The 94001-nt window shown below is 66.9% G+C and carries 92 protein-coding genes and 4 pseudogenes (1 of these 96 cut by a window edge); 54 read left to right on the top strand and 42 right to left on the bottom strand.

What is annotated here, in order from left to right; translation table 11 throughout:
• Nucleotides 1–92 precede the first annotated feature (92 nt).
• Nucleotides 93–928: pseudogene (locus tag AAHS21_RS18010) on the top strand (catalase family peroxidase).
• Between the two features lie 62 nt (nt 929–990).
• Nucleotides 991–1773: a sulfite exporter TauE/SafE family protein gene (locus AAHS21_RS18005; protein ID WP_342928945.1), complete on the top strand. Its 783-nt coding sequence runs from the start codon at nt 991–993 to the stop codon at nt 1771–1773.
• Nucleotides 1774–1776: 3 nt separating this feature from the next.
• On the opposite strand, the gene AAHS21_RS18000 is transcribed toward AAHS21_RS18005, so the two are convergent.
• Nucleotides 1777–2871, bottom strand: coding sequence for a glutamate--cysteine ligase (locus AAHS21_RS18000; protein WP_342928944.1), 1095 nt, complete (start codon nt 2869–2871; stop codon nt 1777–1779).
• 15 nt (nt 2872–2886) lie between these two features.
• Nucleotides 2887–3270: an anti-sigma factor antagonist gene (locus tag AAHS21_RS17995; protein WP_342928971.1), complete on the bottom strand. Its 384-nt coding sequence runs from the start codon at nt 3268–3270 to the stop codon at nt 2887–2889.
• A 202-nt stretch (nt 3271–3472) separates the two neighbouring features.
• On the opposite strand from AAHS21_RS17995, the gene AAHS21_RS17990 reads away from it, so the two are divergent.
• Complete coding sequence (locus AAHS21_RS17990; protein WP_342928943.1) at nt 3473–4093, top strand: TetR/AcrR family transcriptional regulator; 621 nt, start codon at nt 3473–3475, stop codon at nt 4091–4093.
• 13 nt (nt 4094–4106) lie between these two features.
• Here AAHS21_RS17990 and AAHS21_RS17985 read toward each other — a convergent pair whose 3' ends face one another.
• Together AAHS21_RS17985 and AAHS21_RS17980 are read right to left on the bottom strand one after the other, a co-directional pair.
• Nucleotides 4107–4772 (bottom strand): DedA family protein, encoded by a 666-nt coding sequence (locus AAHS21_RS17985; protein ID WP_342928942.1) that lies wholly within the window; start codon nt 4770–4772, stop codon nt 4107–4109.
• On the bottom strand, nt 4769–5623 hold the full coding sequence (locus AAHS21_RS17980; RefSeq protein ID WP_342928941.1) for an SGNH/GDSL hydrolase family protein: 855 nt from the start codon (nt 5621–5623) through the stop codon (nt 4769–4771). Before AAHS21_RS17980 ends, AAHS21_RS17985 begins: the two co-directional genes overlap by 4 nt.
• Nucleotides 5624–5725: 102 nt before the next feature.
• On the opposite strand from AAHS21_RS17980, the gene AAHS21_RS17975 reads away from it, so the two are divergent.
• From AAHS21_RS17975 to AAHS21_RS17965, 3 genes are all read left to right on the top strand, one after another.
• A complete protein-coding gene (locus AAHS21_RS17975) occupies nt 5726–7372 on the top strand; it encodes an acyl-CoA synthetase (protein WP_342928940.1) in 1647 nt (548 codons plus the stop codon).
• A complete protein-coding gene (locus tag AAHS21_RS17970; protein ID WP_342928939.1) occupies nt 7365–8438 on the top strand; it encodes a permease in 1074 nt (357 codons plus the stop codon). The genes AAHS21_RS17975 and AAHS21_RS17970 overlap by 8 nt, the downstream gene beginning before the upstream one ends.
• Nucleotides 8439–8503: 65 nt before the next feature.
• On the top strand, nt 8504–9310 hold the full coding sequence (locus AAHS21_RS17965) for an IclR family transcriptional regulator (protein ID WP_342928970.1): 807 nt from the start codon (nt 8504–8506) through the stop codon (nt 9308–9310).
• A gap of 9 nt (nt 9311–9319) precedes the next feature.
• Here AAHS21_RS17965 and AAHS21_RS17960 read toward each other — a convergent pair whose 3' ends face one another.
• From AAHS21_RS17960 to AAHS21_RS17935, 6 genes are all read right to left on the bottom strand, one after another.
• Nucleotides 9320–10159, bottom strand: coding sequence for a polysaccharide deacetylase family protein (locus tag AAHS21_RS17960; RefSeq protein WP_342928969.1), 840 nt, complete (start codon nt 10157–10159; stop codon nt 9320–9322).
• 121 nt (nt 10160–10280) lie between these two features.
• Nucleotides 10281–11006, bottom strand: a complete 726-nt coding sequence (locus AAHS21_RS17955) for a class II aldolase/adducin family protein (RefSeq protein WP_342928938.1) — start codon at nt 11004–11006, stop codon at nt 10281–10283.
• Nucleotides 11003–11809, bottom strand: a complete 807-nt coding sequence (gene hcaB, locus AAHS21_RS17950) for a 3-(cis-5,6-dihydroxycyclohexa-1,3-dien-1-yl)propanoate dehydrogenase (protein WP_342928937.1) — start codon at nt 11807–11809, stop codon at nt 11003–11005. Before hcaB ends, AAHS21_RS17955 begins: the two co-directional genes overlap by 4 nt.
• On the bottom strand, nt 11806–12060 hold the full coding sequence (locus AAHS21_RS17945) for a dihydrodiol dehydrogenase (protein ID WP_342928936.1): 255 nt from the start codon (nt 12058–12060) through the stop codon (nt 11806–11808). The genes hcaB and AAHS21_RS17945 overlap by 4 nt, the downstream gene beginning before the upstream one ends.
• Nucleotides 12057–12575, bottom strand: a complete 519-nt coding sequence (locus AAHS21_RS17940) for a 3-phenylpropionate/cinnamic acid dioxygenase subunit beta (protein WP_342928935.1) — start codon at nt 12573–12575, stop codon at nt 12057–12059. Before AAHS21_RS17940 ends, AAHS21_RS17945 begins: the two co-directional genes overlap by 4 nt.
• Nucleotides 12572–13915 (bottom strand): Rieske 2Fe-2S domain-containing protein, encoded by a 1344-nt coding sequence (locus AAHS21_RS17935; RefSeq protein WP_342928934.1) that lies wholly within the window; start codon nt 13913–13915, stop codon nt 12572–12574. Before AAHS21_RS17935 ends, AAHS21_RS17940 begins: the two co-directional genes overlap by 4 nt.
• A 269-nt stretch (nt 13916–14184) precedes the next feature.
• Between AAHS21_RS17935 and AAHS21_RS17930 the strand changes: the two genes are divergently transcribed.
• Genes AAHS21_RS17930 through AAHS21_RS17910 form a run of 5 tightly spaced genes read left to right on the top strand, consistent with a single transcriptional unit; the run spans nt 14185 to nt 18154 of the window.
• Nucleotides 14185–15126 (top strand): Rieske 2Fe-2S domain-containing protein, encoded by a 942-nt coding sequence (locus AAHS21_RS17930; protein WP_342928933.1) that lies wholly within the window; start codon nt 14185–14187, stop codon nt 15124–15126.
• Between the two features lie 31 nt (nt 15127–15157).
• A complete protein-coding gene (locus AAHS21_RS17925; RefSeq protein WP_342928932.1) occupies nt 15158–15643 on the top strand; it encodes a hemerythrin domain-containing protein in 486 nt (161 codons plus the stop codon).
• 33 nt (nt 15644–15676) lie between these two features.
• Nucleotides 15677–16435 carry a protocatechuate 3,4-dioxygenase subunit beta gene (gene pcaH, locus AAHS21_RS17920; RefSeq protein WP_342928931.1) on the top strand — a complete coding sequence of 253 codons (759 nt, stop codon included), beginning with the start codon at nt 15677–15679 and terminating at the stop codon, nt 16433–16435.
• The gene (locus AAHS21_RS17915) at nt 16428–16919 is read left to right on the top strand and encodes a protocatechuate 3,4-dioxygenase subunit alpha (protein WP_342928930.1); all 492 of its coding nucleotides are present in this window, start codon (nt 16428–16430) and stop codon (nt 16917–16919) included. The genes pcaH and AAHS21_RS17915 overlap by 8 nt, the downstream gene beginning before the upstream one ends.
• A complete protein-coding gene (locus AAHS21_RS17910) occupies nt 16916–18154 on the top strand; it encodes a lyase family protein (RefSeq protein ID WP_342928929.1) in 1239 nt (412 codons plus the stop codon). The genes AAHS21_RS17915 and AAHS21_RS17910 overlap by 4 nt, the downstream gene beginning before the upstream one ends.
• 33 nt (nt 18155–18187) lie before the next feature.
• On the opposite strand, the pseudogene AAHS21_RS17905 reads toward AAHS21_RS17910, so the two are convergent.
• Nucleotides 18188–18832: pseudogene (locus AAHS21_RS17905) on the bottom strand (TetR/AcrR family transcriptional regulator); the annotation flags it as partial.
• A 256-nt stretch (nt 18833–19088) separates the two neighbouring features.
• Between AAHS21_RS17905 and AAHS21_RS17900 the strand changes: the two are divergent.
• Entirely contained in the window at nt 19089–19373 is a 285-nt protein-coding gene (locus AAHS21_RS17900; RefSeq protein WP_342928928.1) for a DUF1876 domain-containing protein, read from the top strand.
• A gap of 75 nt (nt 19374–19448) precedes the next feature.
• On the opposite strand, the pseudogene AAHS21_RS17895 reads toward AAHS21_RS17900, so the two are convergent.
• Together AAHS21_RS17895 and AAHS21_RS17890 are read right to left on the bottom strand one after the other, a co-directional pair.
• Nucleotides 19449–20093 (bottom strand): annotated as a pseudogene (locus tag AAHS21_RS17895) (alpha/beta family hydrolase); the annotation flags it as partial.
• A gap of 16 nt (nt 20094–20109) precedes the next feature.
• Nucleotides 20110–21234: a hypothetical protein gene (locus AAHS21_RS17890; RefSeq protein ID WP_342928927.1), complete on the bottom strand. Its 1125-nt coding sequence runs from the start codon at nt 21232–21234 to the stop codon at nt 20110–20112.
• Nucleotides 21235–21468: 234 nt separating this feature from the next.
• Between AAHS21_RS17890 and AAHS21_RS17885 the strand changes: the two genes are divergently transcribed.
• Complete coding sequence (locus tag AAHS21_RS17885) at nt 21469–21951, top strand: flavodoxin family protein (RefSeq protein WP_342928926.1); 483 nt, start codon at nt 21469–21471, stop codon at nt 21949–21951.
• Between the two features lie 58 nt (nt 21952–22009).
• On the opposite strand, the gene AAHS21_RS17880 is transcribed toward AAHS21_RS17885, so the two are convergent.
• Entirely contained in the window at nt 22010–22270 is a 261-nt protein-coding gene (locus AAHS21_RS17880; RefSeq protein ID WP_342928925.1) for a hypothetical protein, read from the bottom strand.
• Between the two features lie 167 nt (nt 22271–22437).
• Between AAHS21_RS17880 and AAHS21_RS17875 the strand changes: the two genes are divergently transcribed.
• From AAHS21_RS17875 to AAHS21_RS17850, 6 genes are all read left to right on the top strand, one after another.
• Nucleotides 22438–23685, top strand: a complete 1248-nt coding sequence (locus tag AAHS21_RS17875; RefSeq protein WP_342928924.1) for a hypothetical protein — start codon at nt 22438–22440, stop codon at nt 23683–23685.
• Between the two features lie 14 nt (nt 23686–23699).
• Nucleotides 23700–25103, top strand: a complete 1404-nt coding sequence (locus AAHS21_RS17870) for a wax ester/triacylglycerol synthase family O-acyltransferase (RefSeq protein WP_342928923.1) — start codon at nt 23700–23702, stop codon at nt 25101–25103.
• Nucleotides 25104–25204: 101 nt separating this feature from the next.
• Nucleotides 25205–25864 carry an SRPBCC family protein gene (locus AAHS21_RS17865; protein WP_342928922.1) on the top strand — a complete coding sequence of 220 codons (660 nt, stop codon included), beginning with the start codon at nt 25205–25207 and terminating at the stop codon, nt 25862–25864.
• Between the two features lie 152 nt (nt 25865–26016).
• Nucleotides 26017–26442, top strand: coding sequence for a hypothetical protein (locus tag AAHS21_RS17860; protein WP_342928921.1), 426 nt, complete (start codon nt 26017–26019; stop codon nt 26440–26442).
• Between the two features lie 48 nt (nt 26443–26490).
• Nucleotides 26491–26838, top strand: coding sequence for a cupin domain-containing protein (locus AAHS21_RS17855; protein WP_342928920.1), 348 nt, complete (start codon nt 26491–26493; stop codon nt 26836–26838).
• Nucleotides 26839–26843: 5 nt separating this feature from the next.
• The gene (locus AAHS21_RS17850) at nt 26844–27785 is read left to right on the top strand and encodes a nitronate monooxygenase (RefSeq protein ID WP_342928919.1); all 942 of its coding nucleotides are present in this window, start codon (nt 26844–26846) and stop codon (nt 27783–27785) included.
• 3 nt (nt 27786–27788) lie between these two features.
• Here the strand turns inward: AAHS21_RS17850 and AAHS21_RS17845 are convergent, their stop codons facing one another.
• Nucleotides 27789–28289, bottom strand: coding sequence for a DUF1990 domain-containing protein (locus AAHS21_RS17845; protein ID WP_342928918.1), 501 nt, complete (start codon nt 28287–28289; stop codon nt 27789–27791).
• A 24-nt stretch (nt 28290–28313) separates the two neighbouring features.
• On the opposite strand from AAHS21_RS17845, the gene AAHS21_RS17840 reads away from it, so the two are divergent.
• The 8 genes from AAHS21_RS17840 to AAHS21_RS17805 all read left to right on the top strand — a co-directional run bounded on the left by AAHS21_RS17840 (nt 28314) and on the right by AAHS21_RS17805 (nt 36416).
• A complete protein-coding gene (locus AAHS21_RS17840; RefSeq protein WP_342928917.1) occupies nt 28314–29189 on the top strand; it encodes an aldo/keto reductase in 876 nt (291 codons plus the stop codon).
• A 21-nt stretch (nt 29190–29210) separates the two neighbouring features.
• Entirely contained in the window at nt 29211–29837 is a 627-nt protein-coding gene (locus tag AAHS21_RS17835; RefSeq protein WP_090601456.1) for a PaaI family thioesterase, read from the top strand.
• 120 nt (nt 29838–29957) lie between these two features.
• Nucleotides 29958–32078, top strand: a complete 2121-nt coding sequence (gene thrS, locus AAHS21_RS17830; protein WP_342928916.1) for a threonine--tRNA ligase — start codon at nt 29958–29960, stop codon at nt 32076–32078.
• Nucleotides 32071–32643: an HIT domain-containing protein gene (locus AAHS21_RS17825; RefSeq protein ID WP_342928915.1), complete on the top strand. Its 573-nt coding sequence runs from the start codon at nt 32071–32073 to the stop codon at nt 32641–32643. Before thrS ends, AAHS21_RS17825 begins: the two co-directional genes overlap by 8 nt.
• A complete protein-coding gene (pgsA, locus tag AAHS21_RS17820; RefSeq protein WP_342928914.1) occupies nt 32640–33305 on the top strand; it encodes a phosphatidylinositol phosphate synthase in 666 nt (221 codons plus the stop codon). Before AAHS21_RS17825 ends, pgsA begins: the two co-directional genes overlap by 4 nt.
• Entirely contained in the window at nt 33302–34252 is a 951-nt protein-coding gene (locus AAHS21_RS17815) for a phosphatidylinositol mannoside acyltransferase (RefSeq protein ID WP_342928913.1), read from the top strand. The genes pgsA and AAHS21_RS17815 overlap by 4 nt, the downstream gene beginning before the upstream one ends.
• Nucleotides 34252–35376 carry a glycosyltransferase family 4 protein gene (locus tag AAHS21_RS17810; RefSeq protein WP_342928912.1) on the top strand — a complete coding sequence of 375 codons (1125 nt, stop codon included), beginning with the start codon at nt 34252–34254 and terminating at the stop codon, nt 35374–35376. Before AAHS21_RS17815 ends, AAHS21_RS17810 begins: the two co-directional genes overlap by 1 nt.
• Entirely contained in the window at nt 35376–36416 is a 1041-nt protein-coding gene (locus AAHS21_RS17805; RefSeq protein ID WP_342928911.1) for an NUDIX domain-containing protein, read from the top strand. The genes AAHS21_RS17810 and AAHS21_RS17805 overlap by 1 nt, the downstream gene beginning before the upstream one ends.
• A gap of 1 nt (nt 36417) precedes the next feature.
• Here AAHS21_RS17805 and AAHS21_RS17800 read toward each other — a convergent pair whose 3' ends face one another.
• Nucleotides 36418–37638 (bottom strand): PE-PPE domain-containing protein, encoded by a 1221-nt coding sequence (locus AAHS21_RS17800; protein ID WP_342928910.1) that lies wholly within the window; start codon nt 37636–37638, stop codon nt 36418–36420.
• A gap of 12 nt (nt 37639–37650) precedes the next feature.
• On the bottom strand, nt 37651–38718 hold the full coding sequence (locus AAHS21_RS17795; RefSeq protein WP_342928909.1) for a PPE family protein: 1068 nt from the start codon (nt 38716–38718) through the stop codon (nt 37651–37653).
• Between the two features lie 235 nt (nt 38719–38953).
• Between AAHS21_RS17795 and pdxS the strand changes: the two genes are divergently transcribed.
• The 3 genes from pdxS to pdxT are packed head-to-tail and all read left to right on the top strand — an operon-like array spanning nt 38954 to nt 41307.
• Nucleotides 38954–39865: a pyridoxal 5'-phosphate synthase lyase subunit PdxS gene (pdxS, locus tag AAHS21_RS17790; RefSeq protein WP_342928908.1), complete on the top strand. Its 912-nt coding sequence runs from the start codon at nt 38954–38956 to the stop codon at nt 39863–39865.
• 9 nt (nt 39866–39874) lie between these two features.
• Nucleotides 39875–40714 carry an acyl-CoA thioesterase II gene (tesB, locus tag AAHS21_RS17785; protein WP_342928907.1) on the top strand — a complete coding sequence of 280 codons (840 nt, stop codon included), beginning with the start codon at nt 39875–39877 and terminating at the stop codon, nt 40712–40714.
• Entirely contained in the window at nt 40711–41307 is a 597-nt protein-coding gene (pdxT, locus tag AAHS21_RS17780; protein WP_342928906.1) for a pyridoxal 5'-phosphate synthase glutaminase subunit PdxT, read from the top strand. The genes tesB and pdxT overlap by 4 nt, the downstream gene beginning before the upstream one ends.
• On the opposite strand, the gene AAHS21_RS17775 is transcribed toward pdxT, so the two are convergent.
• Nucleotides 41304–41453 carry a hypothetical protein gene (locus AAHS21_RS17775; protein WP_342928905.1) on the bottom strand — a complete coding sequence of 50 codons (150 nt, stop codon included), beginning with the start codon at nt 41451–41453 and terminating at the stop codon, nt 41304–41306. The genes pdxT and AAHS21_RS17775 overlap by 4 nt on opposite strands.
• Nucleotides 41454–41646: 193 nt before the next feature.
• On the opposite strand from AAHS21_RS17775, the gene AAHS21_RS17770 reads away from it, so the two are divergent.
• Nucleotides 41647–42402 (top strand): YebC/PmpR family DNA-binding transcriptional regulator, encoded by a 756-nt coding sequence (locus AAHS21_RS17770; protein ID WP_342928904.1) that lies wholly within the window; start codon nt 41647–41649, stop codon nt 42400–42402.
• Here AAHS21_RS17770 and AAHS21_RS17765 read toward each other — a convergent pair whose 3' ends face one another.
• The 5 genes from AAHS21_RS17765 to AAHS21_RS17745 are packed head-to-tail and all read right to left on the bottom strand — an operon-like array spanning nt 42403 to nt 46032.
• A complete protein-coding gene (locus tag AAHS21_RS17765) occupies nt 42403–44004 on the bottom strand; it encodes a polyamine aminopropyltransferase (protein WP_342928903.1) in 1602 nt (533 codons plus the stop codon).
• Complete coding sequence (locus AAHS21_RS17760; protein WP_096286582.1) at nt 44001–44456, bottom strand: DUF350 domain-containing protein; 456 nt, start codon at nt 44454–44456, stop codon at nt 44001–44003. The genes AAHS21_RS17765 and AAHS21_RS17760 overlap by 4 nt, the downstream gene beginning before the upstream one ends.
• A 14-nt stretch (nt 44457–44470) precedes the next feature.
• Entirely contained in the window at nt 44471–44902 is a 432-nt protein-coding gene (locus AAHS21_RS17755) for a DUF4247 domain-containing protein (protein ID WP_342928902.1), read from the bottom strand.
• Entirely contained in the window at nt 44899–45411 is a 513-nt protein-coding gene (locus AAHS21_RS17750) for a DUF2617 family protein (protein ID WP_342928901.1), read from the bottom strand. Before AAHS21_RS17750 ends, AAHS21_RS17755 begins: the two co-directional genes overlap by 4 nt.
• 9 nt (nt 45412–45420) lie before the next feature.
• Nucleotides 45421–46032 (bottom strand): DUF4178 domain-containing protein, encoded by a 612-nt coding sequence (locus tag AAHS21_RS17745; protein ID WP_342928900.1) that lies wholly within the window; start codon nt 46030–46032, stop codon nt 45421–45423.
• A gap of 160 nt (nt 46033–46192) precedes the next feature.
• Between AAHS21_RS17745 and ruvC the strand changes: the two genes are divergently transcribed.
• The 5 genes from ruvC (at nt 46193) to AAHS21_RS17720 (ending at nt 49667) form a co-directional block, all read left to right on the top strand.
• Complete coding sequence (gene ruvC, locus AAHS21_RS17740) at nt 46193–46774, top strand: crossover junction endodeoxyribonuclease RuvC (RefSeq protein WP_342928899.1); 582 nt, start codon at nt 46193–46195, stop codon at nt 46772–46774.
• The gene (gene ruvA / locus AAHS21_RS17735; protein WP_342928898.1) at nt 46771–47376 is read left to right on the top strand and encodes a Holliday junction branch migration protein RuvA; all 606 of its coding nucleotides are present in this window, start codon (nt 46771–46773) and stop codon (nt 47374–47376) included. Before ruvC ends, ruvA begins: the two co-directional genes overlap by 4 nt.
• A complete protein-coding gene (gene ruvB, locus AAHS21_RS17730) occupies nt 47373–48422 on the top strand; it encodes a Holliday junction branch migration DNA helicase RuvB (RefSeq protein ID WP_342928897.1) in 1050 nt (349 codons plus the stop codon). The genes ruvA and ruvB overlap by 4 nt, the downstream gene beginning before the upstream one ends.
• 44 nt (nt 48423–48466) lie before the next feature.
• Nucleotides 48467–48853 (top strand): DUF1304 domain-containing protein, encoded by a 387-nt coding sequence (locus AAHS21_RS17725; protein ID WP_342928896.1) that lies wholly within the window; start codon nt 48467–48469, stop codon nt 48851–48853.
• A gap of 115 nt (nt 48854–48968) precedes the next feature.
• Nucleotides 48969–49667: a hypothetical protein gene (locus tag AAHS21_RS17720; RefSeq protein WP_342928895.1), complete on the top strand. Its 699-nt coding sequence runs from the start codon at nt 48969–48971 to the stop codon at nt 49665–49667.
• A 54-nt stretch (nt 49668–49721) separates the two neighbouring features.
• Here the strand turns inward: AAHS21_RS17720 and car are convergent, their stop codons facing one another.
• Nucleotides 49722–53213, bottom strand: a complete 3492-nt coding sequence (car, locus tag AAHS21_RS17715; protein WP_342928894.1) for a carboxylic acid reductase — start codon at nt 53211–53213, stop codon at nt 49722–49724.
• A gap of 229 nt (nt 53214–53442) precedes the next feature.
• Between car and AAHS21_RS17710 the strand changes: the two genes are divergently transcribed.
• On the top strand, nt 53443–54261 hold the full coding sequence (locus tag AAHS21_RS17710; protein WP_342928893.1) for an alpha/beta fold hydrolase: 819 nt from the start codon (nt 53443–53445) through the stop codon (nt 54259–54261).
• Nucleotides 54249–55322, top strand: a complete 1074-nt coding sequence (locus AAHS21_RS17705; protein WP_342928892.1) for a glycosyltransferase family 1 protein — start codon at nt 54249–54251, stop codon at nt 55320–55322. Before AAHS21_RS17710 ends, AAHS21_RS17705 begins: the two co-directional genes overlap by 13 nt.
• Here the strand turns inward: AAHS21_RS17705 and AAHS21_RS17700 are convergent.
• The 4 genes from AAHS21_RS17700 to gabT all read right to left on the bottom strand — a co-directional run bounded on the left by AAHS21_RS17700 (nt 55303) and on the right by gabT (nt 61727).
• The gene (locus AAHS21_RS17700) at nt 55303–56475 is read right to left on the bottom strand and encodes a glycosyltransferase (RefSeq protein WP_342928891.1); all 1173 of its coding nucleotides are present in this window, start codon (nt 56473–56475) and stop codon (nt 55303–55305) included. The genes AAHS21_RS17705 and AAHS21_RS17700 overlap by 20 nt on opposite strands.
• Before the next feature lie 28 nt (nt 56476–56503).
• Nucleotides 56504–57370, bottom strand: coding sequence for a hypothetical protein (locus AAHS21_RS17695; RefSeq protein WP_342928890.1), 867 nt, complete (start codon nt 57368–57370; stop codon nt 56504–56506).
• Nucleotides 57371–57477: 107 nt separating this feature from the next.
• Complete coding sequence (locus AAHS21_RS17690) at nt 57478–60312, bottom strand: RND family transporter (RefSeq protein WP_342928968.1); 2835 nt, start codon at nt 60310–60312, stop codon at nt 57478–57480.
• A 74-nt stretch (nt 60313–60386) separates the two neighbouring features.
• Nucleotides 60387–61727 (bottom strand): 4-aminobutyrate--2-oxoglutarate transaminase, encoded by a 1341-nt coding sequence (gene gabT / locus AAHS21_RS17685; protein WP_342928889.1) that lies wholly within the window; start codon nt 61725–61727, stop codon nt 60387–60389.
• A gap of 221 nt (nt 61728–61948) precedes the next feature.
• Between gabT and yajC the strand changes: the two genes are divergently transcribed.
• The 6 genes from yajC (at nt 61949) to AAHS21_RS17655 (ending at nt 70015) form a co-directional block, all read left to right on the top strand.
• On the top strand, nt 61949–62296 hold the full coding sequence (gene yajC / locus AAHS21_RS17680) for a preprotein translocase subunit YajC (RefSeq protein WP_096286609.1): 348 nt from the start codon (nt 61949–61951) through the stop codon (nt 62294–62296).
• Nucleotides 62297–62384: 88 nt separating this feature from the next.
• Entirely contained in the window at nt 62385–64163 is a 1779-nt protein-coding gene (secD, locus tag AAHS21_RS17675; protein WP_342928888.1) for a protein translocase subunit SecD, read from the top strand.
• Between the two features lie 56 nt (nt 64164–64219).
• Nucleotides 64220–65419 (top strand): protein translocase subunit SecF, encoded by a 1200-nt coding sequence (secF, locus tag AAHS21_RS17670; protein WP_342928967.1) that lies wholly within the window; start codon nt 64220–64222, stop codon nt 65417–65419.
• 5 nt (nt 65420–65424) lie between these two features.
• Nucleotides 65425–67074, top strand: coding sequence for an ABC transporter substrate-binding protein (locus tag AAHS21_RS17665; RefSeq protein WP_342928887.1), 1650 nt, complete (start codon nt 65425–65427; stop codon nt 67072–67074).
• On the top strand, nt 67056–67613 hold the full coding sequence (locus tag AAHS21_RS17660) for an adenine phosphoribosyltransferase (RefSeq protein ID WP_342928886.1): 558 nt from the start codon (nt 67056–67058) through the stop codon (nt 67611–67613). The genes AAHS21_RS17665 and AAHS21_RS17660 overlap by 19 nt, the downstream gene beginning before the upstream one ends.
• A 32-nt stretch (nt 67614–67645) precedes the next feature.
• Nucleotides 67646–70015, top strand: coding sequence for a RelA/SpoT family protein (locus AAHS21_RS17655; protein ID WP_342928885.1), 2370 nt, complete (start codon nt 67646–67648; stop codon nt 70013–70015).
• Between the two features lie 3 nt (nt 70016–70018).
• Here AAHS21_RS17655 and AAHS21_RS17650 read toward each other — a convergent pair whose 3' ends face one another.
• From AAHS21_RS17650 to AAHS21_RS17640, 3 genes are all read right to left on the bottom strand, one after another.
• Entirely contained in the window at nt 70019–71773 is a 1755-nt protein-coding gene (locus AAHS21_RS17650; protein ID WP_342928966.1) for a protein kinase, read from the bottom strand.
• 77 nt (nt 71774–71850) lie between these two features.
• Complete coding sequence (locus AAHS21_RS17645) at nt 71851–73671, bottom strand: protein kinase (protein ID WP_342928884.1); 1821 nt, start codon at nt 73669–73671, stop codon at nt 71851–71853.
• Between the two features lie 70 nt (nt 73672–73741).
• Nucleotides 73742–74641 (bottom strand): peptidylprolyl isomerase, encoded by a 900-nt coding sequence (locus AAHS21_RS17640; RefSeq protein ID WP_342928883.1) that lies wholly within the window; start codon nt 74639–74641, stop codon nt 73742–73744.
• A gap of 104 nt (nt 74642–74745) precedes the next feature.
• Here AAHS21_RS17640 and AAHS21_RS17635 point away from each other — a divergent pair, with 104 nt between their 5' ends.
• Together AAHS21_RS17635 and hisS are read left to right on the top strand one after the other, a co-directional pair.
• Nucleotides 74746–75408 carry an MBL fold metallo-hydrolase gene (locus AAHS21_RS17635; protein ID WP_342928965.1) on the top strand — a complete coding sequence of 221 codons (663 nt, stop codon included), beginning with the start codon at nt 74746–74748 and terminating at the stop codon, nt 75406–75408.
• Nucleotides 75405–76691 carry a histidine--tRNA ligase gene (gene hisS / locus AAHS21_RS17630; protein ID WP_342928882.1) on the top strand — a complete coding sequence of 429 codons (1287 nt, stop codon included), beginning with the start codon at nt 75405–75407 and terminating at the stop codon, nt 76689–76691. The genes AAHS21_RS17635 and hisS overlap by 4 nt, the downstream gene beginning before the upstream one ends.
• Here the strand turns inward: hisS and AAHS21_RS17625 are convergent.
• Genes AAHS21_RS17625 through AAHS21_RS17615 form a run of 3 tightly spaced genes read right to left on the bottom strand, consistent with a single transcriptional unit; the run spans nt 76669 to nt 78697 of the window.
• Entirely contained in the window at nt 76669–77781 is a 1113-nt protein-coding gene (locus AAHS21_RS17625) for an NADH:flavin oxidoreductase (RefSeq protein WP_342928881.1), read from the bottom strand. The genes hisS and AAHS21_RS17625 overlap by 23 nt on opposite strands.
• Complete coding sequence (locus tag AAHS21_RS17620; protein WP_342928880.1) at nt 77781–78215, bottom strand: hypothetical protein; 435 nt, start codon at nt 78213–78215, stop codon at nt 77781–77783. The genes AAHS21_RS17625 and AAHS21_RS17620 overlap by 1 nt, the downstream gene beginning before the upstream one ends.
• Nucleotides 78212–78697 carry a peroxiredoxin family protein gene (locus AAHS21_RS17615; RefSeq protein ID WP_342928879.1) on the bottom strand — a complete coding sequence of 162 codons (486 nt, stop codon included), beginning with the start codon at nt 78695–78697 and terminating at the stop codon, nt 78212–78214. The genes AAHS21_RS17620 and AAHS21_RS17615 overlap by 4 nt, the downstream gene beginning before the upstream one ends.
• Nucleotides 78698–78791: 94 nt before the next feature.
• On the opposite strand from AAHS21_RS17615, the gene AAHS21_RS17610 reads away from it, so the two are divergent.
• Both AAHS21_RS17610 and AAHS21_RS17605 read left to right on the top strand, forming a co-directional pair.
• Nucleotides 78792–79439 carry a TetR/AcrR family transcriptional regulator gene (locus tag AAHS21_RS17610; protein WP_342928878.1) on the top strand — a complete coding sequence of 216 codons (648 nt, stop codon included), beginning with the start codon at nt 78792–78794 and terminating at the stop codon, nt 79437–79439.
• 226 nt (nt 79440–79665) lie between these two features.
• Entirely contained in the window at nt 79666–79953 is a 288-nt protein-coding gene (locus tag AAHS21_RS17605) for a hypothetical protein (RefSeq protein WP_342928877.1), read from the top strand.
• 54 nt (nt 79954–80007) lie between these two features.
• Here AAHS21_RS17605 and AAHS21_RS17600 read toward each other — a convergent pair whose 3' ends face one another.
• Both AAHS21_RS17600 and AAHS21_RS17595 read right to left on the bottom strand, forming a co-directional pair.
• Nucleotides 80008–80265: a hypothetical protein gene (locus tag AAHS21_RS17600; protein ID WP_342928876.1), complete on the bottom strand. Its 258-nt coding sequence runs from the start codon at nt 80263–80265 to the stop codon at nt 80008–80010.
• A 23-nt stretch (nt 80266–80288) separates the two neighbouring features.
• Entirely contained in the window at nt 80289–80837 is a 549-nt protein-coding gene (locus AAHS21_RS17595) for a hypothetical protein (RefSeq protein WP_342928875.1), read from the bottom strand.
• A gap of 212 nt (nt 80838–81049) precedes the next feature.
• On the opposite strand from AAHS21_RS17595, the gene AAHS21_RS17590 reads away from it, so the two are divergent.
• Nucleotides 81050–82525 carry an HNH endonuclease signature motif containing protein gene (locus tag AAHS21_RS17590; RefSeq protein ID WP_342928874.1) on the top strand — a complete coding sequence of 492 codons (1476 nt, stop codon included), beginning with the start codon at nt 81050–81052 and terminating at the stop codon, nt 82523–82525.
• Here the strand turns inward: AAHS21_RS17590 and AAHS21_RS17585 are convergent.
• Nucleotides 82522–83014: pseudogene (locus AAHS21_RS17585) on the bottom strand (adenylate/guanylate cyclase domain-containing protein); the annotation flags it as partial. The gene AAHS21_RS17590 and the pseudogene AAHS21_RS17585 sit on opposite strands and share 4 nt — an antisense overlap.
• Before the next feature lie 160 nt (nt 83015–83174).
• Complete coding sequence (gene helR, locus AAHS21_RS17580) at nt 83175–85373, bottom strand: RNA polymerase recycling motor ATPase HelR (protein ID WP_342928873.1); 2199 nt, start codon at nt 85371–85373, stop codon at nt 83175–83177.
• Nucleotides 85374–85454: 81 nt separating this feature from the next.
• Between helR and AAHS21_RS17575 the strand changes: the two genes are divergently transcribed.
• On the top strand, nt 85455–86477 hold the full coding sequence (locus AAHS21_RS17575) for an Rv2578c family radical SAM protein (protein WP_342928872.1): 1023 nt from the start codon (nt 85455–85457) through the stop codon (nt 86475–86477).
• On the opposite strand, the gene AAHS21_RS17570 is transcribed toward AAHS21_RS17575, so the two are convergent.
• Nucleotides 86474–88078, bottom strand: coding sequence for a metallophosphoesterase family protein (locus AAHS21_RS17570; RefSeq protein ID WP_342928871.1), 1605 nt, complete (start codon nt 88076–88078; stop codon nt 86474–86476). The two genes, AAHS21_RS17575 and AAHS21_RS17570, sit on opposite strands and share 4 nt — an antisense overlap.
• A gap of 89 nt (nt 88079–88167) precedes the next feature.
• On the opposite strand from AAHS21_RS17570, the gene AAHS21_RS17565 reads away from it, so the two are divergent.
• Nucleotides 88168–88608 carry a hypothetical protein gene (locus AAHS21_RS17565; RefSeq protein WP_342928870.1) on the top strand — a complete coding sequence of 147 codons (441 nt, stop codon included), beginning with the start codon at nt 88168–88170 and terminating at the stop codon, nt 88606–88608.
• Nucleotides 88609–88641: 33 nt separating this feature from the next.
• Here AAHS21_RS17565 and AAHS21_RS17560 read toward each other — a convergent pair whose 3' ends face one another.
• The 3 genes from AAHS21_RS17560 to AAHS21_RS17550 are packed head-to-tail and all read right to left on the bottom strand — an operon-like array spanning nt 88642 to nt 90941.
• Nucleotides 88642–89520 carry a neutral zinc metallopeptidase gene (locus AAHS21_RS17560; protein WP_342928869.1) on the bottom strand — a complete coding sequence of 293 codons (879 nt, stop codon included), beginning with the start codon at nt 89518–89520 and terminating at the stop codon, nt 88642–88644.
• A 19-nt stretch (nt 89521–89539) separates the two neighbouring features.
• Nucleotides 89540–90043, bottom strand: coding sequence for an SRPBCC family protein (locus AAHS21_RS17555; protein ID WP_342928868.1), 504 nt, complete (start codon nt 90041–90043; stop codon nt 89540–89542).
• 10 nt (nt 90044–90053) lie between these two features.
• Nucleotides 90054–90941, bottom strand: a complete 888-nt coding sequence (locus tag AAHS21_RS17550; protein ID WP_342928964.1) for an oxidoreductase — start codon at nt 90939–90941, stop codon at nt 90054–90056.
• A gap of 60 nt (nt 90942–91001) precedes the next feature.
• On the opposite strand from AAHS21_RS17550, the gene aspS reads away from it, so the two are divergent.
• The 3 genes in view from aspS to AAHS21_RS17535 are tightly spaced (at most 47 nt apart) and all read left to right on the top strand, a layout consistent with a single transcriptional unit that may run on beyond the window.
• Entirely contained in the window at nt 91002–92777 is a 1776-nt protein-coding gene (aspS, locus tag AAHS21_RS17545; RefSeq protein WP_342928867.1) for an aspartate--tRNA ligase, read from the top strand.
• Entirely contained in the window at nt 92774–93208 is a 435-nt protein-coding gene (locus AAHS21_RS17540; RefSeq protein ID WP_342928866.1) for a nitroreductase family deazaflavin-dependent oxidoreductase, read from the top strand. The genes aspS and AAHS21_RS17540 overlap by 4 nt, the downstream gene beginning before the upstream one ends.
• A 47-nt stretch (nt 93209–93255) precedes the next feature.
• A protein-coding gene (locus tag AAHS21_RS17535; RefSeq protein ID WP_342928865.1) for an FUSC family protein crosses the window boundary here: on the top strand, nt 93256–94001 show its 5' portion. 319 nt of this gene lie beyond the right edge of the window; only the first 746 of its 1065 coding nucleotides appear in the window; it begins with the start codon at nt 93256–93258; its stop codon lies beyond the right edge, outside the window.

Here is a 94001-nt window from a genome sequence, read left to right as displayed (position 1 = left end):
CGGTAAGCCGTGTGCGGGAAAACCGCACGCACGGATTGAAAGGGGGATGGGGAAACGGGTCTGCTCTGCAGCCACCGCGCCCCTGACTACCAATGGTCACTCCTGACGATGCGATCGAGGCGATTCGAGGTACCGGGGGAGCCCAACCCGGCGCTCGGGCGTTGCACGCGAAAGGCACGCTGTACCGGGGCACATTCACCGCCACCCGGGATGGGGCGACCCTGTCCCGGGCAAAGCACCTCGACGGGTCGACGGTCCCGGCGCTGGTTCGGTTCTCCAACGGGTCGGGCAACCCGAAGCAGCCCGACGGTTCGCCGGGGGTGCGCGGGATGGCGGTGAAGTTCACCCTGCCCGACGGATCCACCACCGACGTGTCGACCCAGACGGCCCGGCTGTTCGTCTCCAGCAAGCCGGAGGGTTTCGTCGATCTGCTCAAGGCGATGCGGCCCAGCCCGACGCCACCATCGAGTACCACGGCCTGCACGCGTTCCGGTGGATCGGTGCCGACGGAGACGCCAGATTTGTTCGCTACCACCTGATTCCGGCCGCGGGCGAGAGCTATCTGTCGGGCGCTGATGCCCGCGGCGCGGCCCCGGGCTTCCTGACCGACGAGCTGAATACGCGTCTGGCACAAGGTCCGGTCCGGTTCGACTACCGCGTGCAGATCGCCGGGCCGCAGGACTCGACGATCGACCCGTCGGCGCCGTGGCAAAGCGCCGAGACGGTTACCGTGGGCACCCTGGAAATCACCGGGCTCGATACCGAGCGCGAACACGACGGCGACATCGTCGTTTTCGACCCGATGCGAGTCACCGACGGCATCGAACCGTCCGATGACCCCGTGCTGCATTTCCGAAGCCTCGCGTACTCGGCGTCGGTCAAGCTGCGAACCGGTGTGGGCCGCGGCTGCGAAGCGCCTCCGGCCTGACAGAAACGCGCCGAGCTGCACGATTGCCGGCGCATTGTGTTGTCCGGCTAGTGTTTTTGAAAGTGTTGGCTTCGCATGTCGTATTGATCGGTCTGGCCGGGTTCGCCGCCGGCGCAATCAACGCGCTCGTCGGATCGGGGACATTGGTCACGTTCCCGACCCTGGTCGCCCTCGGCTATCCGCCGGTCACCTCCACGATGTCGAACGCTGTCGGTCTGGTCGCGGGCGGCGTCTCGGCCACCTGGGGTTACCGCGGCGAGCTGGATGGTCAGTGGGATCGATTGCGTTGGCAGATCCCGGCATCGCTGGCCGGTGCCGTGCTGGGCGCGTACTTGCTGCTGCACCTGCCCGAGAAGGTGTTCATCGCAGTGGTGCCCGCGCTGCTGGTGCTGGCCCTGCTGCTGGTGGTGGCCGGACCGCGGATTCAATCCTGGGCGCGCCGTAAGGCCGAGGCCCAGGGCCGTTCCGCCGAACACGTCTCGCCGGCGCGGATGGCGCTGCTGGTGTTCGGCACGTTTGCCGTCGGTGTCTACGGCGGCTACTTCACCGCCGCGCAAGGCATCTTGCTGGTCGGCGTGATGGGCGCGCTGTTGCCGGAGTCGATGCAGCGCATGAACGCGGCGAAGAACCTGCTGGCCCTCGTCGTGAATATCGTTGCCGCGGTGGGCTATACGTTGGTGGCACCGGAGCGCATCAGTTGGTCGGTGGCGGCAATCATCGCAGCGAGTTCGCTGGTCGGCGGAATAGTCGGCGCGAAGTACGGCCGACGCCTGTCGCCGAACGCGTTGCGCTCCACGATCGTGGTGGTGGGGTTGATCGGGCTGTATCGCCTGTTGGCGGTGTAGGCATCAGCCCGCGGTGGCAGCGGCGGCGTGGTCGATGACGTCCATCATGTCGCCGCGCCGTTGCCAGACCTCGCGTTGCCGCATCGCCCCGTTGCCCTGCGCCAGGATGCGCTCGAGTTCGGCGGTGGCACGGTCGTATTCGCCGAGCTCGTCGAGCGCCGGACGCACCCGTTGCACCAGGGCATCGAGCTGCTGACGAGCCGGCACCGCGCGGTGCTGGTCCGCCGGGTCGAGCAAGTGTCCGGACAGTCCGTCGTGAGCGGCCTTCCAATACGCCGCCCGCATTGCCGCCGGTGGCAATGGGCCGCCGTCGTCGCCGCGGCCCTCCACCTTCAGCGCCGTCATCACCGCGGCCCGGATCAGGGTGGCCAGCAGCACTGTTTCCTCGACCGTCGCCGGTACGTCGGCCACCCGCACCTCGACCGTCGGGAACTTCGCCGACGGGCGCACGTCCCAATAGATCATCTTGGAATCCAGGATCACTGCGCTGTCGAGCAGCATCCGCACGGTGCGGTCGTACTGCTCCGGTGAGGCGAAGAACGGCGGCGGACCGGCGGCCGGCCAGCGTTGCCACAGGATGCTGCGCCAGCTGGCATAGCCGGTGTCGGCATTGCGATACAGCGCCGAATTCGCCGACAGCGCAAGCAAAGACGGCAGCCACGGTCGTAACCAGTTACTGACCTTGATGGCGGCGGCCCGGCTGGGTACCTCGACGTGCACGTGGCACCCGCAGATGCCTTGCTCGTGCGCGATCATCCCGAACTTTTCCCCGATCCGCCGATAACGGTCGGTATCGGTGAGCGGGAACTCGTGCGGTGTGACCGGAGGCAGGCCCAGGGCCAGCAGCCGAACGCCACTGGCCTGCGCCGCCTGCGCCGCGGTGCGCCGCAGCAGGGCGAGTTCCGCCCGCAGTTCCGCGCTGCTGGCGGCCACACCGGAGGTGGTTTCGACTTGGCAGCTGCTCAATTCCAGCTGCAGCGCGATGCCCCGACGCCGGGCCTGAGCGGCCACCTCGTTGTTGGACGGGACCGGCTCGCCCGTTTCCGGGTCGACGAGGAGAAATTCCTCCTCCACGCCAAAGCTGGGTAGGTGATGCATCCAGCCCTCGGGGCGCTAACGAGCCAGCGCTGAGTCCACGGTCGGGTACACGGGCAACATGCCGCTGAGCCCGCACGCGTCGACGATTCGGGAAACGATCCGCTGCGGACTGACCAGCCGCAGCTCGATTCCGCGCCGGTGCAGGGTTGCTGCCGCAACCGCCAGCACCTCGACCGCGCAGCAGGCCATGAAATCCAGTCCGGTGACGTCGACGATCAGGGGGCCTGGAGACGCGACGACGCCGGCTGCTTCGTTGACCAGATGGCGCCAGGTTTGCTCGTTGCAGGCGTCGATCTCACCGCCCGCGTAGATGATCACGGCCGCGCCACGGCGATCCGTGGTGGCCCGCAGCGTGCTGTGCGGATCGCCGAGCTCGTAAACCAGTCGGGTGCTGAGCATCAGCCGCGGCCCCGACGTGGGGGGAGCATGATCTGCAGTTGTCTTCATGGGGACTCCTAATCGACGGGCGCCGGCGGCGCCGCGATGGATGTCCGTCCTAGTGTCTGAAGACAGACTTCCGCGAACTGCGCGGATCTCCTTTGTATAACGAGACAGAGCGGTCTGTCTACATTCGGTGGTTAAGAGTATCGTAAGCCTAAATATGGAAAATTCCGACATCGTGCCGACCGCTCCGTCTGCCCGTGAACGGATCTTGCATGCGGCATATGAGCTGTTCAGCCGGCGTGGGATTCGTGCGGTCGGCACCGACGAGGTGATTGACCGCGCCGGTGTTGCCAAGGCGACGTTGTACCGGCATTTCGCGACGAAGAACGATCTCGTGCTGGCTGTCCTGGAGCGCCGCGAGGAGATCTGGACGCACGGGTTGATCGAGGCGCAGTCGGAGCAGCGCGGCACGACGCCCGAGGATCAGCTGCTGGCGATCTTCGACGTGATGCACGAGTGGTTTCACCTGCGCGACGGCTTTGAAGGCTGCTCGTTCATCAACGTGCTGCTCGAGCTGGGCGCCGATCATCCCGCCGGGCAGGCCTGCATCGCGCACATCGACCACGTCCGCGACATCGTGCGCCGCCGGGCGCTGGCCGCCGGGCTCACCGATGTCGAGGACTTCGCCTCGTCATGGCACATCCTGATGAAGGGGGCGATCGTTCTCGCGGCCGTGGGCGATCTGGAAGCTGCTCGGCGCGCGCAGAAGATGGCCGTTGTGCTGATCGAGCAGCACCGGCCGGCGCCCGTGCTCGAGGTGGGCGAGGCGGCGGGCTAGGTCGCGCGAGCCGTCAAGCAGCGTCGGCGGCCGTGGTCCCGGTCTTTTGCGCGTGTTCGGCCTCGAGTTCGGCGATCGCACGGGATGTGCGTTCGCGCAGCAGGATTGCGGCGATCAGGCCGACGACGATCGCGACGACGAGGGCGATCCAGGAGAACCGCTCCAGCCAACGTTCGGCGGCCATGCCCGCGAAATAGACCAGCGCGGTCGTGCCGCCCGCCCAGCAGATGGCACCCGAGACATTGGCGGCCAGAAAGCGCTTGTAATGCATTTTCAAAGCGCCGGCCAGCGGCCCGGCAAAGATCCTCAGCAGGGCGATGAAGCGGCCGAAGAACACCGCCCGGATGCCCCAGCGGTCGAACAACCGCTCGGCCAGCATGACGTGCCCCGGGCCGAAGTGCCTCGGGAAGCGCTGGCCCAGCCTGTCGAACAGCCCCATCCCGAATCGGCGCCCGATCGAGTAGCCGATCGAGTCGCCGATCACCGCGCCGATCACAGCGGCGACGCCCACACCGATCGGGTTGACGGCAAGGTCGTGATGGGACGACATCAGCGCCGCGCTGACCAGAACGATCTCCCCCGGAAGCGGGACACCCAGGCTTTCCACGCCGACCACCCCCCCGACCACGAGGTAGACCGCGAGCGGCGGGATGGACTGCAGCAAAGCCTCGACGTTCATGGATCAAGGATGCCTGACTGCCGTCCGCCCTGGGCCGCAATGTCACGCCTGGGCGCGGCGTCGGGCGGGCCGCTGACCGGTTCCAGCTCGGGGCGTTTGGGGAATCGGCCGTCGGCCGCGGACAGCCCGCGCATCCGTCGCCACAACCAGGGGAAGAAATTGTCCTGCGTCCAGCGCAGCTTGCCGTAGGCGCCGTCGGCGATGGACAGCTGCGTGGGATTGGGGTGCGCTGCGGCCCAATCATGGCTGCTGTCAGGCAAATTGAGGGCCTCGGCGGCCGCGGCGGCGAACAGGATATGGCCCTTGGGGGACGCGTGCACGCGGTCGTAGCTCCAGGTGTCCCAATCGCGCATCGAGGCCGCGTTGTACAGGTCGATCAGCTTGAATCCGTAGCGGCCGGCGGCGACGGTGATCGCGTTGTTCATCCGGGCCAGCCGTTTGGACACGATGCGGCCGAACGGCAGGAATTGAGCGACGTTCGGGAAGGTCGTCGTCACCACCGTCGCGCCCGATCTGGCTAGCGCGGCATAGACGTAGTCCAGCTCGGCCAGCGCCCGCGGAAATTGTCGCCCGGGCTGGATGACGTCGTTCATCCCGGCGCAGATGGTGATCAGATCCGGCTTCATCGCCAGGGCGGGTGGGATTTGCTCCGTGAGCACGTCGCCGAGTTTCTTGCCGCGGACCGCGAGGTTGGCGTATTGCAATCCGGGGTAGAGCGTATCGAGCATGACGGCGAGTCGATCGGCAAAGCCCAAGAGGCCGGTGGTTTCGTCACCGTCCCAAAGGCCTTCGGTTTGGCTGTCGCCGAGGGCGACGAACCTGGAGTATCCGGCCCGCATCGCTCCGTACACGATGCCGAGACTAAACCCGTTGCTATTTCCAGTGCGTGACATCCGCCGCGAAACGCTGTTGTAGCGTGACTCTCGCCGGATTGCGCGGCGTGAGGAGAGGTAGTGGAATTCAATCTCGCCCAAGTGTTCTCGGCTGTGGCTGCCGCCAATCCCGATCGCGACTGCATTGTATTTGGTCACCGACGATTCACTTACTCGCAAACTGACGAACGGGCCCGCCGGTTCGCCCGGGCGCTGAACTCGTGGGGACTCGGCGTGCGTCGGGAGCGCCACGAGCTGGCGCCGCACGAATCCGGTCAGAGCCATCTCGGCCTGTACCTGGCCAACGGCAACGAGTACCTGGAGGGCATGCTCGGGGCGTATAAGGCGCGGGTGGCCCCGTTCAATGTCAACTATCGCTATGTCGCCGACGAATTGGTCTATCTGCTGGGCAATGCCGGCGCGGACGCGGTCATGTACCAGGCGCGGTTCGCGCCGACCCTTGCCGGGGCAATGGATCGACTGCCGTCGATGCGGTTGATCCACGTCGACGACGAGTCCGGCAACGATCCGTTGCCCTCCGCGGTGCGGTACGAGGAGCTGCTGGCCTCGGTGTCCGACGAGCCGCTGGACCTCACGTTGTCACCCGACGACCTCTACGTCCTCTACACCGGCGGCACCACAGGGATGCCCAAGGCGGTGCTGTGGCGCCAGCACGACATTTACATGAATGCCATGGGCGGGCGACCGCCGTTCGGCGGTGACCCGGTGACCAGCCTCGACGACATCGTCGAACGCTCGCGTGCCGGCGGGCCCGGGTCGATGACGTGCGCGCCACTGATGCACGGCGCGGCACAGTGGGCGGCGTTCATCAACCTCTGCAGCGGGCGGCCGTTTGTGATGGCCCCGACGACCACCCATTTCGATCCGGCCGAAGCGTGGGCGCTGGCCAGCGCCGAACGCGTGATGTCGCTGTCGTTCGTCGGCGACGCCTTCGGGCGGCCCCTGATCGACGCGCTCGAGTCCGGGGACTACGACCTGTCCGGGTTGCTGATTCTGGTCACCGGCGGAGCGGCGCTGAGCGCTCCGCTCAAACAGCGATTCCTCGATCTGCTGCCGCAGTTGACGATCCTGGACGCGGGAGGATCGTCGGAGTCCGGGAACCAGATGGGGCAGGTGTCCAGCCGGCAGCAGGGCGGTAGCGGCCGGTTCGCCCCGAACCCGGGCGCGGTGGTGGTCAGCGAGGACATGACCCGGATTCTGTCGCCCGGCGACGACGAAATCGGCTGGCTGGCCCAGCAGGGCCTGATACCGCTGGGCTATCTCGGCGACCCGGCGAAGACCGCGCGGACCTTCCCGGTGATCGATGGGATCCGGCATTCGGTTCCCGGGGATCGGGCCCGCTGGTTCGCAGACGGCGAGATTGAGCTGCTGGGCCGCGATGCGGTGACGATCAACTCCGGCGGCGAGAAGATCTTCGCCGAAGAGGTCGAGGCCGCGATCGCCGAGCACCCGTCGGTGTACGACGTGGTCGTGACGGGCCGGCCCAGCACCCGGTGGGGAAACGAGGTCGTCGCGATCGTCGCGCTGGCCGACGGTGAACAGGCCTCGCAGCAAGAAATGGCCGACAGCATCCTCGCCGAGGCAGCCCGCCACATCGCCCGCTACAAGCTGCCGAAGGCGATCGTCTTCCGCGACCGCCTGCAACGGTCGCCGTCCGGCAAGGCCGACTACCGGTGGGCGAAAGCTCAAGCGGCACAAGATGTCTGAGCATACCTGGGTGCCCCGGCAGATCCAGGGCCGCGCGGGCATCGCGATGGGTGTCTTCGTCACGGTGGCTGTGTTCGTCGTGGGGCTGCTGTGGGCGAAGTGGACCCCGTACCTCGCCAAAGCGTTGAGGGCGCATCGGACTCATCACTGGTCGGGGTCCAACATCCTGGCGGTCGGTGGCGTGCGCGCCGGGGACGCACCGACGTGGCATGCGGCCACGACCTTCTTTCACGCGTACTTCGCCTCGATTTGGCCGGCTCTGGTGGTGGCGCTGCTGATCAGCGCGTCGGTGCAGGCGCTGGTGCCGCGGGCGTGGCTGCCGCGGCTGTTGAACCGGCGCGGGCTGATCTCGAGTGGGCTGGCCGGGGGAGTCGCGAGCATGCCGTCGATGATGTGCACGTGCTGCGCCGCGCCGGTCGCTGTCACGTTGCGGCGCACCGGCGTCACGCGCGCCGCCGCCATCGCCTACTGGCTGGGGAACCCGTTACTGAATCCCGCGGTACTCGTCTTCCTGTTCTTCGTCGCTCCCTGGCAATGGACAGCGACCCGGGCGGTGGTCGGTGTCGCGACGGTAGTCGGCGTGGCCGTGTCGGTGGGTTTGGTCACCGGCGCGCGGGGCTCCGGACAACCCGTGGCCGAGGCGATCACGCCTCCTGACGATGAATCTGCCGGGCCTGCAAGCAGGTTCGCGCGTGCTCTGCTCTGTCTGTGCCTGGTCCTGTTGCCGGAATACGCGATCATGGTGCTGGTCGTCGGGGCGTGTCGGGGCTGGCTGGTGACGTTGACGCAACCGTCGCACCACGGTCTGCTGATCGTTGTGCTCGCGGCGATTGTCGGCACACTGCTGGTCATTCCGACGGCGGGTGAGATACCGATCCTGCAGAGCCTGGCGCTGCTGGGGGTGTCGTCGGGGCCGCTTGGTGCACTCCTGATCACCCTGCCCGCGATCAGCGTCCCCGGCGTGGCGATGGTCGCCCGCAGTTTCGGATGGAAGGCGATCGCGACCGCCACCGGCACGGTCGTCGCGATGGGGTTACTCGGCGCGGGGGTGCTGAGCGCGTTGTAAGGCGTCGTGATCTGCGTGGGCGGCCAGACACGGGTGTGGCGATCGTGATCACTGAGTACCGTGAACTGGTGCAGAAGAAGGAGCAGCGGGCCGGTGGCGAGCCGGTCGCCGATTCGCTTGTGCCGCAGTATCCGATCGAATCGGTCGACAATGCGCTCAAGCTACTGCTGCTGCTGGGCGAGCAGCCACAGATCCGGCTGAGTGAGGCGACCCGATATCTGGGTGTGGCATCCTCCACCGCGCACCGGCTGCTGGCGATGCTGACCTACCGAGGGTTCGTCCGTCAGGACCCGGTCTCCAAGGCTTACCTGCCCGGTCCGTCGCTCACCGGCGTGGCGTTTGCGATCTTCGGCCGCATTGACATTCAGGGCTGCGCCATGCCGGTCATGCGTGCGCTGTCCGACCAGCTCCGCGAAACCACGCACATCGGCATGCTCGACGGCGCCAATGTGCGTTTCGTCGCCGCCGTCGAGGGCCCCGCCGCGGTCCGGGTGGCCTCCCGGCTGGGGCGCACGATGCCGGCGCACTGCACCTCAACGGGCAAGGCCATGCTGGCCCAGCTCTCGCAGCCGGAATTGCATGCGCTGCTGCCCGACGAGCAACTCGAGCGCATCACCGCGCGCTCGATCGCCAGTCGCGCCGAGCTGGAGGCCGAGCTCGCCCGGATCCGCGAGCGCGGGTATGCGATCAACCACGAGGAGAGCGAGGAGGGCGTCGCCTCAGTCGCGGTGCTCATCCCGACTCGCGCGCCCGGCCTGCGGCTTGCGCTCAATGCCGCCGCGCCGCAGCACCGGCTCGACGGTACGCAGCACGCGTCGGTAGCGGCGGCACTTCTCAAGGCGGCGAATGAGATTGGTGACCAGCTCGGCTGAGACAGGCGATTAGCTAGCGAAACTCGGTGTCCGGTAAGGGATTTCCGGGCGCAGAAAAACGTCGTTGAGGGTCACGGTGCGCAACCGGCGGGCCCGGATGATCTCCACCAGCTGCCCGTACACTCGGGTGACCGGTGCATGGTTGAGATGGCCGATCACGATGTTCTGCGGCGTGAAGTACTGGTTGGCCATCTTGACGATCAGGTCTTCGGAAAGCACGGCGGAATCTCGCAAGTCGCCATTCCACAGCGTGGGTACCTGGTAGCCGAGGTCGGCGGCCACCGCGTCGACCACGGCGCTGTGATGGCCGTAGGGCGGCCGGAAGTACGGTGCGGCGTCCACGCCATACGTATCGCGCAAGAACACGTCCGTGCTCTTGAGCTCGTCGGCGATCTGCTTGGGCGACAGCTTGGTCAAGTCCGGGTGCGTCCAGGTGTGGTTGGCCAGCTGAATCTGTCCGGATTCGACGAGCGGTCGAAGCAGCGCGGCGTTCTCCGTCCAGGACTTGAAAACGCCGGTGACGAAATAAGTGAGCCGCACGCCGGTGTCCTTGGCGAACTGGGTGTAGAGCCGCACCACATCGGTGTCCACCCCGTCATCGACCGTCCAGGCCAACAGATCCCCGTTACCGGGAAGCTTGCTGAGCACCGCGCCGCCGGGCAGCGTGACCCGCGACGCCGGGCCGGGCGGAGGCAGCAATTTGGGCTGCGGCGGGGCGACCGGGTTCGGCGCGGATCCGAGGACGTCGGCGCGTGCGACCGTCTCCTTGGGGCCGTCGGCAGACGACCACGAGATCCCGGTCACCGCAACGGTTGCCGCCACCGCGACCAAGAACCGCCGCCGGTCCAATTCGGTCACGTGTGCACTCCTTGATCCAGCCAAACCTTTGCAAGGCTAAGCTGGCGGCCCCGGCAATCCCGCCCGTAACCGTCGAGTGTCGCCGGCAGATATGAACTTGTGACCTTCGGGGTTAGTCGGCTCGCAGCCGGGCGACCTCATGTCGCCAAGCGGCGTCGGAGGTGAAGGCCGGCCCCAAATCCGGCAGGTCTTCCCAGTCGGCGTCGTCGATGTCGTGCAGCGTGCCTCCGGCCGAGAGCACCCGCAACGCCATTCGGGCCAGCCCGTCGACGCTGATCGCCTGCAGCACCGCCTGCTGCAGTGTGGCTGCGGCACTGGTGATTCCGTGCCCGCGAAGGATCACCACCGGGTGCTCGCCCATCGCGGCCACCATCTGTTTAGCCAGTCCTCGCGTGCGGATCAGCACCGCGCGTTGGTAAACCGGGACGCCGTCGCGCGCGAGCCACGCGCCCGGAATGTCGTATGCCCCATAGATCGGCCGGATCGTGACGCCGGCCAGATCCGCGGCGACGACCGCCGGCGGATGAAGATGCGCGACGGCGAGATGCTGGGCACCGGCCAGCATGGTCTCGACGTGGATGGGCAGTTCGTTGGGAACGCGGTACCCGTCGAGTTCGCCCGCGGCACCCGCACTGCCGTCAAATCGGACCAGGCGGATGTCGCTGGGCGCGGTGAAGGCCACACCGGTATCGGAGTCGCTGCGACAGCGCACCAGCAGCCGGTCGTCGTCGACGCGCAGGCTCAGGTGGCCGAGCATCCCGTCGACCAGGCCGCGGGCCGCGGCGATGCAGCAGCCCAGGGCGACCAGCGCGCGTTGGCTGTCCAGGTCGCCGGTCATTGTGGCCGCGCTTTCGGTGTGCCGATCCCGAATCCGCCGTCCGGGTGGATGGTCTCGCCGGTGATGCCGCGGGACCGGCCGGAGGCCAAGAACACATACGACCAGGCGTGGTCCGCGCCGGAGAGCGCGACGTTCAACGGGGTACGTGCGGCGACGTCGCGCGCCCGATTGGGGGCGTCGTCGAGTCGGGTGTCCCTGAGCCCCAGACTGTTCAGACCGCGCAGGTCGGTGTTGAGCGTGCCGCCGGGTGCCACGCCGTTGACCCGAATCTGGGGCGCCAGCTCGTGAGCCAGCGACGCGACCAGCCCGCGCACGGCGAACTTTGAGGACACGTACAGCACCCCACCGCGCCCGGGGTAGTACGACGACGCGGACTCGGTCAGAATGATCGACGGCCCGGTCCCGTCGCGCAGGGCCGGTAAGGCCGCCTTGACGGACTGCAGATGGCTCAGCACGTTGGTGCGAAACATTTCGTCGAAAGCGACCGCGAGGTTATCGGTGTCGAGATCGGCCACGCCCCGGTAGAAGTCGAACACGCCCACGCAGTTGACCAGAATGTCGAGCCCGCCGAAGGAATCGACCGCCGCGGCCACGGCAGCGTGGTTGGCCTCGCTGGTGACCGCGTCTCCTTCGACCACCCGCACATCGGGTAGCTGTGAGCGCAGCGCGTCGCACTTGTCTGGATCGCGTTCCAGCACGGCAACTCTGGCCTCTTCGGCAACAAACGCGTCCACGACGGCCCGCCCGATTCCGGATCCGCCGCCCACGACCAATGCACGTTTGCCGTGCAACCAGGTGGTCACTGCGGGTCGGGGAGCAGCGGCGCCTGGGAGTTGCCCACCATCGCCGCCATCGTCGCGGGGTTCTGCCACGTCAGCGCCTCCACCTCTAGTGCGTCCAGGCTGATCCACCGTCCCGTCCTCGGTGCGCGGATCAGCAGCCTCGATCCATTGCGGGTGTCGACTCGCTGTATCACAACTTCGGTGAATTCGTTTGCGACCGTAAGCCGTTCGCCGACCGCACCCGCCAGCAACCGCTCGAGTTCGTCGTTCACAGGAATACCGCCAGGTTCTGCATCCGCAACACCGACTCGTCGGCGCTGATCGTGCGCCGCGCGAGTTTCCATCGATCATCGCACCAGCGCAACAGGTCCTCGCGGCCGCACGACATCAGCGCGCTCTCGTTGACGTCGCCGCGACTGCGGAACAGCAGTTCGGCGGATTCGACGACCAGGTGCTCGGCATCATCGGACTCGAATGTACGCACGTTGGTGATGAAGTGGCGCAGCCGCGACGGCGGATCCTCGGCCCACACGTGTTCGGTGCCCATCCGCGCCACCCGCTGGCTCAGCGAGTACTTGTCCTCGTCGAAGTGAGCCATTCCCGGTGACGTGTCGAACCCGGCGCCGCGTGCGGTCGTGACGCGCACCGGCATCAGGTAGCGGACGTCGTCGGTCAGGGTGTCCAGCCACGCCTCGTACTGCTGGGCATCCAGCAGGTAGGCCTCGTCCACCAGAAACTGATGGGCCTGCAGGTGCCGAGAGTCGTTGAAAGGCAAGGGGTTGTTCATGCCAGATACTCCGCCCACAGCTTGAGCAACTCGCGCTGGTTGTATTCGTTGTAGCCGACCTGGGCGCGGCCGGGGCCGTGGAAGGACTCGGCGGGCAGCGCCTCGACCACCGGACGATCGTCGGACAGCAGGCCCATCCGGCTGTTCAGCAGCATCCGTCGCGCCATCGAGCCGCCCGCGGTAGTCGTCAGCGACACCCAGTTCTCCACGTCGTCTTGTTCGAACATGCCCGTCGAGCCGAAGCACATCAGATAGGCCTTGTAGGAATCCAGCTGGTACTGCGGGGGCGCGGCGGAGTCCACCGCGAACCACGAGCAGACTTCGGTTTCGTGCTCACTGATGGGCTGCCACAAGCGGATTGAGATGAAGGGCAGCACCTCGTCACGGCGATGGTGCACCCCGTCTCTTACCCGGGGCCAGTTGTGCACGAAGCTCAGGTTGGGAAAACAGGTGGCCGCCGAGATCATGAACCCGTCCTCGCCGACCACCCGCTGTTGCTCCGGTGTCCACACGCCCTTGATCCGCTCGATCATCTCGTCGGGGTAGCCGACGTAGCGCATCCGTTCCTCGAAGCTGCCCGGTGGAAGTTTGTACGTGGTGCCGCCGCCGCGATGTGCCCAGTAGGTGGCACCGTCCTTTCGCTTCTGCGCCTTGGGTTCTCGAAACAGGCCGATCTCCACGATCGACGCGTGCGTGTGCGGCGTGTGGTACATGTCTCCGGAGAAGTTCTCGGCGCCGATCTTCCAGTTCGCCTTGATTCGCCAGCGCTGCGGGCCCCGCACGTGCAGGCCGCCCGTGCTCTGCTTGGTGTAGAAGTCCAGATAGAACCGGAAGTCGCCGAGGAAATCCTCGAGGGATTCGGCGTGCGGATCCAGGTTGATGAACAGCAGGCCGTTGTAGCTGGCGAAGTTCGGCGCCGGCAGCAAGCCGTGGGCGCTGCGGGTGAAGCCCTCGTCGCCGCCGTAGGCCTCGCGGTGAAACGGCAGCCCGGTGAGCCGCCCGTCGTTGCGATATGTCCAGCCGTGGTACGGGCAGCGGAAGTTGGAGGCGTTGCCCATCTCGGCCCGGCACACCTGCATGCCGCGGTGCAGGCACATATTGAACAGGGCGCGCACCTGGCCGTTGCCGTCGCGGGTGAGGATGAACGAGTCGTCGAGAACCCGGCGCACCACGTAGTCGCCGTCCTGCGGGATCTCCGATTCGTGGCCCACGAACGTCCAGGCCCGGCTGAACAGTCGCTCCTTTTCGAGCCTGAACAGCTGCGGGTCGTTGTAGATGTGGGCGGGGATCAGGCCGCGGCGCACGTTCTCGAACAGGCCTTCTTCGACATCGTCTGCCAACGGGCACCTCACACTCTGCTGTGCAGAAATATTCTCCGCTCAATAGAATCCCGCATTCCGCCCGGGGCGGTCAAACATGACCGGCCAGGGCATTCAGTCGCCGGAAAGGATCCTCGGGGGCAATTCACAGGCTTCACACAACTGAGCGGCCAGCGCTCGCGGCTAGCGTGGGCCACGGTGCATCGAGAGGTGTGTGAGGGAGATTTAACCCGCCATTTCGTAGCTCCCGCCTCCGATTCGCGGCCTCTTTTGGGGGAAGGACTGTTTCCATGGCTCATCGGACCAGTGCTCGACTACGGAATCTCGGACCGCGCGCGTTGGCCGCTATCGGGCGCCAGGAGTGGCTGGATCGGCCCAGTTATCGGCTGGAACATGCGCTCAGCTTCGCCTTCAACGGATTGGGCCGCGCCCGCAACACCGTCACCAACGCGCTGCACGGGGTCTGGCTCGGGCACCCGGTACATCCTCCGTTGACGTCGCTGACCAGCGGGGCGCTGGCCACCACGGTGGCCCTCGACGCGCTCAGCGTGCTGCCCGGCCGGCCCGCCTACGAAATGACCGACGCATCACGGTTCGCCTCGCGCGCCCTGGGTGTCGGGATTGCGGCGAGCGTCGGCTCGGCGATCACCGGCGCCGCGGATTGGCAGCACACGCACGAAAAGGACCGCCGGGTGGGCCTGGTGCATGGTGTGGTGAACCTGGTCGCGACCGGGCTGTACGCGCAGTCCTGGTGGGATCGACGCCGGGGTCGTCACCGTCGCGGCATCGCGCTCACGGCGCTGGGCTACCTGATCACCGTCGGCGGCAGCTACCTCGGCGGAGCCCTGGTGTTCGAATCCGGCATCGGCATCGACCAGTCCGGCCGGCGGTTGCGCACCAGCGAATGGACGCCGGTGCTGGAAGCGAACTCGTTGAACGGCAAGCCGGTCCGGGTCGAGGTCGACGGCGTGGGGGTGGTGGTGTGCCAGACCAAGCCGGGGGAGGTATCGGCGTACGGCGAGTTCTGCCCGCACCTGGCGGCGCCGATGGCCGACGGCTGGGTGGACCGAGGTCGAATCGTATGCCCTTGGCACGGTTCATGGTTCGCGACCGAGTCGGGCGAGGTGCTGCGTGGCCCGTCGGCGGCACCGCTGCCGTGCTACGAAGCCAGGTTGGCCAACGGAATGGTCGAAGTTCGCGGCGAGGCGCAGCCCAGCCTCGGCCGGGCTTAGAGATCGAGGGGATCGAAGGGATCGAAGCAACGTGAACGCGTACGAAGTGTTGAAAGACCACCACGTCGTGATCAAGGGCCTCGGCCGCAAGATCAGCGAGGCGCCGGTGAACAGCGAAGAGCGCCATGCACTTTTCGACGAGATGCTGATCGAACTCGACATCCACTTCCGCATCGAAGACGACCTCTATTACCCGGCGCTGAGCGCCGCCTCGAAGCTGATCGCGGTGGCACACGCCGAGCACCGCCAGGTGATAGACCAGCTCTCGGTGCTCCTCAAAACCCCGCAGACCGCGCCCGGTTACGAGGATGAATGGAATTCGTTCAAGACGGTGCTCGAGGCCCACGCCGATGAGGAGGAACGAGACATGATCCCCGCCCCTCCCGAGGTGAAGATCACCGACGCCGAGCTCGAGGAGCTGGGCAACAAAATGAACGCCAAAATCACGCAATACCGTGGTTCCGCGGTGCACAAGCTTCGGACCAAAGGGCGCGCCGCGCTGGTACGGGCTCTGTAGCTCGGGGGCCATTGGCGAGTAGCGTCACGCTTCGTGAGGGCCGCACCCCAGCGCGTCGCGTCGCAGGATGACATCACGGCGGAGATCGCCGACATCGCGGCCCGGCACGCCGGCAGTGCGGACACCCAGCCGAGGCTTGACTATCCGCCGTACCGCAGCAGTGCGCTGCGCCACCCGAAACAACCTCTGCTGCTGGTGGATCCCGACGAGCTCGAGCGCAGCGCACCGTGCTTCGGCGAGCGTGACGTCGACCCGTGCGACGCCGACCTAACGGCCGGCCACCCGGGCGAGCCGATCGGCGAACGCATCATCGTGGCCGGGCGGCTGCTCGAGGAGTCCGGACGACCGCTGGCCGGGCAGCTGATCGAGATCTGGCAGGCGAACGCCGCAGGCCGCTACCGTCACGAGCGCGACCAACATCCGGCTCCGCTGGACCCGAACTTCGTCGGGGCCGGCCGCTGCCTGACCGGGCCCGACGGGACCTACCGGTTCTTGACCGTCAAGCCCGGTCCTTACCCGTGGCGCAATCATCAGAACGCCTGGCGCCCGGCGCACATCCATTTCTCGCTGTTCGGTACCGCGTTCACCCAGCGCTTGGTCACCCAGATGTACTTCCCGGCAGACCCGCTGTTCGATTTGGATCCGATCTTCCAATCGGTCGTAGATCCCGCTGCGCGCCAACGGCTGATCGCCGCCTACGACCATCGCCTCACCGAGGCGGAGTATGCGACCGGCTATCGATGGGACATCGTGCTGGCCGGCGATTCCTGGGCCGGAGCCGAACATGACTGAATTAGGCTGCACGCCAGGGCAAACCGTCGGTCCCTTCCTGCATCTCGGACTGCCCTGCGCCGCTGAGTTGGTGAAGGATTCGGATGCCGGAGCCATCCGGCTGCACGGCACGGTGTACGACGGCGACGGTACACCGGTGCCCGATGCCCTGGTCGAACTCTGGCAAGCCGGCGACGGGTGCACCGGATGGGGCAGGGCCGCAACGGATGCCGATGGGCACTACGGTTTCACCACTGTGGTGCCGGCAAACCCGCCGTTTTTCGCGTTCACCGTCTTCGCGCGCGGTTTGTTGGACCGGCTGTTCACTCGCGCGTATCTGCCCGGGGCGGACCCGGGCGCCGATCCGGCGCTGGCCACCGTCGACGCCGAACGACGCGCATCGTTGTTGTGCATCCCGGAAAGCCGAACGGATTACCGGTTCGACATCCGCCTGCAGGGTCCGCGCGAGACGGTGTTTCTGGCTTACCGGGGTCCGGGGCGATGACCAATTTGCTGTGGCCGGGTGATCACCGGGCCGGCGAGCACCTGACCGATCAGGGGTTGCTGCGCGCGATGGTGTCGGTGGAATCGGCCTGGCTGAGCGCGCTGGCCAGCGAGGGCGTGGCGCCGGCCGACGCCGCCGGCACCGACCTGTCAAACCTGGTGGACCAGCAGGACGTCGAGACGCTCGCGGTCGCCGCCGAGGACAGCGGCAACCCGATCGTCGCTCTTGTCGAGCTGCTGCGCCGGCGGGCCAAACCCAGTATCGGTCCATGGATTCACCGCGGACTCACCAGCCAGGACGTGGTGGACACCGCGCTGATGCTGGGCCTGCGCGACATCGCTGCTGAGCTGAGAATGCAGCTGCGTGACCAGGTTTGGGCGTTAATTGCGCTTGCGAACACGCATCGGGCCACCCCGATGGTGGCTCGCACACTGACCCAGCGGGCCGCGCCCATCACGTTCGGCGCCAAGGTAGCCGGATGGTGCACCGGCGTGGTCGACGCCTATGCACGGCTGGGTGATCTGACCACACCGATCCAGGTCGGCGGTGCCGTCGGAACATGGTCGGCCACCACGGAACTCGCGGCGCTGCTCACCGACGCGACCGACCCGGCTGAGGTAGCGCAGCGGGTGGTGCACAGTGCCGCGGCCGCTTTGGGGCTGGCCGTGCGAACGCCGTGGCATACCGTCCGGACGCCGGTCACCGCAGTGGCGGATGCCTTCCTCGCGTGCACCGATAGCTGGGGCCGGATCGCCTCGGACGTCGTTGTTCTGGTTCGCCCGGAGATCGGCGAACTGAGCGAGCCGGCCGCCGAGCAGCGGGGCGATTCGTCGTCGATGCCACACAAGCGCAATCCGGTGCTGTCCATCTTGATTCGGCGCGCCGCGCTATCGGCACCGCAGCTGGCCGCGACCCTGCACACCGCGGCGGCACTGGCCAACGACGAACGTCCCGATGGTGCCTGGCATGCCGAATGGGACACGCTGCGAACCCTGGCTCGGCGGACCGTGGTCGCGGGCTCCCAGTGCGGCGAATTGCTCGCCGGGTTGGCGGTACATGCTCCGCGGATGGCCGAGAACCTCAGTGCGGCAGACGTTCTCGGTGAGCAGCGGGCGATTGCCGAGTTGGCCGGGAAGCCGCCGTCGCCAGCCTATTTCGGTGCCGTCGACCGATTGATCGACGAGAGCCTAGGTCGCGCCGAGCGGGTAGTCGGCAAACGGAGTAGTGGCCCGTAGCGCCAGGGCGGCGTGCCCGGCAGCGGCGCTGCCGTCTTCGTAGATGCTGGCCAGCCAGATGTGCACCAGCGTGTCGATCACCCGATCTTCTCGGATCGACGGTTCCTCGGAGGTGAACGTCGCGGCCATCACCCGTTCGCTCAACATGTTGAGCGCGATCGACAGATCCTCGGCCCCGATGGTGTCCGGCGCCGCACCGCGCTCACGTTCGGCGTTGATCGCGTTGGTGGTGAACGAGATCCACGTCTGCATCAGCGTCGACCACAACGCCCGGACTTCGGGGTTGGTGGACTTGGCCGAGGCGCCGGCCACGGCGACCGCCGGGTGCGATCCCGACACTGCGAAGAACGCCTCGATTCGTTCGCGCCACAGCGTGGCTGGATCCCCGGTCAGCCTGGCGCGCAGCGACTTGAGGGCCGCATGCGCCTTGGTGTTCATCTGGTCCAGCAACGACAACAGCACCGCATTCTTGGACTGGAAATAAAAGTAGAAGGTGGGCCGGGAGATGCCCGCGCCTTTCGCCAGATCGTCGACGGAGAAGTCGGCTAAGGGCCGCTCTTCCAAGAGCCGCTCGGCCGTGGCGAGAATGGCCTTCTCGCGGTCGTCTCCCGAGTGGTGCGACGCCCGGCGGCCGCGCGAGGCATGCGCGTACCCGCTGTAGGCCGAGGGGTCGGACACGGCACATACCCTAGGGGTACATCGATATATGCCAGGGAAATTGTCGATTAAAACCAGCAATAATGTCGATTAAGTTCAACATTTCTTGTCTGTCGATTCATTCGTCGACCCGGCCGAAAGGCGCAGCAGCAAGGCCGGTGCAAACTACAAACTACCTTGCGACTAGGGACTTCCGCCCCTACTTCGCACCCGGCCGGTGATGGTCATCTATACATCGATCAACGAGGTGCCAGCTGGGCAGACAGGACGACTGCTGATGTCGAAAGACAGTGACGACACGAACAAGAGTTGCCGCGTCGACGTGCTGATCGAAGAACACGAAGAGCGGACCCGGGCCAAGGCGCGACTATCGTTGGCGGGCAGGAAGTTCGTCGGGATTGGGCTGGCACGACTCGATCCGGCGGACGAGCCGGTGACCCGGATCGGTGACGAACTCGCGATTGCGCGCGCGTTGTCCGACTTGGCCAATCAGCTGCTTGCCGTGACGTCCACCGATATTCAAGCCAGCACCCACGAGCCGGTCACGGGCCTGCACCACTGAAGCAGGCCAGTGACCGAATGCCGCGGCGGTCCCGGCCTCCTCCTACCCTTACCGGGACCGCCGCTTTCAAAAACTCTAGGACGCCGCCGGATCGAGGTGACCTAAGAACCAGTCGCGGGCCAAGGTCGCGACCTGCTCGAGCGTGCCCGGTTCCTCGAACAGGTGGGTCGCACCGGGAACCACAGCGACTTCGCACTCGGCCGGGATCGCGGCCTGCGCCTTGCGGTTCAGTTGCAGGACCACCTCGTCGTGCCCACCGACGATCAACAGGGTCGGAGCCTCGACTTTGCGAAGCAATCCATCCGCCAGATCGGGCCGCCCGCCCCGCGACACCACCGCGGCGACCTTGATACCGGGGTGCGCGGCCGCAGCCAGGGCGGCGCCCGCTCCGGTGCTGGCACCGAAGTACCCCACCGGCAGTGAGGCGGTATCGGGTTGAGCGGCCAGCCAGGTCGTGACGTGGATCAACCGGTGTGCGAGCAACCCGATGTCGAAGACGTTGGAGCGGTTGCGTTCTTCTTCGGGTGTCAGCAGGTCGAAAAGCACCGTGGCGAACCCGGCCGTGTTGAGTATTTCGGCGACATAGCGATTACGGGGGCTGTGCCTGCTACTACCGCTGCCATGCGCGAACACGATGACGCCCTTGGGATGCGGGGGAATGGTCAGCTGACCGGCAACGGATGCCGGCCCGACGGCCACCCGGATTTCCTTGTCTATCATGGCGATCGACCCGATCCTAGGGTCGCCGGCCGACAAGGCGGTCGGTCGCGGCATAGCGCAGCAACGCGGCAATTCCGTCGTTCGGTGCGATGTGGTCGTCGGCCCGGACCAACGAGGCGCCGACCGCGATTGCGCTGAACGGCAACGCCTCGTCGGCCCGTGCGATGCGCTCCACCGGTTCGCCCAGTTCGGACAACGCGTCGGCATCGGGCGCAATCGTGGTGAGCGCTTGGCCGGTGACCACGACAGTATCGGCCAGTTCGCCGATGATCAGTGTGTCGATGTCGCCGTCCCGCAGTGCCGCGCACACGTCGGCGAGTCCCTGAGCGGCCAAGCCGGATCCGCGCCCGATTTCGGCTGCGAATCGGCTTGCGATGTCTGTCATTTCGAGGCCGTGACGCCGAGCGAACTCCGCCGAGGTCGCCTCGTGGACCTCGTCTTCGTCGGCGCGGCCTTTGTGAGCCCCGCCGTGCAACTGCGAGACCCGTGCGGCGACTCGTTCCGGCAATTCGGCAAGCAGATCTGCGCGCGCCGGAACCGCACCGCTGATGAATACCACCTCGGCGTTGGCGTCGTCCACCAGCCGGGTCAAGTGCTCAGCAACCGCGCGGCAGTTCATCCGAATAGCTTCATCGGTCGTGTGTTGGAAGTCGCCGTAGCCGTTCCAGCCGGCAGTGGCGGGCTTGTGCACCGGGTATCCGGCGCCTTCGACGCGACTGGATGTGACGGTGGTGCCGTCGTAGAGGCTGACGTCGGCGCCGGTGTGGTCGACCGCGGCGAACACGTAAACCGGTTGCCGCATCTCACCCTCGATCAGCGGCAGGACATAGGGGTAATCCGAGAAGCGAACCACCGTGCTCGGGGGTGGGCTGCTGAGTTGTTCGTCGATCAGCACGTGGTCACTGGTCGCGATCACCGCCCTGCCGCGCCGACCAACCGCGGGGCGGTGGTTGCGCACCGCGTCCTCGAGCGTGCCGATGAGTTCCGTTCCCGCGCCCAAGTTTTCGAGGTGCTTGCGGATTTCGTGCCACGTCGCTTCGAGTTGCTCGACCGCTCCTGCCGTGTCGTGCGAGTCGTCGAAATACACCGAGGCGAACGGGCCTTGCGCCTTTACCAGGCCCCTGAGACGTTCGGATCGCATGTCGCACCTTTGCTGTTGTGTCTTCGTCTGCTGCTGGTCAACGTATGAAGGGGGAGGGCGAGCCCGCCAGAGTCATTAGCCCCCTGATAAGGGCCTTAAGTCCCGCGGTGGGGTTGCGCCACGTCGACAAGTGACCAACGCCCCGGGTCCTCGTGGCTTTCCGCCCTTACCGGCAGTTGGGCGGCGACACAGCATGGAAGCGTCTGGACAATTCTGTGGAAGGAAGTCGGCCCCATGAAGGCACTGATCATCTGCTCGTCGAAATCACATGGCAACACCCGCCGTATCGCCGATCGGATGGCGCAGGTGCTCGACTGCGAGGTGATCGCCCCCGAGACGGCCGACCCCGCGACGCTGGGCGGCTATGACCTGGTGGGCTTCGGGTCCGGTATCTACTACATGGCGGTCGATGCGAGGTTGCGTAACCTGATTCGCCATCTGCCGGGCGTGCACCATGTCCGGGCTTTCACCTTCTTCACCAGCGGCGCCCGCGAGATTCCACTCATGGGTTACCGCAAACCGGTGCGGAAAATGCTCGAAGCAAAGGGTTTTGACGTGATCGGTTCATTTTCCAGCCGCGGGTGGGACACGGTCGGGCCGTTCGGATTCATCGGTGGGATCAACCGGGACCGGCCCAATGACCATGACCTGGAGCGTGCCGCGGCATTTGCGGCCCGCCTTCGCAGGCAGGTGGAAAGGTCGCGCGCGGCCGGCTGAGGACGCCGTTGGCCGGGCAGTTGGATCGCAACCGCCCGGCCAACACCTTATCCAGCCGCTACTTACTCGTCGCCTCCGCGGCGCTGTGCACCACACTGCGGAAGAATTCGATTCGTGCGGTGGTCAATTCCTCTGCCAGGTCCAGTGCGGCGTCGACAACGGTTTTGCGTCGCGACTGCTCCGGAAGCACAGGGCTGATCTGATCGACGAACTTGCGTACCGCGTCAATGGCTTGCTTGCGGCCGTTTTCGACCGACTCGAGCACGTCGTCAGAAAGTTCGGCCCAGCGCGGCTCGGGTTTTGCCGGTGCCTCTGTCATGGTCCCACTCCTACTCGAAAACAAAGTCTTGCGGACGCCCACGACGGTACGACGTTTCGGGGGTCAGCACGAGTGACTAAAGTCCTTTGTCCCAGCTGGACTTTCGGGATCTGCGACGGGCCCTAGGTCCCTAACGGACGCAGCCGAGCCGGTGTTAGCGTGCGGTCATGGCAACGCCGACCGGCGACGACCCACAGCAGCCGGCCGCTTCTCATCGAAGCGCGCCCGGTGGTGCCTTGGTGGAAGCGATCACCCCTTTCGTGCATACCGGTCAGTACGTCACCCGATCGTGGCGCGACTACCTCGGTCGTGCGTCGGACGAACTCCCGATCGCGCGGCCCACCATCGCGCTGACGGCGCAAGCCTTTCGCGACGAGGTCGTCTTGGTGGGCCTGAAGGCGCGCCGCCCGATCAGCCGCCCCGATGTGTTCGAGCGGATCACCCGCGAGGTGATCGACGCGGTCCAGTTCTACGGGGACAAGGGATGGCTGGAAAAGCCCAGAGGGTTCTTCGGTGAGCCACCAGTGCTTTCCGACGTCGAGATCCGGAGGGTGAAAGGGCGCAGGCGCTCATTTCAGCGCATCTTCTTCGACAGTGGGTACGCACCGCGTACCGGTGAACCGGGTGCGCAACGATGGATGAGCTACACCGCGAACAATCGCGAGTACGCGCTGCTGCTGCGCCATCCGCAGCCTCGCCCTTGGTTGGTGTGTATCCACGGCACCGAAATGGGTCGTGCTGCATTGGATCTCGCTCTATTCCGGGCGTGGAAACTGCACGACGAACTCGGACTCAACGTGGTGATGCCGGTTCTTCCGATGCATGGGCCCCGAGCGCGCGGCTTGCCCAAGGGGGCCGTGTTCCCGGGCGAGGATGTGCTCGACGACGTGCATGCGACGGCTCAGGCGGTGTGGGACATCCGGCGGTTGTTGTCCTGGATTCGCTTAGAGGAGCCCGAATCGCTGATCGGGTTGAACAGCCTTTCGCTCGGCGGTTACATCGCGTCGCTGGTGGCCAGCCTCGACAAGGGGCTCACCTGCGCGATTCTCGGTGTGCCCGTGGCAGACCTGGTCGAATTGTTGGGGCGCCATTCGGGCCTCAGTCACGACGACCCTCGCCGGCAGACGATGGAGTTGGCCGAACCCATCGGGCGCATGGTCTCGCCGTTGTCGCTCACTCCGCTGGTGCCCACCAGAGGCCGCTTCATCTACGCCGGCATCGCCGACCGCGTGGTACATCCCCGCAAGCAGGTGACCCGCCTCTGGCAGCATTGGGGTAAACCGGAGATCGTCTGGTATCGCGGTGGTCACACCGGATTCTTCCGCTCACAGCCCGTGCAGCGGTTTGTGTGGGAGGCATTGCTGCAGTCCGGCCTGCTGGACGGAACCGCCACGCAGCGCGACCGCCCTGCCTAGTTGCGGAGGTTGAGATGCATCCGCTGGATCCGCTGGATGCGGCGATGATGGCCGCGGAGTTGGTGTCGAGCCCCATGCATGCTGGCGCCGTGCTGATCCTGTCGCCGCCGGCGGGTGTCGGACCCGGCTATGTCGACGAACTGTATCGGGAAACACTCGCCGCGAACGGATCGATAGATCCCCGGCTTCGCAGATACCCGCATCGTGGTATCGACACCGCCGGCATCTGGGTGTGGCGGGACAGTGAGCGGCTCGATGTGAGCCGACACTGCTTGCGCCGCAACGTCTCCGGCGGCTACGACGCGTTCTGGCGGCTGATCGGCGAGCTGGATGAAGAACGCCTCGACCGGTCCCGTCCGATGTGGATGTCCTATCTGATCGATGGTCTCGAGGATCGTCGATTCGCGTTCTACATCAAGGTGCATCACACCCTGATCGACGGTGTAGCCGGTCTCCGGATGATCGCCGACGCATTGAGCAGTGATCCGAAGCGGCGGTCGATGCCGCCCTTCTACGCCGATCACCGCGACGGATCCTCGTCCCCGCCCGTGTCGCCGGGATTGGTGTCTCGTCTGACCGCGCCGCTACGAACGGTGATCGACACCACGGCGTCGGGCGTCGGACTGATCGAACGAGTCGTCACAGGTGAGCTGTCGACGCTGCTGGACGGCCTCGTCGGTTACACGACCGGGTGGCCCTTCGGGGCGCCCTACACCCGATTCAACGGGCGGCTGGGGACCGAGCGGGCGGTCAGCGCGGGCAGCTGGGCCAAGGATCGTATCCAGGCTGTGCAAGAGACGGCCGGTGTCACCGCCAACGACGTGGTGACCGCCATGGTGGCCGGAGCTGTGCGGCTCTGGTTGGGTAGTCGCGGTGAAATACCCGAACAGTCATTGGTCGGGGTCTGCCCGATCACGGTGCGCGATCGCAACGTTGACCCGTCAAAGGACCAGCATGGCAACATGTTCGGTCTTTGGCTGTGCCCGTTGGGAACAAATCTGGATGACCCGATCGCACGATTGCGACTGATTCACCGGTCGATGGCGGAGGGTAAACGGTGGGTCGGGAAACGGGGATCGGCGGCATCACTACTGACGAATGCGGCGAGTATCGCGGCCACCGTCATTTCTCCGCTGCTGCCGTTCACGCCGAAGATACGGACGGGATTCAACATCCCGATATCACACGTGCCGGGTCCTCAGGCTGAAATGTATTGGAACGGCGCGCATATCGAGGAGATCTTTCCGGTGTCGACGGTGTACGACGGGATGGCGCTCAACGTCACGACCTGTTCGTACTCCGACCGCATCGGATTCGGCTACGCGGCTGGTCGCGACGTCGTGTCGGATATCGACACGCTGATACCGCTGACGGAGCAATGCCTTGCCGAACTCGAATCCGCGCTGGGCGTGCGCTGATGCCGGGCAAAGGGGACTTCGGTCCCTACCGGCGCGCAATCACACGTGGTCAGATCGACCAGTAAGGCGAACCATTCGCGGCAAGATTCGGTGGGCACGGCATGACGCATCTGATCGGACCGATCACCAGGACAGCGGCGCTGTTGGCGTTGCTGTACGGCGCCCGACGTTATTACCGCAATTGGGGCACAACCAAATCGGAATGCCGGATGCAGCTGCCCGGCGACAGATTGGTCGCCGATCCCGCCATCCAGTCAACCGAAGCGATCTACATCGACGCTCCCACGGCAGCGGTCTGGCCATGGCTGCTGCAGATGGGCCAGGACCGCGCCGGCTTCTATGGCTGCGAGGGCGTGATGAACGCGATCGGTCTGGGCTACCACCACACCGATCGAGTACACCCGGAATGGCAACAACTTGCGGTGGCAGACACCGTTCGCCTGGCTCCCCAGGGCTGGCTGGGTCAGCCCGATGGGGTGACGTTCAGCGTCACTGAGATCGTGCCGGAGAAGTACCTGGTGCTCCATGCCACGACATCGAATCCGGTCTCGGATGTGGTGTGGTCGTTCCACGTTCAGCCGCACTGGGAGGACCGGGTGCGGCTCCTTTCCCGCGTCAGGATCGCGCTGCGTCGACCGGGCGCGGTGTTCGCCATGGAACTGGCCAGGCCGGTGGTGGCCTTCGGCACGCGGGGTTTGCTGCTCGGCATCAAACACCGCGTGGAGACGGCGTCGGGCATCTCGCACAGCCACGCCCGCTGATCCGGGTTGCGCGCGATGATCGCGACGGCGGTCAGTCGGTCCGCCTCGGGCTCATGCAGGCAACGCTGGAAACCTGGGGGGCGCCGGTCGCCGTCGATTGTGTGGAAGCGCGATCTGTGTGTCGCACACTTCGAGTTGCGGGAGGCCTGAGAGTGAACACCGAAATGGCGGTCGCCGTCGCGGTCACCTTCGTCTGGCTGGGCATGGTGCTGGCCATCTCGTTCCTGGAAGCGCCGCTGAAGTTTCGGGCGCCCAACGTCACGTTGCAGATCGGGCTCGGCATCGGGCGCCTGGTCTTCCGCGCGCTCAACACCGTCGAGGTCGCGTTCGCGATCATCATCCTGGCGGTCGTGGTGGACGGTCCGATGCCAATGCGGATCGGCGTCGCGTTCGCTGTCGCGTTCGCGACGCTGGCGATCCAGTTGGTCGTGGTGCGGCCCCAATTGACCCGCCGCTCCGACCAGGTGCTGGCCGGGCTGGACGCACCCCGCTCCCGCGCCCACTACGCCTATATCGCCTTGGAGGTGGTCAAAACCGTGGCGTTGATCGTGGCGGGGATACTGCTATTGACCGCGTGATAGCCGAGGGCCGATCGTCAGCCCACCGCCGCTCGAGGGGACGTAGGAATGGAATCAATCTCGCTGACCAGCCTGGCCACCGAAAAGCTGGCCGAAGCCCGGCAGTCGCACAGCGGCCGAGCCGCACACACCATCCACGGCGGCCACGACCACGAACTCCGGCAGACCGTGCTGGCCCTGCTCGCCGACCACGACCTGTCCGAACACGACAGTCCCGGCGAGGCGACGCTGCAGGTGCTGCAGGGTCACGTGCGCCTGACGACCGGCAGCGATTCCTGGGACGGTAAGACCGGCGACCATGTCGCGATCCCGCCGCAGCGCCATGCCTTGCACGCGGTCGAGGATTCGGTGATCATGCTGACCGTGCTGAAGAGCATCCCCGGCCAATCGCACTAGTAGCGATGCTATCCACGCCCTGGTCATCCGAGCTGGGCCTGCGGGTGCCCATCGTCAACGCTCCGATGGGCGGCGTCGCGGGCGGCCGGCTGGCCGCCGCGGTCAGCGCCGCCGGCGGTCTGGGCATGATCGGCATGGGCAGTGTCGCGACCAGGGAGCTGCTGGCCGCCCAACTGCGCCACGCCGACGGCAGATTCGGAATCGGGCTGGTCGACTGGGTGATGCGCACCGAGGCCGGGCTGCTCGACGATGCCCTGGCCGCGCGGCCCGCACTGCTGTCGGTCAGTTTCGGTACCGACTGGTCGTGGGTCGATAAGGCACACGCCGCCGGAATCCCCACTGCCACACAGGTTTACGACGCTCTGGGAGCGCGTCAGGCAGTCGACGCGGGCGTCGACATTCTGGTCGCGCGCGGTTGCGAGGGTGGCGGGCACGGCGATACGAAGCTCGGCACGCTGCCGCTGCTGGACGACGTGCTGGACGCCGTGTCGGTGCCGGTGCTCGCGGGCGGCGGTATCGCCTCGGCGCGCAGCCTGGCCGCGGTGCTGGCCGCCGGGGCCAGCGGCGCCTGGGTGGGCACTCGCCTGGCGGCCTGTCCGGAGGCGCTGACCGGCGACGGCTGCCGCGAGGCCCTGATCGCGGCCCGGTCCACCGACACCGCGGTCACCCGGGCCTTCGACGTCGCCAATGGTCTGCCGTGGCCGGCGCGGTTCCCGTCACGCGTGTTGCGCAATGAGTTCGTCGCGCGCTACGCGGGCAAAGAGGACACGCTCGACGCGCCGGCCTGCGACGAGCTGGCCGCCGCGATCGACGCCGACGACCGCCGGATCGCCCCGGTCGATGCCGGTCAGGGCGTCGGCATGATCCGCGACGACGCGTCGGTGGCCGCGGTCATCGACGGGATGTGCAGTGGCGCCCACTGGCTGCTGGCCCGCTGGGGCGCGTAGCGGTCAGACGGCACGCAGGTAGCGCTGCGCGATCAGCCGCTGGCCGATCTTCACCACCGGTCCGCCCGCCTTGCTCCACCATGTCGCCGGCCGGGAGAACGCCGACACCTCGGCGAAGACCGCGTCAGTGGCGGGGTCCCGGCGCACGACGAAGCGTTCCTCGCCGCATTCCGGGTGGCCGGGCAGGGTGCCGTAGCCGAACCCGCGGATGTCGGGCTCATCGACCACATAGACGACGCGGCACGGCGCGGGCAGAAAGCCCAGCCGCACCACCACCACCGCGTCCTGCACAACGACCTCGGAGGACGCCCGTACCCGCAGCCCCGACCCGCGCTGCATCCCCCAGTGCAGCACTGCCTCGGCGGCTTGCTCGAATCGTGGCCGGCCCGTGCCGATCTGGCGCTCGACGTGTTGATAGTGGTACCCGGCGGGCTGGTCACCGGCCGCGGTGGCACCGACCTCGGAGTATGTCAGCGGAAGTTTCTCGAGTGCGGCTAAGTCCACCCGCCCGAGCGTACGGTCGTAATCGTGACCACACAAAACTCGAAAACTGTTGCCGCTGCGTCCGGAACGTTCACGCTCGGCGGCGATCTGATCGTCAATCGCCTCGGGTTCGGGGCCATGCGCATAGTCGGTAAGGGCGTGTGGGGCCCGCCGGCTGACCGCGACGAGTGCGTTCGGGTGTTGCGTCGCGCCGTCGAACTCGGCGTGGACCTGATCGACACCGCGGACTCCTACGGTCCCTACATCTCCGAGGAGATCATCCGCGAGGCGTTGTACCCCTACCACGACATCGTGATCGCCACCAAGGCCGGGTTTCTGCGAACCGGTCCGGATGTCTGGGTCGAGATGGGCTTCCCGGCCTACCTGCGCCAGGAGACGGAGATGAGCCTGCGCAGGCTGGGTGTCGAGACCATCGACCTGTTGCAGCTGCACCGCGTCGACCCCAAGTGGCCGTTAGCCGACCAGGTCGGCGAGCTGGCGAAGCTCAAGCAAGAAGGCAAGGTCCGCCACATCGGCCTGTCCGAGGTCAGCGTCGACCAGCTCAAAGAGGCGCTGCAGATCACCGAGATCGTGTCGGTGCAGAACATGTACAACCTGACGGTTCGCCGGGCCGAGCCGCTGTTGGACGTCGCGACCGAGCAGGGGATCGGCTTCATCCCGTACTTCCCGCTGGCGGCCGGGCCGCTGGCCGCTGCCGACGGCCCGCTGCAGCGTATCGCCGCCGACCACCACGCGTCGCCGTCGCAGCTGGCCCTGGCCTGGCTGCTGAAGCGCTCGCCGGTGATGCTGCCGATCCCGGGCACATCGAAGGTGGCGCATCTGGAGGAGAACGTGGCCGCCGCCGAGATCACGCTTTCCGACGAGGAGTTCGAGACCATGGCGGCCGCCGGAGCGCAGTAACAGTCCACGCAATACGGTGTTCTGGTGGCCGGCGAGCATCAGAAACACCCCGGCGGGGGATTCAACCCACCCGAACCGACGACCAAGGGCGGCCCCGACTACGGCCGGTTCATCGACGCGGTGCGCAGGCTGCAAGATCACGCCCGCGCCGTCGACGCGCCCGACGAGGTCATCACCGAGGCCGCGGACACGCTGGAGAAGCTGTCCGCACTGCTGAGCCCATACGACGCCGACGAATGGGCGTCGCCGTCGGGCCGCCGGATGGACCTGCCGCTGCGCGGCAACATTCTGACCGTGCCGATCGGGGCGCACAAGACCGAGGATGGCCGGATGGCGGGCTGGGCCCGCTTCGCGCGATTCCACCTGGGCCGCAACGGCGCGGTGCACGGCGGCTCGTTGGGCATGCTGTTCGACACCGTGCTCGGCCTGACGACGTCGGTCCTTACCGGCAGCCCGCGCCAGCGCACCGCTTACCTCAAGATCGACTACCGCCACATCGTGCCGATCGAAAAGGAGCTGCAGTTCGACGCCGGCATCGACAAGGTGGACGGCCGAAAAATCTTCGTGTCGGGCAAGTTGACCGACGGTGACACGTTGCTGGCCGAAGCCGAGGCGTTGTTCGTAAAACTCAAGCCGGGCCAGCCCTGATGGCGCACCGGCGGGGCCACGCAGCCGTCAACGCCGTGGGTTCTGCGAGGTCCGCCCCGATAGCATGGCTCTGAATTAATCGCCGATCACGTCCCGTAGAAACCTTGGAGACCACCGCAGATGAGCGCCCCCGCAGAGTCCGTCCCCGGAGCAGACGGCGGCGACCCGCAGCACCCGGCTGCGCCGGGGTTGCGATCGCCGCAAGCCCCGATCCGGGTTCCTGCCGGGACCACGGCGGCCGCCGCGGTCGGGGAGGCGGGGTTGCCACGCCGGGGCACGCCCGACGCGATCGTGGTGGTGCGCGACGCCGACGGCAAGCTGCGCGACCTGAGTTGGGTGCCCGACGCCGACGCCGTGGTGGTCCCGGTCGCGGCCAACACCGACGAGGGCCGCAGCGTCATCCGGCACTCGGCCGCACACGTGCTCGCCCAGGCCGTGCAGAGCCTGTTCCCGCAGGCCAAGCTGGGGATTGGGCCGCCCATCGCGGACGGCTTCTACTACGACTTCGACGTGGCGGAGCCGTTCACCCCCGAGGACCTGGAAAAGCTCGAAAAGAAGATGCGCCAGATCGTCAAGGACGGCCAGCTGTTCGACCGGCGGGTCTACGAATCCAGGGAGGCGGCGCGCGAGGAACTGGTCAACGAGCCCTACAAGCTCGAACTCGTCGACGACAAGTCCGGCGACCCCGACATCATGGAGGTGGGCCCCCCTGGTTCTGATGACGAACTCACCGCCTACGACAACCTCAATCCCCGCACCCGCGAACGGGTCTGGGGTGACCTGTGCCGCGGGCCGCATATCCCCACCACCAAGCACATCCCGGCGTTCAAGCTCACCCGCAGCTCGGCCGCCTACTGGCGCGGCGACCAGAGCAACGCCAGCCTGCAACGCATTTACGGCACCGCGTGGGAGTCACAAGAGGCGCTCGACAAGCACCTGGAGCTGCTCGAGGAGGCCCAGCGGCGCGACCATCGCAAGTTAGGCGTCGAGCTGGACCTGTTCAGCTTTCCCGACGAAATCGGCTCCGGGCTGGCGGTTTTCCACCCCAAGGGCGGCATCATCCGGCGCGAGCTGGAGGAATACTCGCGGCGCAAGCACATCGAGGCCGGCTACGAGTTCGTCAACACCCCGCACATCACCAAGGAGCAGCTGTACATCACCTCGGGCCACCTCGAGTGGTACGCCGACGGCATGTACCCGCCGATGCACCTGGACGCGGAGTTCAACGCGGACGGCTCGGTACGTAAACCCGGGCAGGACTACTACCTCAAGCCGATGAACTGCCCGATGCACCACCTGATCTATCGGTCCCGCGGACGCTCGTACCGCGAGCTTCCGTTGCGGCTCTTCGAGTTCGGCAGCGTGTACCGCTACGAGAAGTCCGGCGTGGTGCACGGCCTGACCCGGGTGCGCGGCATGACCCAAGACGACGCGCACATCTACTGCACGCGCGAGCAGATGCGCGACGAGCTGAGCTCGCTGTTGCGCTTCGTGCTCGACTTGCTGGCCGACTACGGGCTCGACGACTTCTACCTGGAGCTGTCCACCAAGGACCCGGAGAAGTACTCCGGCTCTGACGAGATGTGGGACGAGGCCACCGAAGTGCTGCGGGAAGTGGCCGTGGCCTCCGGGTTGCATTTCGTTCCCGACCCCGGTGGCGCGGCGTTCTACGGGCCGAAAATCTCCGTGCAGGTCAAGGACGCGTTGGGCCGCAGCTGGCAGATGTCGACGATCCAGCTCGACTTCAACATGCCGGACCGATTCGAGCTGGAATACACCGCGTCGGACGGATCGCGACAGCGGCCGGTGCTGATCCACCGGGCGTTGTTCGGGTCCATCGAGCGATTCTTCGGCATTCTCACCGAGCACTATGCCGGGGCCTTCCCGGCGTGGCTGGCGCCGGTTCAGGTGGTCGGCATCCCAGTCGCCGACGAACACGCGGCCTACCTGGAAGATGTTGCCGCGCAACTGCGCTCGCGTGGGGTGCGGGTCGAGGTGGACAGCAGCGACGACCGGATGGCCAAGAAGATCGTCAATCACACCAATCAGCGCGTCCCGTTCATGTTGCTGGCCGGCGACCGCGACGTCGAGGGCGGGGCGGTCAGCTTCCGCTTCGGCGACCGCACCCAGATCAACGGCGTGCCGGTTGACGCCGCGGTCGATACCATCGTGAAGTGGATTGCCGACCGCGAGAATGCCGCTCCCACACAAGAACTGGTGAAGGTAGCCGGCGGTGAGTGAGCAGGACAGCGCCGATCGCGGCGAGGACAGCATTCTCGACAGGGGTGTCGGCGAGCGTGACCACCTGCAGCGATTGTGGACGCCGTACCGGATGACGTACCTGGCCGAGGCGCCGGCCAAGCGTGACAACGGCAAACCCGAGGAACCGTTCACCGACATACCGCAACTGCCCGACGAAGAAGGTCTGGTGGTCGCGCGCGGCGAACTCGTCTATGCCGTGCTCAACCTCTACCCGTACAACCCCGGGCACCTGATGGTGGTGCCCTACCGGAAGCTGTCCGAAATCGAGGACCTCACCGACGCCGAGAGCGCGGAGCTAATGGCCTTCATCCAGAAGGCCATTCGGGTGATCAAGAACGTTTCGCGGCCGCACGGCTTCAACGTCGGCCTGAACCTGGGGACATCGGCGGGCGGGTCGCTGGCCGAACACCTGCACGTGCACGTGGTGCCGCGCTGGGGTGGCGACGCGAACTTCATCACGATCGTCGGCGGCGCGAAGGTGATCCCGCAGTTGCTGCGCGAGACGCGTCAGTTGTTGGCGACGGAGTGGGCTAAACAGCAATGAGTAAGGCGCCCTTCCTGTCCCGGGCCGCGTTCGCCCGGCTCACCACCCCGACGGCCAGGGCGCTGCTGCGGGTGGGCCTGACGCCGGACGCCGTCACGATCCTGGGCACCGTCGTTGCCGTGGCGGGGGCGCTCACGTTGTTCCCGATGGGCAAGCTGTTCGCCGGCGCCTGTGTGGTCTGGTTCGCCGTGCTCTTCGACATGGCCGACGGTGCGATGGCCCGCGAGCGTGGCGGCGGCACCCGATTCGGCGCGGTGCTGGACGCGTCCTGCGACCGCGTCAGTGACGGCGCGGTGTTCAGCGGGCTGCTGTGGTGGATCGTCTTCGGGCTGCATGACAAACCGCTGGCGGCGGCGACGTTGATCTGCCTGGTCACCTCGCAGGTGATCTCTTACATCAAGGCCCGGGCCGAGGCCAGCGGACTGCGCGGCGACGGCGGGATCATCGAACGACCGGAACGGCTGATCATCGTGCTGGTCGGCGCGGGTGTGTCGGACTTTCCGTTCGTCGCCTGGCCGCCGGCGCTGCCGGTGGCGATGTGGGTGCTGGCGGCGGCGAGCGTGGTCACCTGCGTGCAGCGCTTGCACGCGGTGCGGACCTCGCCCGGTGCCGCCGACTCCCTGCCGCCGGCGCAGGCAAGCGGTGAAACGAGCCCGTCGTGATCTCCGCTCCATCCGGCTTGAAGGCACTCACCGCGCCGCGCGAGGCGTTCACCAGGACGGCGAGCGACTGGGCGTACGCCACCGGCTGGATGGCGGTGCGCGCTGTCCCAGAGTTTGCCGCGCGCAACATATTCCACACCGGGGCGCGCTACGCCGCCCGCAACGGCGGTCCCGACCAGCTGCGCAAAAACCTGGCCCGGGTCATCGGCGTGCCGCCGGCCCAGGTACCGGACAGCCTGATGCGGGCGTCGCTGGAGTCCTATGCGCGCTACTGGCGCGAGGCCTTCCGGCTGCCGTCGATGGACTATCGCGCGCTGGCCCGCCGCGTCGATGAGACGTTCGTGGGAGCCGACAATATCGACGCGGCCCTGGCCGCCGGTAGGGGTGTGGTGCTCGCGCTGCCGCACAGCGGCAACTGGGACATGGCCGGGCTGTGGCTGGCGCAGACGCGCGGCACCTTCACCACGGTCGCGGAGCGACTCAAACCCGAGTCGCTGTACCGGCGTTTCATCGCCTACCGGGAAAGTCTTGGCTTCGAGGTGCTGCCGCTGTCCGGCGGCGACCGTCCGGCCTTCGAGGTGCTGTGCGAGCGGCTGCGGGCCAACCGGGTGGTGTGCCTGATGGCCGAGCGCGATCTCACTCGCACCGGCGTCGAGGTCGACTTCTTCGGCGAGCCCACCCGGATGCCGGCCGGGCCGGCCAAGCTCGCGATCGCAACGGGGGCGGCGCTGTGCCCGGCACACTGCTGGAATGAGCCCGACGCCTGGCCCGTCGAGATATTTTCGCCGCTGGACTGTTCCAGCGGGGATGTCCGAACCATCACCCAGGCGCTGGCCGATCGATTCACCATCAACATCGCCGCCCACCCCGAGGATTGGCACATGCTACAGCCGCAGTGGCTGGCCGACCTCTCCGACGACAGACGTGCCCGGTTGAAGGAAGCCTGATGCGAATCGGGATGGTCTGTCCCTACTCGTTCGACGTGCCGGGTGGGGTGCAATCGCATGTGCTGCAGCTGGCCGAGGTGCTGCGTGAGCGGGGCCACTACGTCAGTGTGCTGGCTCCCGCGTCGCCACACGTCAGACTGCCCGAATACGTCGTCTCGGCCGGTAAGGCCATCCCGATTCCCTACAACGGGTCGGTGGCGCGGCTGCAATTCAGCCCCGCGGTCCACGGCCGGGTTCGGCGCTGGCTGACCGAGGGTGACTTCGACGTGCTGCATCTGCACGAACCGAATGCCCCCAGCCTGTCGATGTGGGCGCTGCGCATCGCCGAGGGCCCGATCGTGGCCACCTTTCACACCTCAACCACGAAATCGCTGACGCTGTCTGTCTTTCAGGGCGTGCTGCGGCCCTGGCACGAGAAGATCGTCGGCCGCATCGCGGTGTCCGACCTGGCCCGGCGCTGGCAGATGGAGGCACTCGGCTCCGACGCGGTGGAGATCCCGAACGGGGTCGACGTCGCCGCACTTGCCTGCGCGCCGCTGCTGCAGGGCTATCCGCGGCCGGGCAAGACGGTGTTGTTCTTGGGCCGCTTCGACGAGCCACGCAAGGGCATGGAGGTGCTGCTCGAGGCGCTGCCGCGGGTGGTGGACCGCTTCGGCGATCTGCAGGTGCTGGTCGTCGGGCACGGCGATGAGGACGAATTACGCGCCAAGGCAGGCGATTTGGCGAAGCACATGCGCTTTCTCGGCCAGGTCGACGACGCCGGAAAGGCGTCGGCGATGCGCAGTGCGGACGTCTATTGCGCGCCCAACATCGGCGGCGAGAGTTTCGGCATCGTGCTGGTGGAGGCGATGGCCGCGGGCACGCCGGTGGTGGCCAGCGATTTGGATGCCTTCCGGCGCGTGCTGCACGACGGTGACGCCGGGCGACTGGTGCCGGTCGGCGACGCCTCGGGACTGGCCGACGGGCTGATCGAGATGCTCGAAAGCGACGCGCTGCGTGAGCGTTACGTGGCCGCGGCGTGCGAAGTGGTCTCCCGCTACGACTGGTCGGTGGTGGCCGACCAGATCGTGCGGGTGTATGAGACGGTCGCCGGCTCGGGCGTCAAGGTTCAGGTGGCGGGCTGATGGCTTGGCCGCTCGTCGTCATCGTCCTGTTGGTCGTACTGATCGCCATACTTGCGGCGATCGGCGTCTGGGCGATCCAGACAGCGCAGCGGCTGAACCGCCTGAACATTCGCTACGACCTGTCCTGGCAAGCCCTCGACAGCGCGCTGGCGCGGCGCGCGGTGGTGGCGCGTGCCGTCGCGATCGACGCCTACGGCGGCTCAGCCGAAGGCCGGCGGCTGGCCGCGTTGGCCGACGCCGCCGAGCGAGCACCCCGGCACTCGCGGGAGAACGCCGAAAACGAATTGTCGGCGGCACTGGCGATGGTCGATCCCGCGGCGCTGCCGGCCGGTCTGATCGCCGAGTTGGCCGACGCCGAAGCCCGGCTGCTGCTGGCTCGTCGCTTCCACAACGACGCGGTCCGTGACACGCTGGCGCTGGGGGCGCGGGGCCCGGTTCGTGCCCTTCGGCTCGGTGGAACAGCCGCGCTGCCAAGCTATTTCGAGATCGTCGAGCGGCCGCACGCGCTGGCGCAGACCCCGCACGGGGTGCCCAAACACCGGACCTCGGCGCGGGTGGTGTTACTCGATGAGGCCGGCGCGGTGCTGTTGCTGTGCGGTTCGGATCCGGCGATCGAGGAATCGGCGCCGCGGTGGTGGTTCACGGTGGGCGGCGAGGTGCGCCCGGGTGAGCGGCTGGCCGAGGCCGCCGCGCGGGAGTTGGCCGAAGAGACCGGTTTACAGGTCGAAGCGGCCGAGATGGTGGGGCCGATTTGGCGGCGCGACGAGGTCTTCGAGTTCAACGGCGCGTTGATTGACAGCGAGGAGTTCTTCTTCGTGCGTCGCGCTCGGCGATTCGAGCCGGTGTGCACGGGCCGGACCGAGCTGGAACGTCGCTACATCCATTGCCACCGCTGGTGCGACGCCAACGACATCGCCGAACTGGTGGCTGCGGGCCAGACCGTGTACCCGCGCCAGTTGGCCGAACTGCTTGCCGAGGCAATTACCTTGGCAGACAACGATACACCGGGCCGATCGCCCCAGCTGCAGTCGATTCGCTGACTTACATCGCGTTCGACAAAACGGGCAGGGCCCCAGCGGGCGGCAGTGCGGCAGCCAGTGGGTCCGAGATGGCGACCGCGACGCCCGGGCTTGCGCCGGCAACGGCGAGCGAGCTGATGGACTGCAGCGGTCCGGGCAACCCGGTGGCATAGCCGAAGTCGACGAGCGGCCGCAGGAACGGTTGCAGCAGATCGGCGAGCGGATTCCCCAGGATGGGGATCATCCGCAGTGGGTCCAGCAGCGGCAAATTCGCGGTGGGAACGAGGAAGAAGGTGGTGTTGCCCACCTGCTCCTGGATCGCGGTCGCGAGTTGCGCAGCGGTCAGCAACGGAGTCTCGGTGTGCAACGGAAAGCCGAATAGGGCATTGAGGTCCGCGCCGAAATTGAAAATGCCCGCCGGAAAGTAGGAAACGGGGTCGTATTGGATGCCGTACAGCGTGGTCGTGTAGATGGTGTCCAGCGGAGTCGGGACGTGAAACGCGCCGAGCCCGGGGAAGATGCCAGGGATCACGCGTGTCAGCGCGCCGCCGCTCAAGGCGTTGTTGGGGTCGGCGAGTAATAAAAAGTTCAGCAGGTTCGGGTTCGGTCGCAGGGCGGCGGGCAGGGCGTCGAGATAGCGCATTTCCAGGGTGGCGATCGTCGCGCTCTGCGAATAGCCGACGACGAGGAGTCGGTTGCCGGCGGCGGTTTGCGTCATGATCTGGGTGTTCAGTATTGCCAGGCCCTGCTGCACCGACTGCGCGAAGGATTCGCTGTTGATGCCGGTCAGCGGCCAGAACTGCTCGGGCGTATACAGCCCCTGCGCGGTGTAGTTGGGGTAGTTCGGGAGCACGAATGTCTGGTAGACCTCCTGCAGGTAGGTATCTGTGGGTGTCGGGTTCCCGGTGCCGCCCATGATCAGGGCGATTTGCTGCTGCGACGCCGGCGCCGTGGCGGCGACGTTGGCCGTCTCGGTTTCCGCATAGGCGTTCTCGGCGGTGATCAGCGTCTGCACGAACTGGGTGTGGAACAGCTCGGCCTGCGCGCTGAGCGCCTGATACTGCGCGGCCTGCGCGTCCAGGAATGCGGCGGTGCGCACGGATACCGAATCCGTGCCGGGCGCAAGCACTCCCGTCGTCGGGGCCGCCATGGCCGCGTTCGTCGCGTCGAGTTCCGCACCGATTGCTTGCAACTCGTCGGCTGCCGTCGCGATCGCGTCGGGGTCGGTGATCACGTACGACATCGGGCGCCTCTGCTAGTCCAGCACCGGGCGGGGCGCCTTGCGGGATGCGGCGACCGCCGGAGTGACGGCGCCCATCAATCGCCCGGGCACGTTCATCGAGGGCAGCGACGACGAGGCGCCGACGCTCGCCGAGATGGGGGTCACCGGGGCAGTGGCCACCCCGGTCGCCGCGGGGAGGTGCGGAGCCGCCGGCGTGGCGTTGGCCCAGGTTGCCGGCACCGACAACGGCCCAACCGTGGCGGCCCGGCCCACGCTCGCGGAGACCACGCTGGACAGCTGCACCGCACCCGTTCCGCCCACCGCCGGACTGGCTGCCGATGCCAGTACCGGATCCAGCGCGGGGACGCTGGCGGCGGCGCTCATCAGCGGATTGGCGCCGGACATCAGCTGGCTCATCGCCATTTGCATGGGTTCCATCGCGAACTGGGCCGGCGTCGAGAGCATCTGTAGCTGCGACATCGGGTTCATCAGTTGCTGGGCCAGCGAGTTGATCACGGAATTGATCAGCTGCTCTGCGGGTGAGGTGAAGGTCGGCATGGGCACGCTGGTCAGCGTCAGCGGGGGGTTGGCGAACGGCGTCCAGCCGGCCTGGGCGGCCGTGGTGGCGGCGTCGTAGCCCGTCATGGCCGCGACGTCCTGGGCCCAGAATTCGGTGTACTCGGCCTCGGTCGCCGCGATCGCCGCGGTGTTCTGACCCAGGATGTTGGTCGCGATCAGCGTCATCAATAGGGCACGGTTCGCCGCGACGACCGCGGGGGGCACGGTGGCGGTGAACGCGGTTTCGAACGCACCCGCGAACAGCCGGGACTGGACGGCCAGCAGCTCCGCCTTGGCCGACGTGCCGGTCAGCCACTGCACATAGGGGGCGGCCGCCGTGGCCATCAACATCGCCGCCGGACCCTGCCACGGCCCGCCGGTCAGCGTCGTCACCGTGGTCTGGAAGGAGCTGGCCGCCGATGCCAGCTGAGCGGCCAACGCGTCCCAGGCGGTCGCCGCTGCCCAGATGGTCCCCGAGCGCGGTCCGGCATAGATGCGCGCGGAATTAATCTCCGGCGGCAACAGCACGAAATCCGGCAACATCTCCGAACCTCTTCTCGGCCAACCGCGACGGCCGGTGTGACCAGGGATGTCACCCTTTGATTCCGACCAGCTGTTACGGCCTGCGCAAAATTGTGCCGCCATACTAAGCACAATGTGACGTACATCGCACCTACCTGCTGCGCAGATGTCGAAGATGCCCCGGAAGCGGCGGGAAAACTCGGTTGTCGCTCACCACTAGAGTGGAAGCGCGATGGTTCGAGGAGAGAAGGGGCTAGTGGACAGCGGCGCACAGTCGAGCCAGGCCAACCAGACCGGAACGGCGCGCGTCAAGCGCGGGATGGCCGAGATGCTCAAGGGCGGCGTCATCATGGACGTCGTCACCCCCGAGCAGGCCCGAATCGCGGAGGGCGCCGGCGCCGTCGCGGTGATGGCGCTGGAGCGAGTGCCCGCCGACATCCGCGCCCAGGGCGGCGTGTCACGGATGAGCGACCCCGACATGATCGAGGGCATCATCTCCGCGGTCACGATCCCGGTGATGGCCAAGGCGCGCATCGGGCATTTCGTCGAGGCGCAGATTCTGCAGAGTCTCGGCGTGGACTACGTCGACGAATCCGAGGTGCTCACCCCCGCCGACTACACCCACCACATCGACAAGTGGAAGTTCACCGTGCCCTTCGTGTGCGGGGCGACCAATCTGGGTGAGGCGTTGCGACGCATCAGCGAGGGTGCGGCCATGATCCGGTCCAAGGGTGAGGCCGGCACCGGTGACGTGTCCAACGCGACCACGCACATGCGCGCCATCGGTGGCGAGATCCGCCGCCTGACGTCCTTGTCTGAGGACGAATTGTTCGTTGCCGCAAAGGAATTGCAGGCGCCTTACGATCTCGTCGTCGAGGTGGCGCGGGCCCGCAAGCTGCCGGTCACATTATTCACCGCCGGCGGCATCGCGACTCCGGCCGACGCGGCGATGATGATGCAACTCGGCGCCGAGGGCGTGTTCGTCGGCTCGGGCATCTTCAAGTCCGGCGATCCTGCGCAGCGCGCCGCCGCGATCGTCAAGGCCACCACATTCTTCGACGATCCCGACGTGCTGGCCAAGGTTTCTCGCGGTCTGGGCGAGGCGATGGTGGGCATCAACGTCGAGCAGATCGCAGCGCCGCATCGCCTGGCCGAGCGCGGCTGGTAATAATCGTCCGTGGCGATCGAACAGATCCTCGATCTCGAGCAACTCGAGGTCAACATCTACCGCGGCAGCGTCTTCAGCCCGGAGTCCGGATTCCTGCAGCGCACCTTCGGCGGACACGTCGCCGGCCAGTCGCTGGTTTCGGCGGTACGCACCGTCGAGCCGCGCTACCAGGTGCACTCCCTGCACGGCTACTTCCTGCGGCCCGGAGATGCGTTAGCGCCCACCGTTTTCATCGTTGAGCGCACCCGCGACGGCGGTTCGTTCGCCACCCGGCGGGTCAACGCGATCCAGCACGGGGAAATCATCTTCAGCATGGGAGCGTCCTTCCAGACCGATCAGGAAGGCATCCACCACCAGGACGCGATGCCGTCCGCGCCGCCACCGGACGGCCTGCCCGACTTCATCTCGCGGGGCAGCATCTTCGACGACGCCGGATTCAAACAATTCGAGGAGTGGGACGTCTGCATCGTGCCGCGCGAGCAGTTGAAGCTGTTGCCCGGCAAAGCATCTCAGCAGCAGGTGTGGTTTCGTCACCGTGATCCGCTGCCGGACGACCCGGTGCTGCACATCTGCGCCCTGGCCTACATGAGCGACCTCACGTTGCTGGGTTCGGCCCAGGTCACCCACCTCGACGTGCGCGAGCATCTGCAGGTGGCATCGCTGGACCACGCGATGTGGTTCATGCGGCCGTTCCGCGCCGACGAGTGGCTGCTCTACGACCAGTCCTCGCCGTCGGCCAGCGGTGGTCGCTCGCTGTGCCAGGGCAAGATCTTCACCCAGTCCGGCGATATGGTCGCGGCGGTCATGCAGGAGGGGCTGACCCGCTTCAAGCGGGGACACCAGTCGTGAGCCGCCCGAAGATCGGTGTTTTGGCGCTGCAGGGCGACACTCGGGAGCATCTGGCGGCGCTGCGCGATGCCGGGGCCGACTCGCTTCCGGTGCGCCGGCGTGACGAGATCGAGTCGATCGACGGGCTGGTCATCCCGGGCGGTGAATCCACCACGATCAGCCACCTGCTGGCAGACCTTGACCTGCTCGAGCCGTTGCGGGCGCGGCTGGCCGACGGGCTTGCGGCCTACGGCGCGTGCGCCGGCATGATCATGCTGGCCAGCGAGATCCTCGATGCCGGTGTCAACGGGCGCCAGGCGCTGCCGCTGCGCGCGATTGATATGACGGTGCGGCGCAACGCGTTCGGACGTCAGGTCGATTCATTCGAGGGCGATGTCGAGTTCGCGGGTTTGGACGGCCCGGTGCGGGCGGTGTTCATCCGGGCGCCGTGGGTCGAGCGAGTCGGTGACGGCGTGCAGGTGCTGGCCAAGGCCGCCGGACACGTCGTCGCGGTCCGGCAGGGGCGGAAGCTGGCGACGGCCTTTCATCCGGAGATGACCGGGGACCGGCGCATCCACCAGCTGTTCGTCGATATCGTGCGCGGCGCCAGCTAGCGCGTGCTTTCGTCCGCCACGTTGCGGTCGGACTGCTGCAAACCCGGTGCGTCCGGGTCGACGTCGGTGTGCTCGAGTTGTTCTTGCTGCTGACGCTGCTCTGCGGTCGTCTGCCTGGCATCCTTGGGCTCTTGCGGCTGATTCACCCGATTAGGTTCGCCCGAATCGCGCGCGGCGAAACCGGCATGGTCTGCTCGAGTGTGCATCGAGAGCGCTCAGTGTGAATACAGGTCGGCGTCCGTTCACACTCAATCACGGGGAGAGGCCGGGTAGTCCGTCCCGGCCGTCCACGTAGACTTGTCGGCGAACTTTACGTAACAGAAGAGGTAGCAGACACCGATGAGCGGCCATTCCAAGTGGGCCACCACCAAGCACCAGAAGGCCGTCAAAGACGCGCGCCGTGGCAAGGAGTTCGCCCGGCTGATCAAGAACATCGAGGTCGCCGCCCGTACCGGCGGCGGTGACCCGGCCGGCAACCCGACCCTCTATGACGCCATCCAGAAGGCGAAGAAGACGTCGGTGCCCAACGACAACATCGAGCGGGCCCGCAAGCGGGGCGCCGGCGAGGAAGCCGGTGGCGCCGATTACCAGACGATCATGTACGAGGGCTACGGCCCCAACGGCGTGGCCGTGCTGATCGAATGCCTCACCGACAACCGCAACCGCGCGGCCGGCGAGGTCCGGGTGGCGGTGACCCGCAACGGCGGCACCATGGCCGACCCGGGCTCGGTGTCCTACCTGTTCACCCGCAAGGGCGTCGTCACGCTGGAGAAGAACGGCCTGTCCGAGGACGACGTGCTGACGGCCGTGCTGGAGGCGGGTGCCGAGGACGTCAACGATCTGGGCGAGAGCTTCGAGGTCATCTCCGAGCCGACCGACCTGGTCGCGGTGCGCACCGCACTGCAGGACGCGGGCATCGACTACGACTCGGCCGAGGCCAGCTTCCAGCCGTCGGTCAGTGTGCCGGTCGACGTCGACGGGGCCCGCAAGGTGTTCAAGTTGGTCGACGCCCTGGAGGACAGCGACGACGTGCAGAACGTCTGGACCAACGTCGATCTTTCCGACGAGGTAATGGCTGCCCTCGACGAGGACTGATTAGTCGTATCCGTGCCGCATGTCTTCGACGATGCGCGGGTTGTCCAGCGTCGACGGTTCCAGCGGACGCGGCGCGATGTCGGCGGAGAACACCGTCGCGGCTTGCAGCACTTGCGGGTTGAGGTAGCGCAGCGGCGGTGCGTCGGCGGGCATGGTGGGTACCGGTGCGGCCGCACCGGCCTGCGCGGGGCCGGCCAACGCGAAGCCCCAGTCGCCGAACGTCGGCACATGCACGTGGTAGGGCGTGACGGCGTACCCCGCCGCACGCATCGTCGACACGGTGCGCCAGAACGCGGTCGGCGTGGAGAACGGACTGCCCGCCTGGACCACAACGAGGCCATTGGGTGAAAGCGCATGCGCGACAAGGGCATAGAACTCGCTCGAATAGAGTCGGCCCAGCACGGGGGTGTCCGGGTCGGGCAGGTCGACGATGACGGCGTCGAAACCGGCGGGCGGGCTTAGTTCCGGATGGGGAGCCCGAAGCCAGCGCATCGCGTCGTCGATCACCACGGTAACTCGCGGGTTGTCCAGCGCGCCGGCATTGGCGTCGTGCAGGGTGGTGCGGGCGATCTCGATCACCGCGGGGTCGAGCTCCACCTGCACGATCTTGTCTATTCCGTTCTGGCGCAACAATTCTCGTGCTGCCAGGCCATCGCCACCGCCCAGGACCAGCACCGAGCGGGCACCCTTGCCGAGTGCGGGATAGACGAGGCTTTCGGTGTACCGGTATTCGTCGCGGGTGGAGAACTGCAATCCACCGTCCAGATACAGCCGGGTGTCGTTGTCGCGACGGGTGACCACGATCTCCTGGTAGGCGGTGTGCCGGTAGGCGATAATCGGGTCGGCGTAAAGCCGTTGACGGCTGGTCGTTTCGATGTCGTGCGCGTGTACCAGCAGCACGACCAGCAGCCCGAGGGCCGCGGCGAGGGCACACAGTGCCGTCACCAACTGCGCGGTGGAGATCACCCGGCGCAGCAGGAACATCGCCACGATGGCCGCCGCGACCAGGTTGATCACGCCGGTGGCCGCAGCGCCGCGGATCATTCCCAGATGCGGCAGCAAGGCAAACGGCCAGACCAATCCGCCGACCAAAGCTCCCAGATAGTCGGCCGCGTTGAGGTTGGCCAGCGTGCGGCCGGTATCCGTCGCTGTGCTCTTGGCGGGGCCACCGCGGCCCTGCTGCAGCAGCGTCATCAGCAACGGCACCTCGGCGCCGACCAACCCGCCGATCAGCGCGGTGCCCAGCGCCAGCACCCACGTCGATCCGATGGTGCCGTCCAGGAACGCGAACACCGCATACAGCGCCGCGGCGGACAGGCCGCCGATGATGCCCAGGGCCGCCTCGACGGCGACGAAGACGATGCCCGCGTGCCTCAGCAGCGGCTTGATGGTCAGCGCACCCACGCCGAGGGCGGCGATGTAGCCCGCGACGATCAATGAGGTGGCGACGATGCCGCCGCCGTTCAGGCTGGCCGACAGTGTCAGCAGGGCCAGTTCGTAGATGATGCCGCAGGCCGCACAGGCGGCGACGGCGGCGAGCAGCAGGGCCCGCCAGCGTATCGACGGCTCCGCGGAGCGCGCGGTTTCCTGCGTGATGGTCATGACACCGCGGCGGCTGTCACTGCCCCGACGGCCAACAGCATCAGCGCGACCGCGAACGACCCGGGATGCAGCTCGGGCTCGTCGATGTGTTCGTGGAAACTGCCCGGGATCACCAAATGCAGGGTCAGCAGCGCGATTCCCAACAGGATCACACCCATGAGGCCGTACACCGCCACACCGACCAGTCCCTGACCCAACTGGCTGTAGCTGTTGACGATGGAGCTGACGATCACGGTGGTGAGGGAGACATACATCGCGCAAGCGACCACGACGGCGTTGGGGCGGCGATCGACGAACACCATCTGGCGCAGCTTGCCCGGGGTCAGCGCGTCGACCATGTAGAAGCCCACGATCAGGACGGCCATGCCGACGACGAAGTACAACAGCGTCGCGACGACGCCTTTGAGGACGGGGTCAAGATCCACGTTCCCGATATCGAAGGCGAGGTACACGGTTGTCTCCTTTGCTATTTGGTTCCACCCGGTCCGCCGGGACTGCCGCCGGAACCGCTCGACGGGGACCCGGGACTGAACCCGGGGCCGAGGAAGACGTAGGAGCCGTGGCTGTAGCCGGCGCCGAGGCTTTCGACGCGAATGCTGCACGGGTGGTTGCCATCTGGGCCGACGGTCACGACGTTGTCGCTATAGCGCAGGTACTCGTTGTTGTCGTTGTCCGCACGCGCCTCGGGTTCCTGGTAATCGGCGAGCGCGTCGGCGACCTGATCGGGCGATCCGCTGCACAGGTACCGCGTTGCGTTGGCGTCGCGCGAGTACTCGCGGTAGTTGCTCGCGATATAACCTGCAATGTCCTTCTGCAGCAAGATGATTCCGATCACCAACGACACCACCGACGCCGCGGCCAGCCCGCCGGCAAGCCAGAACAGTTGTTTGCGGCTCACGGATGCCACCGGCTCGCCGTGTGGACCACCACGCCGCCGGACCCGAGGGGTCGCTGCGGGTACAGATGCCACGTCTGCCAGCGCCAGCCGATGCCGTCGGGTTCGGCGGACAACACGGTCAGTGCGGCGTCATCGCCGGGGAAAGTGCCACCGAGCCAAGCGGTTTCGGCTCGACATCGGTCGCGCAGCTGGTGGGCCAATCGCCGAAAGATCGCTTCGTCGTGCGTGGTGGTGCGCGATTCCAGCGCATAACCACAGGCTTCGGCACGCTCGGGCAGGGTGGCGGTGTCGCTCTCGGCGGTGCAGGACACCTGCTCGGAGAAGGTGGTCGCGGCGTGCTCGATCGTGACCAGATGTGAGGCACCGAGCACCGCGAGCCGCAACGCGCCGCCGTCGGGATGCCGCAGCGAATGGCTGGCCAGCAGCGGGGGTTCGGGCGCGTTGAGGGCAAGGCGCAGCCTGCTCCCGGACACGTCGGCCGGAGCTACGGCGAGCTGATAGAGCGGCACCGCGCGGTCCTACGGGGAACCCGGCGTGGGCGCCGGGTAGACGGTGAGCTCGCCCGGCGACACCGGCTTGCCCGTCGAGACCTCCCAGGGCGTACCGGGTGCCCAGCGCTCGAAGGACAGCAGCGCGGTTTCGTCGGCGTTGGCGCAGTCGACGAACTCCATCTCGCCGCCGGCGGGCAGGCCGGTCGTGCCCTCGGTCGTGTAGGAGGCGCGACCGCGTTCCGTCTCGTGAAATGCGATCCCGTCGACCAGGTACTGATCGCCGGGCTGCAGCGTGACGTCCTTGCGGGTGACCCACATGACGAGCGTGAGGCGTCCGTCGTCCTCCTCGACCGCGAACCAGGTGGGCAGGTCGCCGCCTTCCAGCAGGTGCTCCCACCACACGAACGGTCCCTCGCGGAAGGTCACCGACCCGCGGACCACGTAGTCGACACCGCCGTAGCTGACGATGGCGCCGGGACCCAGTTGCCGGGGCCCGAATTGTGGCATCGCGTCGAAGGACAGCGGATCGCGGCGCCCGCGCGGCTGAGGCGCTGCCCGGGGGCGTTTCGCAGCGATGACGAGTACGACGATGGACGCGATGAACAACACCGCGGCCAGCACCACCAGCACTGTTCCCACGTAAACCCTCCCGTCGCCGCGGCGGTGGAGCGAACGTTGGCTTAAGTTAACAGCTTTTGGCGGGTCCTGAGGCGTGTCCTGCTCGGTGCCGTCCGACTTGACCGCTAGGCTATCGAACAGCTGTTCGGGCCACCGTATTTGCAGGAAGTGGAGTTGGAGCATGCGGGTGATGGGCGTCGACCCCGGACTGACTCGATGCGGGCTGTCCGTGGTGGAAAGCGGGCGCGGGCGCCATGTCGTCGCGCTGGACGTCGACGTGGTCCGTACCTCCTCGGATGCCGCGCTGCCCCAACGACTGCTGGCCATCAGCGACGCCGTCGAGTACTGGTTGGACACCCACCGTCCCGACGTGATCGCGATCGAGCGGGTGTTCGCTCAGCACAACGTGTCGACGGTGATGGGCACCGCGCAGGCCGGCGGTGTGATCGCGCTGGCGGCGGCCAAACGCGATATCGGCGTGCACTTCCACACGCCCAGCGAGGTGAAGGCCGCGGTCACCGGCAACGGCACCGCCGACAAAGCTCAGGTCACCGCGATGGTCACCAGAATCCTTGAGCTGCAAGCCAAACCGACGCCGGCCGATGCGGCCGACGCGCTGGCGCTGGCCATCTGCCATTGCTGGCGGGCGCCGATGCTGGCCCGGATGGCGGCGGCCGAGGCGATGGCCGCCGAGGCGCGCCAGGCCTACCGTGCCAAGTTGGCCGCCCAGGCCAAGGCCGCCAGGGCGGGGGCGGGCCGATGATCGCCTCGGTGCGCGGCGAGGTGCTCGAGGTGGCACTCGATCATGTGGTGATCGAAGCCGGCGGTGTCGGGTATCGGGTGAACGCGACGCCCTCGACGCTGGCCACGCTGCGGCACGGCAGCGAAGCCCGCCTGATCACCGCGATGATCGTTCGCGAGGATTCGCAGACGCTGTACGGGTTCGTCGACAACGAGACCCGCGACCTGTTCCTGACGCTGCTGTCGGTGTCCGGCGTCGGGCCGCGGCTGGCGATGGCGACGCTGGCCGTGCACGACGCCGTGGCGCTGCGCCAGGCACTTTCCGACGGCGACGTCACCGCGCTGACCCGGGTGCCCGGCATCGGCAAGCGCGGCGCCGAGCGCATGGTTCTGGAGTTGCGCGACAAGATCCATGCCGCCGGTACGCCCACCGCGGCACCAACGGTAAACGGCCACGCGGTGCGGGGCCCGGTGGTCGAGGCGCTGACCGGGTTGGGTTTCGCGGTCAAGCAGGCCGAGGATGCCACCGACAGCGTGCTGGCGGCCAGTCACGAAAAAGGCGAGCAGGCAACGACTTCCGACGTGTTGCGGGCAGCGCTGTCGGTGCTGGGTAAGACCAAATGAGCGACGAGGATGCCGAGGACTACGCGGATCGCGACCTGTCCCCGGCGCTGACCGTCGGCGAGGGCGACATCGACGTCAGCCTGCGGCCCCGCTCGCTGCGTGAGTTCATCGGCCAGTCCCGGGTCCGCGAGCAGCTGCAGCTGGTCCTCGAGGGGGCCAAAAACCGGGGCGGCACACCGGATCACATTCTGCTGTCCGGCCCGCCCGGGTTGGGAAAGACGTCGCTGGCGATGATCATCGCCGCCGAGCTCGGGTCCTCGCTGCGGGTGACGTCGGGCCCCGCCCTGGAGCGCGCCGGCGACCTGGCCGCGATGTTGTCGAATCTGGTCGAGCACGACGTGTTGTTCATCGACGAGATCCATCGCATCGCGCGGCCGGCCGAGGAGATGCTCTACCTCGCTATGGAGGACTTTCGCGTCGACGTCGTGGTGGGCAAAGGCCCTGGGGCAACATCGATTCCGCTGGAGGTGGCGCCGTTCACGCTGGTCGGCGCGACCACCCGGTCCGGCGCGCTGACCGGTCCGCTGCGGGACCGCTTCGGTTTCACCGCGCACATGGATTTCTACGAGCCGGCCGATCTGGAGCGGGTGTTGGCCCGTTCGGCCGGAATCCTCGGCATCGAGCTGGGTGCCGAAGCGGGTGCGGAGATCGCCCGCCGCTCGCGCGGCACGCCACGGATCGCCAACCGACTGCTGCGCCGGGTCCGGGACTTCGCCGAGGTGCGCGCCGACGGGGTGATCACCCGCGACGTCGCCAAGTCCGCGCTGGAGGTCTACGACGTCGACGAGCTCGGGCTCGACCGGCTGGACCGGGCGGTGCTGTCGGCGCTGACCCGCAGCTTCGGCGGCGGCCCGGTCGGGGTTTCGACGCTCGCGGTGGCGGTCGGGGAGGAGGCGACCACCGTCGAGGAGGTGTGTGAGCCGTTTCTGGTGCGTGCCGGGATGATCGCGCGGACGCCGCGCGGCCGGGTGGCCACCGCGCAGGCCTGGACCCATCTGGGTATGACACCGCCGGCCGGGGTCTTGCAACCGGGGCTATTTGAGTAGGAGCGCGGGCGAAGCGGTTCGCGACGATCAACACAGGAGGCGCCATGATCACCGCCGGACTGGCATTCGCCGCACTCGCGGCGTTGTTGCACGTCTACATCTTCACGATGGAGTCGTTGACCTGGACCTCGCCCCGTACCCGCGCGACCTTCGGTACGACGCCCGAGGAGGCCGAGACCACCAAGCTGCTGGCCTTCAACCAGGGCTTTTACAACCTGTTCCTGGCGATTGTGGCCGGCATCGGGATCGCCGAGATCGCGATGGGACATCGGGCCGTCGGTGCCGCGCTGGTCTTTGCCGGGATCGGATCGATGGCCGCGGCCGCGGTGGTCCTGGTGGTGTCGGCGCCCGATAAGGCCAGGGCCGCCGCGACGCAGGGCATCTTCCCGGTGATCGCGATTGTGCTGCTGATACTCGGCCTGGCTACGTAACACAAGAATCACCGGCCACACGGGTCACGGCACCGGGGGCAACCAGAGGTTATAACCGTGAACCGCAGGGTATCCACGCGGTGCTGAAGTAGTCCGGCGTCAATAGGGGGATGTAATGAACTACGCACAAGACGGCCATCCGGGCAGGTTGTGGATGCCACGCTCCCGGGGTGCGATTTGCGGGTTGATTCTGATCGTTCTGGGTGCTTGGGGTGCGTTGATACCGTTCGTCGGTCCGCACTTCAACTTCGCCTACACACCCGACAGAGAATGGGCGTGGACCACGGCCCGCGGCTGGCTCGAAGTGCTGCCCGGCGGCGTTACCGCGCTCGGCGGCTTGCTCCTCGTATTTTCCGGGAACCGGGCCACCGCCATCGTCGGCGGCTGGCTGGCCGTGCTGGCCGGCGCGTGGTTTGTGATTGGTGGCGAGCTCGCTCCGATGCTCGGAATCGGATCTGCCGGAGACCCGATCGCCGCGACGGACCGCAAGCGCGCCGCGCTGGAGATTTCGTACTTCTCCGGTCTGGGTGCCTTGATCGTCTTCGTGGGCGGCATCGCGCTGGCGCGCCTGGCGGTGCGACTGGCCAGTGACATCGAAGCCCTCGCCCGGGTGCGTTCGGCGGCGCCGGTGGCCAGCGAACCCGTCTACATGTCGGGCCTGGAAGAGCCGCACCGTGAGGTGGAACCGGACGCCTTGACCACTCCGCGGGTGGAGGCGTCCGACGCGAAGGCCGGCGGATGGCGCAAACAGCGCGCCGGCGCCGCGCCCGCAGCGAGCGCGAACTACCTGCGCTGGCCGCATCCTCAGAGCTAAGGGACCAACGAAAAAGTTCGCCGGCCCGTGGGCCGGCGAACTTTTTCTGGAAACTCAGAGCAGGCCGATGAGCCGCAGATCGCTGATGTACTTGGCGATGATCGGCGCGCCGATGTGCGGAATATCTTTGTCCGGGCCGACTTTCGCGTCCTGAACCGCCGCACGGAATCGATCCGTCGGTGCCATCGACCCGCGGATCGGGCGCTCGGGCTTCTGATAGTTGTGCAGCAGCGGCAACAGCGAAGCGTTGCGCTGCTTTTCGGGCAGGCCGCGCAGGGCGGTCTCGAACCGCGGCAGCCAGTCGCCGTAGTCGTCGATCCGCTGGATCGCGTTGCCGTCGGCGATCAGCCAGTCGACGAACGAGTCCATCGAGATGCCGTCGTCATAGGGGTTCATCACGTGGTAGGTCTGGAAGCTCTCCACGTTCTGGGCGCCGAGCGTCGAGATGGCTTCGGCGATGAACTCCACGGGCAGGCCGTCGTAGTGGGCCCGCTGCCGGTTGCCGTCGGCGTCGCGCTCGTAGAACGAGCCGGGCGCGATGCCGGTGGCGACCAGGCTCAGCATCATCCGGGTGAACATGTCCGGCACGTTGAGCTGGCCGGCGTAACTGGTGTCGGCCAGGATCATGTCGCAACGGAATACCGCCACCGGCAGACCGCACAGGTCGTTGGCCTCGCGCAGCAACACTTCGCCGGCCCACTTGCTGTTGCCGTAGCCATTGGCGTAGCTGTCGTTGATCTGCCGGGTGGCGCTGATCTGGCGGATGTCGGCGTCCTCGGTGAACTGCCCGGGCTTGATCTGGTCGCCCACCCCGATCGTGGACACGTAGGTGTACGGCTTTTGCTTGCCGGTCAACGCGATTCGGATCAGCTCGGCGGTGCCCAGCGCGTTGGGGCCGAACAGCTCGCTGTACGGCAACACGTGGTTGACCAGCGCCGCCGGGTCGACGATCAGGTCGACGGTGTCGGCCAGCCGCTGCCAGGTCTGCTGATCCAGGCCGAGATTGGCCTCGCCCTTGTCTCCGGCGATTACCTCCAAATGGTCGGCGGCCAGCTTCTGGTAGTGCGCCAGCAGTGTGGGGTCACCGCTGTCGAACGTCTTGTCCAGCCGGGCCCGTGCGGCGTTGTCGTCCTTGGCCCGAACCAAGGCGATCACCTTGCCGTCGACCAGATCCATGCGCTCCAGCCAGTCCAGCGCCAGGTAGCGGCCCAGGAAGCCGGTCGCGCCGGTCAGCAGGACCGTGCGGACCTCGGTTGCCGGCGCCGGCAGGTTCGGTGCGGCAGCCAGCGTCGCCGCGTCGATGAACTTGTCCAGCGTGAGATCACCGGCGTGCACCTCGCCCGTGCTGTCCTTGCTGGAAAGACCGTGCACCGCCGCGAACGTGGGTCGCTTGGTGCCCTCGCGCTCGGTTTCGATGTAGGCCGCGATCGAGGCCAGGTCACTGGCCGGGCTGACGATCACGCCCACCGGCACGTCGATGCCGAAGATCTCGTGCAGCAGGTTGCCGAATGTCAACGCCGACAACGAGTCTCCACCCAGATCGGTGAAGTGAGCGTCCGGGGTCAGCTCGGTGGTCGCGGCTCCCAGCAGGGCGGCCGCGGCCCGACTCACCGTCTGCAGCACCGGAGCGGTGGCCCCGCTTCGGCGCAACTCGCCCAATTCGTTGGCCTGGCCTTCGGCCAGCTCGGCGTAGAGCTGCTCGAGCCGTTCTCCGTACTGCTGCTTGAGCTTTGGCCACGCCAGCTTGCGGATACCGGTGAGCAGACCGTTCTCCAGCGTGAAAGGCGTTGTCTCGATCAGGAAGTCGCGCGGAACCTCGTAGGACTGCAGCCCGGCCTCCTTGGCGACGGCCTGCAACGAATCGGCGATCGGCGCCTTGACCCCGTCGACGCCGTAGTGCGACAGCGCCTCCTGCGTGGGCACGACGACCGCCAGCAGGTAGGGGTGAGCACTGTTGCCGTAGACGTAGATCTGCCGGATCAGCGGGCTGTTGCCGAACACCGCCTCCAGCTTGGCCACGGTGACGAACTCGCCCTGGGCGAGCTTGAGCACGTTGTTGCGGCGGTCGACGTAGACGACCTTGTTGGGCGCGATCTCGGCGACGACGTCGCCGGTGCGGTAGTAGCCGTCGGCGTCGAACACGTCGGCGGTGATCTCCGGGCGCTTGTAGTAACCGGGGAACATGTTCTCGGTCTTGAGTAGCAATTCGCCGCGCGGATAGGGCCGGTCAGTGGCGAAGTAGCCCAGATCGGGGACGTCGGCCAGCTTGTATTCGATGACCGGTGGACGCTGCACCTCGCCGTCGAACAGCACCATGCCCGCCTCGGTGGAGCCGTAGCCGTCGAGCAGGTGCATGTCGAGCAGGTCCTCCACCCAGGCCTTCAGCTCGGGAGAGGTGGGCGCCGAGCCCGTCATCGCGAAGATGAACCGCCCGCCCAGCAGATCCTGTGCCAGCTCGTTCATCACGTCGGCTTCGTTGTCGCCGCGGGCCACCTTGCGCAGGTATTCGGCGTAGATGGTCTCCCAGATGCGCGGCACGAAGTTCATCTCGGTGGGCCGGACCAGTGCCAGGTCCTCGAGCAGCGTCGAGAGGTCGCTGCGGGCGGCGAAGTACGCCGTGCCGCCGTTGCCCAGCGTGCCGTAGAGCACGCCGCGTCCCATAACGTGGCTCATCGGCATGAAGTTCAGCGTGATCGAGGCGGCCGTCTCGCCGAACCAGTTACGGCTCGACCGTCGCCACATCTTGCCGACATTGCCCCGCGGGTACATCGCGCCCTTGGGCGCGCCCGTGCTGCCGGAGGTGTAGATCAGCAGTGCCAGTGCGTCGTCCTCGACGTCGGCGGCGGGGGTGGCAGGCAATGCCGTGCCGCGCTCGATCAGCTCGCCCAGCGATTCGACGGTCACCGCGGCCTCGGCCAGCCGGGTGGCCGCGCTCTGAACGGACTCGCGCTGGTCGTCGACTTCGGGGTGGTAGTCGAAGACCACCAGCTTGGCGGGACGGTGATCGCCGCTCAGGATCAGCTCGACGGCATCGGAGAGCTGATCGACGCTCGCGGCGAACACAGCCGGCTCGGTCTCGGTCACGATCGGCTTGAGCTGCGCAATCGCGGCGCTGGTCTGCAGGGGAACCGATACCGCGCCGATCTGGGCCAGGGCGACGTCGATGGTGGTGAAGTCGACGCTGTTGAAGCCCAGCACGGCGACGCGGTCGCCGACGTGCACCGAGTCCGCGCTCAGCGCACGGCCCAGCGCGGCGATGCGATCGCTCAGCTGGCGGTAGGTGATGGTCTCGAAGCGGGGGAGCAGCTCGGCTGAGGTGCGCCCGGTCTTCGGGTCTTTGACGAACTCCACAACGCGCTGACCAAGGGCCGGGCGGTCGGCGTAACCATCGAGAACGGTCTGGATGACCTGCGGGAGACGCAGTTCGGACTTCTCGAGGGCCTCGGCGACGGCCGGGTCGGGCTTGGCGGCGGCGAACTGTGGGTCGTTAGCGGTCAGGGCTTCGATGCGGCGTTCCAGCCGCTCTTCACGCGTAGTCGTCGACATAACAGTCCTCGCATCACTGAGATTTGGGATCTTGGGGCGCCACGCTGCGCCGACATAAAGAACGTTAGCGAAGCTAAAGGTATTCCACAATGCTCCCGGATGTGGTCGCGAGTGTGAGATCGCCCACCTCGAGTTGCGGATCCCGGCGACTTCTGGCGTACCTGGTGGCCAGAACTCAGTAGTTTCGCGCGTGCGCGTCATTGCGCACTTCCCTGTAGAACGAGGATTGATGGCAGACCGTTCCGCCCCTGCGTGCTGGACTTACGGCGCAGCCGATGCCGCGCGCACGGTCGTGTTCGTGCACGGGTTGCGCGGCGACCACCACGGGTTGGAGCCGATCGTCACCCACCTGCCCGGATTGCGGGCGGTGGTGCCGGATCTGCCCGGCTTCGGCGTTGCGAGGCCGCTGCAAGACGGCCGGCACGATGTCGAGGGTTACGCGCGCTGGGTGGCCGACCTGCTGGCGCAGCTCGGCGGTCGGCCGGTGCTCGCGGGCCACTCGTTCGGGTCCATCATCGCGGCGGCCGCCGCCCGGGCCGCGGACATCGCCGGGCTGGTGCTGGTCAATCCGATCGCCGGCTCGGCGCTGGCCGGTCCCCGCCGCGGCCTTACCAGGCTGACCGTCGGGTACCACCGGCTCGCCGCGGCGCTGCCGGAACGGGCGGGCACGGCGCTGCTGCGGCACCCGCTGCTCACGCGAATCGCGAGCTCGGCCATGACCACCACGCGGGATCCGGCTCTGCGGCGCTGGATTCACGCCGAGCACCGGCGCTACTTCTCGGGGTTCGCCGACCGCAGGGTGCTGCTGGAGGCCTTTTACGCATCGATCGGGCACGATGTCGCGCAGTTCGCACCCGACATCGCTGTCCCGACGCTGCTGGTGGCGGCCGAACACGACGACATTGCGCCGCTGCCCGCACAGCGGGAACTCGCCGGGCGGTTCCGCGACGCGCGCCTGGTTGAGGTAGCCGACGTCGGGCACCTGGCCCATTACGAGGCACCAGCCGCCGTGGCGGCCGCGATCGCGGAGTTCGTGTGCGCCTTGTAGTCGACTGCCGGTACGTCACCCCCGGGCTGCACAACGGCATCAGCCGCTACACCACCGGGCTCGTGCACGCGCTGGCCGGGATGCATCCGCTGACGATGCTGATCAGCGACGAGCGGCAACTCGCGCAACTGCCGAACATGCCCTGGGCGCGCATCAGCGCGCCGACGAGCATTCGGGAGCCATTGGTGGCCAGGCAAGTCAACCGGCTCGAACCGGACGTCGTGTTCTCCCCGATGCAGACCATGGGCACCTGGGGACGCCGCTACGCGCTGCTGCTCACGCTGCACGACCTGATCTACTACCGCCACCGCACCCCGCCGCCGGAGTTCGCCGCCCCGATCCGGCTGTTGTGGCGGCTCTACCACCTGGCTTGGTGGCCGCAGCGCCTGCTGCTCGACCGGGCCGACGCCGTGGTCACCGTCTCCGACACCTCGGCGGCGCTGATCGCGGCCCACCGGCTGACCCGGCGGCCGGTCACGGTGGTGTCCAACGCGGCCGATCCGGTGCCCGATCCCACTCGGCTGCCGCGCACCCGCTCACTGGTCTACATGGGGTCATTCATGCCTTACAAGAACGTCGAAACCTTGGTGCGGGCCGCCGTGCGGCTGCCGGATTATCGGCTGCATCTGATGAGCAAGGTCTCGGTGGCCGAGCGCGACCGGCTCACCGCGCTCGGCGCCGGAGCCGACCTGGTGTTTCACGATGGCGCCGACGACGCCACCTACCGCGACGTCCTGCGCGCGGCGACCGCGCTGGTGACAGCCTCGCGTGAGGAGGGCTTCGGGTTGCCGTTGGTCGAGGCGATGGCGCTGGGCACCCCGCTCGTGGTCAGCGACATTCCGGTGTTCCGTGAGGTCGGGGCGGATGCCGCCGGCTACTTCGGGCCGGATGATGTCGAAGGTTTCGTCCGCGCGATCCGCGCGCTCGACGATGACGCCACATTCGCCGCGGCGTCCGCGCAGGCCCGCACGCGCGCCGAACACTACTCCTGGGAGCGCTCGGCGCGGGTGTTGCTGGAGGTGCTGCAGCGGGCCGTCGAGGTCAGGCGGCAGCGCGGGTGATCAGGTCGCGGTAGATCCCCTCGAAACGATCGAGGGTCGCAACGATGTCGTGTTCGCCCACCAACTCCCGGCTCGCCGCGCCCATCCGCCCGCGCAATGCCGGGTCCGCGAGTAATGCGGCGAGGTGGGAGGTGAGCTCGTCGATATCGCCCGGTTGGTAGAGCCAGCCGTTTCGCCCGGGATGCACCAGATGCGGCAGCGCCATCGCGTCGGCCGCGACAACCGGCTTGCCGGACGCCATGGCTTCCAGGGTGACGAGGCTCTGTAACTCCGCGATGCCGGGCATGCAGAACACCGAGGCCCGGGCGTAGGCGCTGACCAGCTCGTCCTCGGGCACGAAGCCGTGGAAGCGAACGCGGTCGGCCACGCCGAGCTCGTCGGCCAGCGCTGTCCAGGCGGCCCGCTCGGGACCATCTCCGATCAGGTCGACAGTGGCGGGAAGGTGCTCAGGCAACGCGGCGAACGCCCGGATCAGCTCGTCGACCCGCTTCTCCTGGTCCAGCCGCCCGACGTACAGGATGCTGGGCACCCAGCCCGGCTCGGGGTCGCGTTGATAATGCTCGATGTCGACGCCGTTGGAGATCGGCAGCGCGTCGTTCAGCCCGGACGACCCGATCAGCAACTCCACCGCCCGCGGTGTGGGTGCGGTGACCACATCGGCCCGACTCAGGGTGCGGGCCAAGTCCTTCCACAGCAGGCGATAGAAAAACGGCCGCAACGCTTGCGGCATCGGCACGTGCGCGGCGATGTTCTCCGGAACGACGTGATGGGTGGCCACCAGCGGAATGTCGCTACGCACGGCGGCGCGCACGATGAACCGGCCCACCATCCACGCGGTCTGGGTGTGCACCACGTCGGGGGCGACCTCGGCCGTCAAGGCCGCCGCGGCCCGGCCCGCATCCCAGGGCGTGCACATCCGGAACTCGGGTCGCGCGGGGTAGGGAAGCGAGCGCACATGATGCACGGTGACCTGGCCGCCGTCGGTGTCCTGGACCGTCGTGGCGGGCGCCCCGTTCGGCGACGGTGCGACGACATGGATGTCGTGCCCGCGACGCGCGAGGCCACCGGCCAGTCGCTCGGCGAACCGGGCGGCGCCGTTGACGTCGGGCGGATAGGTCTCGGCGGCGATGAGCACACGCAGCGCGGAGGGCACGAATCGGATCCTCTCGGAGGTGGGGGACCTAGACGGCGAGCTGGCGGGCGATGGCCTCGGGATGGTGACGGGCGAGCACCGCGACGCCGGCAACGGCGCCGATCGCGGCGGTGCTGAGCACGGCCCACTGGGCGGGGCAGATCGCGGTGCCCTCGCCGAGCAGGATCACGCCGAAGAGCACCGCGACCACGGGGTCGACCACGGTCAGGCAGGAGACCACGACCTCGGGCGGGCCGCAGGCAAAGGCTTGCTGAACCAGCCAGCCGCCGGTCAGCACGGCGGCGACGACGGCCGCAACCCCGGCGATGACAGTCGGGTCCGCGATGCCGACCCGTCCGGATGTCACGGTCTGCGACACGGCCCGCACCAGCGCCGAGACCAGCCCGAAGGCGCTCGCGCCGGCCATCGCCAACGCCACGCAGCGCGCCCACCCGGTGCAGGCCAGCCCGATCCCCGTGAGCGTCAGCAAGACCAGTCCGACGACGAAACCGGCCAGCGCGGTGTCGCCGCCGGACGCCGGCGTGCCGGCCGCCGAGCGAGCGGCCGTCGTGACGAAGACGACGACGCAGGTGCTCGACAGCAGGATGCCGGCCAGCATCCCCGCGGTGGGCCGGCGGCGGGTATGGGCCGCGGCAAGGACGACGGCGATGGGCACCGCGAGCACCCCGATCGGCTGAATCACCGACAGCGGCGCGAACACCAGGGCAATGGCGTGCAGCGTCGAGCCGCCCGCGGCGAGTAGCAGCCCCAGCCGCCACAACGGGCTGCGGGTGACGTCGCGCAGCCCGCGTAGCGCCAGCGATCCCGAGCGCGGCCCGGTCGCCACCGCACGGTGTTGCAGCACTGCCGCGCACGCGAAGCAGAACGCCGCGATCACCACCAGTACGAACGGCAACGGGCTAATCCTGTATCACGAAGGAATTTGACATCTTCGTCAAAATCTTGGACCGTACCCCCACTTTTCGCCACCGGTACGGATAAATACCGGGCAAAGTCCTGTGGTTACTCGCTGTGCATCAGGGAACGAACCGACGAACGGGTGCCGAACGGTCGAAGCAGGGCGCTGGCGGGCCGGGGGCGCACCGACATCGGCCACCAGAACCACCGTCCCAGCAGGGCCGCGATGGACGGCGTCATCAACGCGCGAACCAACAGGGTGTCGAAGAGCAGACCGACCCCGATGGTGGTGCCGATCTGGCCGATGGCGCGCAGATCGCTGACGACCATGGACGCCATGGTGAAGGCGAACACCAGCCCGGCATTCGTCACGACCTTTCCGGTGCCGCCCATCGCCCGGATGATGCCGGTGTTCAGCCCGGCATGGATCTCTTCTCGGAACCGCGAGACCAGCAGCAGGTTGTAGTCGGATCCGACGGCCAGCAACACGATCACCGACATCACGAGCACCAGCCAATACAGCGGGAAGCTCATCAGGTATTGCCAGAACAGCACGGATAGCCCGAAGGACGCGCCCAGCGAAAGCGCGACCGTACCCACGATGACCGACGCCGCGACAAAGGCCCGGGTGAGAACCAACATGATGACGAAAATGAGACACAGCGACGAGGTACCGGCGATCAGCAGATCCCATTTCGCGCCCTCCGATGTGTCTTTCAGGATGGCGGCGGTTCCCGCCAGGAAAATCCCGGCATTCGCATTCGGAGTCGTCTTGAGCGATTCCTCGGCCGCAATCCGAATCGGCTCGATACTCGCGATTCCCGCGGCCGTCGACGGATCTTGTCGGTGCTCGATGATGAAACGAGCCGCATGCCCGTCCGGCGACAGGAAGCCCTTCATTGCCCGCCGAAAGTCGGTGTTGTCGAACACCGCGGGCGGCAGGTAGAAAGTGTCGTCGTTGTGGGCGGCGTCGAAAGCTTGTCCCATGGCCGCCGGGTCCTCACCCAGCTGGTCGATCTGTCCGATGATGCCCGCCATGGTGCTGTGCATGGTCAGCATCATGGTCCGCAGCGACTGCATGGTCGAGATCATCACCGGCAGTTCAGCATTCAGCCGCGGCATCAGCTCATCGACGCGGTCGAGATCGGTCGCCAGTTCGGCCAGTTTGTCGCTGATCTGATTGACGCCGTCGAATGAGTCGAACAGCGATCTGATCGCCCAGCAGATTGGAATGTCGAAACAATGCTTCTCCCAGTAGAAGTAACTGCGGATGGGCCGGAAGAAGTCTTCGAAATCCGAAATATCGTCTCGCAGATCATGCGTGATCGCGACGGTGTCATGGGTATTCAGCGCGAGGTCATGTGTCGTGCTCGAGAGCTGTTGCATCAGGTCATACAGACGCTGGGTGATGGCGATCGTCTTCGTAATCTCGTCGGCCTGTCTGAGCAGATCTTTCGCGCGCTCCTGCTGAAACTTCATATTCTGCAACTGCGCGGAATTACGCAGACTCATCTGGAACGGCAGGGTGGTGTGTTCCAAGGGCAGTCCGGTGGGCCGGGTGATCGCTTTGACCCGCCAAATTCCGGGAACGGCGAGCACGGCTTTCGCCAGCTGATTCAAGACCAGAAAATCCGACGGATTTCGCAGATCATGATCCGTCTCGATCATCAAGATCTCGGGTTTCATCTGCGCCTGGGAGAAATGGCGTGCGACGGCCAGGAATCCCTTGTTGGCCGGGATGGCCGCGGGCAGATACGCGCGATCGTCGTAGCTGGCCCGGTATCCGGGCAGCGCCAGCAGCCCGACCAGCGCCACCGCCAGCGTCGCGGCCAGGATCGGCGCGGGCCAGCGAACGGTCGACGTGCCGATGCGCCGCCAACGACCAACCTGGACAAGCCTTTTCGGCTCGAACAGGCCGAAACGGCTGCCGATGGCCAGCACCGCGGGCGCCAGCGTGAGCGCTACCGCGGTGGTGACCACGATCCCGACCGCGCAGGGCACGCCGAGGGTTTGGAACGACGGCATCCGGGCGAAGCTGAGGCAGAAGATGGCCCCGGCGATGGTCAACCCGGAACCGGTGATGACGTGCGCGGTGCCGCGGTACATCGTGTAGAACGCGCGGTCGCGGTCCGCGCCGGCCTGCCGGGCCTCCTGGTAGCGGCCGATGATGAAGATCCCGTAGTCGGTTCCCGCGGCGATGGCCAGTGAGGTCAGCAGGCTGACAGCGAAGGGAGTGAGTCCCATGGTGCTGTTGTCCACCATCAGCGCGACGGCTCCGCGCGCCACGCCCAATTCGATTCCGACCGTGCCGAGCAGCACGAGCACGGTGACGACCGAGCGGTAGACCAGCAGCAGAATGAGGAAGACCACGGCAACCGTAGTCAGTGTCAGCTTGAGCGCCGACGCGCCGCTGCTGTGGCGCAGATCCGCGGCGAAGGCCGCACCGCCGGTGATCCCGACCGTGATGCCCGGTGGTGTGGGCAGGCGGCCGACGGTATCGCGGACCGCCTCGATGGATTCGGTCGCCAGCGCCTCGCCTTGGTTACCGGCCAGGTTCACCTGAACCAGTGCGGCTTTGCCGTCATTGCTTTGCGCGCCCGCGGCGGTCAGCGGATCGCCCCAGAAGTCCTGGATGCTCTGCACGTGCTTGCGATCGGCGCGCAACGTGCGGACCATGCCGTCGTAGTACGTGTGGGCAGCGTCGTCGAGGGTGTGCTCTCCCTCGACGACGATCACGGCGGAACTGTCCGAATTGCCTTCCTTGAACACCTCGCCGATGTGCTTGGTCGCCCGATACGACGGCGCGTCCTTGGGGACCAGCGAGACCGAATGCTCTTCGGAGGCGGCCTCGAGCTGCGGGACGGCGGCGTTGAGGACGACGACCAAACCAACCCAGACCAAGATGATCGGGATCGCGAGCCGGTGGATCGTCCGGGCCATGAACGGCTGGTCGGCGCGCGCGGCGGATGGTGGTCTCACGTTGCGCGAGGCCTGCTGCACCTGGGGCCGCTCTGCTACAGGTCGGCTAGCAGCAGGCGCAGGACGTCGAGGCCCTCGGTGAGTAGCTCGTCGCTGATGGTCAGCGGGGGCAGCAGCCGAATGATATTGCCGAACATCCCACAGGTCAGCACGATGATTCCGGCCGCACCGGCCGCGGTCACCAGCTTGTTCGTCAGCTCGGCGTCGGGGTCGCTGGTGCCGGACTTGACCAGCTCGACGGCGATCATGGCGCCGCGGCCGCGCACGTCGCCGATCCGGTCGTCGCCGGACTGCATCCGCAGCAGCACGTCGAAGATCAGCCGCTCGATGTGCTGGGCCCGCTCGATCAGGCCGTCGTTCTCGATCGTCTCGATGCTGGCCAGGGCCGCCGCGCAGGCAACGGGGTTACCGCCGAAGGTGCCACCCAGGCCGCTGACGTGCGGGGCGTCCATGATCTCGGCACGGCCCGTCACCCCCGAGAGCGGCAGCCCGCCGGCGATGCCCTTGGCCGTGCAGATCAGGTCGGGCTCGATGCCCTCGTGCTCGCAGGCGAACATCGCCCCGGTGCGCGCGAACCCGCTCTGCACCTCGTCGGCGATGAACACCACGTCGTTCTTGTGGCACCAGTCGACCAGCGCGGGCAGGAAACCCTCGGCGGGGACGATGAACCCACCCTCGCCCTGGATCGGCTCGATGATGACGGCGGCCAAATTCGCTGCGCCGATCTGCTTCTCCAAAACGCCGATCGCCCGCGCGGCGGCCAACTCGCCGTCGGTAGCCAGTTCCTTGTCGAGCAGGCCGTCGCGGTACGGGTAGGACATCGGCGCCCGGTAGATCTCCGGTGCGAACGGGCCGAAGCCGCTCTTGTACGGCATCGACTTGGCGGTCAGCGCCATCGTCATGTTGGTGCGGCCGTGATAGGCGTGGTCGAAGGCCGCGACGGCGGGTTTGCGGGTGTAGGAGCGCGCGATCTTGATGGAGTTCTCGACTGCCTCGGCACCGGAGTTGAACAACACCGACCGCTTTTCGCCCGAGCCCGGGGTGATCCGGTTCAGCTCCTCGGCGACCGCGATGTAGGACTCGTACGGCGTGACCATGAAGCAGGTGTGGGTGAATTCGGCGACTTGTTCGCGCACCGCGTCGACGACCCGTGGCGAGGAGTTGCCGATCGTGGTGACGGCGATGCCGGAGCCCAGGTCGATGAGCCGGTTCCCGTCGACGTCCTCGACGATGCCGCCACCGGCGCGTGCGACGAACACGGGCAGGCTGATGCCGACGCCGTGGGACACCGCCGAGGCGCGGCGCTTGTTGAGTTCCAGCGACAGGGGACCAGGGATTTCGGTAACCAGCCGGCGGGTCTGTTCGAGGCTGGCCACGACGTCCTCCTCCCGGCGACACGCGTGTCGCGCCGCGCTGAAAGCCTATCCGTAGGACGGGTCTTGGCGCCTGCCGAGGACGCGGCCCAACCGCGCGGCCCCGGGCCTGCCAGACTGGACGGGCGCACACCGGCGCGTTGCGCGGTGCGTGACCTCCCGGTCGCTCGGCACCGACCGTCGGAAAACCCGGCAATACCGATACGAAAGACAGGCACGTTTCGATGGAAAGTTTGGTTTTGTTCCTGCCGTTCCTGCTCATCATGGGCGGGTTCATGTACCTGGCGTCGCGTCGCCAGAAGAAGGCGATGCAGGCCACCATCGACCTGCACGAGTCATTGCAGCCGGGGGATCGCGTGCACACCACCTCGGGCCTGCAGGCCACCGTCGTCGCGCTCACCGACGACACCGTCGACCTCGAAATCGCGCCCGGCGTGGTGACCACCTGGATGAAGCTGGCCATCCGCGACAAGATTCTGCCGGAGGACGACTTCGACGAGGACGACGACTTGGAAGAGTCCGACGACGCCCAGGGTCCGGCCGGCGAGAGCCACTTGACCAAAGATCAGTGACCACAGCGGTCCGATGAGCGGTTTCCGCCAGGCGGGCACGTAGGCTCTGTCGGGAGCCAGAACCGATTACCAAGGAGAGATAAGGAAAGTGGCATCGTCTTCGGCGCCGGTGCACCCTGCCCGCTACCTGTCGGTTTTCTTCGTCTTGCTGATCGGCGCTTACCTGCTGGTGTTTCTCACCGGGGACAAGCACGCCGCCCCGAAGCTCGGCATCGATCTGCAGGGCGGCACCCGCGTCACCTTGACCGCGCGCACTCCGGACGGCTCCCGTCCGAGCCGGGAGGCTCTCTCGCAGGCGCAGCAGATCATCAGCTCGCGCGTCAACGGCCTGGGCGTCTCCGGTTCTGAGGTCGTGGTCGACGGCGACAACCTGGTCATCACGGTGCCCGGCAACGACGGCAACGAGGCCCGCAACCTCGGCCAGACCGCTCGGCTCTACATCCGCCCGGTGCTGAACTCCGCGCCCGCCCAAGCCGCCGAACCCAAACCCCCGGCCGGCAACGCACCCCCCGGTGGCCAGCCCGCACCGCCACCGTCCGGCCAGCCCGCGCCACCACCGTCCGGCCAGCCCGCACCGCCACCGTCCGGCCAGCCCGCGCCACCACCCGCCGGGCGGCCGGCGCCGCAGCCGCGTCCTTACCCGCAGGACCCGCCGCCTAGCCCCAGCCCCGGACCGGCACCCGGCGGCCCGGCCGCCGACGCCCCGCCACCCGAGGTGCCCGGGCCGCCCGATCCGCGCAAGGATCTCGCCGACCGCATCAAGGTGATGAAGGATTTCCGGCAGAGCAACAACCCCTACATCCAGATGGTTGCTCAGCAGTGGGTGGCCGCCCACTGCGACAAAGAGGACATCCTGGCCGGCAACGACGACCCGGCCCTGCCGCTGATCACCTGCTCGACCGACCACAAGTACGTCTACCTGCTGGGGCCGTCGATCATCAGTGGTGACCAGATCCAGGACGCCAGTTCGACGATGAACCAGCGCGGCGTCGGCTACGTCGTCGACGTTCAGTTCAAACCCGCCGCGGCCAACACCTGGGCGGACTTCACCGCCGCTCACATCGGCACCCAGACCGCGTTCACGCTGGACTCTCAGGTCGTGAGCGCGCCGATGATCCAGGAAGCGATCCCCGGCGGCCGCACCCAGATCTCCGGCGGCGACCCGCCGTTCACCGCCAGCACCGCCAAGCAGCTGGCCAACGTGCTCAAGTACGGCTCGCTGCCGCTGTCCTTCGAATCGTCGGAAGCCCAAACCGTCTCGGCGACACTGGGATTGACCTCGCTGCGCGCCGGTTTGATCGCCGGCGCGATCGGTCTGATCCTGGTGCTGCTGTACTCGCTGCTGTACTACCGGGTGCTGGGGTTGCTGACGGCAATATCTCTCATTGCCTCGGGTGCAATGATTTTCGCGATCCTGGTGCTGCTGGGTCGGCAGATCAACTACACCCTGGACCTGGCCGGTATCGCCGGTCTGATCATCGGTATCGGCACCACCGCGGACTCGTTCGTGGTGTTCTTCGAGCGCATCAAAGACGAAATCCGCGAAGGCCGTTCGTTCCGCTCGGCCGTGCCGCGAGGCTGGGTACGTGCCCGCAAGACGATCGTGTCGGGTAACGCCGTCACCTTCCTGGCCGCCGCGGTGCTCTACGGCCTGGCGATCGGCCAGGTGCGCGGATTCGCCTTCACGTTGGGCCTGACCACGGTGCTCGACATCGTGGTGGTGTTCCTGGTGACCTGGCCGCTGGTCTACTTGGCCTCCAAGTCCGCGACGCTGGCCAAGCCCAAATACAACGGCCTGGGCGCTGTCCAGCAGGTCGCCCGCGAACGCCGAGCTTCAGACTTGAAGACGGGACGGGGAACGCGATGACCTCCAAAGACACCGACGCGGCCGAGCTCACGGAATCCACCGATGCCGTGGAGCTGATGTCCGGCTCCACCGCGCAGCCGCCGCAGCACAGCTTTCTCGCCCGGCTCTACACGGGGACCGGCGCCTTCGAGGTCGTCGGGCGGCGCCGGCTGTGGTACGGCATCAGCGGGGCGATCGTCGCCGTCGCGATCCTGTCGATCATCCTGCGCGGCTTTACCTTCGGAATCGACTTCAAGGGCGGCACCACGGTGTCGTTCCCGCGCGGCAACGTCACGACCTCGCAGGTGCAGGACGTGTTCCGCAAGACCCTGGGCCGCGACGCCGAATCGGTGGTCATCGTCGGCAACGGCGGCTCGGCGACGGTGCAGATCAGCTCGGAGACGCTGACCAACGACCAGACGACGAAGCTGCGCAACGCGCTGTTCGATGCGTTCGCGCCCAAAGGCAGCGACGGCAAGCCGAGCAAGGCGGCGATCAGCGATTCCGCGGTCTCGGAGACCTGGGGCGACCAGATCACCAATAAGGCGCTGATCGCGCTGGGCGTGTTCCTGGTACTGGTCAGCGTCTACATCATGGTGCGCTACGAGCGCTACATGTCGATCTCGGCGCTGACGACCATGGTTTTCGACCTCACCGTCACCGCCGGGGTGTATTCGCTGGTCGGCTTCGAGGTCAGCCCGGCGACGGTGATCGGCCTGCTGACCATCCTCGGGTTCTCGCTGTACGACACCGTGATCGTCTTCGACAAGGTCGAAGAGAACACCAAAGACTTCCAGCACCGAAATCGGCGCACCTTCGCCGAGGAAGCCAACCTGGCGATCAACCAGACCTTCATGCGCTCGATCAACACCAGCCTGATCTCGGTCCTGCCGGTGCTGGCGCTGATGGTGGTGGCGGTGTGGTTGCTGGGCGTCGGCACGCTGAAGGACCTGGCGCTGGTGCAGCTGGTCGGCATCCTGGTCGGCACCTACTCGTCGATCTTCTTCGCGACCCCGCTGCTGGTCACGCTGCGGGAGCGCACCGAACTGGTGAAAAACCACACCCGCCGCGTTCTCAAACGACGCAAGCCCGGCGCGCCCGAGCCGGCGATCAGCCCGGCCGACGAGGCATCCGACACCGAGAACACCACCGAGACGAAGAAGGCCGCGGCGGCGTCCGGCGAGCCCGCACCCAACAAGCCGGCCCCCGGGGCACGGCCCGTGCGACCCACCGGCACCCGGCGCCCGAGCGGCAAGCGAAACGCCGGCCGGCGGTAGCCGCCATGCTCAGGCGGTCCGCGGCTATCTCTCTGACCGTTGCGCTCGCCGCGGCGTTCCTGGTGACGGGATGTTCGGGCAGCGCGGCCTCGCAGATCGACTACGTCGTCGACGGCCGGCTGAGCACCTACAACGCCAACACCACCGTGGGGTTCGCGTCGGCCGGGGCGCAGGCGTTCGCGCGCACCCTGACCGGGTTCGGCTATCACGGTCCCGACGGACAGGTCGTCGCCGATCGCGACTTCGGGTCCGTCACGGTGGTGAGCGGCTCACCGCTGGTGCTCGACTACCAGATCGCCGACGGCGCGGTCTACTCCGACGGCAAGCCGCTGACCTGCGACGACCTGGTGCTCGCCTGGGCCGCTCAGTCGGGCCGGTTTCCCGGATTCGACGCCGCCACCCAGGCCGGCTACGCCGATATCGCCAACATCGAATGCATACCGGGACAGAAGAAGGCGCGGGTTTCGTTCGTCCCGGACCGCGGCGTCGTCGACTACAACCAGCTGTTCGCCGCGACCACGATGATGCCGTCACACGTCATCGCCGACCAGCTGAATATCGACGTGACGGCGACGTTACTCAGCAACAATCCGCAGTCGGTCGCGCCGATCGCGCAGCTGTGGAACACCACGTGGGACCTCAAGCCCGGCCTCACACACGACGAGATCGTCAAGCGCTTCCCGTCGTCGGGACCGTACAAAATCGAATCCGTCCTGGACGACGGCGCCGTGGTGCTGGTCGCCAACGACCGGTGGTGGGGTCCCAAGGCGATCACCAAGCGGATCACCGTGTCACCGCAGGCGCCCGACATCCAGGACCGGGTCAATAACCGCAGCGTCGACGTGGTGGACGTCGCGGCCGGGTCGTCGGGAACGCTGAACACCCCGGACAACTACGAGCGCACCGATTCGGCAGCGGCGGGCATCGAGCAGCTGATCTTCGCGCCGCAGGGACCGCTGGCCCAGAACAATAATCGCCGCACGTTCGCGCTATGCGTCCCCCGTGATGTGATCGCCCGGGACGCCGGGGCGCCGATCGCCAACTCCCGGCTGTCGCCGGTCGCCGAGGACGCCGTCGCGCAGGCCGATGGTGCCGCCGAGGCGAGCCCGTACAACAAGGCTGACCCGGTGGCCGCCCGCGCCGCGCTGGGTGGCGCGCCGCTTGCCGTGCGAATCGGCTATCAGGGCCCCAACGCCCGACTCGCGGTCACCGTCGGCACCATCACCAAGTCGTGCGCCGCCGCGGGCATCACTGTCTCCAACGTCACACTCGACACCTCCGGGCCCCAGGCGCTGCGGGACGCGAAGATCGATGTTCTGCTGGCCAGCACCGGTGGAGCCAGCGGCAGCGGGTCCACCGGATCGTCCTCGATGGACGCCTACGACCTGCACAGTGGCAACGGCAACAACCTGTCGGGATACGCGAATCCGCAGGTCGACGGCGTAATCGGTGAGCTTGCGGTGTCCGGCGACCCGGCCGAGCGCGTTCGCCTGCTGGCCGAGGGAGCGCCGGTACTCTGGGGTGACATGCCGACGTTGCCCCTATATCGGCAGCAGCGCACGTTGCTGATGTCGAAGAAGATGTACGCAGTCAGCGCGAATCCGACCCGCTGGGGCGCGGGTTGGAACATGGACCGATGGGCTTTGATGCAGTGACGGATATTCGCGAGGGCGCGGCCTTAGCCGACCTCATCGCGTCGTTGACCCGCGACGTGTCCAACTTTCCGAAGCGGGGGGTCCAGTTCAAGGACCTCACTCCGCTGTTCGCCGACCGAACGGCGATGAACGCGGTGATCGACGCGCTCGCCGATATCGCCGCCGGCTCGGATCTGGTCGCCGGGATCGAATCGCGAGGGTCGTTGGTGGCCGCGGCCGTCGCCGCCCGGCTCGGCACCGGCGTGCTGTCCATCCGCAAGGAGGGCAAGTTGCCGCCACCGGTGCTGCGCGAGCAGTACACCCGCGAGTACGGCCCCGCGGCGATCGAGATCCCCGCCGACGGTCTGGACTTGCGCGGCACCAACATCACGATCATCGACGACGTGCTGGCCACCGGTGGCACTCTCGGCGCGGCCAACCGGCTGCTCGAGCGGGCCGGGGCCAACGTGACCGGCGCGGCCGTGCTGGTGGAAATCACCGCGCTGGGCGGCCGGGAGGCGATCGCGCCTTTGACGGTAGACAGCTTGAGCCGCGTTTAGAGGGGATATCCTCGAGTTCGGAGGTGACCAACGTGGCGGATGAGCAAAGCACGGCGCAAGCTGTTGTGCCGCCCACGGACTCGCTACCGGCCATCGACACGGCGAGCTCGCCGGAGGCACCGACCGAAACTCTGAAGACGTCCAGCAGCGCGTCGCGTCGCGTCCGGGCCCGACTGGCCCGGCGGATGACCGCTCAGCGCAGCGCATTCAATCCCGTACTCGAGCCGCTGGTGGCGGTGCACCGGGAGGTCTATCCCAAGGCGAACTTTACGATGCTCAACCGAGCCTTCGAGGTCGCCGACCAACGTCACGCCAGTCAACTGCGCCGCTCCGGGGATCCCTACATCACCCACCCGCTGGCCGTCGCTAACATTCTCGCCGAATTGGGCATGGACACCACCACTTTGGTGGCCGCGCTGCTGCACGACACCGTCGAGGACACCGGGTACACGCTGGAGGCGTTGAGCGAGGAATTCGGCGAAGAGGTGGGCCATCTCGTCGACGGCGTGACCAAGCTGGACCGCGTCGAGCTGGGCAACGCCGCCGAAGGCGAGACCATCCGCAAGATGATCACCGCGATGGCGCGTGACCCGCGGGTGCTGGTGATCAAGGTGGCCGACCGGCTGCACAACATGCGGACCATGCGCTTCCTGCCGCCGGAAAAGCAGGCGCGCAAAGCCCGGGAGACCCTGGAAGTCATTGCGCCCCTTGCGCATCGGCTGGGTATGGCCAGCGTCAAGTGGGAGCTAGAGGACCTGTCGTTCGCGATCCTGCACCCGAAGAAGTACGAGGAGATCGTTCGCCTGGTCGCCGGGCGCGCGCCGTCTCGGGACACCTACCTGGCCAAGGTTCGTGCTGAAATCGTCGCAACCCTCAACGCGTCGAAAATCAAAGCGACAGTTGAGGGCCGGCCAAAGCACTACTGGTCGATCTACCAGAAGATGATCGTCAAGGGCCGCGATTTCGACGACATCCACGACCTGGTCGGCATTCGCATCCTGTGTGACGAGATCCGGGACTGCTATGCCGCTGTGGGCGTGGTGCACTCGCTGTGGCAGCCGATGGCGGGGCGGTTCAAGGACTACATCGCCCAGCCCAGATACGGCGTCTACCAATCACTGCACACCACGGTCGTCGGGCCCGAGGGCAAGCCGCTGGAGGTGCAGATCCGCACCCGCGACATGCACCGCACCGCCGAATACGGCATCGCCGCGCACTGGCGTTACAAGGAAGCCAAGGGCCGCAACGGTGTACTGCATCCGCACGCCGCCGCCGAGATTGACGACATGGCCTGGATGAGGCAACTGCTCGACTGGCAACGTGAGGCCGCGGACCCGGGCGAGTTCCTGGAGTCGTTGCGTTACGACCTTGCAGTGCAAGAGCTTTTCGTGTTCACCCCCAAGGGTGACGTTGTGACGCTGCCGACCGGCTCGACACCGGTGGATTTCGCCTACGCCGTGCACACCGAGGTCGGCCACCGCTGCATCGGCGCCCGGGTCAACGGGCGGCTGGTCGCGCTGGAACGCAAGCTCGAAAACGGGGAAGTGGTAGAGGTTTTCACCTCCAAGGCACCCAACGCCGGACCGTCGCGGGACTGGCAGCAGTTCGTGGTGTCGCCGCGCGCCAAGGCGAAGATCCGCCAGTGGTTCGCCAAGGAGCGGCGCGAGGAGGCGCTGGAGGCGGGCAAGGAAGCGATGGCCCGTGAGGTTCGTCGCGGTGGGCTTCCGTTGCAGCGCTTGGTCAATGGCGAGGCCATGGCCGCGGTGGCTCGCGAGCTGCACTACACCGACGTGTCCGCGATGTACACCGCGATCGGCGAGGGGCACGTCTCGGCGCGCCACGTCGTGCAGCGGCTGCTGGCCGAGCTCGGCGGTATCGACCAGGCCGAAGAAGATCTCGCCGAAAGATCCACGCCGACAACGATGTTGCGCCGCCCGCGCAGCACCGACGACGTCGGCGTCTCGGTCCCCGGCGCCCCCGGTGTGCTGACCAAGCTGGCCAAGTGCTGCACACCCGTGCCGGGTGATGCGATCATGGGCTTTGTCACCCGCGGCGGTGGTGTCAGCGTGCACCGCACCGACTGCACCAACGCGGCGTCACTGCAGCAGCAGGCCGAGCGCATCATCGAGGTGCTCTGGGCGCCCTCGCCGTCGTCGGTGTTCCTGGTGGCCATTCAGGTCGAGGCGCTCGACCGGCACCGGTTGTTGTCGGATGTCACGCGGGTGCTCGCCGATGAGAAGGTGAACATCCTGTCCGCGTCGGTCACCACCTCGGGTGACCGAGTTGCGATCAGCCGCTTCACTTTTGAGATGGGCGACCCCAAGCATCTCGGGCACCTGCTCAACGTCGTGCGCAATGTCGAAGGCGTATACGACGTCTACCGCGTCACATCTGCCGCGTAGGCCTCAGCCGATCCGTACCGAACTGATGGTCACCGGGGAGACGGGAAGACCGCTGTCCCGATTGCCGGCCACGCCCGCGGCCGCAATTTTGTCGAGGACCGCCAGACCGGCCTGGTCGATGGTGCCGAGCACCGTGTTCACCGGTGGCATTTCGCCGTCCTTGAAGAACATGACGAATTGACTGGCGTTGGTGTTGGGCCCCTCGTTGGCCAGGGCCAACGTCCCGCGCGGATACAGCACGGACGCCCTGAGTGCGGGGTCCCCGGCAGGGTACTGGTTGACGGGGTATTCGTCGTTGAAGATGTAGTTCGGCCCGCCGGTGCCGTCACTGTCCGGACCACCGCACAAAAGCGTTCCGATGTCGATGGCCTTGGTTAGCCGGGCGCAGACGGTGTTGGCGTAGAAGCGTTGCCGCGCCAGGCTGAGGAAGCTATTCACCGCACATGGGGACTTGTTGTTGTCCAGCATGATGCCGATGTCCCCAAAATTAGTGGAGATGGTCGCGGCGATTTGGGCAGGTTCGGTGGATACCTTTCCTGACGGGGGCGGGCTGACCGACTTCGTTCCCGTCCCCTCCTGCGCGTCGGCCGGCACGGGCGTGTATTGACAGTTGGCACCCAGATCGGGTGGCGGAACGAATGGTGGCAACGGCGGCAGGCCCGCTGCGTTCGTGGTGGTCGGGATCGTCGGTCCGCCCGGCACCGGCCCACCAAATTTCGGCGTCCTGGGATGGGGCACGGTGCTGGATGTCGCGTTGTTCGAGGCGGAATCGTCGTTCGTCACCAGGGCAACGACCAGGACCGTCACCATCGCGAGGGTGAAGGCCGACGCGGCGACGATCCCGATGATCAGGCGCCGGTTCGAGCGCTGCGACTGGGGTCGCAGCGGGGTGTGGGCCGTCGGGGCCGGCCCGGGGTGCGCAAGCGGCAGCGCCGGGGTGGCCGCCGTTGGCGGGTATGGCGGTGGCGGGCTGGGCGGGCCGTGTGCCGCTGTGCCGCCGTGGCCCGCCAGCGCGGCTTTGGCGGCCTCGGCGAACTCGATGGCGGTTTGGTAGCGGTGGTCGACGTCCTTGGCCATGCCGCGGGCGACCACCTCATCCAGGGCGGGCGGGACGCCGGGCACGGTGAACGAGGCGCGTGGCGGCGGGGTGTTCAGATGCGCGTTGAGTTGTTCTTCGAACGTGTCGCCGGGGAAGGGCAGATGTCCGGTCAGGCATTCGTAGAGCACGCAGGCCAGCGCGTAGACGTCGGCGCGGTGATCGGTCATGCCCCGGAAGCGCTCGGGGGCCATGTAGGCCATCGTGCCCATCGTGTGACCGGTGTGGGTCAGCGCGGTGTCGGCGGCGGTGCGCGCGAGCCCGAAGTCGATCAGGTACACGAAGTCGCGGTTGGACACCAGGATGTTGGATGGCTTGATGTCGCGGTGGATCAGGCCGACTTCGTGGGCCGTATCCAGTGCTGCCGCAACCTGTTCGACGACCGCGACGGCGCGCTCGGGGCTCAGCCGGCCACCGTTTTCGGCGATGTAGGCGGCCAGGTCGCGGCCCTCGATCAGCCGCATGTCGACATACAGTCGGCCGTCGATCTCGCCGTAGCTGTGGATGGGCACCATGTGCGGGTCGGTCAGGCTCGCCGCGATGCGTGCCTCACGCCGGAACCGTTGCTGAAACTCTTCGTCTTCCGCCAGATGCGCGGGCAGCACCTTGAGGGCAACTACCCGGTCGGTGACGGTGTCGTGAGCGCGGAACACCTGTCCCATCCCGCCGCGCCCCAGCAGGTCCTGTAGTTCGTAATGTCCGAATACTTCCGTCGACACCCAACGACCATAAGCCGTTGTTAGCCGACCCGGACCGAGTTGATCGTTACCGGGGAGGTGGGCATTCCGGTCATCCGGTGGCCGGCGACTCCTGCCGCGGCGATCTTGTCGAGGACCGCCAGCCCGGCCGCGTCGATGTTGCCGAGCACCGTGAACGTCGGCGGAGCCTCGGTGTCCTGGTAGAACATGACGAATTGGCTACCGTTGGTATTGGGCTCGTTGGTGGCCATGACCACGGCTCCGCGCGGGTATACCACCGTCGCCCTGAGCGCGGGATCTCCGGGCGGATATTGATTGGTGGGGTACTCGTCGGCGAATTCGTAACCGGGACCGCCGTTTCCGTCCTTATCCGGACCACCGCACGCCAGCGTCGCGCCTTCGGAGCCGGTGGACAGGCGCGGGCAGATGGTGCCGTCGAAGAATTGTTGCCGGGCAAGGCTGACGAAGCTGTTCACCGTGCACGGTGACTCGTTGTTGGCCAGCGTGATGCCGATGTCGCCGAAGTTGGTGGACACGGTGGCGGGAATCTGCGCCGGGGTGGTGGCTACCCTGCCGGACGGCGGCAGGGTGACTGGCTTGGGGGAGGCATCCACGGAATCGGTGCCCACGGTCTGGTATTGGCAATTGGCACCCAGGTCAGGTGGCGGGGCAAACGCCGGCAACGGCGGCGCGGCATTCCCGTCCGGGGTGGCCTGAGTCGTCGCCGCTCCCGGTCCGCCGAAGGCGGGTCCCTGCTTGGGCGACCGCGGGCGGGGTGCGGCGCTGGATGTCGCATTGTTCGACGAGGAGTCGCCGTTTGTCACCAGGGCGATGACCAGCACCGTCACCATAGCCAGCGTGAACAGCGATGCCGCCACGATGCCGATGATCAGGCCGCGGTTCGACTTCAGCCGCTCCGGTTGCTGTGGGGCGTGAGCCGTCGGGGTGGGCGCGGATTGCGCCGGTGGCGGCGACGACGGGTTGGGCGCGGTGGCCGGGTAGGACGCCGGCGGTGGCGGGCTGGGCGGGCCGTGTGCCGCTGTGCCGCCGTGGCCCGCCAGCGCGGCTTTGGCGGCCTCGGCGAACTCGATGGCGGTTTGGTAGCGGTGGTCGACGTCCTTGGCCATGCCGCGGGCGACCACCTCATCCAGGGCGGGCGGGACGCCGGGCACGGTGAACGAGGCGCGTGGCGGCGGGGTGTTCAGATGCGCGTTGAGTTGTTCTTCGAACGTGTCGCCCGGGTAGGGCAGATGTCCGGTCAGGCATTCGTAGAGCACGCAGGCCAGCGCGTAGACGTCGGCGCGGTGATCGGTCATGCCCCGGAAGCGCTCGGGGGCCATGTAGGCCATCGTGCCCATCGTGTGACCGGTGTGGGTCAGCGCGGTGTCGGCGGCGGTGCGGGCCAGGCCGAAGTCGATCAGGTACACGAACTCGCGGTTGGACACCAGGATGTTGGATGGCTTGATGTCGCGGTGGATCAGGCCGACTTCGTGGGCCGTATCCAGTGCTGCCGCAACCTGTTCGACGACCGCGACGGCGCGCTCGGGGCTCAGCCGGCCACCGTTTTCGGCGATGAAGGCCAACAGGTCGCGGCCCTCGATCAGCCGCATGTCGACATACAGTCGGCCGTCGATCTCGCCGTAGCTGTGGATGGGCACCATGTGGGGATCGGTCAGGCTCGCCGCGATGCGCGCCTCGCGGCGGAAGCGCAGCTGAAATTCCTCGTCGTCGGCCAGATGTGCGGGCAGCACCTTGAGCGCGACGATGCGGTCCGTGCTGGTGTCATAGGCGCGAAATACCTGTCCCATGCCCCCGCGGCCCAGCAGCTCGCGTAGTTCGTAATGTCCGAACGACTCCGTCACCACTCAACGACCTTAAAGTGTCGACCAGCTTCCGACGAATCTTGGCGACCCGTGTTGCGCTGCTTCGGGTCTAGTCCAGCAGGATCGACTTGATCGTGACTTCGCTGTTCGGTGCGCCGTCTTCACCGCCACCGTTGATGCCGCCCTTGGCGATCTTGTCGAGAACGGCCAGCCCATCAGGCTGAATCGTGCCGAAGACGGTGTACTGCGGCGGCAGTTGAGAATCCTTGTAGACCATGAAGAACTGACTGCCGTTGGTGCCGGGTCCGGCGTTGGCCATCGCGAGGGTGCCGCGCGGATAGAGAACGGGTTGGCGCAGCTTGGGGTCGTTCGGCGGGTACTGGTCGGTCGGGTACTCGTTGGCGAACTGGTAACCCGGCCCGCCGGTGCCGTCGCCCTTGGGGTCGCCGCATTGCAGCACGCCCAGCGTGTCCGAGGTGGTCAGGCGGTGGCACTTGGTGTTGTCGAAGTACTTCTGTCCGATCAGGCTCGCGAAACTGTTGACCGTGCAAGGTGATTCGTTGTTCGCCAGCATCAGGCCGATGTTGCCCTGGCTGGTCGCCATGCTGGCGCTCACCTGCGCGGGATCGGTCGGCACCTTGCCGGTGCGCGGCGGCTTGACCGGCTTGGCGGCCGGGTCCGTCGACGGCGGGTACTGGCAGTTGGCGCCCACGGTGTCCGACGGTTTGAAGACCGGCAGCGGCGGAACCGGCGGAACCTGACCGGTTTGCGGAGTCGTCGTGCCCGACGCCGCCGGCGAGCTGCTCGTCGTCGGCGCTGCCGTGTCGTGCTGGTGCTTGTTGTTCGTGTTGATCACGGTGACCACCACCGCGGCGATCACCGCGATGGCCGCCACCACGCCGCCGACGATGACTAACACACGGCGCCTGCGGGCTTGCTTCGCCCGGCGTTCGAGCTGCCGTTCGAGTTTGCGCTTGGCGTTGGCGCGTCGCTGTTCGTTGGTCGGCACGGCCGGTATGCCTCCATGCGTGTCAGTGGGGGCGGGTTAGCAGGCTCAGGCTAATGCGGGCGGCGCGAGCGGTGTCAACTGGCCCCCGTGGGAAAATGGCCAACGTGTTGATCACCGGATTTCCCGCCGGCATGTTGCAGTGCAACTGCTACGTGCTGGCCGAGCGCCCCGGTACGGACGCCGTGATCGTGGATCCGGGGCAGCGAGCGATGGCGCCGCTGCGGCGCATCCTTGACCAGAATCGGCTCACCCCTGCCGCCGTGCTGCTCACCCACGGGCACATCGACCACATGTGGTCTGCTCAGAAGGTATCGGACACCTACGGCTGTCCGACCTACATTCATCCCGAAGACCGCTTCATGCTCAAAGACCCCATCTTCGGCATGGGGCCGCGGCTAGCGCAGCTGATGACGGGTGCGTTCTTCCGCGAGCCCAAGCAGGTGATCGAACTGGACCGCGACGGCGACAAGATCGACCTGGGCAACGTCAGCGTCAACGTCGACCACACGCCCGGGCACACCCGCGGATCGGTGGTCTTCCGTGTTAACGCGGACCAAGACGTGGTGTTCACCGGCGACACTCTGTTCGAGCGCTCGGTGGGCCGCACCGACCTGTTCGGCGGCAGCGGCCGCGATTTGCTGACCTCGATCATCGACAAGCTTCTGGTGCTCGACGACAACACCGTGGTGCTGCCCGGCCACGGCGCTGCGACCACGATCGGGGCCGAGCGGCGTTTCAATCCGTTCCTCGAAGGCCTGGCCGGATGACGGAGTCATTCACCGCGTTTTCCGCGCCCAAGGGCGTGCCCGACTATGTCCCGCCGGACTCGGCACAGTTCGTCGCGGTGCGCACTGCCCTGCTGGGCGCGGCCCGGCGGGCCGGTTACGGCGACATCGAGCTGCCCATCTTCGAGGACACCGGGCTGTTCGCGCGCGGCGTCGGTGAATCCACCGACGTGGTGTCCAAGGAGATGTACACCTTTGCCGACCGTGGTGACCGCTCGGTGACGCTGCGGCCGGAGGGCACCGCCGGGGTGGTGCGCGCGGTGATCGAGCACGGCCTGGACCGCGGCGCGCTACCCGTCAAACTCTGTTACGCGGGGCCGTTTTTCCGCTACGAGCGTCCGCAGGCCGGCCGGTATCGCCAGCTGCAGCAGGTGGGCGTGGAGGCGATCGGCGTCGACGACCCGGCGCTGGACGCCGAAGTGATCGCGATTGCCGACGGCGGGTTCCGGTCGCTGGGCCTGGACGGTTTCCGGCTCGAGATCACCTCGCTGGGCGATGACAGTTGCCGCCCGCAGTACCGGGAATTGTTGCAGGAGTTCTTGTTTGGGCTCGATCTCGACCAAGAAACACTGCGACGCGCACGGCTGAACCCGTTGCGCGTGCTCGACGACAAACGGCCCGAGGTGAAGGCCATGACGGCCGACGCACCGGTGCTGCTCGATCACCTCTCCGATGGGGCCAAGCAGCACTTCGACACGGTGCTGGCCCACCTCGATGCGCTGGGTGTGCCCTATGTCATCAACCCGCGGATGGTGCGCGGGCTGGACTATTACACCAAGACCACCTTCGAGTTCGTGCACGACGGACTCGGCGCGCAATCGGGCATCGGTGGCGGCGGCCGCTACGACGGGTTGATGCGCCGGCTCGGTGGGCAAGACCTGTCCGGCATCGGCTTTGGGCTCGGCGTGGACCGCACGCTGCTGGCGTTGCGTGCCGAGGGCAAGAGTGCGGGGGAGACCACCCGCTGCGACGTCTTCGGAGTGCCGCTCAGCGACGCGGCCAAGCTGCGGCTGGCGGTGCTGGGCGGTGAGCTGCGGGCCGCCGGTGTCCGGGTCGATATGGCCTACGGCGATCGCGGGCTCAAGGGCGCGATGCGCGCCGCCGATCGATCCGGTGCCCGCTTCGCGCTGGTCGCCGGTGATCGCGATCTGGAGTCCGGCAGCATCGGCGTCAAGGATCTGGCGGCGGGGGAGCAGGTGTCGGTGCCGCTCGATTCAGTTGTCGCCGAGGTTCTTTCGCGTCTCAGGCGACTTCCCAATCCTTGATGTTGGCGACGGGCCCGAACACGTCCCGCGGCACATCAGGTGACAACGGTCGTCCGGATCGCACGCGCTGGGGCCAGTCGCGATTCGCCAGCGCGGGTTTGGCCAGGGCGACGACATCGGCAGCGCCCGAGTCGATGATGGCGGCGCCGTCTTTCGGGTCGTCCAGGTGGCCGTTAGCGATGATCGGCAGTCCGCTGTAATGCTTCGCAAGCTGCGCGAGCGATTTGTCTGAACCGGCGAATGCCGGTGCAAGCGCACGATATTCGGTGGTGTGGATGTAGTCGATGCCGGTGGCGCCCAGCGTGCCGAAGATGGTGGCCGCGTCTTGCTCACCGCCCGTCCAACGATGATGGTTGTCGGAAACCTTGCCCTGGGAGATCCGGATACCGACCGCGATCTCGCTGCCGACTGCCGCCGCGACGTCGTGGCAAACCTCGGCCACGAGGCGCACCCGATTGGCGACGCTGCCGCCGTAATCGTCGGTTCGGGTATTCAGGTAGTCGGTGAGAAATTCGTCCAGCAGATACCCATTCGCACCGTGGATCTCCACGCCGTCGAATCCGGCGTCGCGCGCCTGCCGTGCCGCGTTGACGAAGGCGCTGCGGACTTGGCCGAGGTGCTCGACGGTCATAGCTTGCGGAATATTGAATGGGCCGGCACCGCGGTACATGGGTAGTTGCTCGCCTTTCGGGCGGATGGCCGACGGGCCCCAGGTGATGGCGGTACGCGGGTTGCCCTGCGACTGGCTGCCGGCGTGCATGAGTTGAGCGAAGTATTTGGCCCCGCAGTCATGGACGCCTTCGACCACTGGCTGCCAGGCCGCCGCGTGCATGGCGTTCGCGATGCCTGGTTGAAAGAGATATCCCTGACTGGTCAGGTCGTCGATGTAAAGCCCCTCCGTGATCAGCAGGCCGAATCCGCCTTGGGCGAATGTGCGGTAGTAGGCAGCGACCTGGTCGGTGGGCAGTCCGTCGGCCGTCGCGCTGACTCGTGTCATCGGTGCCAGCGCGACGCGATTGGCGAGTTCGACCCGTCCGATTTTCGTCGCGTTGAACAAGCTCTGATAGGGCGTGTCGTCGGGCACAGTCATCACTTTCGGATCGTTCGACCGGGGTTATCTCGATGGACGGCAAGGACATTCACCGCGGCCAGGCACATGCACAACAGCGGTATGAACGGAGGCTTGATCCGCAGGGGAAGCACCTCGGCTGGCACCCCCGGGTGCAGGTGTACATAGGTAGCCCCCGCCATGTTGGCAATCAGTGCGACTGAGGCGGCGGAGGCGAGCGGGTTGGCACGTGGAGAGTGCTTGCGCCTCAAGCGGGAAGCTGAGAGCAGACTCAACCCAATAGCTATCTCACCGACTATGCCCATCGGTATGCTGAATCGCGGCAACCTGCTGTTGGTGATTTGAACATTGAACTGCGAACGAAACGGTTCGATCAACTTCAACAATCCGAACCACAGCATCACCCATCCTAGGAATGCCGTGTTGTATCGCAAGATTTTTGCGGGGTTGCTCATCGTGCGTCCGGATGCTCCTTGATGTAACGGACGAAGCCGATTACGTCGTCGGCGACCAGCCGGCCTATCGCACCGCTCGAGTACACGGCGAGTCGGACCGTCCCGTCCGGCGCCAGGACGAAGCCGGTCGATTGCAGGTAGCGCGGCTCCTCGCTGATGTAGGCGTCCGTCGCTGCGGCGATCTTGTCGGCGTCGACACTGTGGCCGACCGGGAAGGGCAGCTTGCGCTTGGACACCAGGGCTGCGGCGGTCTCGGCATCGTCGACAGAGAAGGCGACGACCTTGACGCCAAGGTCGTTCAGCGCACTGGCGGCACGAGAGAACGCGGCCAACTGCGCGTTGCAGTAGGGGCACCACGACCCGCGGTAGATCAGCACGACGCCGTAGTACCCGGCCAGATCGCCCGGCAGCGAGATCGTGCCGCCACCGACCGCTGGAAGTTCTAGTGCGGGAAACGGATCACCGTAATTCAGCCGGGACATGCATTCCTCTCACGGGGTAGACGGACGACGTGGACAAAAGTGTGCTGAAGCCGAATTGGACTATCAAGTCCAATTCGATCTACACTTCTGGTTCATGCCGTCAAAGGAGCGCCTCGCGGGTGCGCGGCTGACGAACCGGGGTGCGGCGACCAGAGCGCGAATCGTGGCTGCGGCCGCGTCACTCGTCCGCCGGCAGGGTGTCGCCGGAACGAGCCTGGATGACGTGATCGCCGAGACCAACACGAGTAAGTCGCAGCTGTACCACTACTTCCCGAATAAGGAAGCGCTCATCTGCGAGGTCATCAAGACCCAACTCAGCCAGGTCATCGCGGCCCAGCAGCCAAATCTCGGCGAAGTCTCCTCGTGGGAAGGGTTGCAGCGCTGGTGCGATCACGTCTTGGCGATGGCCCGCGCTACGCACGGCGTCGGGGGTTGCCCATTAGGCTCGCTCGTGGGCGAGCTCGCCGAACAATCCGACTCGGCGCGACAAGAGCTTGCGCAGAGCTTCGCCGAGTGGCAAGCGTATCTGTCCGACGGCATGACGACTATGCGTGGCAATGGTGAACTGTCCGCGGATGCCGACCCCGCCGATCTCGCATTGACCATGATGAGTGCGGTGCAAGGCGGCTTGCTGATGGCGCAGACGATGCGCAGCGCGCGGCCTCTCGAACTCGCGCTGGACATGGCGCTCGGGCACGTCGCCAGCTACCGCTGCGACCCGAAGCGAGGGCGCAAGGGTTGAGGACAACGAGCAGGTGTCGGTGCCGCTCGATTCGTTTGTCGCCGAGGTTCTCTCGCGTTTTGGGCGCTGATCGCCGCCGGTGTTGACCGGGCGGGCGGAAATTAGTGATTCCGTCAACAAATATTCAGCAAACTGGTTCCTGGCGGGCCGTGGTTATTGTACGGTCGTGCAAGATTGCGCGGGACAGGCGTCGTCGCCGCGTAGGCCGGCCGATAAGGAGACGTCCGTGGAGCGTGCTGAGATGCCGAGCGGGGCAACCCGTCCCAGGGTGAAGTCGTTCCGCGATTTCTCCAGCGTGGTGGTGGAGTGTGCGGCTCTGGGCGCGTCGCCCGCGCTGGGATCGCTGTCGGTACCGCCGGCCTGGCCGAAGTCGGCCCCCAGGCCCGACGAGCTCCCGGCCGCCCCGAAGATCAAGCCGCCCGGCCTCACTTACCAGGACGGCCTGATGAGCGTCATGACCGGTCGTCACGCCGTCCCTGCGCAACCGGGGGAGTTGCTGACCGACGAGGCGTGAGTTAGCAGGCGGTCCAAATCACTTGTGTCACTTGTGTTTCAGGCTGATTTTTTGTCATTCTTCGACAAGTGACAATTGGTCGTACGCCATAAGGGCAAGCTGCTCCGGCTTGCCCTCTGGGTGAACGAACAAGGTGTGATGTGGCGTCGGCTGGTCACTGACTATGACTACCGTTTTGGTCCCCTCCGGCAAGTCGGCGGGGTTGTCGATTTCGTCCGTGGGCACGTCGACCAATACGTAGGCGCGTTTACCGGCTAGACCCGTCGCGTCCCAGGAAATCGCGGCCCTCTCTACTGCGCCCCCACTTGTCATTGGGTTCCTTCCGTTAGGTGGCCTCAGAACCCATCATCGCCCACAGTTGGCGGAGATGCTGGCGGCGCTTTGGCGATGGGCACACCTAGGACGGGTTGTCCCCAGATCGGAAAGGACGGCCAAACGGGCGACAAGGGCAGCGGGTTATCCGGGTCCAAACTGCCGTTCGCGACCGGACGGCTTTTCGTCGAGCTTTCGATGATGGCTTCGTAGGCCTCATCGTCAGTGAGTCCCGCCGCCTTTTTTCGTGCGAGTAAGGCGTCAAACGACAAGTTCTTCTCGTAACGGGTTAGCCATTCCGCATCAGATCGGTTGTGCATCAGGTCTCTGGTCCAACTACGTAGCGCGTTGCGTAGATCGAACATCCTTCGCGCGCGTTGCTCAGCGCTCACCCGTGCGCCAACGAGGGTTGCATTGATTCGGCGCATTCTCAGCTCTCCGTGGAGATACGCGATGCGGGTTTGTGGCCAGCTATTCAGCGAACCCAGGTTGTAATTAGGCAGCTTGAGTTCGTCCACCGGATCGTACAAGGGCGGTCGCGGAGGGTCGTCTTTGTAGGTTGTGTTGTTCACGAATGCAACCCCTCGTGCCGGTCACCGCAGTGACTTGGAGGACGTCGTCCGTCTGTCGATGTCTTTATCAATTCGCTGATGGTCTCCTCGTAGCCAAGGTGGCGTTTTCGGCATTTTACGCGTTTTGTAACTTGCAGGGCGCCGCTCGTAATCACTTGTGTCATTTGCGTTTCAGGCTGATTTTTGTCGGTGGCGAGCCGTATCATTCGAACATGGGTTCGAGTAGGCGCGACGAGATCGGTGAGGCCTTCGAGCGCCGCTATCCGTCCACCACACCTGATTCCGCGGCCTTGGTGGATCGCATCCGCTCGTCCGCGCGGTCGGAGAATCGGGCGGCCGCCGCCCAGCTGGCCGCCATCGGGGACCTGTTCGCCTATCGACTGGCTCGTTGTTCGGACACCGAGGCCTGGGCGGTCGACACCATGGAGGCGGTGGCGGCCGAAGTCGCGGCGGCGTTGCGGATCAGTCAGGGCCTGGCGGCGAGTCGCCTTCGGTACGCGCGGGCCATGCGTGAGCGGTTGCCGAAGGTCGCCGAGGGTTTCAAGGCCGGCGACATCGACTACCGGATGTTTCAGACGATCGTCTACCGCACCGATCTGCTGACCGACGAGGAGGTGCTGGCCAGAGTCGATGCGGAGCTGGCGGTCAACATGCCGCGGTGGCCATCGCTGACGCAAGGCCGGCTGGCCGGTCAGGTGGACAGGATTGTGGTGCGCGCCGATGCCGATGCCGTCCGGCGGCGAAAGCAACGGCAATCCGGGCGCGAGATATGGATCGCGGACATCGGTGACGGCACTTCCGAGATCCACGGTTCCCTGCTGACCCCCGACGCCCGGGCTCTGGAAAAGCGGTTGAATGCGTTGGCCGCCACGGTGTGTGAACACGACCCGCGCGGCCGTGAGGAGCGCAGGGCCGACGCGCTGGGGGCGCTGGCCGTTTCCGCCGACCGGCTCGGCTGCCGGTGCGGCCGGCCCGACTGCACGGCGGGCAAGCGTCCCGCCGCGTCTCCCGTCGTCATTCATGTGATCGCCGAGCGGGCCGCGATCGACGGTACCGGCTCGGTGCCCGCGTCCCAGCTCGGTGCGGACGGACTCATCCCGCCGGAACTCGTTGCGGAACTTGCCAAGTCGGCCCGGCTGCTGCCGCTGGTCCATCCCGCCGATGCTGCACCCGAGCCGGGATATGTGCCTTCGGCGGCGCTGCGGGATTTCGTGCGATGCCGGGACCTGACCTGCCGCTGGCCGGGTTGCGACCGGCCGGCAGTCGAGTGCGACCTCGACCATACGATTCCGTACGCCGACGGTGGCCCGACGCATGCGTCAAACCTGAAGTGCTACTGCAGGACTCATCATCTGGTCAAGACTTTCTGGGGATGGCGCGACAAGCAGCTGCCCGACGGGACGGTGATTCTGACCTCGCCGGGTGGGCAGACCTATGTCACCACCCCGGGCAGCGCGCTGCTGTTCCCGAGCCTGTGCCTGCCGACCGGCGGCGCGCCTGCGCCCGACGTCGACCGGTCGCAGGACTACTGCGGCGACCGGACCGCGATGATGCCGCTGCGACGTCAGACTCGCGCCCAGAATCGAGCCGCACGCATCGCCGCCGAACGCCGACAGAACCGCGAGGCGCGGATGGGCCCGGTCGAAAAAACCACTGCCACAGGCGATCCTGACCCACCGCCCTTCTAGGCCAGGACAGCCAGCAAGCGCCACTCGCCGGGCACCCCCTTGAGCTGGTGGGTGCCGCGCTCCTCGAATTGGAGTCCGGAACCGATCACCAGGTCGCGCAGTGTGCTCGGCACCAGCACGTCGTTCGCCCTCGCCAGGGCTCACGCGCGCCCCGATGTGTACGCCGATCCCGCCGATATCCTCGCCGCGGACCTCGCACTCGCCGGTGTGCAGGCCTGCACGCATGTGAATGCCTAGTGCGTGCACCGCGTCACGAATTGCCATGGCGCAACGGATTGCTCGCTGCGGACCGTCAAACATCGCGAGGAAGCCGTCGCCCGACGTATTTACCTCGCGGCCCCGAAAGCGAGTGAGCTGTGACCGCACGATGGCGTCGTGTGCGTCGAGCAACGCGTGCCAATCCCGGTCGCCCATCTCCGCCGCACGCCGTGTCGATTTCACGATGTCGGTGAACGGCACGGTCGCCAGAACACGGTCATCGGCGACGTCGGGCTGCTCCCCGAGTCGACGGCAGCTCGGGAAACACTTCGCAGCTCGTGAACCAGTTCGGCACAAGCACGATGTCGCGCTCGCCTTCAGGCGATGCCCGATAGGCGACGCACAAGTCCCCGTTCATCGCATACCGCGTCTCCGAGAACACGGCAGAAGTCTAAATCCGGGTCGCAGCCCCTGTCCCGTACTCGGCCAGGCCGGACAGCGCCTGTGGCAACGGTTCTCGGTGCAGGACGCCGAGCCGTTGGGTGGCGCGGGTGAGGGCGACGTAGAGCTCGGACGCGCCGCGCGGGCCGTCCGCGAGGATCCGTTGCGGGTCGACGACCAGCACGGCGTCGAACTCCAATCCCTTGGTCTGTGAGACCGGCACCGTACCCGGCACCCCCGGTGGACCGATCACGACGCTGGTGCCCTCACGGCTGGCCTCGTCGCGCACGAATTCTTCAATCGCGCCGGGCAATTCGTCGTCGGTGACCTGTCGCGACCATGGCCGCACGCCGCACGCACGAACCGACTCCGGTGGCTGTACCCCCGGCGCGAACTCCTCGAGCAGCGCGGCGGCGACCGTCATGATTTCTTCCGGGGTGCGGTAGTTGACCGTCAGCGACCGGTAATCCCACCGGCCCGGCACATACGGTTGCAGCATCGCGTGCCACGATGTCGCGCCGGCGGCCGACCGGCGCTGGGCGAGATCGCCGACCACGGTGAAGGACCGGCCGGGGCAACGTCGCATCAGCACCCGCCAGTCCATCTCGGACAGTTCCTGGGCCTCGTCGACCACGACATGGCGATAGGTCCAATCCCGATCCGCCGCAGCACGTTCGGCGAGTTCACGCGTGTCGCGCTCGATGAACCGGTCGGCCAGGGCCTCGGCATGGATCACGTCGCGGGCCATCAGCTGGTCCTCGTCGTCCATCAGATCCTCGCGCGCGATCATCAGGTCCAGTACGCCGGCGGCGTACTCGGCCTCGTAGTTGCGCTCGCGCTTGGCGTTGGCCTCCGCGGCCTCGGCCGCCTTGTCGCGGCCGAGCAGATCAACTAGCTCGTCGAGCAGCGGCACGTCCGACACCGTCCAGGCGTCGCCGTCGACGCGCAACAGCGCCTGGGGCGCACCCACGGCATGCAGCCGCTCGGGAGAGAGGTACAGCGAAGCCAGCAGCTCCCGCGGCGTCAGGATCGGCCAGAGCCGGTCGAGTGCGGCGGTGAACTGTTCGTTGTCCGCCAGCTCGGCGAGCAGGTCGGAACGCAGCTGTTCCCATGCGTTGCGGTCCTCGCGGGTCAACCAGCCGCGGCCGATCCGGGCGATCGCGCGCTCGGTCAGCGCCCAGGTGAGGATGTCGACGAACACCGCGCGGGCCTGGTTGTGGGGTTGTCCGCTGCCGCGTGCCTCGTCTCGCGCCCAGCCGGCGATCTCGGCGTCGATGCGCATTGTGACGTCGGCCAGTTCGATCTCCAGCGGGCGCTCGGGTAGCCGCTGCCGGTCGGCGATCGCGGCGGCCAGCACGTCGAGGATTTTCAGCGATCCCTTGAATGCCGCACAATCCGGAGTGTCCTCGGCGGTGACGTGCATTCCAGGGACCAGATCGCCCGGCGTCATGAACACCACGCTGGACTCGCCCAGCGACGGCAGCACCCGATCGACATGGCGCAGGAACGCCGGATTAGGTCCCACCACAAGGACTCCGTGACGCTCGATGCGCTCGCGCTGGGTGTACAGCAGGTACGCGACGCGATGCAGCGCCACTACCGTCTTGCCGGTGCCGGGGCCACCCTCGATCACCAGGACGCCAGGGTGATCGAGCCGAATGATCTCATCCTGCTCGGCCTGAATGGTTGCCACGATGTCGCGCATGCCCTCGCCGCGTGGCGCGTTGATTGCCGCGAGTAGGGCCCCATCGCCTTGCGCGTCGGCGCCCGGCCGGCCGAACACCTCGTCGGTGAAGTCGTCGATGCTGCGCCCGCGGGTGTGGAACTGGCGCCGTCGGTGCATGCCCTCCGGGGTGGCGGCGGTCGCGACATAGAACGCCCGGGCAGCCGGTGCCCGCCAATCGAGCAGCAGCGGGTGGTACTCGTTGGCGGCATCGAACAGGCCGATGCGGCCGATGTAGGTGCGTTCACCGGAGATCGCGTCCAACCGCCCGAAGCACAGCCCGTAGTCCGCGACGTCCAGCCGTTTGACCTCCCTGGCCACCGCCCGGACCTCGGCGTCCCGGTCCGACAGGCTCTCGCCATCGCCCAGCAACGCCGCGCGGAAGTTCTCCTTCGCCCGGGCGCGCTCGGCGTCGAGGCGCGCATAGAGCCCGGTCACATAGTCCTGTTCGGACCGCAGTTCGGTTTCATACCCAGGATTCGTCAACTACCCCTCCGCCACGTCTGTTCTCGGCCAAGTCTATGGGTGCCGCTTGACAGCGCGTCGAACAATTGTTCGAATAGCGGTATGCGGTGGGCAAATCAGGCCGTCGCTGTCAACGGGGAACCGGTCGACGACGGGGCATTACCAGGACTGCAGCGGATCGGCCTGGTCCGCAGCGTGCGCGCACCTCAGTTCGACGGGATCACCTTTCACGAGGTGCTCTGCAAATCGGCGCTCAACAGAATTCCGGACGCGGCCGCGCTGCCGTTTCGCTACACCGTCAACGGCTACCGCGGCTGCTCGCACGCTTGCCGCTATTGTTTCGCCCGCCCCACCCACGAATATCTGGATTTCGACCCCGGCACCGACTTTGACACCCAGATTGTGGTCAAAACCAATGTCGCGGAGGTATTGCGCCGCGAATTGCGCCGGCCGTCGTGGCGACACGAAGCGGTCGCGCTGGGCACCAACACCGATCCGTACCAGCGCGCCGAGGGTCGTTACGCGTTGATGCCGGGCATCATCGGCGCGCTCGCCGAATCCGGCACGCCGCTGTCCATTCTGACCAAAGGCACCCTGCTGCGGCGCGACCTGCCACTGATTAGCGTTGCGGCCCAACAGGTTCCGGTGTCGGTTGCGGTGTCGCTGGCGGTTGGGGACACGGAGCTGCACCGAGACGTCGAGCCGGGTACGCCGACACCGCAGGCGCGCCTGGGTCTGATCGCCGCCATCCGCGACGCCGGCCTCGATTGCCACGTGATGGTCGCGCCGGTGCTGCCGTACCTCACCGACTCCGTCGAGCACCTCGACGGACTGCTCGGCCAGATCTCGGCCGCCGGCGCCACCAGCGTCACCGTCTTCGGCCTGCATCTGCGCCGCTCCACCCGCGGCTGGTTCATGTCATGGCTGGCCGTTGCGCATCCCGAACTCGTCGGCCGCTACCGCGAGTTGTATAGGCGCGGAGCGTACTTGCCGCCCGACTATCGCGAAATGCTGCGGGCGCGCGCCGCTGCGCTGATCGGCAAACACCGGCTGACCGGTGACCAGCGACCGTTTTCGCAGGCGCCCACAGCCGAGCCGGAACCCGGCCAGCCCACGCTGTTCTAAGCCGGCTTGTCGCCGCGCGGTTTGGTCAGTGTGAACTGCTCCACGACAGCGACCGCACCGAGTTGTCCGCGCAGCGCGTAATGCGTGGCCTTGATCGCGGTGTTTCCGCCCGGTTGGCCCGGATCGACATCGAAAGCCACGAAACCATAAGGGTTCTCGAAGTCGCGAAACGCCGACCATTGTGCGTCCTCGACGACGTAAATCGGCTTCTTGCGCCCGATCGAAGCATCGAACGCTCCGACGCCGGTGATCACCCGGCACCGCGGTTCGCTGAAGAGCATGCCGTTGGACGGGGCCGAGGTGCCGCCACCGCCCGCGACGACGTGCACCGTCCCGCGTGTCGTATCGATCACGTCGTGGGTGTCGACGGCTATCGGCGTTCGGGTGTCAGTGTTTTCGGTTCCCCGCAACGGATGGGACCGCTCGTAGTGATGTTCGTGACCGCACAACACCAGATCGACTTGGTACTGGTCGAACAGTGGCAGCCATTGCTCTCGGACGCCGAGGTCGGCGCCGTTGGCGCGCTCGGCGGTGGAGACGGCGGTCTGATGCATGCAGATGACCACCCAGTCGATATCGGGATCGCGCCGCGCCGCCGCGAGTTCGGTTGTCAGCCAACGCTTCTGCTCGCCACCCGAATAGTTGTGGATGTAGAAGTTGCCGCCGTCCTGGTAGGCCACGTCGTCGTTGTTGAGGCTGATCACCCGCACCGAACCGGCGGTGAACGAGTACCAGAGCCCCCGCAATTCGGGGCTTGCCCCGGAATCGGGCACCGTGAAGTACGTCTGGTACGCGCCGTAGCCGACCGGCCCGTTGCCCAGCTCGTTTTCGTGATTACCGGCCGCCGGCATCCACGGTCGGTAGCGCGCCGAGCGCGTGTTGTTCTCGAACCAATTCGACCAGGTGCGGACCCGGTCCTGGGCGAGATTGGCGTAGCACAGGTCGCCGTTGACGAGGTTGAACAACGGTCCTAGACGCTCGATCGCCAGCGTGGTGTCGGCGGCCGCGGGCGAGCCGATGTTGTCGGTGCTGTAGGTGCCATCGGGCATCTTGTTCAGCGCAGGGGTGGACTGATCGCCGAAGCTGGTGAAGCGCAACGGCTTTCGACCGACCGGACCGGTACGCACGGTGCCCTGCTCGGGTTCGGCGCCGTCGTGGACCGCGGCATACACATAGTCGGTGTCCGGCGTCAGGTTGGTCAGGCGAGCGTGGTTGACTCGAACTTCATTGTTGGACTTAGCATCTCGGTACGTTCGGGTTTCTGCCGCAACGGTTTGGCCGAAACCGGACCCCGGCGTGCCGAGCATCACCCGCGGATTGCGGACGGTCTCGGTGCTGTGCCAGGACACCACCACCTCGGTGCCGGCGTTCTTGCCGAATTGCAGGTGCAGGCCGAACACCGGCGGGGCGCCGCTGCGATCCGGCTGGCGCAGCAGGCCGGGCCCGGGCGAGTCGGACCACAACAGTGCGGCGGTACCCACCCCGACGCCGGCGCCGACACCCATCCCGACGACCGCGGAGGTGGCGCTGGTGGTCAACAACCGCCGGCGGCTAATGCCAGGCGCGCTGTCCGGAACGGCCGGATCGGCGTCGTCGGTCATGCCTGCTTCATACCCGAGCCGGGCGTCCGTTGGCATATCGAAGGGTGAACGCCGGAGCCGTCGGTAACAAATCCGGTAGCGTTTTCGATATGACGAGCGTGAAATCGAACCTGCGAAAAGGGGCCAGCGCGGCGGCGTCGGCAACGTTTGCGCTGGTAGGGGGAGTGATTCTCGGACCGGCGACGGCGCATGCGGACGGCCACCAGGTGACCTACACGATCACCTCGACCGGCAACCTGACGGCCACGGTGAACTATGTGAGTTCCGATCCGCCCAGCCCGGCCGCCTACAGCGCGGACCCGTCGAAGTTCATGACCAGCGTGCAGGCCCCACTCAGCGGGGGAACGCCGGTCACCTACACGGCGACGCTGGCAAACCCGAACCAGTATGCGAGCATCACTGCCAGCGGCATGCTGCACTGGCCGGACTCGGGCAACGGCCCGGCCTCGTTCCACTGCGAGATCGCGGTGGACGGTCAGGTGATCGCCCACGCGGACGCCACCACCACCGTCACCTGCAAAGCCGGTTAATCGGTCCGGCCGGGCCTGCGGCCGGGCGTGGGTCTAGCCGAGGTTCGTCGAGGCGAACGTGTCGCACTGCTGCACATCGCCGGTCTGGTAGCCGATGGTGAACCACTTTTGGCGTTGCGCGGCGGAGCCGTGGGTCCACGACTCGGGATTGACGCGGCCCGTCGACTCCTTCTGGATCCGGTCATCGCCGACCGAGGCCGCGGCCGAGAGTGCGTCCTGAATATCTTTGTCGCTCAGGGGCTCTAGGTACGGCACGCCGGTGCTTTCCTGCTTGACCGTCGACGCGTAGTGCGCCCAGATGCCGGCGTAGCAGTCGGCCTGCAACTCGGTGCGGACCCCGTTCCCGCCGGCGCCCTGGGCGCCCTGCTGGGCGCGCCCCAGGTTGCCCTGCAATTGCTGGACGTGGTGGCCGTATTCATGGGCGACCACGTACTCCTGCGCGAAAGGTCCACCGCTGGAACCGAATCTGTCGACCAGCTCCTTGAAGAAGTCGGTGTCGAAATACGCGGTCTGGTCGACCGGGCAGTAGAACGGCCCCACCGCGGTGGTGGCCGGTCCGCAGCCGGTGTTGACCGATCCGGTGAAAAGCCGCACATGAGGGCGGGTGTAGTTCGGCATCAGCTGGTGCCACACCGCGTCCACCGAGTTGCCGGTGGCGACGACGCGGCACTGCACGTACTTGTTGGCGTCGGCTCCGGTCTTGCACTGGCTCAGGTCGAATCCGGGCGCCGAGTAGCCGCCGGTGTTCGCGCCCTGCGGGGCCATGACCTTGCCGGGATCGACGCCGAGGAACAAGGCCGCGACCAGGATCAGCAGCCCGATCCCGCCGCCCCCGAGGGCCATCCCCATGCCGCCACCGCCGGATGATGCCGCGGTGCTGGTGTCGATCTGCATACCCTCGTTGAAGGTCATGGTTTAGCTTTGCACACACCTAACGCTGTTGCGTAGCAGCAAAGCGGTTGTCGGTATAGCGGCGCAGGTTGCTCAAGAACCGGCGCAGGCCCAGGTTCAGCAGTGGCCCGGTGAAGACCATCGCAAATCGGGCCGGCCCGGCGGGTTTCTGGGCCATGGTCCAGGTCAGCCGGCAGCCGCCGGGGATGACCTCGACGAGGTAGTCCTCGGCGAAAGCGGCGACGGCTTTGGTGGAGCACTCGTTGAACCGGAAGGCCATGCGGGTGAACGGCTCCCAGGCCAGGAATTCCTCGTCACCGGTGATACCGCCACGCATCTCGACGATGCGGGTGGTGCCCACACCGCGCGGCTCGGGACTGGTCCAGGTCACCTTGGTGATCACCGACGCCCAGCGCGGCCAGGCTTCGGCGTCGGCCAGCACCTCGAAAACCTGCTCGGGTGTGATGGCCAGGTCGACGCTGTTGCGAAACCGGAAGGGCGCGTTCTCGATGAAGTCGAGATCGACGCGCTCACAGAGGAACATGCGGCTCAATCTAGCCGGGACCGTCGCTGGCCGCGGCCAGCAGTGGCACCAGCACATCGCTGATCGGGGTCGGCAGGTGGTGCGCGTGTGCCTTGCGGATGATCACCCCGTTGCGCAGGTCCCATTCCATCCGCCGGTGGTTCTCCCGGTCGGCCAGGATCGAGGTGCCCATGTCCTGCGGCGCGCTGCGGAACGTGCCGACCAGTTCGCCGACGATATCGTCGGGCAAGCGGGCTCCTTCGGCCTGCGCGACGGCCAGACATTCGGCGACATAGCGGTGCGACAGCTCGGCGACGTCGTCGCGGTGGAACATTCCGGATCTCCGACCGGACAGCGCCATCAACCCGGCCAGCGCGTTGAGCAGCAATTTGCGCCAGGCGCCGGTGAGAAAGTCGGGGTCGCAGTCCACCCGACAGCCGGCGCCCCGCAACAGCTCGGCAACCGTCTGCGCGGAGGGCCCGCTGGGCAGCATCAGTGCGGGCTCCGTGCGCAGCCGCACCCAGCCCTCGGGCTGGGTCTCGGCGCCGTACCAGACGATCCCTGGGACCACGGGCGACGACGGGCACAGCGGCTGGACCTGCTCGACCTGCTCGACGCCGTTCTGCAGCACCGTGACGATGGTGTGCTCGGCGCACAGCCGCGAGAGCCAGCCGGCCGAGGCCTCGTTCTGGGTGGCCTTGACCGCCAGTATCACGACGTCGACGGGTCCGGACACATGATCGGGATCGGTGTGCACGGGCCCGGGCACCACGATCGGGTCCTGGCCGTCGGGACGCAGTTCGATGCTGTCGCGGGGCGTGCGACCGCAGATCAGCACCGAATGCCCGGCCTTGTACAGCAGTGCGGCGACCGTCGTGCCGACAGCGCCGGGACCCACGAGAGCGATGTTTGTGGCGATAAAAGCGAAGTTACACCGCCCCTTAGACTGGTCAGTCGTCCAACGTAAAGAGGAGTATTCGTGCTGCGCAGCCACGCCGCTGGTTCGCTAAGGGATCGCGACGCCGGCCAACAGGTGACGCTGGTCGGGTGGGTGGCTCGCCGCCGCGATCACGGAGGCGTCATCTTCATCGACCTGCGGGACGCGTCCGGCATCGCGCAGGTAGTCTTCCGCGCGGCCGACGTGCTGGAACAGGCACACCGGTTGCGCGCCGAGTTCTGCGTCGCGGTGCAAGGCGTCGTCGAAATCCGCCCGGAAGGCAACGCCAACGCCGAGATTCCCACCGGCGATGTCGAACTGAACGTCACGTCGCTTACCGTGCTCGGCGAAAGTGCGCCGCTGCCATTCCAACTGGACGAGCCCGCGGGGGAGGAGCTGCGGCTCAAGTACCGCTACCTCGACCTGCGCCGCGACGGACCGGCCGCGGCAATTCGGTTGCGTTCCAAGGTGAATGCCGCCGCCCGGTCGGTGCTGGCACGTCACGACTTCGTCGAGATCGAGACGCCGACGATCACCCGTTCGACGCCCGAGGGCGCGCGCGACTTCCTGGTGCCGGCCCGGCTGCACCCCGGATCGTTCTACGCGCTGCCGCAAAGTCCGCAGCTGTTCAAACAGTTGCTGATGGTCGCCGGCATGGAGCGCTACTACCAGATCGCGCGCTGCTATCGCGACGAGGATTTCCGCGCCGACCGGCAACCGGAATTCACTCAGCTCGACATGGAGATGAGCTTCGTCGACGTCGAGGACATCATCGCGATTTCCGAGGAGATCCTGACCGCCCTGTGGGCTCTGATCGGCTACCAGATCCCGACGCCGATCCCGCGGATCAGCTACGCCGACGCCATGCGGCGGTTCGGCTCCGACAAGCCGGACATGCGCTTCGGGCTGGAGCTCGTCGAGTGCACCGAGTTCTTCTCCGACACCACATTCCGGGTGTTCCAGGCGCCGTACGTCGGTGCGGTGGTGATGCCGGGTGGGGCGTCGCAGCCGCGCCGCACGCTGGACGGCTGGCAGGACTGGGCCAAACAGCGCGGGCACCGCGGGCTGGCCTACGTGCTGGTCGGCGACGACGGCGAGCTGAGCGGTCCGGTCGCCAAGAATCTGACCGATGCCGAACGCGACGGACTGGCCGGCCACGTCGGGGCCGCCCCGGGCGACTGCATCTTCTTCTCCGCCGGCCCGCCGAAGGCGTCGCGCGCCCTGTTGGGTGCGGCGCGCGGCGAGATCGCCCAGCGGCTCAACCTGATTGATGCGGGAGCCTGGGCGTTCGTCTGGGTGGTCGACCCGCCGCTGTTCGAACCCGCCGAGGACGCCACCGCCGCCGGTGACGTCGCCGTCGGCTCCGGCGCCTGGACCGCGGTGCACCACGCGTTCACCTCGCCCAAGCCGGAGTTCGAGGGTGCCCTCGACTCCGATCCCGGTGTGGTGCTCGCCGACGCCTACGACATCGTCTGCAACGGCAACGAGATCGGCGGCGGCTCGATCCGTATCCATCGCCGCGACATCCAGGAACGGGTGTTCGCGGTGATGGGCCTGGACCAGGCCGAGGCGCAGGAGAAGTTCGGATTCCTATTGGAGGCGTTCACGTTCGGCGCACCACCGCACGGCGGCATCGCGTTCGGCTGGGACCGGATCAACGCCCTGCTGTCCGGGGTGGACTCCATCCGCGAGGTGATCGCCTTCCCGAAGACGGGCGGCGGCGTGGACCCGCTGACCAATGCACCCGCGCCGATCACCGCCCAGCAGCGCAAGGAATCCGGAATAGATGCCAAACCCAAGCAGGTTGGCCGGGCATGACCGAACAGTTCCCAGACACCGAGACAGTCAAGGCGTTCAACGACGCGATCGCCGACGAATTCCGCGCTAACGGCGGCAAGGTGGGCGGCCAGTTCGAAGGCGCCGACCTGCTGCTGCTCACCACGACCGGGGCCAAGTCCGGGCAGCAACGGGTATCGCCGCTGGCGTATTTCACGATCGACGGCAAGCTGATCGTCCTCGGATCCTTCGCCGGGTCGCCGAAGGATCCGGCCTGGGTGCACAACCTGCGGGCCAACCCGCGGGCGCACATCGACCTGGGCACCGAGGCGTACGACGTGACGGCGCACGAACTGCCGGCCGCCGAGCGCGATCAGCTGTTCGACAAGGTGGTCGCCGTGGCGCCGGGCTTCGCCGACTATCAGTCGAAGACCAGCCGGGTCATTCCGCTGTTCGAGTTGCGGCGCGGCTGACACGTCTCGCATTGCCGCGCGCACCGGCGCTGCGGTAAGCAGGCGAGATGAGCACTTCGCTGCTGACGCGACCGTTCGCGGGCCGGGCCGTCGTCGGGGGTTTCCAACGGGTCCGCGGCGTGTGGTTCTACCTCGTGCAGACCTCGGTAGCGGCGGGTCTGTCGTGGTACATCGCCCACGACCTGCTGGCACACCCGCAACCGTTCTTCGCCCCGATCGCCGCGGCGGTGTCGTTGTCGACCAGCAATGTGCTGCGCGCGCAACGCGCGATCCAGATGATCGTCGGCGTGACCCTGGGCATCGGGACGGGGACCCTGGTGCAGGCGCTGTGCGGACCCGGCGCGGTGTCCATCACGATCGCGGCGCTGGCCGCGCTGTTGGCGGCGGTCTTCATCGGTCAGGGCTACATCGGCCAGGGCATGATGTTCGCCAACCAGACCGTCGTGTCGTCGATTCTGGTGATCGCCCTGTATCGCAGCGGTGTCGGCTGGGAACGCATCTACGATGCGCTGATCGGCGGGGGGCTGGCAATCGTCGTCGCCACCCTGCTGTTTCCGGCCGACCCGCTCGTCGTGCTGCGCAGCGCGCGGGTCGAAGTGTTGCGCACCCTGCATTCGGTGCTGGACCGCACCGGTGACCTGGCCCGCGGCCGTGACGTGCCCGCCCGGGACTGGCCGCTGCCGGCCGTCGACCGGGTGCACGAGCAGCTGAGCGGCCTCATCCAGGCGCGGGCCACGGCGCGTCAGGTCGTGCGGTTGGCGCCGCGGCGGTGGGGACTTCGCGACGCCGTGCA

The organism is Mycobacterium sp. 050272 (assembly GCF_039023525.1).
Taxonomy (GTDB): Bacteria; Actinomycetota; Actinomycetes; order Mycobacteriales; family Mycobacteriaceae; genus Mycobacterium.
The sequence above is the reverse complement of the archived record's forward strand: the minus strand, read 5'-3'. Positions and strand labels throughout refer to the sequence as shown.

Bases quoted from the DNA above. Each gene is read 5' to 3' on its own strand.
- AAHS21_RS17795 (WP_342928909.1), bottom strand. From the start codon at position 38,718: ATGTTGCCGGATTTCGTGCTGTTGCCGCCGGAGATTAATTCCGCGCGC.
- AAHS21_RS17850 (WP_342928919.1), top strand. From the start codon at position 26,844: ATGCTATCCACGCCCTGGTCATCCGAGCTGGGCCTGCGGGTGCCCATC.
- AAHS21_RS17770 (WP_342928904.1), top strand. From the start codon at position 41,647: ATGAGCGGCCATTCCAAGTGGGCCACCACCAAGCACCAGAAGGCCGTC.
- yajC (WP_096286609.1), top strand. From the start codon at position 61,949: ATGGAAAGTTTGGTTTTGTTCCTGCCGTTCCTGCTCATCATGGGCGGG.
- AAHS21_RS17570 (WP_342928871.1), bottom strand. From the start codon at position 88,078: ATGACCGACGACGCCGATCCGGCCGTTCCGGACAGCGCGCCTGGCATT.
- AAHS21_RS17985 (WP_342928942.1), bottom strand. From the start codon at position 4,772: ATGAACGTCGAGGCTTTGCTGCAGTCCATCCCGCCGCTCGCGGTCTAC.
- secF (WP_342928967.1), top strand. From the start codon at position 64,220: ATGTCCGGCTCCACCGCGCAGCCGCCGCAGCACAGCTTTCTCGCCCGG.
- AAHS21_RS17970 (WP_342928939.1), top strand. From the start codon at position 7,365: ATGTCTGAGCATACCTGGGTGCCCCGGCAGATCCAGGGCCGCGCGGGC.
- AAHS21_RS17590 (WP_342928874.1), top strand. From the start codon at position 81,050: ATGGGTTCGAGTAGGCGCGACGAGATCGGTGAGGCCTTCGAGCGCCGC.
- AAHS21_RS17620 (WP_342928880.1), bottom strand. From the start codon at position 78,215: ATGAGCAACCCCGCAAAAATCTTGCGATACAACACGGCATTCCTAGGA.
- AAHS21_RS17540 (WP_342928866.1), top strand. From the start codon at position 92,774: ATGACCGAACAGTTCCCAGACACCGAGACAGTCAAGGCGTTCAACGAC.
- AAHS21_RS17990 (WP_342928943.1), top strand. From the start codon at position 3,473: ATGGAAAATTCCGACATCGTGCCGACCGCTCCGTCTGCCCGTGAACGG.
- AAHS21_RS17875 (WP_342928924.1), top strand. From the start codon at position 22,438: ATGGCAACGCCGACCGGCGACGACCCACAGCAGCCGGCCGCTTCTCAT.
- AAHS21_RS17890 (WP_342928927.1), bottom strand. From the start codon at position 21,234: ATGCGATCCGAACGTCTCAGGGGCCTGGTAAAGGCGCAAGGCCCGTTC.
- AAHS21_RS17615 (WP_342928879.1), bottom strand. From the start codon at position 78,697: ATGTCCCGGCTGAATTACGGTGATCCGTTTCCCGCACTAGAACTTCCA.
- AAHS21_RS17650 (WP_342928966.1), bottom strand. From the start codon at position 71,773: ATGGGACAGGTGTTCCGCGCTCACGACACCGTCACCGACCGGGTAGTT.
- AAHS21_RS17900 (WP_342928928.1), top strand. From the start codon at position 19,089: ATGTCGAAAGACAGTGACGACACGAACAAGAGTTGCCGCGTCGACGTG.
- AAHS21_RS17855 (WP_342928920.1), top strand. From the start codon at position 26,491: ATGGAATCAATCTCGCTGACCAGCCTGGCCACCGAAAAGCTGGCCGAA.
- AAHS21_RS17915 (WP_342928930.1), top strand. From the start codon at position 16,428: ATGACTGAATTAGGCTGCACGCCAGGGCAAACCGTCGGTCCCTTCCTG.
- AAHS21_RS17575 (WP_342928872.1), top strand. From the start codon at position 85,455: ATGCGGTGGGCAAATCAGGCCGTCGCTGTCAACGGGGAACCGGTCGAC.
- AAHS21_RS17565 (WP_342928870.1), top strand. From the start codon at position 88,168: ATGACGAGCGTGAAATCGAACCTGCGAAAAGGGGCCAGCGCGGCGGCG.
- hisS (WP_342928882.1), top strand. From the start codon at position 75,405: ATGACGGAGTCATTCACCGCGTTTTCCGCGCCCAAGGGCGTGCCCGAC.
- AAHS21_RS17560 (WP_342928869.1), bottom strand. From the start codon at position 89,520: ATGACCTTCAACGAGGGTATGCAGATCGACACCAGCACCGCGGCATCA.
- ruvB (WP_342928897.1), top strand. From the start codon at position 47,373: ATGAGCGACGAGGATGCCGAGGACTACGCGGATCGCGACCTGTCCCCG.
- AAHS21_RS17940 (WP_342928935.1), bottom strand. From the start codon at position 12,575: ATGAACAACCCCTTGCCTTTCAACGACTCTCGGCACCTGCAGGCCCAT.
- ruvA (WP_342928898.1), top strand. From the start codon at position 46,771: ATGATCGCCTCGGTGCGCGGCGAGGTGCTCGAGGTGGCACTCGATCAT.
- AAHS21_RS17710 (WP_342928893.1), top strand. From the start codon at position 53,443: ATGGCAGACCGTTCCGCCCCTGCGTGCTGGACTTACGGCGCAGCCGAT.
- AAHS21_RS17720 (WP_342928895.1), top strand. From the start codon at position 48,969: ATGAACTACGCACAAGACGGCCATCCGGGCAGGTTGTGGATGCCACGC.
- AAHS21_RS17880 (WP_342928925.1), bottom strand. From the start codon at position 22,270: ATGACAGAGGCACCGGCAAAACCCGAGCCGCGCTGGGCCGAACTTTCT.
- AAHS21_RS17885 (WP_342928926.1), top strand. From the start codon at position 21,469: ATGAAGGCACTGATCATCTGCTCGTCGAAATCACATGGCAACACCCGC.
- AAHS21_RS17555 (WP_342928868.1), bottom strand. From the start codon at position 90,043: ATGTTCCTCTGTGAGCGCGTCGATCTCGACTTCATCGAGAACGCGCCC.
- AAHS21_RS17865 (WP_342928922.1), top strand. From the start codon at position 25,205: ATGACGCATCTGATCGGACCGATCACCAGGACAGCGGCGCTGTTGGCG.
- AAHS21_RS17870 (WP_342928923.1), top strand. From the start codon at position 23,700: ATGCATCCGCTGGATCCGCTGGATGCGGCGATGATGGCCGCGGAGTTG.
- ruvC (WP_342928899.1), top strand. From the start codon at position 46,193: ATGCGGGTGATGGGCGTCGACCCCGGACTGACTCGATGCGGGCTGTCC.
- AAHS21_RS17765 (WP_342928903.1), bottom strand. From the start codon at position 44,004: ATGACCATCACGCAGGAAACCGCGCGCTCCGCGGAGCCGTCGATACGC.
- AAHS21_RS17995 (WP_342928971.1), bottom strand. From the start codon at position 3,270: ATGCTCAGCACCCGACTGGTTTACGAGCTCGGCGATCCGCACAGCACG.
- AAHS21_RS17625 (WP_342928881.1), bottom strand. From the start codon at position 77,781: ATGACTGTGCCCGACGACACGCCCTATCAGAGCTTGTTCAACGCGACG.
- AAHS21_RS18000 (WP_342928944.1), bottom strand. From the start codon at position 2,871: ATGCATCACCTACCCAGCTTTGGCGTGGAGGAGGAATTTCTCCTCGTC.
- AAHS21_RS17600 (WP_342928876.1), bottom strand. From the start codon at position 80,265: ATGACAAGTGGGGGCGCAGTAGAGAGGGCCGCGATTTCCTGGGACGCG.
- pgsA (WP_342928914.1), top strand. From the start codon at position 32,640: ATGAGTAAGGCGCCCTTCCTGTCCCGGGCCGCGTTCGCCCGGCTCACC.
- AAHS21_RS17805 (WP_342928911.1), top strand. From the start codon at position 35,376: ATGGCTTGGCCGCTCGTCGTCATCGTCCTGTTGGTCGTACTGATCGCC.
- thrS (WP_342928916.1), top strand. From the start codon at position 29,958: ATGAGCGCCCCCGCAGAGTCCGTCCCCGGAGCAGACGGCGGCGACCCG.
- AAHS21_RS17930 (WP_342928933.1), top strand. From the start codon at position 14,185: ATGGCTCATCGGACCAGTGCTCGACTACGGAATCTCGGACCGCGCGCG.
- AAHS21_RS17690 (WP_342928968.1), bottom strand. From the start codon at position 60,312: ATGGCCCGGACGATCCACCGGCTCGCGATCCCGATCATCTTGGTCTGG.
- AAHS21_RS17910 (WP_342928929.1), top strand. From the start codon at position 16,916: ATGACCAATTTGCTGTGGCCGGGTGATCACCGGGCCGGCGAGCACCTG.
- AAHS21_RS17610 (WP_342928878.1), top strand. From the start codon at position 78,792: ATGCCGTCAAAGGAGCGCCTCGCGGGTGCGCGGCTGACGAACCGGGGT.
- AAHS21_RS17800 (WP_342928910.1), bottom strand. From the start codon at position 37,638: ATGTCGTACGTGATCACCGACCCCGACGCGATCGCGACGGCAGCCGAC.
- AAHS21_RS17810 (WP_342928912.1), top strand. From the start codon at position 34,252: ATGCGAATCGGGATGGTCTGTCCCTACTCGTTCGACGTGCCGGGTGGG.
- AAHS21_RS17955 (WP_342928938.1), bottom strand. From the start codon at position 11,006: ATGACCGGCGACCTGGACAGCCAACGCGCGCTGGTCGCCCTGGGCTGC.
- car (WP_342928894.1), bottom strand. From the start codon at position 53,213: ATGTCGACGACTACGCGTGAAGAGCGGCTGGAACGCCGCATCGAAGCC.
- AAHS21_RS17665 (WP_342928887.1), top strand. From the start codon at position 65,425: ATGCTCAGGCGGTCCGCGGCTATCTCTCTGACCGTTGCGCTCGCCGCG.
- AAHS21_RS17660 (WP_342928886.1), top strand. From the start codon at position 67,056: ATGGGCTTTGATGCAGTGACGGATATTCGCGAGGGCGCGGCCTTAGCC.
- AAHS21_RS17725 (WP_342928896.1), top strand. From the start codon at position 48,467: ATGATCACCGCCGGACTGGCATTCGCCGCACTCGCGGCGTTGTTGCAC.